Annotated in this window: 117 protein-coding genes, 1 tRNA gene and 3 pseudogenes (1 of these 121 only partly in view); 66 read left to right on the top strand and 55 right to left on the bottom strand. The window is 39.4% G+C overall.

Annotated elements, in window-relative coordinates:
* Positions 1-42: 42 nt before the first annotated feature.
* Positions 43-1,203 (top strand): galactokinase, encoded by a 1,161-nt coding sequence (galK, locus tag MS6x_RS00885; RefSeq protein ID WP_482604832.1) that lies wholly within the window; start codon positions 43-45, stop codon positions 1,201-1,203.
* Between the two features lie 223 nt (positions 1,204-1,426).
* Here the strand turns inward: galK and MS6x_RS00890 are convergent, their stop codons facing one another.
* Together MS6x_RS00890 and MS6x_RS00895 are read right to left on the bottom strand one after the other, a co-directional pair.
* Positions 1,427-2,272, bottom strand: coding sequence for a DUF2911 domain-containing protein (locus tag MS6x_RS00890; RefSeq protein WP_482604834.1), 846 nt, complete (start codon positions 2,270-2,272; stop codon positions 1,427-1,429).
* Between the two features lie 140 nt (positions 2,273-2,412).
* Positions 2,413-3,582 (bottom strand): hypothetical protein, encoded by a 1,170-nt coding sequence (locus tag MS6x_RS00895; RefSeq protein WP_482604836.1) that lies wholly within the window; start codon positions 3,580-3,582, stop codon positions 2,413-2,415.
* A 189-nt stretch (positions 3,583-3,771) separates the two neighbouring features.
* Between MS6x_RS00895 and MS6x_RS00900 the strand changes: the two genes are divergently transcribed.
* The 11 genes from MS6x_RS00900 to MS6x_RS00950 all read left to right on the top strand — a co-directional run bounded on the left by MS6x_RS00900 (position 3,772) and on the right by MS6x_RS00950 (position 12,350).
* Entirely contained in the window at positions 3,772-4,269 is a 498-nt protein-coding gene (locus tag MS6x_RS00900; RefSeq protein ID WP_482604837.1) for an SRPBCC family protein, read from the top strand.
* Between the two features lie 3 nt (positions 4,270-4,272).
* The gene (locus tag MS6x_RS00905; RefSeq protein WP_482604839.1) at positions 4,273-4,965 is read left to right on the top strand and encodes an SDR family NAD(P)-dependent oxidoreductase; all 693 of its coding nucleotides are present in this window, start codon (positions 4,273-4,275) and stop codon (positions 4,963-4,965) included.
* Between the two features lies 1 nt (position 4,966).
* Positions 4,967-6,274 (top strand): cryptochrome/photolyase family protein, encoded by a 1,308-nt coding sequence (locus tag MS6x_RS00910; RefSeq protein ID WP_482604841.1) that lies wholly within the window; start codon positions 4,967-4,969, stop codon positions 6,272-6,274.
* Positions 6,274-7,749 carry a cryptochrome/deoxyribodipyrimidine photo-lyase family protein gene (locus MS6x_RS00915; protein ID WP_482604842.1) on the top strand — a complete coding sequence of 492 codons (1,476 nt, stop codon included), beginning with the start codon at positions 6,274-6,276 and terminating at the stop codon, positions 7,747-7,749. The genes MS6x_RS00910 and MS6x_RS00915 overlap by 1 nt, the downstream gene beginning before the upstream one ends.
* Before the next feature lie 81 nt (positions 7,750-7,830).
* Positions 7,831-9,258 (top strand): amidohydrolase, encoded by a 1,428-nt coding sequence (locus tag MS6x_RS00920; protein WP_482604844.1) that lies wholly within the window; start codon positions 7,831-7,833, stop codon positions 9,256-9,258.
* Between the two features lie 19 nt (positions 9,259-9,277).
* Positions 9,278-9,448 (top strand): Lacal_2735 family protein, encoded by a 171-nt coding sequence (locus MS6x_RS00925; protein ID WP_482604846.1) that lies wholly within the window; start codon positions 9,278-9,280, stop codon positions 9,446-9,448.
* Positions 9,449-9,468: 20 nt separating this feature from the next.
* The gene (locus MS6x_RS00930) at positions 9,469-9,915 is read left to right on the top strand and encodes a VOC family protein (RefSeq protein WP_482604847.1); all 447 of its coding nucleotides are present in this window, start codon (positions 9,469-9,471) and stop codon (positions 9,913-9,915) included.
* A gap of 10 nt (positions 9,916-9,925) precedes the next feature.
* The gene (locus MS6x_RS00935) at positions 9,926-10,918 is read left to right on the top strand and encodes a pirin family protein (protein ID WP_482604849.1); all 993 of its coding nucleotides are present in this window, start codon (positions 9,926-9,928) and stop codon (positions 10,916-10,918) included.
* A complete protein-coding gene (locus MS6x_RS00940; RefSeq protein ID WP_482604850.1) occupies positions 10,915-11,295 on the top strand; it encodes an alkyl hydroperoxide reductase in 381 nt (126 codons plus the stop codon). Before MS6x_RS00935 ends, MS6x_RS00940 begins: the two co-directional genes overlap by 4 nt.
* A 106-nt stretch (positions 11,296-11,401) precedes the next feature.
* Positions 11,402-11,770 (top strand): DoxX family protein, encoded by a 369-nt coding sequence (locus MS6x_RS00945; RefSeq protein ID WP_482604852.1) that lies wholly within the window; start codon positions 11,402-11,404, stop codon positions 11,768-11,770.
* Positions 11,771-11,927: 157 nt separating this feature from the next.
* Positions 11,928-12,350 (top strand): hypothetical protein, encoded by a 423-nt coding sequence (locus MS6x_RS00950; protein ID WP_482604854.1) that lies wholly within the window; start codon positions 11,928-11,930, stop codon positions 12,348-12,350.
* Here the strand turns inward: MS6x_RS00950 and murA are convergent.
* From murA to MS6x_RS00965, 3 genes are all read right to left on the bottom strand, one after another.
* On the bottom strand, positions 12,337-13,644 hold the full coding sequence (gene murA, locus MS6x_RS00955; protein WP_482604856.1) for a UDP-N-acetylglucosamine 1-carboxyvinyltransferase: 1,308 nt from the start codon (positions 13,642-13,644) through the stop codon (positions 12,337-12,339). The genes MS6x_RS00950 and murA overlap by 14 nt on opposite strands.
* 18 nt (positions 13,645-13,662) lie before the next feature.
* Positions 13,663-14,310 (bottom strand): DUF4290 domain-containing protein, encoded by a 648-nt coding sequence (locus tag MS6x_RS00960; protein WP_482604858.1) that lies wholly within the window; start codon positions 14,308-14,310, stop codon positions 13,663-13,665.
* A gap of 84 nt (positions 14,311-14,394) precedes the next feature.
* Positions 14,395-14,682 (bottom strand): DUF493 family protein, encoded by a 288-nt coding sequence (locus MS6x_RS00965; protein ID WP_482604860.1) that lies wholly within the window; start codon positions 14,680-14,682, stop codon positions 14,395-14,397.
* Positions 14,683-14,769: 87 nt separating this feature from the next.
* On the opposite strand from MS6x_RS00965, the gene MS6x_RS00970 reads away from it, so the two are divergent.
* From MS6x_RS00970 to MS6x_RS00990, 5 genes are all read left to right on the top strand, one after another.
* Complete coding sequence (locus MS6x_RS00970) at positions 14,770-15,327, top strand: AAA family ATPase (protein ID WP_482604862.1); 558 nt, start codon at positions 14,770-14,772, stop codon at positions 15,325-15,327.
* A gap of 4 nt (positions 15,328-15,331) precedes the next feature.
* Positions 15,332-17,236 (top strand): RecQ family ATP-dependent DNA helicase, encoded by a 1,905-nt coding sequence (locus MS6x_RS00975; protein WP_482604864.1) that lies wholly within the window; start codon positions 15,332-15,334, stop codon positions 17,234-17,236.
* Positions 17,233-18,180: a methionyl-tRNA formyltransferase gene (gene fmt, locus MS6x_RS00980; RefSeq protein ID WP_482604866.1), complete on the top strand. Its 948-nt coding sequence runs from the start codon at positions 17,233-17,235 to the stop codon at positions 18,178-18,180. The genes MS6x_RS00975 and fmt overlap by 4 nt, the downstream gene beginning before the upstream one ends.
* A gap of 178 nt (positions 18,181-18,358) precedes the next feature.
* Positions 18,359-18,631 (top strand): HU family DNA-binding protein, encoded by a 273-nt coding sequence (locus MS6x_RS00985; RefSeq protein WP_482604868.1) that lies wholly within the window; start codon positions 18,359-18,361, stop codon positions 18,629-18,631.
* A gap of 111 nt (positions 18,632-18,742) precedes the next feature.
* Positions 18,743-19,303 (top strand): YqgE/AlgH family protein, encoded by a 561-nt coding sequence (locus MS6x_RS00990; RefSeq protein ID WP_482604869.1) that lies wholly within the window; start codon positions 18,743-18,745, stop codon positions 19,301-19,303.
* On the opposite strand, the gene MS6x_RS00995 is transcribed toward MS6x_RS00990, so the two are convergent.
* Complete coding sequence (locus MS6x_RS00995) at positions 19,300-20,145, bottom strand: aminotransferase class IV (protein WP_482604871.1); 846 nt, start codon at positions 20,143-20,145, stop codon at positions 19,300-19,302. The genes MS6x_RS00990 and MS6x_RS00995 overlap by 4 nt on opposite strands.
* Before the next feature lie 53 nt (positions 20,146-20,198).
* A complete protein-coding gene (locus MS6x_RS01000; RefSeq protein WP_482604873.1) occupies positions 20,199-20,582 on the bottom strand; it encodes an START-like domain-containing protein in 384 nt (127 codons plus the stop codon).
* 214 nt (positions 20,583-20,796) lie between these two features.
* On the opposite strand from MS6x_RS01000, the gene MS6x_RS01005 reads away from it, so the two are divergent.
* Positions 20,797-20,873: transfer RNA gene (locus tag MS6x_RS01005), tRNA-Met, on the top strand.
* Between the two features lie 411 nt (positions 20,874-21,284).
* Here the strand turns inward: MS6x_RS01005 and MS6x_RS01010 are convergent.
* Positions 21,285-21,524 carry an amidohydrolase family protein gene (locus MS6x_RS01010; RefSeq protein ID WP_482604875.1) on the bottom strand — a complete coding sequence of 80 codons (240 nt, stop codon included), beginning with the start codon at positions 21,522-21,524 and terminating at the stop codon, positions 21,285-21,287.
* 261 nt (positions 21,525-21,785) lie between these two features.
* Here MS6x_RS01010 and MS6x_RS01015 point away from each other — a divergent pair, with 261 nt between their 5' ends.
* Both MS6x_RS01015 and MS6x_RS01020 read left to right on the top strand, forming a co-directional pair.
* Positions 21,786-22,061, top strand: a complete 276-nt coding sequence (locus MS6x_RS01015) for a ribbon-helix-helix domain-containing protein (protein ID WP_482604877.1) — start codon at positions 21,786-21,788, stop codon at positions 22,059-22,061.
* Positions 22,054-22,344, top strand: coding sequence for a type II toxin-antitoxin system RelE/ParE family toxin (locus MS6x_RS01020; protein WP_482604878.1), 291 nt, complete (start codon positions 22,054-22,056; stop codon positions 22,342-22,344). The genes MS6x_RS01015 and MS6x_RS01020 overlap by 8 nt, the downstream gene beginning before the upstream one ends.
* A 139-nt stretch (positions 22,345-22,483) precedes the next feature.
* Here the strand turns inward: MS6x_RS01020 and MS6x_RS01025 are convergent, their stop codons facing one another.
* Positions 22,484-24,883 (bottom strand): TonB-dependent receptor, encoded by a 2,400-nt coding sequence (locus MS6x_RS01025; protein WP_482604880.1) that lies wholly within the window; start codon positions 24,881-24,883, stop codon positions 22,484-22,486.
* Positions 24,884-25,082: 199 nt separating this feature from the next.
* On the opposite strand from MS6x_RS01025, the gene MS6x_RS01030 reads away from it, so the two are divergent.
* The 6 genes from MS6x_RS01030 (at position 25,083) to MS6x_RS01055 (ending at position 30,316) form a co-directional block, all read left to right on the top strand.
* On the top strand, positions 25,083-26,153 hold the full coding sequence (locus MS6x_RS01030) for a sensor histidine kinase (protein ID WP_482604882.1): 1,071 nt from the start codon (positions 25,083-25,085) through the stop codon (positions 26,151-26,153).
* Entirely contained in the window at positions 26,150-26,860 is a 711-nt protein-coding gene (locus MS6x_RS01035) for a LytR/AlgR family response regulator transcription factor (protein WP_482604884.1), read from the top strand. Before MS6x_RS01030 ends, MS6x_RS01035 begins: the two co-directional genes overlap by 4 nt.
* 832 nt (positions 26,861-27,692) lie before the next feature.
* Complete coding sequence (locus MS6x_RS01040; RefSeq protein ID WP_482604886.1) at positions 27,693-28,136, top strand: BLUF domain-containing protein; 444 nt, start codon at positions 27,693-27,695, stop codon at positions 28,134-28,136.
* Positions 28,137-28,516: 380 nt separating this feature from the next.
* On the top strand, positions 28,517-29,371 hold the full coding sequence (locus MS6x_RS01045; protein WP_482604888.1) for an alpha/beta hydrolase: 855 nt from the start codon (positions 28,517-28,519) through the stop codon (positions 29,369-29,371).
* A 353-nt stretch (positions 29,372-29,724) separates the two neighbouring features.
* Positions 29,725-29,883 (top strand): hypothetical protein, encoded by a 159-nt coding sequence (locus MS6x_RS01050; protein WP_482604890.1) that lies wholly within the window; start codon positions 29,725-29,727, stop codon positions 29,881-29,883.
* A gap of 82 nt (positions 29,884-29,965) precedes the next feature.
* Positions 29,966-30,316, top strand: coding sequence for a DUF1801 domain-containing protein (locus MS6x_RS01055; RefSeq protein WP_482604892.1), 351 nt, complete (start codon positions 29,966-29,968; stop codon positions 30,314-30,316).
* A gap of 162 nt (positions 30,317-30,478) precedes the next feature.
* On the opposite strand, the gene MS6x_RS01060 is transcribed toward MS6x_RS01055, so the two are convergent.
* Positions 30,479-30,775: a hypothetical protein gene (locus MS6x_RS01060; RefSeq protein ID WP_482604894.1), complete on the bottom strand. Its 297-nt coding sequence runs from the start codon at positions 30,773-30,775 to the stop codon at positions 30,479-30,481.
* Positions 30,776-31,192: 417 nt separating this feature from the next.
* On the opposite strand from MS6x_RS01060, the gene MS6x_RS01065 reads away from it, so the two are divergent.
* From MS6x_RS01065 to MS6x_RS01075, 3 genes are read left to right on the top strand one after another with little or no spacing between them, the layout of a single operon-like run.
* A complete protein-coding gene (locus MS6x_RS01065) occupies positions 31,193-31,336 on the top strand; it encodes a hypothetical protein (RefSeq protein WP_482604896.1) in 144 nt (47 codons plus the stop codon).
* Positions 31,296-32,222 (top strand): hypothetical protein, encoded by a 927-nt coding sequence (locus MS6x_RS01070; RefSeq protein ID WP_482604898.1) that lies wholly within the window; start codon positions 31,296-31,298, stop codon positions 32,220-32,222. The genes MS6x_RS01065 and MS6x_RS01070 overlap by 41 nt, the downstream gene beginning before the upstream one ends.
* A complete protein-coding gene (locus MS6x_RS01075) occupies positions 32,203-32,520 on the top strand; it encodes a hypothetical protein (protein WP_482604900.1) in 318 nt (105 codons plus the stop codon). Before MS6x_RS01070 ends, MS6x_RS01075 begins: the two co-directional genes overlap by 20 nt.
* Before the next feature lie 87 nt (positions 32,521-32,607).
* Here MS6x_RS01075 and MS6x_RS01080 read toward each other — a convergent pair whose 3' ends face one another.
* On the bottom strand, positions 32,608-33,057 hold the full coding sequence (locus MS6x_RS01080; RefSeq protein ID WP_482604902.1) for a JAB domain-containing protein: 450 nt from the start codon (positions 33,055-33,057) through the stop codon (positions 32,608-32,610).
* Between the two features lie 441 nt (positions 33,058-33,498).
* Here MS6x_RS01080 and arsA point away from each other — a divergent pair, with 441 nt between their 5' ends.
* The 7 genes from arsA to MS6x_RS01115 all read left to right on the top strand — a co-directional run bounded on the left by arsA (position 33,499) and on the right by MS6x_RS01115 (position 40,353).
* The gene (gene arsA / locus MS6x_RS01085; protein ID WP_482604904.1) at positions 33,499-35,325 is read left to right on the top strand and encodes an arsenical pump-driving ATPase; all 1,827 of its coding nucleotides are present in this window, start codon (positions 33,499-33,501) and stop codon (positions 35,323-35,325) included.
* Positions 35,326-35,339: 14 nt separating this feature from the next.
* Positions 35,340-36,068 (top strand): VIT1/CCC1 transporter family protein, encoded by a 729-nt coding sequence (locus tag MS6x_RS01090; protein ID WP_482604906.1) that lies wholly within the window; start codon positions 35,340-35,342, stop codon positions 36,066-36,068.
* Between the two features lie 16 nt (positions 36,069-36,084).
* On the top strand, positions 36,085-37,434 hold the full coding sequence (locus MS6x_RS01095; protein WP_482604908.1) for a dicarboxylate/amino acid:cation symporter: 1,350 nt from the start codon (positions 36,085-36,087) through the stop codon (positions 37,432-37,434).
* Between the two features lie 614 nt (positions 37,435-38,048).
* On the top strand, positions 38,049-38,801 hold the full coding sequence (locus MS6x_RS01100) for a GNAT family N-acetyltransferase (protein WP_482604910.1): 753 nt from the start codon (positions 38,049-38,051) through the stop codon (positions 38,799-38,801).
* A 401-nt stretch (positions 38,802-39,202) separates the two neighbouring features.
* Positions 39,203-39,370 carry a transglutaminase-like domain-containing protein gene (locus MS6x_RS01105; protein ID WP_482607123.1) on the top strand — a complete coding sequence of 56 codons (168 nt, stop codon included), beginning with the start codon at positions 39,203-39,205 and terminating at the stop codon, positions 39,368-39,370.
* A 33-nt stretch (positions 39,371-39,403) separates the two neighbouring features.
* A complete protein-coding gene (locus MS6x_RS01110; protein ID WP_482604912.1) occupies positions 39,404-39,799 on the top strand; it encodes a hypothetical protein in 396 nt (131 codons plus the stop codon).
* 101 nt (positions 39,800-39,900) lie between these two features.
* Positions 39,901-40,353: a BLUF domain-containing protein gene (locus MS6x_RS01115; RefSeq protein ID WP_482604913.1), complete on the top strand. Its 453-nt coding sequence runs from the start codon at positions 39,901-39,903 to the stop codon at positions 40,351-40,353.
* A gap of 20 nt (positions 40,354-40,373) precedes the next feature.
* Here the strand turns inward: MS6x_RS01115 and MS6x_RS01120 are convergent, their stop codons facing one another.
* Positions 40,374-41,507 carry a PAS domain-containing sensor histidine kinase gene (locus MS6x_RS01120; RefSeq protein ID WP_482604915.1) on the bottom strand — a complete coding sequence of 378 codons (1,134 nt, stop codon included), beginning with the start codon at positions 41,505-41,507 and terminating at the stop codon, positions 40,374-40,376.
* A 505-nt stretch (positions 41,508-42,012) separates the two neighbouring features.
* Here MS6x_RS01120 and MS6x_RS01125 point away from each other — a divergent pair.
* The 13 genes from MS6x_RS01125 (at position 42,013) to MS6x_RS01185 (ending at position 54,407) form a co-directional block, all read left to right on the top strand.
* Entirely contained in the window at positions 42,013-42,603 is a 591-nt protein-coding gene (locus tag MS6x_RS01125) for an outer membrane beta-barrel protein (protein ID WP_482604917.1), read from the top strand.
* Positions 42,603-43,220 (top strand): DUF998 domain-containing protein, encoded by a 618-nt coding sequence (locus MS6x_RS01130; RefSeq protein WP_482604919.1) that lies wholly within the window; start codon positions 42,603-42,605, stop codon positions 43,218-43,220. The genes MS6x_RS01125 and MS6x_RS01130 overlap by 1 nt, the downstream gene beginning before the upstream one ends.
* 7 nt (positions 43,221-43,227) lie before the next feature.
* A complete protein-coding gene (locus MS6x_RS01135) occupies positions 43,228-44,112 on the top strand; it encodes a hypothetical protein (RefSeq protein ID WP_482604920.1) in 885 nt (294 codons plus the stop codon).
* A gap of 1 nt (position 44,113) precedes the next feature.
* On the top strand, positions 44,114-45,667 hold the full coding sequence (locus MS6x_RS01140) for a serine hydrolase domain-containing protein (protein ID WP_482604922.1): 1,554 nt from the start codon (positions 44,114-44,116) through the stop codon (positions 45,665-45,667).
* Positions 45,664-46,803 carry a BamA/TamA family outer membrane protein gene (locus MS6x_RS01145; protein ID WP_482604924.1) on the top strand — a complete coding sequence of 380 codons (1,140 nt, stop codon included), beginning with the start codon at positions 45,664-45,666 and terminating at the stop codon, positions 46,801-46,803. The genes MS6x_RS01140 and MS6x_RS01145 overlap by 4 nt, the downstream gene beginning before the upstream one ends.
* Before the next feature lie 79 nt (positions 46,804-46,882).
* Positions 46,883-47,935, top strand: coding sequence for a DUF6920 family protein (locus MS6x_RS01150; protein WP_482604926.1), 1,053 nt, complete (start codon positions 46,883-46,885; stop codon positions 47,933-47,935).
* 14 nt (positions 47,936-47,949) lie between these two features.
* Positions 47,950-48,369: a hypothetical protein gene (locus tag MS6x_RS01155; RefSeq protein ID WP_482604928.1), complete on the top strand. Its 420-nt coding sequence runs from the start codon at positions 47,950-47,952 to the stop codon at positions 48,367-48,369.
* Positions 48,370-48,397: 28 nt separating this feature from the next.
* Entirely contained in the window at positions 48,398-49,372 is a 975-nt protein-coding gene (locus MS6x_RS01160; protein ID WP_482604930.1) for an Acg family FMN-binding oxidoreductase, read from the top strand.
* A gap of 11 nt (positions 49,373-49,383) precedes the next feature.
* Positions 49,384-50,961 (top strand): serine hydrolase, encoded by a 1,578-nt coding sequence (locus MS6x_RS01165; RefSeq protein WP_482604932.1) that lies wholly within the window; start codon positions 49,384-49,386, stop codon positions 50,959-50,961.
* A 5-nt stretch (positions 50,962-50,966) separates the two neighbouring features.
* On the top strand, positions 50,967-51,797 hold the full coding sequence (locus MS6x_RS01170) for a CPBP family glutamic-type intramembrane protease (protein ID WP_482604934.1): 831 nt from the start codon (positions 50,967-50,969) through the stop codon (positions 51,795-51,797).
* A 74-nt stretch (positions 51,798-51,871) separates the two neighbouring features.
* The gene (locus tag MS6x_RS01175; protein ID WP_482604936.1) at positions 51,872-52,969 is read left to right on the top strand and encodes an alpha/beta fold hydrolase; all 1,098 of its coding nucleotides are present in this window, start codon (positions 51,872-51,874) and stop codon (positions 52,967-52,969) included.
* An 11-nt stretch (positions 52,970-52,980) separates the two neighbouring features.
* The gene (locus MS6x_RS01180) at positions 52,981-53,610 is read left to right on the top strand and encodes a hypothetical protein (protein WP_482604938.1); all 630 of its coding nucleotides are present in this window, start codon (positions 52,981-52,983) and stop codon (positions 53,608-53,610) included.
* An 8-nt stretch (positions 53,611-53,618) separates the two neighbouring features.
* A complete protein-coding gene (locus MS6x_RS01185) occupies positions 53,619-54,407 on the top strand; it encodes a CPBP family intramembrane glutamic endopeptidase (protein ID WP_482604940.1) in 789 nt (262 codons plus the stop codon).
* Positions 54,408-54,730: 323 nt separating this feature from the next.
* Here the strand turns inward: MS6x_RS01185 and MS6x_RS01190 are convergent, their stop codons facing one another.
* Positions 54,731-55,111: a response regulator transcription factor gene (locus tag MS6x_RS01190; protein WP_482604942.1), complete on the bottom strand. Its 381-nt coding sequence runs from the start codon at positions 55,109-55,111 to the stop codon at positions 54,731-54,733.
* Between the two features lie 493 nt (positions 55,112-55,604).
* On the opposite strand from MS6x_RS01190, the gene MS6x_RS01195 reads away from it, so the two are divergent.
* The gene (locus MS6x_RS01195; protein WP_482604944.1) at positions 55,605-58,604 is read left to right on the top strand and encodes a chemotaxis protein CheB; all 3,000 of its coding nucleotides are present in this window, start codon (positions 55,605-55,607) and stop codon (positions 58,602-58,604) included.
* Positions 58,591-59,952: a PAS domain-containing sensor histidine kinase gene (locus tag MS6x_RS01200; RefSeq protein ID WP_482604946.1), complete on the top strand. Its 1,362-nt coding sequence runs from the start codon at positions 58,591-58,593 to the stop codon at positions 59,950-59,952. The genes MS6x_RS01195 and MS6x_RS01200 overlap by 14 nt, the downstream gene beginning before the upstream one ends.
* Positions 59,953-60,215: 263 nt before the next feature.
* Here the strand turns inward: MS6x_RS01200 and MS6x_RS01205 are convergent, their stop codons facing one another.
* From MS6x_RS01205 to MS6x_RS01285, 17 genes are all read right to left on the bottom strand, one after another.
* The gene (locus MS6x_RS01205; RefSeq protein ID WP_482604948.1) at positions 60,216-60,344 is read right to left on the bottom strand and encodes a hypothetical protein; all 129 of its coding nucleotides are present in this window, start codon (positions 60,342-60,344) and stop codon (positions 60,216-60,218) included.
* Between the two features lie 2 nt (positions 60,345-60,346).
* Entirely contained in the window at positions 60,347-61,195 is an 849-nt protein-coding gene (locus tag MS6x_RS01210; protein WP_482604950.1) for an ATP cone domain-containing protein, read from the bottom strand.
* 17 nt (positions 61,196-61,212) lie between these two features.
* Complete coding sequence (locus MS6x_RS01215; RefSeq protein WP_482604952.1) at positions 61,213-62,112, bottom strand: hypothetical protein; 900 nt, start codon at positions 62,110-62,112, stop codon at positions 61,213-61,215.
* Complete coding sequence (locus MS6x_RS01220; RefSeq protein ID WP_482604954.1) at positions 62,113-62,565, bottom strand: DUF2141 domain-containing protein; 453 nt, start codon at positions 62,563-62,565, stop codon at positions 62,113-62,115.
* Positions 62,550-62,948, bottom strand: coding sequence for a hypothetical protein (locus MS6x_RS01225; RefSeq protein ID WP_482604956.1), 399 nt, complete (start codon positions 62,946-62,948; stop codon positions 62,550-62,552). The genes MS6x_RS01220 and MS6x_RS01225 overlap by 16 nt, the downstream gene beginning before the upstream one ends.
* Positions 62,949-63,002: 54 nt before the next feature.
* Positions 63,003-63,458 carry a pyridoxamine 5'-phosphate oxidase family protein gene (locus MS6x_RS01230; RefSeq protein ID WP_482604958.1) on the bottom strand — a complete coding sequence of 152 codons (456 nt, stop codon included), beginning with the start codon at positions 63,456-63,458 and terminating at the stop codon, positions 63,003-63,005.
* 97 nt (positions 63,459-63,555) lie between these two features.
* A complete protein-coding gene (gene glgP / locus MS6x_RS01235; RefSeq protein WP_482604959.1) occupies positions 63,556-66,093 on the bottom strand; it encodes an alpha-glucan family phosphorylase in 2,538 nt (845 codons plus the stop codon).
* Between the two features lie 11 nt (positions 66,094-66,104).
* A complete protein-coding gene (locus tag MS6x_RS01240) occupies positions 66,105-66,860 on the bottom strand; it encodes an LOG family protein (protein ID WP_482604961.1) in 756 nt (251 codons plus the stop codon).
* On the bottom strand, positions 66,860-67,981 hold the full coding sequence (locus tag MS6x_RS01245) for an ABC transporter permease (protein WP_482604963.1): 1,122 nt from the start codon (positions 67,979-67,981) through the stop codon (positions 66,860-66,862). The genes MS6x_RS01240 and MS6x_RS01245 overlap by 1 nt, the downstream gene beginning before the upstream one ends.
* Before the next feature lies 1 nt (position 67,982).
* On the bottom strand, positions 67,983-69,089 hold the full coding sequence (locus MS6x_RS01250) for an ABC transporter permease (protein ID WP_482604964.1): 1,107 nt from the start codon (positions 69,087-69,089) through the stop codon (positions 67,983-67,985).
* 11 nt (positions 69,090-69,100) lie between these two features.
* Positions 69,101-69,835 carry an ABC transporter ATP-binding protein gene (locus MS6x_RS01255; RefSeq protein ID WP_482604966.1) on the bottom strand — a complete coding sequence of 245 codons (735 nt, stop codon included), beginning with the start codon at positions 69,833-69,835 and terminating at the stop codon, positions 69,101-69,103.
* 38 nt (positions 69,836-69,873) lie between these two features.
* Positions 69,874-70,797: an ABC transporter ATP-binding protein gene (locus MS6x_RS01260; RefSeq protein ID WP_482604968.1), complete on the bottom strand. Its 924-nt coding sequence runs from the start codon at positions 70,795-70,797 to the stop codon at positions 69,874-69,876.
* Positions 70,798-70,809: 12 nt separating this feature from the next.
* The gene (locus MS6x_RS01265; RefSeq protein ID WP_482604970.1) at positions 70,810-71,226 is read right to left on the bottom strand and encodes a hypothetical protein; all 417 of its coding nucleotides are present in this window, start codon (positions 71,224-71,226) and stop codon (positions 70,810-70,812) included.
* 24 nt (positions 71,227-71,250) lie between these two features.
* A complete protein-coding gene (locus MS6x_RS01270) occupies positions 71,251-71,727 on the bottom strand; it encodes a hypothetical protein (protein ID WP_482604971.1) in 477 nt (158 codons plus the stop codon).
* A 66-nt stretch (positions 71,728-71,793) separates the two neighbouring features.
* Positions 71,794-72,687, bottom strand: a complete 894-nt coding sequence (locus tag MS6x_RS01275) for an HlyD family secretion protein (protein ID WP_482604973.1) — start codon at positions 72,685-72,687, stop codon at positions 71,794-71,796.
* A gap of 14 nt (positions 72,688-72,701) precedes the next feature.
* On the bottom strand, positions 72,702-73,973 hold the full coding sequence (locus MS6x_RS01280) for a TolC family protein (protein WP_482604975.1): 1,272 nt from the start codon (positions 73,971-73,973) through the stop codon (positions 72,702-72,704).
* A 63-nt stretch (positions 73,974-74,036) separates the two neighbouring features.
* Positions 74,037-74,639, bottom strand: coding sequence for a TetR/AcrR family transcriptional regulator (locus tag MS6x_RS01285; protein ID WP_482604976.1), 603 nt, complete (start codon positions 74,637-74,639; stop codon positions 74,037-74,039).
* 341 nt (positions 74,640-74,980) lie between these two features.
* Between MS6x_RS01285 and MS6x_RS01290 the strand changes: the two genes are divergently transcribed.
* Entirely contained in the window at positions 74,981-75,313 is a 333-nt protein-coding gene (locus MS6x_RS01290; RefSeq protein WP_482604977.1) for an ArsR/SmtB family transcription factor, read from the top strand.
* Positions 75,314-75,351: 38 nt separating this feature from the next.
* Complete coding sequence (locus tag MS6x_RS01295) at positions 75,352-76,239, top strand: arsenite methyltransferase (protein ID WP_482604978.1); 888 nt, start codon at positions 75,352-75,354, stop codon at positions 76,237-76,239.
* A gap of 345 nt (positions 76,240-76,584) precedes the next feature.
* On the opposite strand, the gene trhA is transcribed toward MS6x_RS01295, so the two are convergent.
* Genes trhA through nadA form a run of 5 tightly spaced genes read right to left on the bottom strand, consistent with a single transcriptional unit; the run spans position 76,585 to position 81,912 of the window.
* Positions 76,585-77,223 (bottom strand): PAQR family membrane homeostasis protein TrhA, encoded by a 639-nt coding sequence (trhA, locus tag MS6x_RS01300; protein WP_482604979.1) that lies wholly within the window; start codon positions 77,221-77,223, stop codon positions 76,585-76,587.
* Between the two features lie 16 nt (positions 77,224-77,239).
* On the bottom strand, positions 77,240-78,688 hold the full coding sequence (locus MS6x_RS01305; RefSeq protein WP_482604980.1) for a pyridoxal phosphate-dependent decarboxylase family protein: 1,449 nt from the start codon (positions 78,686-78,688) through the stop codon (positions 77,240-77,242).
* Positions 78,689-78,718: 30 nt separating this feature from the next.
* Complete coding sequence (locus MS6x_RS01310; RefSeq protein ID WP_482604981.1) at positions 78,719-79,342, bottom strand: thioredoxin family protein; 624 nt, start codon at positions 79,340-79,342, stop codon at positions 78,719-78,721.
* Between the two features lie 23 nt (positions 79,343-79,365).
* Positions 79,366-80,940, bottom strand: coding sequence for an L-aspartate oxidase (gene nadB / locus MS6x_RS01315; protein WP_482604982.1), 1,575 nt, complete (start codon positions 80,938-80,940; stop codon positions 79,366-79,368).
* A gap of 6 nt (positions 80,941-80,946) precedes the next feature.
* Positions 80,947-81,912: a quinolinate synthase NadA gene (nadA, locus tag MS6x_RS01320; RefSeq protein ID WP_482604983.1), complete on the bottom strand. Its 966-nt coding sequence runs from the start codon at positions 81,910-81,912 to the stop codon at positions 80,947-80,949.
* 174 nt (positions 81,913-82,086) lie between these two features.
* Here nadA and MS6x_RS01325 point away from each other — a divergent pair, with 174 nt between their 5' ends.
* Positions 82,087-82,530, top strand: coding sequence for an RrF2 family transcriptional regulator (locus MS6x_RS01325; protein WP_482604984.1), 444 nt, complete (start codon positions 82,087-82,089; stop codon positions 82,528-82,530).
* Positions 82,531-82,579: 49 nt separating this feature from the next.
* Here MS6x_RS01325 and MS6x_RS01330 read toward each other — a convergent pair whose 3' ends face one another.
* The 5 genes from MS6x_RS01330 to MS6x_RS01350 form a co-directional block, all read right to left on the bottom strand.
* Positions 82,580-82,774: a hypothetical protein gene (locus MS6x_RS01330; protein WP_482604985.1), complete on the bottom strand. Its 195-nt coding sequence runs from the start codon at positions 82,772-82,774 to the stop codon at positions 82,580-82,582.
* Positions 82,775-82,933: 159 nt separating this feature from the next.
* Positions 82,934-84,814 (bottom strand): anaerobic ribonucleoside-triphosphate reductase, encoded by a 1,881-nt coding sequence (gene nrdD / locus MS6x_RS01335; RefSeq protein ID WP_482604986.1) that lies wholly within the window; start codon positions 84,812-84,814, stop codon positions 82,934-82,936.
* A gap of 8 nt (positions 84,815-84,822) precedes the next feature.
* Positions 84,823-85,272 carry an anaerobic ribonucleoside-triphosphate reductase activating protein gene (gene nrdG, locus MS6x_RS01340; RefSeq protein WP_482604987.1) on the bottom strand — a complete coding sequence of 150 codons (450 nt, stop codon included), beginning with the start codon at positions 85,270-85,272 and terminating at the stop codon, positions 84,823-84,825.
* A 301-nt stretch (positions 85,273-85,573) separates the two neighbouring features.
* On the bottom strand, positions 85,574-86,068 hold the full coding sequence (locus tag MS6x_RS01345; RefSeq protein ID WP_482604988.1) for a nuclear transport factor 2 family protein: 495 nt from the start codon (positions 86,066-86,068) through the stop codon (positions 85,574-85,576).
* Positions 86,069-86,199: 131 nt separating this feature from the next.
* Positions 86,200-88,557, bottom strand: coding sequence for a nitric-oxide reductase large subunit (locus tag MS6x_RS01350; RefSeq protein ID WP_482604989.1), 2,358 nt, complete (start codon positions 88,555-88,557; stop codon positions 86,200-86,202).
* 1,356 nt (positions 88,558-89,913) lie between these two features.
* Here MS6x_RS01350 and MS6x_RS01355 point away from each other — a divergent pair.
* The 4 genes from MS6x_RS01355 to MS6x_RS01370 all read left to right on the top strand — a co-directional run bounded on the left by MS6x_RS01355 (position 89,914) and on the right by MS6x_RS01370 (position 92,265).
* On the top strand, positions 89,914-90,348 hold the full coding sequence (locus tag MS6x_RS01355) for an RrF2 family transcriptional regulator (protein ID WP_482604990.1): 435 nt from the start codon (positions 89,914-89,916) through the stop codon (positions 90,346-90,348).
* Between the two features lie 120 nt (positions 90,349-90,468).
* Entirely contained in the window at positions 90,469-90,762 is a 294-nt protein-coding gene (locus MS6x_RS01360) for a cupin domain-containing protein (protein WP_482604991.1), read from the top strand.
* Positions 90,763-90,770: 8 nt separating this feature from the next.
* On the top strand, positions 90,771-91,496 hold the full coding sequence (ric, locus tag MS6x_RS01365) for an iron-sulfur cluster repair di-iron protein (RefSeq protein WP_482604992.1): 726 nt from the start codon (positions 90,771-90,773) through the stop codon (positions 91,494-91,496).
* A gap of 421 nt (positions 91,497-91,917) precedes the next feature.
* Positions 91,918-92,265, top strand: coding sequence for a hypothetical protein (locus MS6x_RS01370; RefSeq protein WP_482604993.1), 348 nt, complete (start codon positions 91,918-91,920; stop codon positions 92,263-92,265).
* Between the two features lie 213 nt (positions 92,266-92,478).
* Here MS6x_RS01370 and MS6x_RS01375 read toward each other — a convergent pair whose 3' ends face one another.
* From MS6x_RS01375 to MS6x_RS01420, 10 genes and pseudogenes are all read right to left on the bottom strand, one after another.
* Entirely contained in the window at positions 92,479-93,261 is a 783-nt protein-coding gene (locus MS6x_RS01375; protein WP_482604994.1) for an ABC transporter permease, read from the bottom strand.
* A pseudogene (locus MS6x_RS01380) lies at positions 93,254-93,963 on the bottom strand (ABC transporter ATP-binding protein). The gene MS6x_RS01375 and the pseudogene MS6x_RS01380 overlap by 8 nt, the downstream one beginning before the upstream one ends.
* The gene (locus tag MS6x_RS01385; protein WP_482607124.1) at positions 93,960-95,171 is read right to left on the bottom strand and encodes a nitrous oxide reductase family maturation protein NosD; all 1,212 of its coding nucleotides are present in this window, start codon (positions 95,169-95,171) and stop codon (positions 93,960-93,962) included. Before MS6x_RS01385 ends, MS6x_RS01380 begins: the two are co-directional and overlap by 4 nt.
* Before the next feature lie 29 nt (positions 95,172-95,200).
* Positions 95,201-95,632 (bottom strand): copper resistance protein CopD, encoded by a 432-nt coding sequence (locus MS6x_RS01390; RefSeq protein ID WP_482604995.1) that lies wholly within the window; start codon positions 95,630-95,632, stop codon positions 95,201-95,203.
* Position 95,633: 1 nt separating this feature from the next.
* Positions 95,634-95,963, bottom strand: a complete 330-nt coding sequence (locus tag MS6x_RS01395) for a cupin domain-containing protein (RefSeq protein ID WP_482604996.1) — start codon at positions 95,961-95,963, stop codon at positions 95,634-95,636.
* Positions 95,964-96,441: 478 nt separating this feature from the next.
* Entirely contained in the window at positions 96,442-96,879 is a 438-nt protein-coding gene (locus MS6x_RS01400) for a nitrous oxide reductase accessory protein NosL (RefSeq protein WP_482604997.1), read from the bottom strand.
* Positions 96,880-96,908: 29 nt separating this feature from the next.
* The gene (locus MS6x_RS01405; RefSeq protein WP_482604998.1) at positions 96,909-97,520 is read right to left on the bottom strand and encodes a hypothetical protein; all 612 of its coding nucleotides are present in this window, start codon (positions 97,518-97,520) and stop codon (positions 96,909-96,911) included.
* Between the two features lie 121 nt (positions 97,521-97,641).
* A complete protein-coding gene (nosZ, locus tag MS6x_RS01410) occupies positions 97,642-99,603 on the bottom strand; it encodes a Sec-dependent nitrous-oxide reductase (RefSeq protein WP_482604999.1) in 1,962 nt (653 codons plus the stop codon).
* A gap of 35 nt (positions 99,604-99,638) precedes the next feature.
* Positions 99,639-100,226 carry a fasciclin domain-containing protein gene (locus MS6x_RS01415; protein ID WP_482605000.1) on the bottom strand — a complete coding sequence of 196 codons (588 nt, stop codon included), beginning with the start codon at positions 100,224-100,226 and terminating at the stop codon, positions 99,639-99,641.
* A 12-nt stretch (positions 100,227-100,238) separates the two neighbouring features.
* Positions 100,239-100,745, bottom strand: a complete 507-nt coding sequence (locus MS6x_RS01420) for a c-type cytochrome (protein WP_482605001.1) — start codon at positions 100,743-100,745, stop codon at positions 100,239-100,241.
* A gap of 127 nt (positions 100,746-100,872) precedes the next feature.
* Between MS6x_RS01420 and MS6x_RS01425 the strand changes: the two genes are divergently transcribed.
* Entirely contained in the window at positions 100,873-101,304 is a 432-nt protein-coding gene (locus MS6x_RS01425) for an RrF2 family transcriptional regulator (RefSeq protein WP_482605002.1), read from the top strand.
* A 148-nt stretch (positions 101,305-101,452) separates the two neighbouring features.
* Here the strand turns inward: MS6x_RS01425 and MS6x_RS01430 are convergent, their stop codons facing one another.
* From MS6x_RS01430 to MS6x_RS01440, 3 genes are all read right to left on the bottom strand, one after another.
* On the bottom strand, positions 101,453-102,310 hold the full coding sequence (locus tag MS6x_RS01430; RefSeq protein WP_482605003.1) for a hypothetical protein: 858 nt from the start codon (positions 102,308-102,310) through the stop codon (positions 101,453-101,455).
* A 76-nt stretch (positions 102,311-102,386) separates the two neighbouring features.
* A complete protein-coding gene (locus tag MS6x_RS01435; RefSeq protein WP_482605004.1) occupies positions 102,387-104,453 on the bottom strand; it encodes a TonB-dependent receptor in 2,067 nt (688 codons plus the stop codon).
* 95 nt (positions 104,454-104,548) lie between these two features.
* Positions 104,549-104,926 carry a hypothetical protein gene (locus MS6x_RS01440; RefSeq protein ID WP_482605005.1) on the bottom strand — a complete coding sequence of 126 codons (378 nt, stop codon included), beginning with the start codon at positions 104,924-104,926 and terminating at the stop codon, positions 104,549-104,551.
* A 970-nt stretch (positions 104,927-105,896) separates the two neighbouring features.
* On the opposite strand from MS6x_RS01440, the pseudogene MS6x_RS01445 reads away from it, so the two are divergent.
* From MS6x_RS01445 to MS6x_RS01460, 4 genes and pseudogenes are all read left to right on the top strand, one after another.
* Positions 105,897-106,057 (top strand): annotated as a pseudogene (locus MS6x_RS01445) (DUF5777 family beta-barrel protein).
* Between the two features lie 133 nt (positions 106,058-106,190).
* Positions 106,191-106,460 (top strand): annotated as a pseudogene (locus MS6x_RS01450) (DUF5777 family beta-barrel protein).
* A gap of 176 nt (positions 106,461-106,636) precedes the next feature.
* Complete coding sequence (locus tag MS6x_RS01455; protein ID WP_482605006.1) at positions 106,637-106,834, top strand: hypothetical protein; 198 nt, start codon at positions 106,637-106,639, stop codon at positions 106,832-106,834.
* 249 nt (positions 106,835-107,083) lie between these two features.
* On the top strand, positions 107,084-107,218 hold the full coding sequence (locus MS6x_RS01460; protein WP_482605007.1) for a hypothetical protein: 135 nt from the start codon (positions 107,084-107,086) through the stop codon (positions 107,216-107,218).
* A gap of 20 nt (positions 107,219-107,238) precedes the next feature.
* Here MS6x_RS01460 and MS6x_RS01465 read toward each other — a convergent pair whose 3' ends face one another.
* Positions 107,239-112,146 (bottom strand): Eco57I restriction-modification methylase domain-containing protein, encoded by a 4,908-nt coding sequence (locus tag MS6x_RS01465; RefSeq protein WP_482605008.1) that lies wholly within the window; start codon positions 112,144-112,146, stop codon positions 107,239-107,241.
* A 43-nt stretch (positions 112,147-112,189) separates the two neighbouring features.
* Complete coding sequence (locus MS6x_RS01470) at positions 112,190-113,041, bottom strand: M23 family metallopeptidase (protein ID WP_482605009.1); 852 nt, start codon at positions 113,039-113,041, stop codon at positions 112,190-112,192.
* 60 nt (positions 113,042-113,101) lie between these two features.
* Between MS6x_RS01470 and MS6x_RS01475 the strand changes: the two genes are divergently transcribed.
* The 3 genes from MS6x_RS01475 to MS6x_RS01485 form a co-directional block, all read left to right on the top strand.
* Complete coding sequence (locus tag MS6x_RS01475; protein WP_482605010.1) at positions 113,102-114,328, top strand: hypothetical protein; 1,227 nt, start codon at positions 113,102-113,104, stop codon at positions 114,326-114,328.
* Between the two features lie 141 nt (positions 114,329-114,469).
* Positions 114,470-115,300: a hypothetical protein gene (locus tag MS6x_RS01480; RefSeq protein WP_482605011.1), complete on the top strand. Its 831-nt coding sequence runs from the start codon at positions 114,470-114,472 to the stop codon at positions 115,298-115,300.
* Between the two features lie 24 nt (positions 115,301-115,324).
* On the top strand, positions 115,325-115,343 hold the beginning of the coding sequence (locus MS6x_RS01485) for a hypothetical protein (protein ID WP_482605012.1). 1,574 nt of this gene lie beyond the right edge of the window; 19 of the gene's 1,593 nt are visible here — the first part of the coding sequence; its start codon is at positions 115,325-115,327; the stop codon falls past the right edge of the window.

Raw genomic sequence — 115,343 nt, forward strand, 5'->3', positions numbered from 1 at the left:
TCGTCGGCATCAATTCCTAGTAACAGTTAATGCTCTTCTGAAATGATAAAATCAAAAGTTGAAAATTTATTTATAGAAAAGTATAAAAGTAAACCTATACTTTTAAAAGCGCCCGGTCGTGTTAATCTTATTGGGGAACATACAGATTACAACCTGGGCTATGTATTACCCGCTGCCATAGAAAAAGGAATCTATTTTGCAGTACAAAAAAATAATACTCAAAAAATTACCATTGAAACGTCCCTAACCCAAGCCGAGCAAATAATCTTTGATTTAGATGGTTCTTCCCAACCATTCATCTCATTTTGGGGTAATTATTTTAAGGCGATACTGGGAATCCTTAACGATAAAAAGTATCCTTTGAACGGTTTTGACTGTGTTTTTGGAGGAGATATTCCTATAGGTGCTGGATTGTCCTCTTCTGCAGCCCTATGCTGCGGATTTATTTATGCCTTGGCAGAAGTAAATAATTTAAAGATTACCAAAGAAAAAATTGCTTTGATTGGCCAGCAAGCCGAGCATAAGATTGGGCTTAAATGCGGAATCATGGATCAATACGCCGTCGTTTTTGGAAAAAAAGGGAATGCTTTGTTTTTAGATTGTAAGGATACTAAGCACAAGTACGTTCCGATTAATCTAAAAGGCTACAGTTGGGTACTAATTAACAGCAACATCACACATAATTTAGTAGTAGATTCCGAATACAACAAACGAAGAGATTCCTGTGAACGCGTTGTATGCAAAATCGCAAAATCAAAAAAAAAGGTATACTCTTTACGGGATATTACCACAACAGATCTGGAAAAAGTAAAAACTAGTGTCTCCCCTATCGATTATTTAAGAGCAAACTATATTTTAGAAGAAAACAATCGTGTTTTACGTATGATAACTGCGTTGGAAAACGGTAACGCCAAACAATGTGGAGCAATTCTACTAGAAGGGCATTGGGCCATGGCTAACGAATATGAAATTACCACTAAAGAATTAGACTTATTGGTAAGCACAGGACAAAAATTAGAGGGTGTTATGGGATCTAGAATGATGGGCGGAGGCTTTGGTGGATGTACGATCAACCTAATAAAAACAGAATTTGTTGAACAACATAGCAACACAATATGCTCCAGATATAAAAAAGAAACAGGAATAGACGCAGAGATTTATAACCTAGAAATTGGTGATGGAATACATACTCTGGCAAAGTAGTTAAAAACCTCGCTTTTAAGATGATGAAACATTATACCAAATTAAGATTTGGCTTCTTAGGAATATTAGGTTAAATTGAATCTACATTGCGTTTTCAAAACTTACAATAATTACATCAACACAACCAGCATCTCTTCTTAAATAATAGAGCGGAACCAAATACCACAGTCCTTTAGACATGGAAATCTGATTCCGCTTAATTTAATTATTACCTATTACGTAATTACATGGCTCCCCATTCTTTCAAGGAATCCATATTCATTTTTACATAATCATCATTTCCTGCTGCCTTAGAAGCTTCCAAAGATTTCTTTGCAGTTGCGATAGCTCCTTTTTTATCTCCAGCTTTTGCTAAAATCAAAGACTGCTGTCTTAATTGCCAAAACGCTGGCTTTTCCGTCATGGACATTGCCTTATCCATCCATTCTTTTGCTTTGTTTATATCTTTGCCTTCTGCAGCATAATAGGTCGCAGCAGCATAGTAATCTCCCGCGCCAGGACCGTTAAGTGCACGGTCAATGCTTTGTGTAACCATAGCATCGGTAGGAACGCCTATAGGAATTGCTATGTATGTTTGTTCCCACATAATTCCCAGATTGGCTCCAGTATTTGTAAGATCGTCAATAGTAATCGTAAACGTTTCGATCGGCATTTCTATTGGCCAAACTGGAACGGTTGCTTTAGCAACAATTTTATTCTCGTCCCAATCGCGAGGAACGCCACTACCGTCTATATCGGTATAAAAGAAAACGTCCCAGTTTTTAACTCCGGGCTTTGTAAAAATAGAATATGTACCAGCTTTTACATCGGTACCGGCGATGGTTACGTCGGTATCAAAGCTTACCGTGGTATATGCATTGGCTGCCGTTCGCCATAGCTTATCAAAAGGTACTAAATCTCCAAATATCGTTCTTCCCTTCATAGATGGTCTGGAGTAGTCAATAACGACCTCTGTCAGTCCTACAGTCTGTATCAATTTTGATGCTGGACTTGCTGCTGGCGTGTTAATTTGAGCTTCAAGAGAAAAGGAAGCTGCAATAGCTAATAAAAATAAGATTACTTTATTCATGGTTTTTGTTTTAATTGTTCACAAATCTAGATATAAACCAATGTTGCCTTTGTTAACAAATTCATAAATAAACGATTATGTATATTGCGTCTAAAGTTGCCAAAGCATGAATAGCGACCTCCCTATACAATGGAAAGTATTTAATAGACAGCAAAAGCCTTTGAACGTACCGCATTATCAAAATAAACAACAAAATAATAGATGGAGGTTGGTATCGTTTGTATCACCACACCCTCCCTTTCTATATCCGTATTAAACTGCTCCCAAACAGCTTTTCCATTTACGTCATAAATACGTGTACCGTTAATTGCGCTTTCAGAATTTATCGTATATCTAATGGTGCCCGTGCTTAGTTCTTTAAAAATCAATAACTCTTCCTTGTTTTCATCAGGCGGTGGATTGGGATTAGGTTCCTCACCCTCCTCAGGCTCCTCCTGCTCCGGTTCTTCTTCTTCAGCGATTAAATTCAATTTAAAAAGTCGTGATAATGAAACGATGTTTGGCGATTGCCTCATAAACAATTCAGAGGAGACCAAATAATTTCCGGCACCATCATTAGCAACGCCCTCTACCTGTGCCAAACCAATATCTATGGATACTGTACTAAATGTATCCGAAAATATAGTTGTAACCGTTGTGGTATACGTTCGGGCAAAAGGTAGTAAGATAGAGGAATACCCAAGTATGAATAACGTTTCATTGGAAGGATTATAGTCGGCATCAGTAACGAGTCCAATATTTTCAACGGCACCTTTTCGCAACGCGGAATAGCTTCCTGGAATTTTAGGTATCGAATACGCTACCGTTCCTAAGCTTTTCCATTGCTTGGTGAGTATAACCAATTCATCTCCCAGAACAAAAAACGCTTCTGCATCCCAATCGCTGTTTCCTGTATCCGAAAAATCGGTCTGATCTATGTAAGAAAAGAGAATAGCTTCGGCAGTTGCGGTATCATCATCCAGATAATCTGACTTTGAAATACGATAAATGGTTAAATCTTGCCGCATTCCCAAATTATTTCCAAAATCACCGATGTAAATATAACTTAAGTCTTGACTTATGGCCTCCCAATCAACATTTACAGCATCATTTATCGCAACAGTTCTTGTTATTTCACGTGATACGGTGTCAATTTCGTATAATATGGCTTCCCCACCAGAATCATTATGTGTAATAACCCTATCGTTAAAAAAAAGAAGACCAGAAGTCTCAGAAACCTCCTGCGGCAATTCACCAAGTTCTACAATAGACCCTTGTGATAAAGCGACACTCGTGGTGAAAAGCAAAAATAGCCTTAAGATGATTTTCATATCCTAATTTTTGGAACGCAGTACAAATTACGTAATAAGGAGTGCCTTTCCATCCTAAATTGGTTTAAAAAGTGAGAAAACCGATGAAAGTCAGTCCTTTAGCATAAAATGCCGATCATTTTTATTTTGTTTAACGAATTATATTTTTCGCTGAACAATAATGCTTTTATATTTGTTAAAAATATCTGGATGAAATTATACCAATTGCATGCGAAGCAATCTTTTCCAATTTCAAGACAACAAGCTTGGGATTTTTTATCAAGCCCTAAGAATTTGCAGGAAATCACACCAAAACACATGGGATTTACAATTCTGTCGGGCGCAGATAGACCTATGTATCCTGGGCAAATTATACAGTACAAAGTTTCGCCTTTACCAGGGTACACCACCAAATGGGTAACAGAAATCACCCATGTACGGGAAGGGGAATATTTTGTAGACGAGCAGCGATTTGGCCCATATGCTTTATGGCACCACAAACATTTCATAAATGAAGTAGATGGTGGTATAGAAATGGAAGATATTATAGATTATAAAATCCCATTTGGTATCTTAGGGCAACTAGCGCATCCAATTATTGTTAAGAAGCAATTGAGCCAAATATTTGAATATAGGGAGAAACAATTAATAGATCGTTTTGGCAGTATTCCCGGTTCGGAAAAAGAAATTCATTTTAAATCATTTTAAGACATGAGTAAAAACATACTATTAATAGGAGGAAGCCACGGTATAGGAAACGCCTTGGTGCATTTATTACATAACAATCATAACATTTTTGTGGCATCGCGAACAACGGAGGGGTTGGACGGGCTTAACGTGACCCATATTCCCTTCGATGCCACCACCGATGAATTAGATACCAGTGCGCTACCGGAGGAACTACATGGGTTTGTATATTGCCCGGGAAGTATCAACCTAAAACCATTTAAAATGATGAGCTTGGATACCTTTGAGCAGGATATGCAACTGAATTTCTTTAGTTTGGTCCGTACGGTAAAAACAATCATAGGAAAAATGTCCGAAGGCTCTAGCATGGTTTTCTTCAGTACTGTTGCCGTAGGAACAGGAATGCCATTTCATACCAGTGTTGCCGCAGCAAAAGGTGCCATTGAAGGTTTTGCAAAATCCATGGCGGCAGAATATGCCCCTAAAATTCGTGTTAATGTTGTGGCCCCATCTTTGGTAAACACACCGCTGGCGGGCCGGTTGTTAAACAATGATAAAAAAGTAGAAATGATGTCGCAACGGCATCCCCTGAAGCGTGTAGGGAAACCGGAGGATATTGCAAATATAGCCGCATTCTTGATTAAGGATGACAGTAGTTGGATGACAGGACAAATTATTGGCGTTGACGGTGGGATGTCTACCTTGAACATATCATAGCATGAGTAAAAAAGTAACGGTATTCTGGTTTCGTAGGGATTTAAGATTGGATGATAACATTGGCTTTTTAGAAGCTTTAAAGGGTGACTATCCAGTGCTTCCTATTTTTATCTTTGATACCGAAATCCTTGATAAGCTTCCGAAAGACGATGCGCGTGTTACCTTTATCCATGAAACGCTGGATGACATGAGAAAAACGCTACAAAATGAGCATAATAGCTCTATTGCCTTATTTCACGGAAAACCACTAAAGGTTATTGAAACCTTAACGAAAGAATACGAAATTCAAGCGGTGTATGCTAATCACGATTACGAACCTTATGCCAGGGAACGCGATAAAGACATAGGTAGGTTTTTAAAAGAGCAGAACATCAATTTTAAGACCTATAAAGACCAGGTTATTTTTGAAAAAGATGAAGTGGTAAAGGATGATGGGGAACCTTATGTGGTTTACACGCCTTACAAAAACAAATGGAAATCGATTTTTAATGCCGAGCATCTAACTATCCAGTATACAAGCCAGTATATGGATAATCTTATGGAGCACACTAGACTTCCTAACCTGTCACTATCGGACATGGGATTCTCAACGGCTTCCATCAAAGTTCCAGACTACACGGTAACCCCTACCTTAATTCAAAACTACGAGGATACCCGAAATTTTCCGGCGAGGGAAAACGGTACCTCACGTTTGGGTCCTCATTTGCGTTTTGGTACAGTTTCTGTGCGCAAAATGATGAAAAAAGCAATTGCGGAAGACAATGAAATTTTCTGGAGTGAGCTCATTTGGCGTGAATTTTTTATGCAAATTCTTTGGCATTTTCCACATACAAAAGATAAAGCCTTTAGGGCAAAGTATGACCGCATAGAATGGCGCAATAATGAAGAGGAGTTTGAAAAATGGAAAAATGGCATGACCGGCTACGCGTTTGTTGATGCGGGTATCCGAGAGCTTAATGCCACTGGTTTTATGCATAATCGGGTACGCATGTTGGTAGCCAGTTTTTTGTGTAAGCATTTATTGATAGATTGGCGTTGGGGAGAAGCTTATTTTGCTGAAAAGTTATTGGATTATGACATGAGTGCAAATGTTGGTAATTGGCAATGGGCAGCTGGTAGTGGTGTAGACGCGGCACCTTATTTTCGCATTTTCAACCCAATGACACAAATCGATAAGTTTGATAAACAAAAGGAATATATCAATATGTGGGTACCAGAATTACAGGAACTCACATACCCGGAAAAAATGGTCGACCATAAAATGGCTCGGGAACGTTGTCTTAAAACGTATAAGGAAGCTGTAGCCTAATGGTAGTAGTCTGGTTCAAAAGGGACTTACGATTGTTAGACCATGAACCTTTGGTGAAAGCCATTGCTACGGGTAAGCAAATACTTTTGTTGTACGCTTTTGAACCGCTGTGGACAAACGATTCCCATTACAGCGAAAAACATATCAATTTCATTAAACAAAGCTTGGCAGATCTCCAAAGACAGCTAAGTTCTTATGACACCCAACTACTCATAGTTGATACTGAAATTTTATCTGTTTTTGACATACTCCATACCAAAAAAGAAATTAGTCATATATTCTCCTACCAAGAAACCGGAATGCAAATCACCTACCAACGAGATAAACAGGTATCAAGATGGTGTAAGAACAATAGCATAGTATGGGAAGAAAGTATACAAAACGGTGTATTTAGGGGTATAAAAAATAGAAAAGCATGGAAAAACGATTGGGTTGATTTTATAAACACGAATATTGATAAGCCAAGAATAGACGAAGGCAATTTCTTTTCAATATCCTTCATCGATACACTTTCTAAAAATCATTTTCAACCGGTATCATTGGAAACAAAAGCAAATTCCCAAATACAACGCGGTGGCACAAGATATGCCGTAAAGTATCTGGACTCTTTTCTAAACGAACGAATTTGGGGATACAATTCCAACTACTCTAAACCGGCAACATCAAGACAACACAGTAGCAGGCTATCACCCTATTTGGCATGGGGCTGCTTATCCACTAGGCAGGTGTGTCAATATGCGGCAAGGCATAAAAAAAGTGTTCAAAATAAGAGAAACCTAAGTTCTTTCCTCTCCCGTATGCGATGGCAGGCCCATTTTATTCAAAAGTTTGAAATGGAGGGAGAAATGGAATTCAGTAGCATTAACAAAGGCTACCACAAATTGATAAAACCAGTACGGACCGATTTACAGCAAGCATGGCGGGAAGGCCAAACAGGCATTCCATTAATAGATGCAGCAATGCGCTGTTTGGTCGCCACAGGATTCGTTAATTTTAGACTTCGTGCCATGCTGGCCTCTTTTTTTACCCACCTGTTATGGCAACCATGGCAAGACTGTACAGCACATCTGGCGCAAAATTTTCTTGACTTTGAACCAGGTATACATTTTCCACAGTTAAATATGCAATCTGGAGAAACCGGAGTAAATACCATTCGTATTTACAATCCGATTAAAAACAGTAAAGAACACGATGCAGAAGGTTTATTTATCAAAAAATGGGTTCCAGAACTTGCCAAACTACCCTCACAATATATTCATGAACCATGGGAAATACCTCCCATGGAACTGGCATTTCTTGGTTTTGAGCTTGGAAAAGACTACCCCAAACCTATTGTCTCCATATCGAAAATGAGAAAATTTGCAAGTGACGCATTGTATGCTTTCAAAAAGAGTCCTAAAACGAAACGTGAAAGCAAACGAATTGTAGCAACACATACCCTGCCGGGAAGACCTGTCTGGGACCAACATAGCTAAGATTTAGAAATTTTTATTAACACAAGTTTGATTATCTTTAAAAGCGATAAAAAGTAAAACCAACCGATTAAAATAACACTGATGAAAAAAGCACTAGTAACTTCTTTTCTATTTATTTTTTGCCTATCGCTTTCCGGCCAGAAATTGACCAATAACAAAAAGGCAATCATTGCCTCGGTAGAAAAGCACGAATCCGAACTCATTAAAATTAGTGATGCTATTTGGGCATTGGCCGAAACTGCGTTTGAGGAAACAGCTTCCTCAGAAATACTCGCAGACTATGCAGAAAAGAATGGCCTTACCGTTACACGAGGTGTTGCTGATATTCCTACAGCTTTTACAGCCACATACGGCAGTGGCTCACCGGTTATAAGTATTCTTGGCGAATTCGATGCCCTTCCGGGTATTTCGCAAAAAGCATCACCAGTTAAAGAAGCTCTTAACGAAGGAGCAGCTGGGCACGGATGTGGGCATAACCTTTTTGGGTCTGCCAGTCTAGGTGCTGCCATCGCGATAAAGGAACTCATGGAAGCCGGTAAAATAAAAGGTACCTTAAAATTTTTGGGAACCCCTGCAGAAGAAAAATACTTCGCCAAGGTATGGATGGTAAAAGCTGGTTTATGGGACGATGTAGATGTGAATGTGAGCTGGCATCCATCTTCTAGTACGGAAGCCGATGTGCAATCCGGACTTTCACTTATCGATTTTATCGTAGAATTTCATGGTCAGACCGCTCATGCCTCCATGGATCCCTGGAACGGACGAAGCGCCTCTGATGCTTTGGAACTGTATACTACGGGCATCAATTACTACAGAGAACATATTGTACCAACGTCCAGAATTCACTATCATATTCAGGATGGCGGACAAGTGGTAAATGTAGTTCCCGACTATGCCAAATTATGGGTACGGGTTCGCGACCCTAAACGAAAAATTATGTTGCCTACGTACGAGCGGGTCAAGGAAATGGCAGAGGGAGCAGCAATTATGGCTAATGTTGATTATAAAATCTCCTTGGTTTCCGGAATTTATGAAACCTTGGTCAACCGCACAGGCGGTGAAATCATGCAAAATAATCTAGAACTTTTAGGACCTATTTCCTATACGGACGAGGAAACCGTATTTGGCAAGGCCATACAGAAAGCCACTGGTAAACCAGAAGTAGGCATGGATAGCAAGATATATCCACTGAGAGAAACCGAGAAAAGCCCTGGAGGTGGATCAACGGATGTTGGCGATGTAAGTTGGAACGTTCCCAATATAAATCTAGGCGTTACGGTTGCACCGAAAGACACTCCTTGGCATTCATGGGCCGTTGTAGCCTGTGGCGGAATGTCCATTGGACATAAAGGTATGATCTATGCCTCCAAAGCAATGGCAATGACTATGGCCGATTTATTTGAAAAACCAAATCTGGTACAAGAAGTAAAGGAAGAGTTTAAAACACGTAAAGGCGATGAGGTCTATGAGCCTATGATAGAAGGGCCACCACCTATCGGTAACAATTAATATTTAAAAAAGAATTGCTATGTTCGGATTATTTAAGAAGAAAACAGAAAAGGAAAAACTAGAGGAGAAATACAAAAAGCTTATGAAGGAAGCTTTTGACCTTTCTAAGGTTAATCGTTCCGCAAGTGACGGAAAATATGAGGAGGCGGATAAAGTACAAAAACAGATAGACGCCTTGGATACCAATTAATTCCTAAAAAAATGTAATAGATGAAAAAGTTGAGTTTGGTGTGTTTGCTATGTTTAATTTCATTTGCAGCGAAGGGTCAATCTTTCGATTTTAAAATTGATCACTTTGCCATTGTGGTGGATGATGTTGACAAAAGCGCAGAATTTTACGGTAATATCTTGGGATTGACCGAAACCCCGCATCCGGATAAAACTCCTGGATTTCGTTGGTTTATCGTCAGTGGCAGTTCCCAAATACACCTTATTCAGAAGGAAGTTGCACCTTTTGAAAAGAATAAGTCTATGCACTTATGTTTAGCAACGCAAGACTTAGACGGCGTAATAGATCATTTGGAGAAAAACGATATTGCCTTCTCAGATTGGCCAGGAAAAGAAAATGCAGTTACCCTGCGAACAGATGGCGTGCGCCAAATATATGTGCAAGACCCTGATGGTTATTGGGTGGAGATAAATACGGCGATTCACTAGTAAGAAAATTATGATCAAAGAAGTTTTTAGATTAGGATTTCCGTGGCAAACACAAGACCCTTTTTTGTTTTGTGTGTACCATCTGGATATGTATCCAAAAGGAAAAGAGGATATGTCACCAAATGCCTCATTAGAAGGTAGAAACCTAGGAAACGATTTCACTATCAAAGATGGTTGGCGCATGTATCACGGACAAACTATTCCCGGTTTTCCGGCACATCCACATCGTGGTTTTGAAACGGTTACGATAGTCAACAAAGGTTTTTGTGACCATTCGGACTCCTTGGGAGCTGCCGGTAGGTTTGGAGAAGGCGATGTCCAATGGATGACAGCAGGAAAGGGTGTGCAGCATTGTGAGATGTTTCCCTTATTAAATACTGAAGAAGATAACCCTTTGGAGCTATTTCAAATATGGCTCAATCTTCCCAAAAATAAAAAATTCGTGGAACCACATTTTAAAATGTTGTGGCATGAAGATATTCCGGTAGTAAAAACGGATTGTGCAACCATTAAGGTCATTGCAGGAAGCTTTGGAGGAGAGAATGCTCCGGATTTAGCACCCGATTCTTGGGCAATAAATCCTGAAAATCATGTAAGCATATTGAATGTGCACATAGACCCTAAAGGTGTTTTCAAGCTGCCTAAATCAACTTCAGAAGCAAATAGCACTTTGTATTTTTATGAGGGAGATACCATTCAGATTGATGGAACAACAATTGTCCCCAATCATGGAATTCAGTTGGATGCAGGAAAAGAAATTAAAGTCATAGCTGGAAATTCTCAAGCGCAACTTCTGTTGCTACAAGGCAAACCCATAAAAGAGCCCGTGGTTAAATATGGCCCTTTTGTGATGAATACGGAGAAAGAGATAGAAGCTGCCATGTCGGAATACCGTCTTACCCAATTTGGTGGTTGGCCATGGCGCTACCCGGATAATGTACACGACAAAGAAAAAGGAAGGTTTGCGAAATATCCGGATGGAACCCTCATTGAAAAATCATGAAGCTTACCCTTAAACTAGCAGCAATATACAATTTACTTTGGGGCGCTTGGGTAGTTCTATTTCCCAATCACTTTTTTGAATTGGTAGGAATGGAACCGCTAAACCATCCCATGGTATGGCAGGGCATGGGTATGGTCATTGGAGTGTACGGTCTAGGATATTGGTGGGCGTCTTACAACCCAATGCGCCATTGGCCTATAGTTGCCGTAGGTTTTGTGGGTAAGATTTTTGGTCCTCTGGGTTTTCTCTTCAATTATCTGCAAGATGCAGTACCATTTGAATTTATCTATACCTTAATAACGAACGACTTTATTTGGTGGATTCCCTTCTTTTTAATCCTTAAAAAAGTACACATAGAACATCAGTGGAAGTTATAGTTAATTGATATGCGTCTTCCAAGGAATACGCACAGGGTTAATATCAAAAGTTATTGTCAAAAGAAAAATGCCCGCTTGAAAGATAGTCGTAAAAAAGATTTTCAATATGGCTAAGAAACTATTCAGATACCTTTTTATAGGTTTCATGCTTTTTGCAGGCATCAACCATTTTCTAAATCCAGGATTTTACTATCCGCTTATCCCTTCTTATCTACCTTTTCCAAAAGGGATAAATTTAGTCTCGGGCGCATTGGAAATAGTACTTGGAGCTTTATTATTAGTTCCTAAATGGAAGAGTTTTGCCGCTTACGGTATTATTATACTACTGATTTTATTTATTCCCTCCCATATCCATTTTATACAAATTGGCGCTTGTATTCCGGACGGATTATGTACACCACATTGGGTGGCTTGGGTACGATTGATAATCATACATCCGCTCTTGTTGTTTTGGGCATGGAAAATTAAAGATTGATTCAAAACGAATAAATGCTTTACAAATTATAGAACACAACTGCGACTATTTACAAATGGTCTTTAAGAAGTCTGCCATTAGCTAAGAAACCCATACATTTATAACTAATTTCAATGTTACCTTAAATTCAAGAATAGAACACCATAAAAGAAAACGATTGACACCCATTGTAAATCTTATTTTTGATACCGCTACAGTTGTGCTCATTTGGGCGGTTCAGCTGGCAATTTATCCGGGCCTTACGTATTATAGCCATAAAGATTTACGTATCTGGCACCGTTCCTATACCAAAAGAATCACCGTTATCGTTTTGCCCTTAATGTTTGGGCAGTTGGCTTTTAGTGTGGGTGAGGCTATAGCAGACACCTCCTATGTAACGATTCTTAAGCTAGGAATGATTCTAATTGTTTGGGTACTAACGTTCTCCATTTTTGTTCCCTTGCACAATAGTATTGAAAAATCAAATGAAATAGAAAGCACTGCGATTACGGAGAAACTAGTGAATAAAAATTGGTGGCGAACACTTTTTTGGACACTTGTTTTTATCCTAAGTGCTTACAAAACAATTATATACGTGTAATCTTAGCACCAATTGCCCTAAGCCGTTCATCAATATCTTCATATCCACGGTCTATTTGCTCAATATTGTGAATGGTTGATGTTCCCTTAGCAGAAAGTGCAGCTATGAGTAAGGAAACTCCAGCCCTAATGTCCGGAGAAGTCATGGTTGTAGCCTTTAAACTAGATTTAAAATCGTGTCCCATCACTGCGGCCCTATGCGGATCACAAAGAATAATCTTAGCACCCATATCCAAGAGTTTGTCCACGAAAAATAATCGACTTTCAAACATTTTTTGGTGAATAACGAGTTCTCCCCTAGCCTGGGTAGCAATTACAAGGATAATGCTCAGCAAGTCCGGCGTTAATCCTGGCCATGGCGCATCGGCTATGGTAAGAATAGAACCATCTATATAATTCTGGATTTCGTAACCATTTTTGTGTGCTGGAATATAAATATCGTCCCCTTTACGCTCCAAGGTAATTCCTAATTTTCTGAAGGTAGTAGGAATCTGACCCAAATCGTCCCAACTTACATTTTTAATGGTTAATTCACTTTTCGTCATTGCAGCAAGACCAACCCAGCTTCCAATCTCGATCATGTCCGGTAACATACGGTGTTCCGTGCCTCCCAACGTTTCAACGCCATCGATAACCAAAAGGTTGGAACCAACACCGGATATTTTAGCTCCCATCCGATTCAACATTTTACACAATTGTTGTAGGTAAGGCTCGCATGCCGCGTTGTATATGGTAGTTTGCCCTTCGGCAAGTACTGCTGCCATTACGATATTCGCTGTGCCGGTTACCGAGGCTTCATCCAAGAGCATATAACAACCCTTAAGTTTTTTAGCCTCTACCCCATAAAAATATTCCTCCTTATTATAACGAAATTTAGCACCCAGTTTAATAAAGCCTTCAAAATGGGTATCCAATCTCCTACGTCCAATTTTATCACCCCCTGGCTTAGGAATATAGCCCTTTCCAAAACGGGCAAGTAACGGACCCACTAACATAATGGAGCCTCTTAAACCCCTACCATCCTGTTTAAACTGATCGCTTTGTAGATAATCTAAATTAATATCGTCTGCTTTAAAGGTATAAGAACCCTTTCCCTTCTTTTGTATCTTAACGCCTAAATCCTCTAAAAGAGATATAAGTTTATTGACATCAATAATGTCTGGAATGTTCGTTATCGCAACCTTTTCTTGCGTCAGAAGTACTGCGCATAAAATCTGTAAAGCTTCGTTTTTGGCCCCTTGAGGTGTAATTTCACCTGATAGCGGGTGCCCACCTTCTATCTTGAATGTTCCCATCTAAATATTTGTAGACGATTAATAGCGTTTTTTACCGCGATTACTGTTTCTTTGATTGCTCTTGTTGTTTCTAGGTGTTTTTGCGACCCTGTTCTTTAAAAACTGACCGCTATCCGTTAGACTTTCTCCTTTGGCAGCAAGATCTATTTGTCCATCACTAAGTTCAAACAAATGCTTAAAGATCGTTGAATCATCTACAACATCTTTATTCCAATTTAGGTAACACTTTTTCATGTGATTGGCAATGGTATAGACCAATCCAGAACGTTTATCACCTTTCTCCCATTCTACCGCAACATCTATCATACGTTTGATATTGTTGCCATAAAACCGGTATTTTGGAAAATTTTGTGGATATTCTAAGGGATCTGGACGTTTTTGTAAGATTTCTTTGGAAGTAATAGGAAAAGGAGATTTAACGTCCAATTTAAAATCGGACATGATAAATAACTGATCCCATAACTTGTGCTGAAAGTCTGGTACGTCGCGTAAATGCGGTTGTAAATTTCCCATAACGCTTATGATAGCGTTAGCCACATTATTTCTTTCTACAGGGTCTTCTATTGAAACTGCATGGTCTACCATTTTCTGGAAATGACGACCATACTCAGGGATTATCAAATGAGGACGCTCTGTATTGTATTCGAGGTTTTCTACTAATTGCAAATTTGGATTTTTTTACTTAAAACTGTATGAAGAAGTATTCTTATAACGAACGCAAAATAATAAAATTATGGCTCATATACTATTTTATAGCGATATTACGCCCTCTAGTGCGCCAACCTCCTTGTATTTTTTTATAACTTCATCGGGATTTTTTAAATTTACCGTGATTGAAACACTGGTATACTTACCTTTCTTTGATTTTTTAGATGTAATTACCGCTCCGGTATGGTCAAAAATTTTATGTATCTCCTTGATATTATCCGAGTCGGACTCGACAATGAATTTATACAAGTAGTCTGATGGCCAGACGGTAGTGCCTGCCAATTGTTCTTTTAGTCGCTTGTAAAACTCTTCTGGGCTGGTTTCTGCCATTGATTGAATTTTTTACAAAGATAAGTGGAAACATCTGGTTTTTTGGCATCCTAAGTTTACCTATTTTTGTTGCATTAAACTAGAAAAGTGAACTTTAAACGAATCGTTATAACAGGTGCACCAGGAACAGGAAAAACTGCTATCATAAAGGCATTGGAAACATCAGGTTTTTTTTGTTTTCATGAAATTATTCGTAGCATGACGCTAGAAGCTAAAACGGAACAACATCCGGATAAAGTGCTTACAAACCCTATAGCCTTTGTTACCGACTCAAAACAGTTTAATCAACAGCTTTTGGAAGGTAGAAGAAAGCAATATGAAGCTGCAAAGGACCAAAAAGAAAGTCTAGTTTTTTATGACCGCGGTATGCCCGACGTTCTGGCATACATGGATTATTTTGACCAAACGTATGAGACGGACTTCCTAAAAACATGTGAAAAACACACTTATGACGCCGTGTTTTTGCTTCCGCCATGGGAGGCAATTTATGTGCAGGATAATGAGAGATTGGAGACCTATTTACAGGCAACAGAAATCCATGAACACCTAAAAAACAGGTATATAGTTCTGGGTTATGACGTTAAAGAAGTTCCCTTTGGCACAGTGCCGGAAAGAATTTCATTTATACAAAACCTTCTAAATTAATCATGTGAACACTGCACCCAATGAAATTCTTGAAAAGTATTGGGGCTTTTCTTCTTTTAAAGATTCGCAAGAAGATATAATAAATGCTGCTTTAGAAGATAGGGACGTCTTGGCCCTTTTGCCTACAGGTGGAGGAAAATCTATTTGTTTTCAAGTTCCGGCGATGACCAGAGACGGAATTTGTATCGTTGTTTCTCCCTTGATTGCACTAATTCAGAATCAAGTTTCCAATCTTAAAAGATTAGGAATCAAAGCGGTTGGCTTAACGGGAAGTCTGCGTTTTGAAGAACTCAGCAATGAACTGGACAACTGCGTTTATGGTGGTTATAAATTTCTCTATCTTTCTCCAGAACGCTTAGGACAGGAGCTCATTCAAGACAGAATCCAGCAAATGAACGTTAACTTATTGGTCATAGACGAGGCACATTGTATTTCTCAGTGGGGTCATGACTTTAGACCTGCCTACTTAAAATGTTCCATCTTACGAGAACTGCATCCTACCGTGCCTTTCATGGCGCTTACGGCGACCGCAACAGCAATGGTAGCGAAAGACATTGTAAACAGCTTAGATCTAATTGCACCTTTAATCCAAAAGGACTCATTCTCCAGAAAGAATATTGCTTTTAAAGTGCGCAAGGAGGAGGATAAAAGATATTGGCTAAAAACGTATTGTAGCAAAGTAAGTACCAGTGGTATCGTGTATGTGAGAACGCGAAGACTAGCTGAAGAGGTTTCTAGTTATCTCATGGACTGCGGCATAACCGCAACCCATTATCATGGTGGTATCACAGAAAAGGACAAGAAAAAAAAATTAGAACAGTGGTTAGAAAACCAAACTAAAATAATGGTGGCGACCAATGCATTTGGAATGGGTATAGATAAACCAGATGTAGCGTTGGTAATTCATTATCAAATACCCGACTGTTTAGAAAACTATTATCAAGAAGCAGGTAGAGCAGGCAGGGACGGCACGCCAGCAGAAGCAATTCTAATTACGAACAAAACAGATCAAGCTCAGGTAAAAAAGCAATTCTTGGATATTCTACCCGAAGTTTCATTTGTAAAGCTCGTTTACAATAAACTTAACAATTACCTACAAATTGCATATGGAGAGGGTTCCGGAACGACCTACCGGTTAAATTTTAATAAATTTTGCGCCACTTACAGTCTTAATTCCCTACTCACTTATAATGTGCTAAGGATACTTGACAGAAATTCGGTACTAGCGCTTTCCACCTCCTTTGCTAGAAAAGTAACGGTTCATTTCACGGCAACGAAAGATATTCTCTTCGATTATATCGAAAGGAATCCAAGAGTATCTGATTTGGTTAAAATCGTGCTAAGAACCTATGGAGGTATTTTTGAATTTGAAACGTTGGTTAATACCTTGCTCCTAGCAAAAAAACTAAACACGGATGAAAACACCATTATAAAAGGACTGGAAAAATTAGCGTCGGAAGACATCATAGATTTCAAGGGTACACATAGCGACTTAGAACTTACTTTTTTAGTACCTCGTGAAGACGATAGTACCATAAATCTATTCGCAAAGACAGTAAAAAACCAAAACAAACTAAAACAAGAGCAGGTTGAACAAATGCTTTCCTATACCAATAATGATAGCATTTGTAGGAGTCAACAATTGCTTACTTATTTTGGCGAAACAGATTCTGGCCCTTGCGGCCTTTGCGATGTTTGTAAAAAATCAGGGTATTCGGATACGGCTCCAAATACAACAAAACAACAAATTCTTGGGCAATTAAAAATACATTCTCTTACCTCTAGGAAACTACAACAAGAATTAGGTGAGGAAAGCAATGTGGTTTTGATAGCTTTGCAAGAGCTATTGGAAGAACGCAAAATTGACTTAGACACCAAAAATCAGTACTATATACTAAAGGACTTATGACAGACTTACGAATCGTATTTATGGGAACCCCAGATTTTGCAGTAGGTATTTTAGATGCCCTCTGTAAAAAAGGATATTCCGTAGTTGGGGTGATTACAGCTCCGGACAGACCAGCGGGCAGGGGAAGAAAAGTAAACCAATCGGCTGTCAAAAAGTATGCATTGGCAAATGACCTAACCGTATTGCAACCGACCAACCTTAAAAATCCAGAATTCATAGAAGAATTAAAGAAGCTTCAGGCCAACCTTCAAATCGTAGTAGCCTTCAGGATGCTTCCAAAAGTAGTTTGGCAGCTTCCGGCATTGGGCACCTTTAATTTACATGCTTCGCTATTACCAGAGTATCGTGGTGCCGCCCCCATCAACTGGGCACTAATGAACGGGGAGACCAAGACCGGAGTTACAACGTTCTTTATAGATGAAAAGATTGATACCGGCGCTATTATCCTACAAGATGAGATAGTCATTTCTCCTACTGAAGACGCAGGTGACTTACATGACCGTTTAATGCAATTAGGTGCAGGAACCGTATTAAAAACTGTCAAACGAATCGAAGAGGGAAATTTGAGTACGTCCATACAAGAAAATTCAACCGACTTAAAATTAGCCCACAAGTTAGATAGAGAAACATGTAGAATAAACTGGAGCCTGCCACTGGAACGTATTTACAATCATATAAGAGGCTTAAGTCCGTATCCTGCTGCATGGAGCCCCCTTATATTTAATGAGGAAGAACTTATTGTAAAAATTTACAAGGTTGAAGCTGAAAAAGCAAGGCATAAATTAAAATTTGGCCAACTCGTCTTTGACAAAAAAGAAATACGGGTTGCGGTGAACGGCGGTTTTATAAAACTGTTAGAAATTCAGTTACAGGGTAAAAGAAGGCTGGCAACAGAAGCGGTATTAAACGGACTTAAACTGCCCGAAAATGCATTTTTCCGTTGAAGCCCCTGTATGATTGGGCTGCGGGAATCGTAAAAAAAGCCCTACGTTATCAACAAACCTCCCGAGTTATCAACAAAATAAGGGATTTACAGTGGTTTTCCTTGTGTTGGTCGTAAATCCATATAAATTTGTTTAACGATATAAAGTTATTTTTAACAACACTTAATTTAATCACATTATGAACAAAACAGAATTGATTGATGCAATGGCGGCAGACGCTGGCATCACAAAGGCAGCAGCTAAGAAGTCTTTAGAGTCTTTTTTAGGAAATGTTGAAGGTTCTTTGAAAAAAGGAGACAGAGTTTCTTTAGTTGGTTTCGGATCTTGGTCCGTATCAAGAAGAAACGCAAGAGAAGGTAGAAACCCATCAACTGGAAAAACTATCCAAATTGCGGCTAAGAATGTTGTTAAGTTTAAAGCAGGTGCCGATTTAGGTAATGCAGTAAACTAATTCACACAGATATTAGAATTAAAAGCGCTGTTTAAGCGCTTTTTTTTGTGCTTTAAGTTTTGAAGTTTAATAGGAATTGTCTTATTTTAGACATCTATAGCTTATTCAATAATGCTCCAAATAGAACCGCAAAAAGGAAAATTACTTATTGCTGAGCCATCCCTTACCGGTGATGTTTCCTTTAACCGATCTGTTGTGCTGCTAGCGGAGCATAATGAAGAAGGGTCTGTTGGCTTTATTTTAAACAAACCATTGGAATACCAGATAAGTGACCTAGTCAATGAAATTTTAATTCCTTTTCAAGTATACAACGGTGGGCCCGTAGAACAGGATAATCTTTACTTTATACATAAAGTACCTCATTTGATTGAAAATAGTATTGAGATTTCTGATGGAATCTATTGGGGAGGGGACTTTGAGAAAACGATTTCCCTAATCAATCAAAAAACTATTTCAGAAGACGATATTCGCTTCTTTTTAGGCTACTCCGGGTGGTCGTCCTTACAACTAGACGAAGAGCTTTCTTCCAAGTCGTGGATCGTGGTCGTCAACCAATATGAAAGCCAAATCATAAAAAAATCTTCAGATGCATTTTGGAAAGAGAATATGATGGAGCTTGGAGGTGATTATCTCTTATGGTCCAATGCTCCAGAAAATCCTAGTCTAAACTAAACGGTTAATCGCGCTACCGCATTCAATTTCCCCACTAAATCCTTACTTATCGCATTTCCATATTTCTTTTTACGGTATTTATATACCGGGATAATCCCATTGATGGTATTCGTTATAAAAATTTCATCGGCTTTTTGCAATTCAAAAGGAGAAACAGACGCCTCCACAATCTCATAGCTGGCAGATTTTTTCAATATTTCTATTATTTTTTTCCTAAGTATTCCGTTCAAACATCCATCTTCCAAAGGAGGTGTTTTTATGGTGTTTCCCGTCACCAAAAACACATTGCCGTTAAGCGCTTCCACCACCATTTTATCCCCGTTGAGGAGTAAACAATTTTGAAAATCGTTCTCCTTGGCAAAGACACTTCCTACCACGTTCAATATTCGGTTATTGGTCTTAAGGTTGGATAGCATATCCTTATTCACATAAAAATCTTTAAACAACTCTACTTCGTAAGGGTTTTCAGAAATAGTGTAAAACGGATTGTCCAATTCCTTAACTTCTATACAATAAGAAACATGATTGGTTTCAGGTAAATATAAGCCTCCATCGTTCCTAAAAACTGTAAAACGAACTCGATAAGCTTTATTCCCCTCCTTCGCGGCAAGGGTCTTAAGAATCTCGGACTCTAGAAACTCCATTGTAAATTCCATAGGAATTTCCATTCTAAGAATCCGCATAGAGGACATTAGCCTAAGGTAATGTTCCTCCAAGAAATAAATACGCCCATTTACAACACGAATGGCTTCGAAAAGAGAGTCGCCATATCGGAGTCCTCTATTGGAGTTGTTTAAAAATTGTACATCCGCTTCTAGTAACGTACCGTTAAAATTCACCATAAAAAAAAACCTTATAAAAATAAGGCTCAAAGATACTGTAAATACCTAATAATTTATTTGGAACCCAATACTTGTTTAAGGTCGGAAACCTGATTGGTCCACAACATTTTGGATTCCTCTACTTCATCCTCTTCTGCAAAATCAGTAATGAACAAAGACACGTCTTTGGTAATTTCATCAACTATAATTTTCATTTCAAAGTAGGAATCATCATCGTTCTCTTCCCAAGAAAACCGAACAAACTCATCTGTTTTACGTTTTAGTAAGATAGCCTCTTCCTCTGTTCCGTCCCATATAAAAATAAACTTCTCTCCCCTAGAATTTACATTGTCGGCAAACCACTCCGATAGGCCGGATGGTGTAGCCAAATATTGATAAAGCATCTGGGGTGATGACTGTATTACAAACTCAATTTCAAATTTTATTTTATCATCCATGATTCCATCTTAATAATGCCCAATATATATATTTATATATGATAAAAAAATAAAAGATCGGTATTATTTTTTACTCCACTATTGTTGATGAACATAAAATTAAACTATATATTTGCACCCGTTTTAAAGTGCTTCTCTGTATTTTATGCAAGTAGACTCACCAATAAAAACTGATTTTGTCACTTAATAGTTGAATCATTTTTAAAATGAAAATGGCGAGGTAGCTCAGTTGGTTAGAGCGTCGGATTCATAACCCGGAGGTCGGGGGATCGTGCCCCCCTCTCGCTACCAGTATTTAAAGGGAATCCCAAGATTTAGGTCTTGGGATTTTTTTTATGTACAACATATGTACAACATTTTTAAGGTTCACCTGCTTTAACAATCCAATTCCTCACTATATCGATACCATTTTACATGTCAATTATTTACCTTGAAATTCAGTTCTAGTTGTAGAAGAATAGAGCTAAAAACAATTAATATTGTCCTTGTTTAATGCTAAAAATTCTTTTGGATGCTCCAACTTTAGTAACTAAATAATTGAGCAAATAAATTGTTTTTCTGTTATTAGTGTTTCAAAAAAGTTTACTTAGGGTATAAAATTTAGATTTACCTATCGACCTATTGTTCTAAAAGCAGGTATTTTTTGAGTTTGATATTTAAAACCAATTCTTAATTACAAAGTCTACAAAACGTTTAAATAATCTAGAATTTGAAATTGTTTGCTTTGTCCAACAAAGAATTCAGTTTGTCGTTGTTGAAATATTCCCCTCTTTGGATAACCGCCTCTATGTGTTCCGTATTTTTAATATTTACCAATGGATTATTTTTCAGTAATATAAAATCGGCATTTTTGCCTACCTCTATCGAACCAAATGATTTCTGAAAGTCTAACAACTCGGTTGAATATAGAGTTGCAGCCTGAAGGGCTTCGAGTGAGGTCAAACCCGCCTTGACTGGAAAGGACGAACATAGTATACCACCCCCGCCGGATTAAGGTGAGCATCGCAATATTTATTGCAATCCCTTTTATAGCGCAGAATGAAACGATTTTCTAAGTGGTTCAAATAAATCCGTTTTTAGTGGTTCTCTTTGACCGTTTTTTGCAGTTACATTTTTTAAATACTAGTTTAATAAAATTTTAGTTAATCATGCGCTAATAATATGTTATATTACGTATATTGTATGTAATTAAATATTATAATTATGGCGACAATCAGAAAATCATTGACTATAACTACCGCTCAGGAAGAATGGATAAAGTTGCAAATTGAAAATGGTGGTTTCGCGAATGATAGCGAGTATATGAGGCATCTCATACGTTTGGACCAGGAACGAAATAGAGCGTTTTTAATCACTAAAGCAGCTATACAAGAAGGTTATGAAAGCGGCATAAGTTCTAAAGTTAGGTCTGTAAACGAAATTGTTGAAGCTGCTATGATGCGTAAAAAGCACAGAACTAAAAGTAACGGAAATGTCTAGTTATCATTTATCGTCGAAAGCAGATGGAGATATTGACGATATAGTAGATTATACTTTAGAGACTTGGGGCGAATCACAGACTCATAATTATGTTACCGAGTTATACCAATTTTTACAGACTCTTGCAGATAATCCTGACCTTGGTCGCAGCGCTTCTGAATTTGCGGCACCTTTGAAAAGATACAATTACAAGGCGCATACTATTTTCTATGAACCGACCAGAAAGGGAATATTCGTTGTTCGTATCTTAGGTCAAATACGGGATTTCAAGAGACATCTTTAACCGATTTTGTAGTTTTCAAAGTACAATTAAAGGTGGGATTGAACATACTATTTTAATTATGTGTAAATAGGTTTATTTGAACTTTAGAAATAAAATGTAGTGCCGAAATAGGTTGGTTTAACGAGACTATTCCAAACCCTTATTGAACCCTGCTATTTTCAGTTTCCCCGACCTTTTTGTTAAGGTATTTTGATTCTTTAAGTTTGCCGAAATTGTACGAAATTGAGAAACGCACGAAATTGGTATTGAGTTGATTGGCATAGATAATATCAGTAACACCTACCCTATATCCGCCATCATACCTCACATCATAAAAAATATCGTTAAAATCAAGGTTAAGCGTAATTGTATTATTGAACAACTTTTTTTCGAGACCTAAGTTCACTGATGACTGGCCTTTTCTCAAATTGATTCCATCTAGCTTGTCCCCGAGATACCAAGCGGTGACGTAAAAGGTGAATCCATCCATAATATCAAAGCTATTTTGGGAATATGCATAGTAATAAGGTCGGCTATCACGAATATCGAAAATACCAGTATCGTCGAATAATTTGTTATAACTCAAACTTAGGTTATTGGTCGATTTCCACCACTTCAGGTTTATGTTTTTCGACAGAGTGGCGAAAAAAGCATGTTCACGGCTTACGTTCACCCGCTGCAGGATGTATTCCCGAGGATTGTCTTCGGATTGGAACGCACCACCGTCAATTGGATCAATGGAAAAAGTATATCCTGTTTTCAGGCTCCAGCCTTCGTAAGAACCTCCAAGTTCAAATGAATGCACCTTTGACGGTTGTAAATTTGGGTTTCCCCTTATGGAGGTAAAGGCATCCTGATACACTACAAAGGGATTCAGTCTATTGTAGGGCGGTCTGTTTATTCTTGAGGAATAGGTAAAGTAGGCTTTCAGGCCCTTTAATAAACTGGCATGTATAGAAGCGTTTGGAAAGAAATTGATATAGTTGTCCTTAACGATACGCCCGCCATCGACACTGGTAGCGAGTCTGATATCCGTCAGCTCAGTGCGTAAGCCTAAACTGTAGTTTACACTATCTGATATACTTCCTTTATAATTCACATAAGCTGCCGGAACTTTTTCATCGTACTCAAAATTACTTGATAGCACCTCGTTTCTGGTAGGTGGTCCCATATCGTCAATATCAAAAAATAGGGTTTCTGAATTAATGTTAACATGCCCATATTTGATTCCCAACTCTAGAAGACCTGTGTTTCCAAATGCTTTCGTATAGTCTGTTTGTATGCTGAATATATTAATGTTGTTCTCCCCAATATTATTTATTTTGTTAGCGCTTTCAAGGCCATCGATGCTGCTCGATTCATCGATATTGTTGTCAAAATCATTGTTGTAGCCCGAATACTGCCCCCCAACAAAAATACTGGAACCCAAACTGTCTATTTTGGAGTAGTAATTGGCGTTGAGGGTATTTTTAAGGGTAATATCGTCACGGGTAAGTAGACTGGTGTAGATACCTATTTCGTTGTCGATAATTGTATTTTCGCTCAACATGGTGCCTCCCAAATCCTCAAAGGCCCCATTATATTCCAAGGAGAGGTAGCTGTCGTCCTTTGCATTATATTGAAGACCAAGCCCGTAATTCGAAAAGTTGTTCATTTTACTCCTTGAATCCGCTGTAATATCAGATTTAAAAAAGTTCTGGGGCATTTCTCTTGTGCGCGAAGTTGCCCAATCCCATCTATCATTTCCGGTAAGGAGGCCGTAGTTGCCATTCAGGGTCCATTTTCCTTTGGAATAGTTGTAATCGATATTGGTCCTATTGTCATATCCCGCAAAATCCGAATAATTATAGTAGTTTCTAATGGAACCCATTGTGCCTTCTTGGCTGCCTCGTTTGGTGATGATATTAATGACCGCATTGCCGGCGGCGGCGTACCGAGGACCGGGATTGCTAATGATTTCGATACTCTTGATATTCGTAGGGGAAAGCGTTGAGAGGCGTTCGGTAACTACACGAACTCCATCAATGAATAGAACTGCGGTACCTTTTCCAAAAATTTCGATATTGTTATCTTCATCTACTACAACACTTGGTGATCTACTTAATATTTCGCTTACCGACGTACTGGTGGCCAAAGTGGTATTCTCTACTTTGACTTCGATAGATCCATCCGCTCTTTCTCTCACCAATGGAGTTTTTGAAACCACAACTACTTCTTCCAATTGGTTGCTGGCTTCAGAAACTCTTATGTTTCCCAATTCAATATGCGAACTTCCTGTATAATCTACGATAATTAATGTGTCTTGAAACTCCAGCGAAGTAAGTCTTAGCAATGCCTTTTTTTCGTTCAGGCCGGAGAGTTCAAAACGCCCCTCGAAAAAGCTCGTCCCTTTAACAATCGTAGAATCCAAAGGCGAAATAATAAGGGCGTTTCCCATTTGGGCTTCATTATTGGTATTCACTACATTTCCAGAAATGGAGGCTACGGATTGCGCATAGGACACCGTTTGCGTCAAAATCAGTAGCAAAATTGCTATATTCATTTTTGTAAAATCGCCCATAGTCCATTTGGTTTTCTTCAAAACTATAGGTCAGTGTTACCGGTTTTTAAGAAAGTAGACCGGGAGCTTGTTCTGGTCTACTAATGGACTGTACATCTTTAGTAGTCCATTTTGGACGATTCGTAGATCTAAAAGAAAGATTCGTAGACAAATTGTTTTGAAAAGTAGTTTAAAGGTTAGTTTTATAGTTTTCAAACCTATGGAAAGGCTAAAGAACTATTTCGCAAATCCTGTCTTGCAACATATTCTGTTTTGGATAGCTGTATATTTGTACTTTGTTCTGTCCGTAAACAATATAAGCCTCTATGGTAGTTATAGACACATCTTCGAGTCCTATGGGCTAATCGTGTTGGCGCAAATCGTTGTCGCCTACGTTTTCATCTATATTTTGATGCCCAAATTTCTAAACAGGAAAAAGACAGGTCTTTTTATCTTTTGGCTTTTGATGCTATTGATTTCTGTGTTTTCAATCTACCAAGCTGTCAAGATGTACTATTTCGATGTAGAATATTTTGATTCGTACAACGACATTCAAAAAGAATATGCCGCAGAAAGTTACTGGAAACGGTTGTCTTATTTTTCCGTTTTTCTAAGTAAAATCATTTTATACCTCACGCCAGCCGCCTTATTATTAATGGCCCGTTTTTATAAGAACCAGCAAAAGTTTTTAAAACTGAACGAGCAAAAGAAAATAGCGGAACTTACTGCCCTGAGAAACCAGCTGAACCCGCACTTTTTATTCAATACCCTGAACAATCTATACGCATTGGCATTGGAAAAATCCGACAAGACCCCCGAGGTTATCGAACGACTTTCGGATATTTTGGACTATATCCTGTATCGTTGTAAGGAGAATTATGTGCCCGTACAAAAGGAACTTGAGCTTATCGAGAACTACCTATCCTTGGAAAAAATCAGGTACGGAGGTCGTGTGGCGGTAACTTTCAATCATCAAATCGATTCGGATATACAGATTGCCCCTTTGTTGTTATTGACGCTTGTTGAAAATGCTTTCAAGCACGGCGTGGCCCAAGAATTGAAAAAGGCTGAAATCAACATCTCAATGACCATGGATGGGAAGAATATATTATTTTCGATATATAACTCGAAGCCGAGTAGTTCGGTTAGTGGAAAATCGGAAAATGAAGAACCCTTAGGCCTCAAGAACGTCAAACAGCAATTGGAACTATTATATGCGAATAGCCATGAACTAACGATAAGTGATGAGGAGGATTGTTACGAAGTAGCACTAAGACTAGAAAGAAAATGAAATACAAATGCGTAATCATTGATGACGAAGACCTTGCGAGGGGACTAATTAAAAACCATTTAAATCAATTGGATGATTTTGAACTTGTCGCTTCTTGTGCCAGTGCCATAGAAGCAAGTAAGGTTCTTAAGAATGAGAAAGTAGACCTACTGTTTTTGGATATAGAAATGCCCGTTTTAAAAGGCACGGATTTCTTCAAAAACCTAATTCACAGACCAAAGGTCATTTTCACGACCGCATATCGCGATTTTGCATTGGAAGGATTTGAATTGAACGCGGTTGATTACCTTTTAAAACCTATTTCCTTCGCTCGATTTTTCAAAGCGATTGAAAAATTCAATGAGCAGAAACAAACATCAACGCCAATATCAAAAAAGTATAACGTTACCAGCAAAGGATATGTCTTTGTTCGTAAAGACAGAAAACAGGTCAAGATTTTTTTTGATGATATATTATATATTGAAAGCGTAAAAGATTACATCAAGATTGTTACCGAGGATACCAACCATCTTATTAAACAAAGCCTGACTTCCTTTCTGGAAAACCTTGACGATAGATTTCTAAGAACGCATCGTTCATATAGTGTCAACTGCGAGAAAATAACCGCTTACACGAAACTGGACGTTGAGATAGGAAAATTAGAAATTCCGATCGGACAGAGTTATAAATCCAAAATGCTAGGGTTTCTTGGAGAAGTTAAAAAGTGAGTATCTCTATCTCATCTATCTTCACACCAAATAAGTCATTACTTTAATTATCCCACACATAAGTCTTTTTAAAGATATAATTGAAGATTCTATTATTGTTTTTATTTAGTTGCTTTTAAGAATTAAGTTTTTGATTCGAACTTATACTATTTCTAATTTCTCGATACTATTTCCCATATTCTTTATACAGCTATAGCCTTACGTATTTCTTTTTCACTACAGTTTACTTTTTTTTAGCAAGTTGCCAGACCTAAAGTCAGAATCCCAAACTGACAAATGAACATAATAATCACAAGCATACCGAATAAGTACAGATTATCGGTTAAACTGGTGTTCAGGATAAAAAACACTCTTACATACAAATGCGAGCTTAAAGTAACGCTGAACTGAAATATTGCATGCCAACTTGATGTTATTGAATATTCCACTGTTTTGGGATGTCTCAGAAAATTATTTGCAGCTTGTCCCGTAAAACCTGTTTGTCAAAACTTGGATTCGCCAATGGTTTGTTCCATTGTAAAATGAGGCCTTACTGATACCCATCTTACGGTACCACTCTGTGGTATGCATGCCGACCTCTATCCAGTTAATCGCAAATACATTTAGCGAGTTGGATTACTTTGATCGTTACTAAACAAAAACTTATCTAAATTCAATAGATTTATTAGCCCTTAATTCTCAATCTTCAAAGTGCCCGGTTTAAAGCGAAGGTTGCCGCTATTGTATCCATAGAATTAGTTAAATTTAAAAATGCCTAGCTGAATCGTTTGGAATAGTACATCTCCCTGCTTAACTTGTGTAGGAAATTTCTAACCTACTTTAAAAAGTACAAATGCCCTATCAGCTTACCTACATCTCTGAAACAGCTATGGAAATTCAGGAAACGGATATCCATAACATACTCGAATCATCCGAAATAAATAATCGAAAATCAGGAATCACCGGCTGTCTACTATTTAAGGCACCCTATTTTATCCAAATACTAGAGGGGAACAAGGATGAGGTTCTTAAAATTTACGAGAGAATAAAACGGGACCGTAAACATAGTGACATACAAATCCTAAATCAACATATATCAAAGAAAAGGACTTTCGAGGGATGTTGTATGGCCTTTAGCGATGTGGAAAAGGATATACGCTGGAGGCAGGAAAATCTTCTGAAAGCAAAAATCGAGCTCTTAAGTAAATCAGGAACAAGTCAATTTGACACTATACCCTTTTGGGGTAATGTTGGTCAACTTTTAGAGAAAAATAGGCTCTTTACCGATATCAATTAACAGTCTCTAGGAGATTTCGACTTCTAGTTAAACGGTCTTTTTGGGTGTCCAAATTTTCAAGCTTATAATTCGTTGAACTACTGTAGTAAACTGATATTAAATAAGATAACAAATGACGTTAAACTATCTTTTAGTAATGCAAAATCAAAAATCCACAATGAAGCAGTAACCATTCATCTAATTTTATCGTCTAATATGTAGTTTCAGGTAGTATGGTATTCTTCGTACCTATAGTTATGTTTTTTGTTCACGTTTATTTTCTTCTTTTTAAGGACATCCTGAAGGAACCATAGGTCTTGAAGGTACATTTCAAAGCAAAATTAACTGAGCTACGATAGATTGAACAACACCTATGTTACTAATACTAAACTAGGTATAAATTGAAAAAGACACTGAATATATTCAAATGGATTGTTGTTTCGGTATTTATAATATTGATTTCAGCCATCCTCGTTATCCGGTTGACCAGAATCACAGATTCGATGATTTATCAAACAGAAAACGATTATACCGTTTTTGAAACTTCCTTTAAACACCAAGAACTGTACATTTCTTTAGAGAATAACATAAAGATACACGCTGTACTTTTTGAGCCAAATTCCAGACCAATAGGAACAATATTTCACCACTTAGGAAATGGGATGACCTTAATAAATTCGCAGAAACAGTATGAGCCTTTGATAAACAAGGGGTTTCAAATATTTGCTTACGAAAGACGGGGGTTTGCAAAATATACAGGAATTGATGACAATAGCATTGTTTTAAAGAATGATGCACTCCGGGTTTTTGACCAATTTCTCGAACTCGAAGATGTAAAAAATACCAAAATTGTAATCTGGGGACAGTCACTTGGCGGTGCCTTTGCAACAATGAACGCGGCAGCGAGACCTAATAAAATTGAGGGCTTGGTACTTGAGGGAACCTTCAGTTCCTTTCCTGAAATAGGAAAAGTATACGCCCGTCTTTTAAACTTGGAAAACTTTAGGTGGTTACTACCTATTATAATGAACAATGATTTTCCCGCTGATAAAGAAATTGGAAAAATAAATAAACCTATAGTAATCATACATAGTGTTTCAGACACACAAGTTCCATTTGAACTAGGTCAGAAGCTATATGATTCTTCCAACAAGTCAACTACCAAATTTTGGGAAATAAATGGAAAACATATCGTAGGAATGAACCAGTACGAAGATGAATACGTTCAAATATTTTTGAGCTTAATCGAGGAATAGCTTTTACCAACAATATATTTTTTAACAATCTGTATTTCAATTCTTTAGAAAATATTCTCTTAGTGCAATAAAACTTAAGTATTGGTGAGCCTGACGAAATCCTAATGCCCGTTCTCTATACTCAGACAGAAAAGTCCAAAAAAAATCTTGAAATGAAAAGAGCTCCAACTAGATTGATGGAGCCCTAAACTGTAACACTGTTTGAAAATAGAAAAAACTTGGAAACCTTTATTTTTTTATTTTAAATTTACCATTCTTGTTTCTTCTGCAAAAGTATATGTTGTAAAACGGCTCTAATCTGTGGTTAAGTGTGTAATTTGTATTTAGAGACTATACAAAACCAATAATGAACAATGGCAAAGATTGAAATAATTGGGTCTCCTGATGAACTCGAAAGGATAAGCACCTTTCTTACGCACAATAATATCAAATTCAGTATGATAAGGGATTATGGTAATCACTCCTCGAAGGATTATAAGAAATTTGAGGTACTGATTGAAAAGTATAAATAAATGGTTAAGAAAAATTACTATTGAAATAGTTATTCTAATGGATTTAATTATTTTTCAATAAGAAATAACAAAAATAACCGTGGTGCTATCCAAAGATAAAAAGGTTCAAGAGTTTCTGGACAGTCTAGTACAAATGGACAAAGAAAAATATAAACTATTGTCTATGTTACGCGAAACCATCCTGGAGGCACATCCGAGAAGTGAAGAGACATTAATGTACGGTGGAATTGTCTTTTTTTTCGATAGTGAAATGTTCAGTGGTATTTTTGTTTATAAAAATCATGTTACCATAGAATTTTCCAAAGGATTTTCGTTGGAGGACCCTAATAGGTTACTCGAAGGAAAAGGAAAGTATCGAAGACATTTGAAAATTAGATGCCAGAAAGATATTAGTGAAAAGGAAGTTGCCGGTTTTGTAGCAAACGCACTATAGAATATCCTGGCTTAGCTAATGCTCTGTGTGGTAATGTCGTTGAATATGGGAATACGCGTCTTTTTTCGTAGTTTATGGTATAAAAGGTTCTTTTTTTAATTCATAAGAGCATTACTCCTATAGTGTTTCAAAACGTGCTTTTTGCAGGACTATTCAAAAGCCTTAGGTAATTTTTATAATGTGGTTACCATACTCTTTCTTGACTTTTTCATACAAGAATCCGAGACGTTCATGCAAGTCTGTAGTCATTTCAAACGTAAAATCCTTAAAACCGATTTCTAAACGACCTCCCCTATCTATACTACCATACACTAAATATGATGAAGGTTGCCTACTCATTAGACTACCCTCCAAAAGCTCATAGGGCTGTGCTGCAAAAGTTAATCTCCCCTTAATGTGCGGATGATGTGAGTACACCACCCGAAACTCTATATGTCGGTACTCCTTCCTGTATTCCATCTGACATTATCATAGCATTTTACGTAGTGGGGTAATAGCAAATATAGTATTTCGTTTATAACTATGAATTTTATAAAAATAATTCGTTTATTCCATTCCATTAATTGTATTACATGTTTCTTTCTAGCATAAAAAGTAACCTGTTTTTGAAATTCAAAAATTAGTAAGTCAATAGATACCAGCAAATCTGTGACCATAATTCTAATTTACAGGCTTTAGCCCCATAATCGTAATTTGTTTGGTCAGAAGCACGCACTGGTAGTTTTGGTCGGATTATTTCTCTATATTTGAGAGATGCATTTGTAGGCTTTTTCGTTCTTATATATATCGGTAAAGTGTAAGATTTTATCGACAAAATACAATATTAAGCTTTTTAAATAGTTAGGTAAAGGATTAATAACCCTTTAAATAAGTATTATGAAAGCACAAAAATTAGTTTTTGCACTAGCAGTATTGTTTACGATCGGATTGTCTACTTCTTGTACGAAAGAAGATGTAACCGATGACCAGATTGAGAATAATGCCATTGACGGAAACGAAATTACGGACGACGATATGTAATCCATTTATGGGTGCGTTGGCTATCATTTTTTTGTCAACGCTCCCTTATTTTCATGAATTTATTACCGATTCCGAGGGACTAAAATCATGGGTTCCAATTCTTGGAGTCGAAAATGCACTAACCGATGCCAACGGCAGGATTTTAGGTTTTTCTACCTATCGCGTTTTTCTCTACACCTTGTTGATTTTTGTTTTCGCTTCCATTGGATGGGCAGGATGGTACCGCAGCGCGCGCAATCGATACTATGGCCTTGGATTACTATTGGGCTTATCCTCTAGTCTATACCAAATCGTTTTGATACTCTTCAATCTTAGGCGTGGTCCACTTCGAGAACTGGAACCAAAACTTATATTGTTGGTTTTACTTTCACTGGTACTTGGCTATTTTTCCTATAAAAAGCATGGTATAGATTTAAAAAAAGTCATGGCATGGTCTTCCTTGACCCTATTGGCCCTTCTACCCTACTTACATGATGTTATCACGCTTAGAAATGGTACTGTTCGCCCATGGGTTCCTAATTTGGGAATAGAAGCATTCCTAACAGACGCCGAAGGAATGGTCAGGGGTCTGAGAAGCTATCGCCTCCTACTCTACCTGTTTGGAATTTATTTGTTTAGCCACTTGGGCTGGATTGGTTGGTTTATGGATGCCAGAGGGGAAAAATACCGCGCGTTTTTGTTGGTCCCCGCTGCATTAAGCCTATATCAGGTCATTCTTATATTAATTTCCCGAAGGGAGACCGAATTCAATAGTCCGAGCATTAATTTATATATCACCGTTGGTCTGAGCATACTTGTGGCCATCAACTTTTTTTACAATAACAAAGTTTCCCCACAAACTGAAGATGTAACAAAAAGTACGAAAAATGAAACAGCGGAAAGCTAAGGTTGACAAAAGCAGATTTGGTTTTTTGAAAGCGGAAGGTGCTATGTTAAAAAAACTACTACAGCAAGTAAATATGCTAGTGCAAGGAGTTAACGATGCCAAAGGGTATAACCTAGATTGGGAGCATGTACTTTCAGAATACGATAAAGTTGGAACTGGGGACTTGGCTGAATTTGCATCGGGCTATTCCTTCGGATGGCATGCCATGAACAAAAAACTGGACAACCATATTAGCAAACAAGTGATGTATGAAGAAATTATAACAGGTATTCAAGAACGACGGGGAGATGTAAATTAACCATCGCTAGTATGGTTTTGGCATTAGTACATACCAAGTTACCCAAAAAGAACATAGTAGAATAAGCATTTTCGCTCTTATGAAACTTTATAACATGCCATTATCTGCCAAACTAAAATAATCGCCATTTGGGGTAATAATGATATGATCCAAAACGGCAACATCGAACAACTTTGCCGCCTTTTTGATTTTATCCGTTATCGCTTTATCGGCAGCACTAGCCTTAAGGGTTCCGCTAGGGTGGTTATGGGTAAGAATTATGCTTACCGATAGCGTTTTAAGCACCACTGCGAACAAGATTCGTAAATCGACCAAAGTACCCGTAATTCCTCCTTTAGAGACTTCATAAATCCCTTTTACTTTGTTGGCATTGTTCAAGAGGACCACTTTAAACGTTTCATGTAAGCCAATGGTGCTTTTTTCCCAATCCTCGTAAATGAGTTCAGCAGCGTCGTTTGACGAACCTATTTTATGCCAGTATTCTGCACGGATTCTACGTTGATAACTGACCTTTACTTCGTTGATTTGGTACTGCATGAGGTGTGGATTTAACGTTCTTAACTACCATTAAGATACGCTCCTACCATTGAATTCTCTCGCCAAATCAGGCCGAAAACCACCTTAAACTTCTTTCTCCCTATCCACAAAAAAGTGCCCGCTAGGGCGCTAGGTTCTCGAATTATGAAGCTTTTGACTTATAGCAAAAAACGATGGGAGGTACATTTAAAATGACGATACCCAATAGATGCCAATTTAGTTTCATAAAACCTTACTTTACTAAACTATTAAAAGAGATGGAAAATGAGACGGGTATAGCCTTATGAAACCATTTACATTGATAGTGTGATTAAATACCGTTTTAAGGAACTCCTATTGATTTTGCTGATTTAAAGCAAATAAATTTCTTTACCATTTTCAGCACCAAGGATGATATAAATCATATTAATTATCCAATTTTCAGCTCATATTTGTTTGAGAATGGAGTTTATAGATATGAAAAAGAAGGATTTTATTAATGGAACAATCTCATCAACAAACTATCTCTTTTTCACAGGAAAAGGAGGTGTAGGAAAAACTTCCCTTGCTTGCGCCACAGCTGTTAAAATAGCTGATTCAGGAAAGGTTGTGTTACTTGTTAGCACAGACCCTGCATCGAATTTAATGGATGTTCTGGAAAGTACGGTTAATGAAAATATCAAGCCTGTAAAAGGTATCCGTAATCTCTTTGCCATAAATATCAATCCTGAAGAAGCTGCTGAAGAATATCGCAATAGAGTGATTCAACCATTGGAGGGGATTGCTTCAAAAGAAGAGATAAAAAAAATCAGGGAAGACCTTTCCGGTGCATGCACTACTGAAATTGCCTCGTTCGACGAATTTTCTCGTTTTGTATCTAGTGAAACCGAAGGAGAAAAATTCGATGTTATTATTTTTGACACAGCACCGACCGGTCATACCTTGAGACTGCTTGAACTGCCTGCTGCGTGGTCTAGTTTTACGGATGAAAATCCTGATGGAGCCTCCTGCCTTGGCCCAACTTCTGCACTAAAAAGCGGAAAGGAAAGGTATCATAAAGTGGTTGACAGATTACGAGATACAGCATTAACCACCTTTTATATTGTTACGAAGCCAGAAAAAGCCTCTCTAAAGGAGGCATCCAGAACAAGCGATGAACTGAATGAACTAGGAATGAAGAATCAGCAATTGTATGTCAACGGCGTTTTCAAGGCAATTGAAAAACAAGACGTACTCGCAAACAAAATTGAAGAGTTGGCTAGCGAGCAACTTGATTCCATTCCTGAAAATCTGAAGGTGCTACCATTTAAAGCGTTTCCACTTTTACCCTACGATGTATTAGGAATTTCACAGCTCCGTTCACTTTTTGATATTGGATTACAGAAATCAATTTCCGAAAAGACGCTGTCAAAAATGGAAACACCTATCCAAGTATTGCAAGGAATAAATCAGCTAACGGGTGAGCTATGTGCGAATCATCAGCATGGGCTTATCATGACAATGGGAAAAGGAGGCGTAGGGAAAACCATTGCGGCTTCTGCAATTGCAGTATTACTTGCAAGAAAGGGCTTCGATGTACTATTAACCACTACGGACCCTGCGGCACACATTCAAGATTTCATTGAACAATTAGGAGAAATGCCAACGACTCTAAAAGTAGAACGCATAGACCCAAAAGTTGAAACGCAGCGATACATCGAAAAGATTTTGGAACACAAAGGACAAGGACATTCTGAAGAGGCGAAAAAACTGATTCTGGAAGATTTAAAGTCACCATGCACCGAGGAAGTTGCCGTTTTTCATGCTTTTTCAAAAGCCATAAGAATGGCAAAAAGAAAATTTGTAGTAATGGATACTGCTCCAACAGGACATACATTGCTGTTACTGGATACTGCAGGGAGTTATCATCGCGACATTATGAGAAACAACATGAACGTTGGTCGCCTGACAACTCCGTTGATGTCTTTACAGGATTCAGAATTATCCAAAATAATTCTGGTGTCACTACCCGAAACTACGCCAATGCGTGAAGCAGCTATGTTGCAAGAAGATTTAATAAGGGCAGGCATAAAGCCTTATGCGTGGTTAATAAACCAGAGCCTCTCAATGCTTTCAGGAATTTCCGACCCTTTATTGAAAAGTCGTGCCAATGCTGAAATAGAAGTCATCAATTCTATTAAATCGAACCATTCTGAAAGGACTTTTGGCATACCATTTATAGCAGAAAAGAAATTACTACCTGCACTTTTGTTAGAACATTATGAAACATCGAAGAAATCCAATTCATAAACGAGTTTGTAAAAATGGTAAAAGAAGCAGTGGAGAATAATAAGACTATAGACAACTATTTAGACAGCCATTATATACATCGCAGTAACTGGTTGAGGGCGGCAGTTCTAGGTGCAAACGATGGTATCTTGTCAACTGCAAGTATTGCCATAGGGGTCGCAGCAGCTAGTGATTCTAGAGAAACGATTATTTTGGCAACATTAGCGGGATTAGTCGCCGGTGCATTATCAATGGCAGCAGGAGAATATGTTTCGGTAAGTTCTCAAACAGATGTCGAAAAAGCGGATATTGAACGTGAAAAACAGGAATTGGAAGAAACGCCAGAAATCGAGTTGAAAATACTAGCACAGATTTACGAAAAAAGAGGCCTGAAAAAAGAAACGGCATTGACCGTAGCAAAAGAATTAACGGCCTATGATGTACTCGGTGCACATGTACGTGACGAACTGGGCATAAACGAAATGAGCCAAGCTAAACCAATACAGGCTGCATTTGCTTCAGGAGCGGCATTTACCGTTGGAGGAATATTGCCTCTAATAGTCGTTTTCTTTTTGCCTTTAAAAAATATGGAGTACGCGCTTTATGGTTTTGCGCTATTCTTCCTAATCGCACTAGGAGCGTTATCTGCTAAAACAGGGGGTTCAAGTATTACTAAAGCTATTTTAAGAATTACTTTTTGGGGAACAGTTGCAATGGGATTGACGGCTTTAGTCGGTTATATGTTCAATGTGAATGTCGGATAAATTAATACACAACACCATGATAGAATTCAGACCGCTCAATACCCTATCGGTTCATTTAGATCGCCTTATAAAAGGTCGTCTATGGCTCAAGGTAATTATCGGTCTAGTTTTGGGAGCGGGAATCGGAGTGCTACTTAATCCATCCATTGGGCTACTTTCAGAGAATAGTAGTTTGCGCCTTGCCGATTGGCTTGACCTGCCTGGTCAAATTTTTATGCGATTGGTACAAATGATCATGATCCCATTGATATTCACATCAATTATTACGGGAATTGTGAGTAACACATCGGAGAATCTTAAAACCTTCGGCCTTCGGCTAATTTTATATTTTATTTTCACTACTACTATTGCCATCTCGATAGGCTTGATCGTAACGTTTATTTTGAAACCCGGCCAATATATTTTTAAGCTTGGAGGATTTCCAAATAGTGGCGAAAGTCTAATAACACCCGATGAGCAAACCAACCTTATGGAGGATATTCCAAATGCAATATCGAATCTCATCCCTAATAATCCGTTGGAGGCCATTTTGACGGGAGAAATGTTAGGCGTAGTGATTTTCACCATCATTATCGGTGTGGCAATTACACAACTCCGTCAAGAAACGGCAAAACCTATCATCCGTTTTTCGGAAGCCATTCAAAAAATCTGTATGATTATAGTATCGTGGGCTATGATGCTCGTGCCCTATGCTGTATTTGGCTTGATGGCAGCCTTGTTATCCAGGACAAGCATTCAAATATTCCTTGGCTTGGGTTACTATATGGTCGTAGTTGTGCTGGGTCTGATGATATTATTAATATTCTATATGGTGGTGGCCTTGGTCGTAACCGTGAAAAACCCCTTCAAGTTCTTGAAGGCGATAAGGGAACCATTACTATTGGCATTTTCTACCGCCAGTTCAGCAGCCGTTATGCCGCTTTCGATGAAAACAGCTGATGAAAAATTAGGGGTTTCCTCAAATATCAGTGATTTTGTCATCCCGGTCGGTGCCACTATCAATATGGACGGAACTGCGTTATTCCAATGCGTAACAACTTTATTTCTGGCCCAGGCCTATGGCATTGAATTGTCCATCATGAGCCTTCTATTGATTACGTTTACCGTTGTGGCCGCCTCCATAGGAACACCGGCCATTCCAGGAGGTGGAGTTATTGTTCTTGCATCGGTATTACAGAGCACCGGAATTCCCATTGATGGGCTTATCGTGATAATAGGAATAGACCGTATTTTGGGAATGTTTAGAACTGCGGTCAATGTGACGGGTGATCTGACGGCATGCATAGTGTTCGATAAATTTTATGGGACCAAATCAAATACTGAAACATTAGCGGACAGTTCGCAAACTGCATTGAATAGTCATTAGCAAAGCTCATCGAAATCTTTTTTTTTAAAAACTCCTTGAAACCAACAAATAAAAGGACTTGGCTCATTACTTTAACTTATTCCAAAAAAGAGCTGATTTAAGAAACTCATATATGACTAAAATCATTCTATTTATTTTGTACCTCTTGTATACTCAAATTGTCCCGTAAAACGTCAATTAACGAAACCACTAAAAAAGACCAAGTTTGGGACACCTTAGCGAAATAAAAATGGCGTCGCCCAAACTGTCCCTTAAATCTGCCGTGGCCGTAGAAGAACTCTTAATATCCATAAAACGTGGGAGTTTTAGAGTTAATCAATAAATAACTACAACTGTAAATCAATTAGTTATGATTTTGTAAAGTGATTTTTTTTGTCCATTAAGTCTTTTTGGTAGTTGCGCAACGGCCACTGTCGTTTTTTGAAACTACTTTTTACTACAAAAGCTTAAGTTCGTTTTAGCAATAAAATAGAAACAAGCCTACTACTACGTTTACAATTATTGTAGTACATTTTGAGGAACATCAGAACTAGCAATAAAAATCATTGTAGTAGTTGATAATTATCATAGTAAAAAAGGTACTTCATTTTTACTTTTAAGCAAAACCTAGAACAATGGAAATTCTAAAACTAACGGAAAAAAATATCCAAGATGAACATATTTGTTGTGCTATAAGTGACAAAAAATGTGCTGACGGATACCAAAAGAAAAAGGATTGGCTAAAAACCGAATTTAAGAACGGTTACAACTTTCAAAAAGTAGATGTTCGCGGAAAAGTATTTATTGAATATGTGCCGATTGATAGCTCTTGGCTTCCGCTTGTTGGAAACAACTTTATGGTAATTAATTGTTTTTGGGTTTCGGGACAATTCAAAGGTCACGGAAACGGAAAAAGACTACTTGAACAATGTATAAAAGATGCAAAAGAAAATGGAATGGACGGAATAGTTGCTATTTCGAGCGATAAAAAAAGACCTTTTATGACCGACCCAAAATTTCTTAATTATCAAGGATTTGAAATTGTTGACGAGGCACCACCATATTTCAAATTATGGGGATTTAAGATAAATCAGAAAGCTGAAACCCCAAAAATAAAGGAATCTGCAAAATCCGGAACTTGTCCTGATAAAAAAGGAATTACAGCATATTATTCAAATACTTGTCCTTTTACAGATTATTACACGAATCAAGTTCTCAGAGATTATGCAGAAAAAAAGAAAGTACCATTAACCATAAAGCATATTTCAAGTAAAGAAGATGGACATAAAATGCCGATTCCTTGGATTATAAATAGTGTTTTCTACAAAGGACAATTAGTGGGTTTGGAAATGAAAGTTGAACGACATTTGGAAAAACTGATTGGATAAAAAACGCACTACAACAACGTATCCTATGAAAGGCCCTAGTCCAGTTCTCTAAAGTCGCAATTTCTGCAATCACTAGGTTTGGTAATGTAAAAGGAACCATTTAAGAAATTTCCACTACCTCTTAAATCAGTTTGATTAAGTCGCCGTCTTAAGGAACTCAGATGTGATCAAAATGATAGTAATCATTTTATGCCAATTGTAAATTTGGATTGGCTCAATAGAAGTGTATGGCACGGTAGAAAAAAAGTGTTTTCAAAACAAAAATAACCCGTTCAAATATGAAAAACATAGTCAGGACCGAGGAGTATCTCGAACCCAAGGACTTAGTGGATATCGATAATCCATTGGTTGGAAAAAAGGTTAAGGAACTTGCTGATAATATCACTTAGGATTTAGAAAAGATAAAGCAAATATATCATTATCTTCGTGATGAAATCCCCTACACTTTCACGCACAATCTTCAAAAAGCGTCCGATGTTCTGAAAGTAAAGGTTGGACAATGCAACACAAAAACTACCCTTTCGGTAGCATTATTAAGAGCTATGGGAACACCTGCACGGTTTCATTGAGGTAGTTTATCAAAATCTCTGTTTAAAATTATTATGCCGAAATGGGCCTATCCGTTAACTCCTGAGAAGATTCCCGGTCATTATTGGATAGAGGTTTTTATCAATGATAGATGGACCGCCATAGAAATTGTGCTGGAATTAATGCTCTATGAAGAGATCCAGCGTAAAATACAGCAAGGCGACAAAGTAAGATCAATCGGATGTGGTCTATCGAGAGATACGTTCCAGAAAGAATGGGACGGAGAGTCGGATATATTGATGCAAGAGGGAGCACTACTCCAACATGTCGGAAAATTTGGTAATGCCGATGAATATTTGGCAAAAAGTGAATCGTTTTTAAACCCAATCAAGTATTGGATCAAAAACAGAGTCGTAAAACACTGTATGAAAACGAATTTCAACATGTTAAGGAAGTTTAACCACTCATAAAGAATGAAATGACGATGAAAGATTATTTAATCGGACTGATCGATATCATTCTTTGATAGCATCTTTAGTATAAAATTTGATATCCAAATCCATATCCCATTATGTTCGAGTTAATTTACAGTTCAATTGCGTCGGCGACCCTTGACGAAGATGATCTCCTAGCAATTCAAAAAGAATCGGAAAATGTCAACCCAAGCAACAATATTACCGGTTGCCTTTTTTACCGAGGGGACAAGTTCGTAGGTATTTTGGAAGGCAGCGAGAATAATGTAAAAAGTCTTTTCTCAAAAATTGAAAGGAGCGATAAACATAGTAAAATCTCAATTTTGGCCAAAGGTCCTATTAAGGTAAGGGAGTTCGACCAATGGAACCTTATATCCGCCAATCGTTGCAGGAACGGAACGGTTAATACAGAGGACGGCCTGTTGGTCAAGAATATTTTAGGTCTTGCCGAACTTTCTGAAAAGCGCACCTACGGATCAAGGGTGTTTTGGTATGCCGTTAAGCAAATCTTAAGGGAGACGAAGCCACATCAGGAAAACATAGATGATTGAGGTAATACGCCATGAATAATTTATGAAAGAGGAATCTCCACCGTAAACGTGGTGCCCTGCCCTACCTTGCTTAGAAGACTTATTTTCCCGCCCATCAGATTTAGATAGCGTTTTACAATAGTAAGCCCCAGACCGGTGCCGTTTATTTCAATGGCATTGCTTGCGCGAAAAAATCGTGAGAACATCCTATGCTGCTCTTCCTCGGGGATACCTATGCCATTATCGATTACTTCAAGAATCAATTTGCCATCATGGTTTTGTGTTATCAATTTCACGATGGTATCTTCCGGGGAATACTTGAGCGCATTTGACAAAAGGTTCAATAGAATGTTCCGTGTCATATTCGAATCGGTCCGGACTTCGCCATCCCCAATGTGTTCGTGAACCAACCTTTGATTTTCTTTAGCCCAGGGCCTTACCTCTTTGAGCACGTCTTCGATGTATTCGCCGAGCTCTATCTTCTCGATGTTCAAACGAACCTCTCCCGATTCCATTTTTTCAAGCGATAGAAAGTCATCAAGGATGGTGATAAGATTACTTACTGAACCTTGGATCCGTTTAAAATGTTTTTCCTGTTTATCCACAACCCCCTTCTCATGGTATCGTTTGAGCAGGTCAACGGACGATTTAATTGCGGACAGAGGTGTTCGGAATTCGTGGGAGGCCATGGATACAAAGCGTGATTTCATCTCACTCAGCTGGTGTTCCTTTTGTAAGGCCTCTCTAAGCTCGACCGTTCGCTGTTCTACGGTCTGTTCAAGCTTAGTGGTATAATTCTTTCTATCCGTAATATCGATTATCAAGGCCATTACATAAGTGATACCTTTAATCTGGAATGGATTCAGGCCCGCTTCCACCGGAAATTCCGTACCATCTCTCCGTACTCCATAAAGCTCGCGACCTCTTCCCATCTGGCGCTTTTCGCTCCTGTCCATGAACTTGTTGAAATGTCCACTGTGACCGCCATGATACTTTTTGGGAATCAGGGTATTCAATGGCTTTCCAACAAGAGCGTCATGTGAATACCCGAATAACTCGTTCGTCGCTTTATTGGTCGCTACGATAATCTGTTCATGGTTTACCACAATAATGCCTTCGGAGATAGCATCCGACAATATTCCGATAAGACCAGTATTTTGTTTAAAAGCCTCCATATGCACAATTAAAAATTCAAAACTTTTCTCAATCAGAATGCAAAAAAACTAGGCAATACGGTTAACATACCGTTAAGTACAAAAATGGATTTCCCGAGTTCTTTAATTCAAAAATGTAAGTAATCACAAAAAGCCAAATACAACAGGACCGGTTTGAGGTCAGGTTAAGCATTATGTATAGATTTGGTAACACCTAATACGCAAAATACTAAAAAGATGAATACCGAAATTACTTACAAGACCTCTTAACATTTAATTAATGTACGGGTAAATACTGTTAAATGATTATAATGGAGATTCTTTTGAAAATTTATAATTTATAAATGTAAAGGAACGATGTTTAAGAGCAATGCTCATTTTCAAAACTGGTTATGTAAGACCGCTTTCCGTGTGCAACAAAAAAAATACTTAACTAGTTTTAGATCTATAGTATGTATATGATTTTCGTCATTTTATTTAAAATGGCCGAACTATACTTTTGAATAAAATATAAAATCAAATTATTATGAGAACTATTCAAAAAAGTATTATCGGAATTTCACTTTTATTATTTTCCTTCACAGCAATAGCACAAGACAAATGGTCTGCTGAACTCCGTCCTGGAATAAATTTCGCTACCTCGGATTTGGGGGATGCTGAGTTGAAAACAGGTTTTGGTGCCGAATTGGCCATCGGTTATCGTTTTATGCCCCATTTAGGTGCTTACGTCGGTTGGGGTTGGAACCAATTCAAATCCGATGGCGCATCTTTTGCCGGAACCGGAGACACGGATTTTGAGGAAACTGGCTATACCTTCGGGTTACAGTTCATCCATCCTTTGGGCACCTCTGAAAATTTGTCCTACCTGATTAGGTTAGGAGGAATATATAACCATATCGAAGTAGAGAACGCTGCAGGGGATATAACCGCAGATTCAGGCCATGGACTCGGTTGGGAAATTGGTGCAGGCCTTAACGTAGGCCTTGGCAGTAACTGGCATTTGCGTCCGCAAGTCGGGTATCGCGCCCTTTCTAGGGATATCGAAATCGGAACAACAAATACCGATGTTGACCTGAACTATGTCGCCGTGGGAGTCGGAATAGCAAAAGTATTCTAATGGAAATAGGGAATAACAGCCCTCTACAGTTTGGAGGGCTTTTGGCGTTCCTTGCGGGTTTCGTCATTTTCATGGGAATCATTACGGGAGAAATTTATTATCCCGAGGGTTACAATACCGCTATAAACGATATTAGTGATCTGGGCAGTACACGTCCGCCCGATAGTATTATCCACCAACCATCGGCGACCATTTTCAATACCACGATGTTGGTAGCGGGCTTGTTGCTCTGTGCTTCGAACTGGCCGGTGTACCGTCATTTTAGAAAACTTTGGTTTACCATACCTTATGTTCTTTTTGCGATCGGGGTACTCGGTGTGGGGGTGTTTCCGGGAAATATTGCGCCCTATCACGGTATATTTTCCCTACTCACTTTTGTCATGGGGAGTTTTACCTGTATTCTCGGTTTTACGATATTAAAAAAGCCATTTGCCATTATCGGGATTCCCATTGGAGTTATGTCTTTGATTTTTCTGTTCGGAGCCTCATATTTTATTCCCTTTTGGGGTAGCGGCGGTACGGAACGGTGGGTGGCTTACCCTATCGTTATTTGGTTGATCGGGTTCGGCGGGTATTTGATGGCAGGTAAACAAAAGAATCAGAGACTAACAGATTGATAACTATATGAAACCGAAAAAATCAATTATTTGGCTGGGAATACTGATTATAGCGCTCACGTTGATTGCTACCATTAGTCCGCTTTTTATAATGGACCAAAGGGAGTTTTACAGCTTTATGACGCTTCGGGGAGAGGAGGTATTAATCTTTGGCGAGGGTCTTTACAAGTATGATTCCGTTTTCGCTGCAAGTGGCTACAAGGGGCAAGATTATGTAACCCTCTTTTTGGGGATTCCTCTTTTATCGATTGCATTATTTTTCTACAACAAAGGATCCTTAAAAGGCGGTTTGTTGTTATTGGCGGTCATTTCATTTTTTCTTTATGTGTATGCTTCTATGAGCTTAGGAGCCTCTTACAATGGACTCTTCATGATCTATGTACTCCTTTTTTCAGCCAGTTTCTTTTGTTTTATGCTGCTGTTTGCCAATACAAAACTGGAAGCTTTACCGACTAGAATCCAAAATACACTTCCCAGAACTTTTCCGGCCTTTTATTTATTTCTATGTGGTGTAGTTACCCTTGTCGTTTGGTCAGTACCACTTGTTTTTTCCGCAGTGCAGGGAACTCCACCAAACTTGTTGGACCACTATACAACGATGGTTACGGACGCGCTTGATCTGGCCATCATTACGCCATCCACTTTTTTTGCGGGTTGGCTTGTTTTAAAACGTAACCTGCTGGGGTATCAAATGGTATTTCCGTTGATCGGGATACTATTTTTTCTGTTGCCCGTGATTTCTTTGAGTACTTACATCCAGATGGTCAATGGTATTTCGTATTCCACGGGCGAGATAATTGGCCCTATTTCTGGATTTTTAGTATTGGCCCTTTTTGGAATATGGGTTTTGTGGTCTATTTTAAGGAAACTGCCGAATAAATTCTCAAATTGATATGCGGACCAAAAAAAGAATAACGACAAATTTCATAATCAGAGAGTTCTATGCCTCCTTGGTTATGTTGATGCTCTTTTTCGTTTTGATGCTATTTGGTTCCTGTCACTCTACGAACGAAAAAATCGATAAAAATATTCCGTTAGAAGCGTTTACTGCACGACTTGACCAACGCATTCCCGTACTGATGAAAACCTACGACATTCCAGGGGTAAACATTGCCCTTATTCAAAAGGGAAAAACCGTTTGGTCAAAAGCATACGATTATGCCGATCTGGAAAATGGACGAAAAATGACCACGGATACCTATTGCCGTGTGGAATCTATTTCAAAATCGGTTACGGCTTGGGGCGTACTGAAATTGGTACAAGAGGGAAAAGTTGTACTTGACGCACCTATAAAACAATACCTAAAAAGTTGGTCATTTCCCGAATCGGAATTTTATACGGATATTATAACCGTAAGGCAATTGCTAAGCCAAACCTCAGGCTTGCCATTGGGCACAATTGGCGTGCGTTACGCCCCAACTGAAAATCGGCCTACCTTAAAGCAAAGTCTTTCCAAGGACGCTATTCCGTTTCAAGAGACCGGTAAATCCTTTTCCTATTCCAACACAGGGTTCAATCTCTTGGAGCTTTTGATAGAAGAGGTTACAGGGCAAGATTTTTCGGACTATATGCAAGAAGAGATTCTGAACTCACTCGGCATGCACCATTCCAGTTTTGAGTGGAGCGAAACCTTTAATCCACCTGTTCCCTTTGGGTACGATAAAAAGGGCTACCCGATTCCCGTTTATGTGTATCCCGATAAAGCGGCGGGCGGACTTTTTTCGACCGTTGGGGATATCGCCACTTTCGTTACTGCTGGCATGACCGATTTTTCAAATATGGGACTTGAGGTACTTAACACACAAAATGTCGAGAAACTCTATACTCCCGAAATTGAACTATCCGGTTATTACGGGCTTGTTTTCGATTCGTATGGATTGGGACACTTTATCGAACGGTTGCCAAATGGAGAAAAAGCGGTTTCCCATGGTGGTCAGGGCTCGGGCTGGATGACGCATTTTCATTCCGTTCCCGAAACGGGCGACGGTATCGTTATCTTGACCAACAGTCAGCGCAGTTGGCCGTTTTTCGCCCATATTTTAAGTGATTGGGCCGAATGGAACGGATTTGAATCCATCGGAATGGGCAACATCGTTTTAGGTACAAAATTGCTTTGGATTTTTATTGGGTTACTATTCCTGCCGGTACTTTGGCAAGGATATCGATTGGGAAAAGGAATGGCTTCCGGTCAGCACAGTTTTAAACCCTTTTCTGCAAATAGTCGAGGAGTTCGATTGGTGCAAATGGGGTTCTCTCTTATGTTGCTTTTGACACTAGTATGGAGCCTGAACCAAGACTATTTCTTTTTGAACTCCGTGTTTCCGATAGCTTCCCCGTGGTTGGGAGTTTCCATTTTTTTACTCGCAGTTGTTCTGCTGTTGTTGGCATTATTTCCTAAAGTTAGGAAGAAACCTGAATTTAAGAATGGCAAAAGTGTTGCGTTATGAGAACAAAAAGAGAAATAAAACTAAAACTAAAAATCTTACCGACGGTTTTGGGGCTGTTACTTTGTTTTTACGGGAATGCCCAAGAAGTTATTACCGAAAAAAAATCGGATACATCTTCATCCTATAAAACAAAATATACACCGTTGCCATTCGTGGCCTATTCGCCCGATACCCGTTTGATGTTCGGCGGTTTTGTACTAAAACAGTTTAAACCAAATGGTGCAGGAGAAGAAACCCGCCCATCGAATATTCAGTTAAACGCCACCTATACTTGGAACAACCAATTTGTGGTTTCCACCTTATATACCATTCTGTTTCCCGAAGAGCGTTGGATTTACAAGGGGGAAATCGGCTATAAAAAATTCCCGAAAAACTATTGGGGTATAGGGCCGAACACTTTGGAAACGGATGAACTACAGGTCAATTTTCAGAATATAAAAGTAAAACAGAGTCTTCTTGGTAAGATTGCCGAAGATACGTACATCGGCCCACAGCTACATTTCGGTTATATGTACGACCTAAGTTTTGAAAATCAGGATGATGAACCCATTGCGCCGCCTTTGGTAACAGGCTCCGAAGGCAGTACCAATATAGGTTTGGGGGCCATCTTTAATTTCGACAAACGGGACAATGTGTTAACACCTACCAAAAACCACTATGTGGAACTTTCGGCCTTGTGCTATCCGACCTTTTTAGGAAGTGAATTCGGCTTTCAAAGCTATAGAATCGATGCCCGAAAATATGTTAGCCTTAGACCTTCTGGCAAGGAAGTATTGGCCTTTCAATCGCTAATGGTATTCACTAATGGCGACGTGCCATTCGAGGAGTTGGGCTTTATCGGTGGGGAAATCATCAATCGCGGGTATTTCGAAGGCCGTTTGCGCGACAAGCACAGCATTCAGGCGCAAGCAGAGTATCGACGGGTCATAGCCGGTCGTTTTGGAGCAGCGGCCTTTGGTGCTTTGGGCAATGTAATGCCCAAATTAGGCGATTTGGCCCTCGACAGCACTAAATGGACAGTTGGCGCAGGGCTGCGTTACAATGTAAACAAAACGGACCCGACCTACATAAGAATTGATTACGGATTTGGAAAAGAAACCTCCGGACTATACGTAACCTTTGGGGAGGCTTTTTAAAATATAGTAGAACTTAAAGACAGAAAATTATGCGAATCGTATTTATACTAGTTCTTTTATCCATGGCCTTATCCATTTTATGGGTTTCGCCAAAGCCTTCGATTTTGGAAATATGGCCCAGTTTACCAAGGAAATCTCAAAGCCTATGGGTTTGCTTTGGTTGCTTACCGGTCTGCTTTTTGTCGTATCGGGCGTCCTGTATATGATGAAAAAGGAAACTTGGCCGATACTCGCCATTATAGCAGTGGTTGTATCGCAGATCTTGATTTTTATGGTCTGGAAGGACGCTAAATTCGGTACGATCGCCAATGTTATCATTCTATTGGTCGGAATTGTAGGCTTGGGCCATTTTAAGTTCCATAGAATGGTTCAAAAAGAAACGGATGCGCTTTTGCAAACTATTCAAATCAAGGACACCGGCGTGATTACCTTAAGCGAGATTTCTCATCTTCCAGAAATCGTTCAAAAATGGATGCGAAATTCAGGAGTTATTGGTAAAGAAAAAATTCTTTCCGTCCGTTTAAAACAAAAGGGGGGAATGAAGACCAAGCCCGAAGGTAAATGGATGCCCTTTACTGCAGAACAATATTTTAATGTAGAAAACCCTGCGTTCGTTTGGACCACGGAAGTGGATTTCATGCCAGTGGTCAACATGGCCGGAAGGGATAAATTGATTGATGGCAAAGGCGAAATGCTTATCAAATTGGCAAATGTGATTCCGGTTGTGGATGAGGGTAACAACGAAAAAATAAATTCCGGCGCCATGCTCCGATATATGGGGGAAATGGTCTGGTTTCCGTCGGCTGCGCTGAACGATTATATAAAATGGGAAGCTATAGATACAAATGCTGCCAAGGCCACTTTTACCTTGAACGGAAAATCGGTTTCGGGGATTTATACATTTTCCGATGAGGGAAATTTCAAATCCTTTGAAGCGGATCGCTATTATGGAGGTAAAAAAGACTCAAAACTTGAAAAATGGAAAATAATAGCATCTGATTACAAAGAATTCAACGGTATTAAAATCCCAGATAAATGCAGCGTCACCTGGAAACTAAAGGAAGGCGATTTCAATTGGTTGAACCTTGAAATAACGGAGTTGGAATATAACACAACAGAGCAATATGAATAATCGAAATCAACGTCATGAACAATAAATTATTAAGACCATTGGCAATTACATTCGCAATAAGCGGTCTTTGGGATACTGTTGCCGGAGTGATGTATCTTTTTTTCATCGGCATTGGACGCAAAATCCATGATCCAACTATAGATCCATTCTTTTCAATAGTTCTCGGGTCGTTCTTTCTCTGCTTTGCATACCTACAGTTTTTTTCAGCGTTGAACATCAAGCGTTATGCCTTTACTATAGGCTGCTTAATTTTTGGAAGAGCGTTTTACGTAATTCTACTGTATAGCTATATGGGTTTTGTCAATGATTTTCCGTCAACATTCTGGTTTACGGGCATTATTGACAGCCTTTTTATACTCCTCTATATCGTATTTGCTTTTCAAGGTGGCCTGAACCTTCGTGATTTATTTCTTCCTAAAATAGAAAGTAAATGATAGAACAACTTTTTATAATATCGACCTTATGAAAACACCATCGGAAATAGAAAAAATCTTGGAATACGCAACAAAAGCACCTTCTGGGCATAATACACAACCTTGGAAATTTCTTATAAAGAAGGATGAAATTCAAATTCATCCTGATTTTAATAGGGCTTTACCAATCGTCGATCCGGATAACCATGCCCTTTACATCAGTCTGGGATGTGCTGTTGAAAATGCTGTTTTAGCAGCAAAGAATTACGGATTTTCTTCAAATATAGAAATAGCTGAGAACAATGAAGTAGCTGATTTTATTGCCATTAAGCTGCGGAAAGACAAAACCATTGAAATTAATGATCTGTTCAACTATATTGATAACAGACAAGTGACACGGAATGAATATTCCAACAGCACGGTTCCATCCGAAGACTTAAAACTTTTACTTGAATCCACTGATTTTGAAGGAGTACATGCCTTGATTTTTACGGATTCAAAGGCTATTAGTGAACTCGAACCTTTTATTATTGAAGGGAGCAATCTTCAGTTCCAAAATAAGGATTTTGTCAATGAATTGGTGTCCTGGATTCGGTTTTCTAAAAAAGAAGTCGAAGAAAAGCGGGACGGAATATGGCATGCCAGTATGGGAATGCCCGGTGCCGGAAGATTTGTTGGAAATATCATCATGAAGAAATTTGTTTCAGCGAAAAGTGAGGCCGCACGTTGGAAGAAACAGATTAAAGCCTCTGCTGGTTTTGTGCTGTTCACGGTAGAAAAAAATGATGTGGAACATTGGGTCAACCTCGGAAGGGCTTTTCAACGTTTTGGTTTAACAGCTACAAAACTCAATATCAATCATGCCCATGTAAATATGCCATGTGAAGAGCTTTCGGTAAGAAAAAAAATGGCAGCTCATTTCAAACTTAAAAATGAACATCCATTACTACTTATCCGTTTTGGTTACTCCGATAAAGTGCCTTATTCCTATAGGAGAAGGGTTGAAGATATTGTAATCGATTAAACGAGTTTATTATGAAAACATTGAATGTGGAATTATTTGTGCTGTGCTGTATACTTCTTTTCGCATCCTGTTCGCAACAAAACAAACGTTCCGAAACTGAAAATATACCGGAAATTGAAGATGTTTTGAATCGGTATGTAGCCATGAACAATACCCTCGACGCCCAGGGAATCGCAAACTGTATTTCTGATAGCGAACAGTTCTTCTGGCTAGAAGATGGCACTAAGCAATATTCCGATAAAGCTTCACTTGTTGATGACTTAATGGCCTTTTTGCCCAATGTGAAATCTATGGACTTTCATGTAACCAAAAAAGACATCCGATCATTAAATGACGAGTATGCTACGCTATTTGCCGAATATGAAAAGGGTTTTTCTATGGTTTCCGGCGAAACTATCCGGTTTAACGGTGTTATGAGTATGGTCCTGATCAAAGAAAACACCGAATGGAAGTTTTTACAAGGCCATAGTTCGCATAAAAAATCATTGGAAACCTACCAACAATTAAGTCAGGAGCTACATAACGAACTCGATGCCATAGTGAAACAGCACAATTTACCCGGCTTGACTTTTTCGGTCATTTTTGATGACGGTTATCAGATCGATTTGGCTTCCGGATATAGCGATATAGAAAAGAAAACACTCATGAAAACCAACAGCAGGATGCTGGCGGGTAGCATAGGGAAAATGGTCGTGAGCGCCCTGGCCCTAAAATTGGTTCAGGATAACAAATTGAAACTGGAAGATAAAGCCCTGAACTATCTCGACGATAAACCATGGTTCAAATCATTTCCAAACTATTCGGAAATTAAAATCATTAACCTACTGAACCATACCAGTGGCTTGCCCGACTACCTGTACGAACCTGAATTTCTAGAAGCGTTCATAAAAGCCCCCAAGCAAAATATACTTCCGGAAGACAATATTCAGTCCGTCGCCAACAAAGCTGCCGTTCATCCTGTTGGTGAAGGCTGGTCTTATTCGGATACGAACTATATTATTCTGGGTTTGATCATTGAAAAAGTTACCGCAGCAGAATTATACGATGTATTGGAAAAAGAATTTTTAACGCCATTACGGTTAACATTGACCGACCCTTCAAATAAACTGGAACTAAATAATCTGGCACAGGGTTATATTGGCAGCAAAAATGTGTTTCAACTGCCACAAAAAGTTTTAGATGACGATGGCTTGTTGGTTTTAAATCCGGCTATTGAATGGGCGGGAGGCGGATTCATATCCAACCCTTCGGATCTGGTTCGATTTGTAAAATATATACAAGAGAGCGACTACCTAAATCAAGATAGCAAAGCATTGCTGCGTTCCCCTGTAAGTTTAATAACAGGATTGCCCAATCATGAAGGGTATGGCCTTGGCACTTTTGTTTTCAATAAAATGGAGGATACCATGTATGGGCATGGCGGATTTTTCCCAGGCTATCTCTCCTATGTCGAATATGCCCTAAAAAGGAAATATGCCATCGCAATTCAGATTAATACGGATGATGGGGAATTAAAGGATTTGCAGCAATATATCAATCGATTGGAAGAAATTATCAATGAACGATTAAATAAAACCAATTTAAACTAGACGCAATGGAAATCATTAAAAACTACACCTATAAACCCCTAAAATACTATTCCTTAACCATTTTGCTGACGTGGCTATCGTTGTTTTCTGCTGCCTATTGCAGCCATACCGAAGGGTTGGAACAGTATATGGTCATCTGTCTGCTTCCTAGTTTATTGCTTCCCTTTATTGTAGCCCTATTTATGATATACGGTTCTAAAAGCGACGAGCTAAAAAATGATTTCAAACACAGGATTTTTAATCTAAAAAACATAAAGCCTAAGTATTGGTTGGCCATTCTGTTTATTATGCCCATGGTGGTTTTATTAGCGACAGCGGTTTCACTACTATTTGGGCAATCTACTGAACAATTTGATTTATCAAGCAGTTTTAAGGTCATGAGCGGAGCAGCATTTTTAAGTGTGGCCATCCTTATTTTGGCACCAACTTTTGAAGAACTGGGTTGGCGGGGTTATGGAGTGGATAGTTTGTTGAAAGGGCGTTCTCTCTTAAAGGCATCATTGCTATTCGCCTTGTTATGGGGTTTGTGGCATGTTCCCTTATTTTTTATAAAGGGCTATTATCATTTTGAAATTTTACAGAAAGACCCAATTTTTGCTTTGAACTTTTTTATTGCCCTAGTTCCTGCCGCTATCCTAAGTAATTGGATTTTCTATAAAAACGGAAGAAGTATCATTGCCATAATCATCTTTCATTTTATACTCAATTTATCATCGACCCTGTTTCAGACGGAGCAGTTTACTAAATGTATTATTACGATTGTGCTGCTGCTGGTTTCCGTATTGCTGATCAGGAAAAATAAACTATTCTTTACGGATAAGCGGACATTCCAATAGGCTGCAACTTGGGTTCAATAAATCCCAAAATTTAATGGAAATAGGATGAAGAATTCAAAAATAAAATAAAAAGAATGTTGATATTGATTCTCTCCATAGTGCTGGGTGTACTACTCATCTTAATTGTCCTATTGGTTATATACAGCCCAGGAAAACCTGAACCCTTTTTAGATAAAAACGGAAAGGTTTCGGAAGGAAGTATTTCAGAAAAGACCTTTGTAAATATCGGGGGCATACGGCAGGGAATGTTCATCAAGGGCAAGAACAAAGATAACCCTGTGCTGCTCTACCTACATGGTGGCATACCCGATTACTTCCTTACACGGAAGTACCCGACCAGGCTGGAAGACTATTTTACTGTGGTTTGGTGGGAACAGCGTGGCTCAGGGCTATCGTACACTACCAAAATACCCGCCGAGACCATGAATCTTGGACAATTAATATCCGACACGAAAGAGGTAACAAATTATTTGCGCAACCGTTTTGGTAAGGAAAAGATTTACCTCATGGGGCGTTCGGGGGGCACTTTCTTCGGTATCCAAGTGGCAGCGCAAGCACCGGAACTATACCATGCCTATATCGGGATTGGCCAGATGTCCGACCAATTAACATCGGAACGATTGTCCTATCAACATATCCTAAAGCAATACAAGGATAAGGAGAACCGGAAAATGGTGCAAAGACTGGAAACTTCACCTGTTACCGACGACATTCCTAATGGATACCTTAAGCTTCGCGACAGGGCAATGCACAGTCTAGGAATTGGTACCACACGTGATATGGAGTCTGTTTTGACCGGTATGTTCATACCATCACTGACCTGCAAGGAATACACGTTAAAGGAAAAATTTAATTTATGGCGGGGAAAAGCCCAATCGGGGGTCCACCCCCTTTGGGATACGATCATTACTACGGATTTAGCCGAACAGGAGAATGAAGTAAACATTCCGATTTATTTTTTTCACGGGATAGATGACCATACCGTTTCGTACACCTTGGCAAAGCATTATTTTGAAGTGCTTCAGGCACCGGTAAAAGGGTTTTATACTTTCCGTAATTCAGCACATAGCCCACATTTTGAAGAACCGGAGCGGGTAAAGGAGATTATTAAAAAGGACGTTTTAAAGGGGGAAACGGATTTAGCGGATATTTTAGGAATTAAAGAACCATAATATGTAGAGCGATGAATACAACTATCTATAAAATAGGCTTTCGCGCAGGAATTATTGCATTCAGTGCAAATGCATTGTTTGTGATAGCCCAAACCTTACAACTTCTGAGAGTGCTGACCTATCCCTACGATGAAATCCTTATCTATGGGTTTTCCCTATGCATCGTCATTCCTTTTATACTTGAAATATTGGCACTCCATTACGTAACACCGGACGATAAAAAATTCTGGAGCCATGCCGCATTGATCTTTACGGTGATCTACTCCATATTCGTGACTGCTAACTACGTGGTGCAGTTGGCAACGGTAATACCCATGACCCTAAAGGGAACAGCCGGCGGAATCGAGTTCCTGAGACAGACCCCACACTCCATGTTCTGGGATTATGATGCCATCGGTTATATCTCTATGGGAGTGGCTTCGGTATTGGTACTACCACTCTTTAAAAAACAGGGATTTGACAAGTGGGTGCGCTTCGCATTTTTGGCGAATGCCCTGGTAACACCCTTGATAGCCTTTGTGTATTTCTATCCTGAGTTTTCTGAGCGATTGTTGCTTTTGGCCATTCCCTGGACGATTACCGCTCCGTTGATGATGTTACTCCTTGCTATATGGTTTAAAAAGAACAAGCATAAAATCTAAGAAAATTTATGGAAAGGCCATTCTCGTTACGTATTTATTTTGGTTTGGTAGTGCTGCTTTCATGGCCCTTTCAAATTGCTTATATCTTCTTTGGCGAGAATTATAGGCCGATTTTACTGGTGTCCATGATTATGGTGGCCGTGGCGACTTTCATTTGTGGAAAATGGGTTTTTAAGGACGGATTCCAAAACGCAGGGTGGAGCTGGGGAAAGCCAAAGCATTATTTCTATGTACTGCTATTGGCGTTGTTGCTGTGGTGGTTTCCCAGCCTTATTGAGCGATGGTCAGGTTGGTATTCGGGAAAGGGTACCGACATGTCAACTATTGCCATTACCTTCTCCTATAGTTTTTTGATTACGATTATTCCGGCTTTTAGCGAAGAATTTGGATGGCGCGGCTATTTGCTACCGAGATTACTGAAAAAACGTCCTTATAGAAAAGCGCTCTTACTACATGGACTCATTACATGGATTTGGCATTTGCCGTTTGTGTTCGTCATGGGCATTGATGCTGGAAATAATCCTTGGGTCGATGTACCAATCGTTCTTGCGATCAGTTTAATTCCTACAATCCTGCACGCCGTTGTCTTTGCCTTCATCTGGTCTAGAACGGCAAGTTTAGCTGTTTCCACATTTTACCATGTTTGTTTCGATGAAATTCGGGATACTTTAGAAAATACAATAGGTCTTGGAAATCTTGGGCAGAATTGGCAGATGTTGGTATTGACCGTTCTTGGGATTTGGCTTCTTTGGAAAGGGGAATGGAAGTTCAATAATACCCAGAAAGCGCGAAATTGAAATAATCCAAATAAAAGAGTTCTCGCCAAAACTTTTTCTAGGGTAAATCATATTGATATAGAATGTTCAGCCCAGCAGGAGTTTCGTAAAACGAACAACTCAGTAGACTCCATTAAATATCTAAACTGGTTTCATAAAGTGGCCTTTTATAAAAGATACTTGTATCGATATTTCCTTATACTTTTAATTGGTGATACAGAATCATATCTTGTGTCGCTAGCACGTGTGAATGACTTAAAACGGATTTGAATTGAATTGGTAAAAATTCCTGACAAATTTTAGAAAGGAACGAAACCAATAATCTCTAGGCGACCATCGCTATTTCACTTTAACTGTTTTTTCTTGTTCAGGCATTTTTCAATAGATAATAAAAGCTCAGGGAGCTCGAAGGGCTTGGTCAAATAACCATCGGCCCCGGCATCCATTCCCATCTTAATATCAATTATTTCTGATTTAGCACTGAAGAAAACAAAAGGGATTTTTTTGAGATCTGAACGTTGTCCTAGGTATTTGAGCAAAGTAAAACCATCCATCTCCGGCATACGGAGGTCGCACAGGATCAAATCCGGTGTTTGAAGCTTGATTTTTTCCAACCCTGTTTTGCCATTGGAAGCGGTAAAGGTTGAATACCCTTCCAGTTCCAGTAGTTCGGCAGTATTTTCCCGAATGCTCCTATCATCTTCAATAATCAAAATCAGACTCATAGTAATGGGACGGTTAAACAAATTAAGGATAAGAAAGATACAAAAATATCCAATATCCCAATTCGTGTGCTGTGGGAATAATAATTCCAAAATTTGGAGGAAAGACCTTAGGACGTTGCTTTTTCAAAATGAATACCCAAAATCTTTCGAATCCAGTATGTCCTTCTCTCTCATACGACAGAAGGAATTGATACGTTGGAATCGGTCCATTCAACAATATCTGATGAACACAAAAAACCCTTTGTGCTGATGAATATCATTTTACGCGATTAAAATCCAATGTATTTTTAGGATTGCATATAACCGTTTGGCCCATCCTGGTTTTGGAAAACAGTATCCTTTCGATATGATAGGGACGGCAAATGAAAGTACTTCCTACAAAGATCAACGACCTTGATCGGTTCGCCAAAGCATGTATTTCTTCATGCAAGGCTAATCAGGTGCTTTTCTTTACATTTGTTTATGACCACTTAATTGATATGAACCGATCGTAATGGCTAAAAGAAAAACATCGACAACCAAGGCACCTGCTAAAAAGGTACCCGCAAAAAAGGCAGCGGTAAAGAAAAGTACAAAATCAACAGGCACTGAAAATAAATTCTTGATCGTGGGCATTGGAGCATCGGCAGGGGGATTGGAAGCCTTCAAAGAATTTTTCGAGGGCATGCCAAAAGACCCCAACATGGCATTTGTACTTGTACAGCATTTAGATCCTACCCATAAGAGTTTGATGGTCGACCTGCTAAAAAAACATACTAGAATGGAAGTGTCCGAGGTAAAGGACAAAACGACCGTTCAACCTGACCACGTTTATGTCATTCCGCCGAACAAGGATATGGCCATCTACGACGGTGCCCTGCACTTGATGGATCCCACCAAGGCGAGAGGTTTTCGAAAACCTATTGATTTCTTCCTGCGATCATTGGCACAGGACCAAAATGAAAGAGCGGTAGGGATCATTTTATCGGGCACGGGAACCGAGGGTACCTTGAGCCTAAAGGATATTAAAGGCCATGGCGGGCTCTCAATAGTCCAGGATCCCAAGACCGCCAAATATGATGGCATGCCTAGAAGTGCCATTGCCGCTGGGGCCGAAGATTTTGTGCTTTCCATCAAAGAAATGCCAAAAATGCTGCTCGAATACGGCAAGAACCGAAAGTTCAAGGTGGAGGAAAAACCGACAAAGCTCGATACCGCGAAGGATCTTTTGGAAAAAATTTTCATCATGCTCCGAAACGAAACGGGCTGTAACTTCGGGGATTATAAAAGCAGTACGGTTATCCGAAGGATAGATAAACGCATGGCGCTGAACCAAATCGACAAGTTGGAGAACTATGTAAAGTACCTTCAAAAGAACCGGGAGGAAGTCATAAAACTGTTCAACGAACTACTGATCGGCGTGACCAGTTTTTTTCGTGATAAGGAAGCTTATGATGCGTTACAGAAATCCGTTATTCCGCAGATTTTGGATTCAAAGAAAGACGGGGATACCATCCGAATTTGGGTACCTGGCTGTTCCTCGGGCGAGGAAGCCTATTCTTTGGCCATCCTTTTTGATGAGGCGATCCGTAAGCAGTCCAAAACCGTTAAAGTGCAGATCTTCGCTTCGGATATTGACGGCAAGGCCATTGACTTTGCACGGCAGGGCATTTATCCGGAAACCATTGTCGCCGATATAAACGAGGAACGTCTCTCCCGTTATTTTTTGGGCGACAAGACAAGTTATAGAATCAAGAAGGAGATCCGTGACCAGATTGTCTTCGCCGAGCATAACCTGATCAAGGATCCCCCGTTTTCAAAACAGGATCTGGTAAGCTGTAGAAACCTGCTGATCTATCTGAACCTGACCGCACAAAAAAGGGTCTTTGCCATTTTTCATTACGCCCTAAAACCCGAGGGCATCCTGTTTTTGGGTAGCTCGGAATCATTGGGGGAGTTTGCCAATATGTTCGAAGCGATGGACCGAAAGCATAAAATATTCAGGCACAAGAACGTGGCGCCGACAAAAATGCCCGATATCGGGGAGTTATTTCGAGAGCCGGGCGTCATCAAGACCATCAACCAGCCCGATCTTAAAATACGGACCAAGGAAAATTTTTCAGGAAAAATCGAACGCCTGCTCTTGGCCAATTATGCGCCCGCATGTGCAATAATCAATATCGAAGGCGATGCCGTATATTTTTCCGGAAATACGGGAAAATACCTACAACCGTCGCCCGGAGAGGCGAAGCTGAATATTGTGGAGATGGCGCGAAAAGGACTCAAGACCGACCTGCGTGCCCTTATCTCAAAAGGACGGAAAAGCAAGCAATCCGAAGTCCGTAAAGGCATTGTTATACAGACCAATGGAAGTTCGCAGACGATAGACCTTAGGGTCTCCCCATTGGAACCGAACGGCAACCATGAAGGTTTTCTTATGATTACCTTTGAGGATAGACCAGCTGTAAAGGATACTCCTTCTGAAATTCAGCCTTCCCATGCAAACGAGGTCTCCGAACTACACGCCCTTGAACAGGAGCTGACCGCCACTAAGGAATATTTGCGCTCCACCATTGAAGAGTTGGAGGTTTCCAACGAGGAGCTTAAATCCTCGAACGAAGAACTGCAATCAGGCAACGAAGAATTGCAGAGTACCAACGAGGAAATGGAAACCTCAAAAGAAGAGCTGCAAAGCGTGAACGAAGAGATCGTTACCGTAAACACCGAACTACAAGGTAAGATAGATGAACTTGCACAGGCCTATGACGATATGAGCAATTTGTTGGCAAGCACCGAGATCGGTACTGTCTTTCTCGATACCGAGTTGAAGATCAAACGGTTTACGCCCCAGATGGGCAATATCATCAATCTGATACAGAGCGATGTAGGCCGACCCATAGCGCATTTATCCTCCAACCTGATCGACAATGGGTTTGCCCGGAACGTCAAGCAAGTTTTGAACACGTTGGTGTCCTATTCGGAGGCCGTTAAGGACAAAGACGGTACCTGGTACAAAATGCAGATCATGCCCTACCGCACTTCCCAAAACGTAATCGAAGGCGTAGTCATAACGTTTGTCGACATTTCCGATGAAAAACGACTGGCGGAAGAGCTGGAACAATCCAAGAAAAAGTACGAAGAACTGCTCGAAATGACCAAAACGGTAGTGTATACCCAAAATAATAACTTAGTATACACCAGTATTGCAAGTATCCATTCTGATTTTCAATTCAGTAACATGATCGGGAAATCGGATACCGATTTTTTCTCAAAGGAAGATACCAAGGTCCTTGAGGGCATAAAGAATAAGGTTATCAAGACCAAAAAACCAATGCGGCAAGTGATTTCCCTTACCATTGCCGGGAGTGAACATTTTTTTGATTTGATGGTGCGCCCGGTAGAACATGATGGGAAAATTACCGGTATCGCCTGTGCCTCGATAGACGTTACCGAACTATCGGAAATTGAAAAAGAATTAGCAAAATTGAAAAAAGAAGGAAATGGTAACCGATAAATCGAAAAAGGGCGATCTACGCGCAAGGGCGGAAGCGCAGGTCAAAAAATTTCCAGATCGGCAAGGCGACCTTTCTAGCGAAAAGGCCAAGACACTCTTACACGAACTGGACGTACATCAGATAGAGCTGGAGATGCAAAACCAAGAACTTCGAGAAGCCCAGCACCGTTTGGAGGAAGCACGCGACCAGTATACCGACCTCTTCGATTTTGCTCCTGTGGGCTACTTATTGCTCAACCAAAAAGGAGTCATTGTCAATCTCAACCTGACCGCTTGTTCAATGCTGGGAATAGAACGTGCGCGCTTGATCCGCAAACCGTTTTCGGCCTATATGACACAAGGGGAATCCAGCATCTTTTTTCTTAAACTGCGCGAGGCATTTAAAACGGGGCTCTTACCCTCTTTTGAACTTCGGATAAAGCGTAACGGTAATAAGGACTTTGCCACCCTTGTTCATGGTACCGTAGCCATTGAAGGTGATCAAAGTGATCAGATCTGTCGTTTGGCCATGCAAGATATAACGGAACTCAGGGAAATGGAAGACCTGCAGAAGCACCACGAAGATCTACAAAAGGAAAAGGACTTTGTGGAGCGGCAAAACGAAAAATTGGAAGCGGAGGTCTTGGCACGTACCAAAGAAATAAGCGATGCGCTGGAATCTGAAAGGCACATCAACAAAATGAAAAGTGACTTTATATCCATCGCTTCCCACGAACTGCGAACCCCCTTTACCATTATCATGTCATCGGCCATTCTTATCGAAAAGCATAAAAATATGGGTCGCTACGAGAGAATAGACCCGCATATTGCACGCATCAAGTCGTCGATCAAAAACTTTACGACCATCCTGGATGATTTTCTTTCCCTCGAAAAATTGGAAAAAGGGCATGTAAGGGTCAAAAAGGAAACTTTTGACATCACCGAATTCATGCGGGCCATTTCCGAAGAAATGGAAGGCTTGCTCAAAACTGGCCAAGATATACAATATGACCATGACGGAAAGGCCCTGGTACAGCAAGACAAGAAAATATTGCACAACATATTCGTGAACCTATTGACCAATGCCATTAAATATTCTGAAACCGATGTGACAATAAGTACCAAAAATAGGAACGGAGTATTGACCGTTACGGTGAGGGACAGGGGCATAGGTATTCCCGAAGAAGAGCAGGAACATGTATTCAAACGTTTTTTCAGGGCCGGAAATGTCAAGGATTTTCAGGGTACGGGGCTAGGCCTAAGTATCGTTGAACGCTATTTGGAACTTTTGGGCGGAACCATTGATTTTAACAGCGAGCTGAACAAAGGTAGTACGTTTACAATTAGAGTTCAAGAAAATAACGTATAATCTATTAATTCGTAAGTGTTGGCGTACAGGTTATTGCAAGATTAGAGTATATTTTTTACACAAATCAACTATTACCTTAAAAAAACCTTTTTTCGGCACTATTTATATTTAGTCTTGTGGATTTAATCCTTGGTTAAACTTTTCTTTTTAAAATAGCACTACCCTATTTAGGTAACAACTGCACATTTTAAAATAATACAGATTTTTATTTAGCGCCCCAGCATACGAATCTCAGCAGGTTACCAAAAATATTTGGATTTTTTTTAAATTATCAGCAACAAATGATTTCTTGAAAGCGTCCTAAAGAGGGTCTGTACGCCACGGGCATCATATTTTTGAAGCTTTCCTTTTTTGAGGTCTCCATTGGTCTGGGGGTTATTTTCGTTTTCCATAGTTATAAATTTGTCCTACATAATTGGCCTACTTCGGAAATTACTTTCTTAACTCGACCGGAAGTCAGGTTCAGTTCGTTCAAATAATGCGACTTGATACCAAGTTCCTTAACCAGAATGATATCTTTCTCGATCAAGCGTTCCTTTTCTTTTTTGGTCAAGGTCGTAAGTGCGGTAATCGGATATAGATGGTACGCATCGATATTCGATTTCATGCCGTTGTCCTTTGGATAATCCCAACCCAAAAGCGTCAGCCCGATGCATTTTCCATAGTTTATGGCATCCGATGTAAAGCGGGTATTGGTTACCAGCCAACCCTGTTTTAGATGTGTCTTGTTCTGTGGGTCGGAGTTCCATTGCTTCTGTACGTCCAAAAACCTTGAATTGATGTACAAGGGCACTTTTACATTGCTGGCCGTGTTGGGGTCGGAATGGAACTTACATTCAATGGCATAGGTGTTGCCGTCCTTTTCGGCCAGAACATCTATTTCATGGGTCACACATTCGCCGTTCAAAATTACGCTTACCTTGGTTTGGAACCCTTTTTCCTTTAACAGTGCGCCGACCAAACGTTCGAAGGGATAGCCCGTTGGACCCAGATCTAAAATGGCCCTTTTCAAGTTGTATTTTGAAGCATACACCCGGTTGTATTTCTTTAAAAGTGGAAAGACTTTTTTATGGATTTCCTCGGATGAAATGCCATCGTATACTTTTGGTGCTATGATTTGAACGATGTTATCGATCTCATCGTTTTTCACGCCACAATTCGTTAGGGATTCCTTCAGCTTTTCTATGGAAAATGGTTCCAGGTCCCCGGAATTCTTTTTGATGTTAACTTGGTCTTTGCTCATGTCTTTTTCATTAAGGTTCAAAACCGTAACAGTTCCGTCATTATACCAAAGCGGATGACGTCCAATCGGTGCTGAAAATAGATGTTGTAATAATCCGTTCCATGGTAATACTGTACAAAGAACCCGATGTCTTCCAGAAATTTCGGATGGTAATAAAAGGTAAGGCTGGCACTGAGCCGTTTGATATTAAAGGTATCCCAATCGTTGATATTATCTATAAACCATGTAGTTTCGGCCTTTAGGGAGAAGTCTGCCTTTACCGAACCCTGATGCCCCATTTTCACAGGAAGTTTATAGGCCAAAAAGGCATTGTGCCAACGGAACCCACTATACCGTCCGTGCAGTTCATCCAGCATCCAACTTCTGGGGTGTACCTCGAACGCGCTTTTAAAAAATTTTTGTGCGTTCAATGTTTTGCTGAATCCGGATTTAAGCAATCCCAGTTCAAAAAAATTGGTGGCGAAATTTCCATTTTGCAGGTTGATGTTTCCATCCGAATTATAAAACCCGCCGTCCTGCCCATTGGAATGGTGGGCCATTTTTCCGAACAGGGTAAGACGGTCTACTGCATCCTTGTCACTTACCAAATAATACACTGAAATCTGGGGAATATAACTGGGTGTCTTAACGGGATAAGAATCCTCATTGAACATACGTATCGTGATCTGTGCGGTCAGCACCGCCATTAGACGTGAATCCTTACGTTCGCGGATTATGAAACTGGGGTTTACATTGGCCTCGAACATCAAGGGTTCCAGATTGCCGATATCAGCGGGAAACGTGATATAGCTATCGCTTTGATTGACCTGTGCGATCTTGGCCAGATCCAATTGTGGTATGCTGTCCTTCATTTCTTGCGCATCCACATTCCATACGAACAGGTTTATTAAAACAATGATGTATAAACACCTTTTCATTTATTTGTAAATAATCGTTACAAACGTTGTCATTTCGGAATCCAACTCGAAACTTGCCTTGGAAAATTTAGGGCGATTGGAAAGGCCGATGGATTCGTAGTTGGAAAAGCCGACACCTTCAATGGGCAGAATAAACCCCTTGTCTATTTTGCCATTTTCATTTTCGTCGTGTAGAATGTTTATCGCATAACGCCCCTTGCGTAGGTCGTCAAAAGTTGTAGAAGATGCTCCATTGGTAATAGGAGCCGTTCCCTGTTTATAATATGCCCTGAATTTTTCATCGGGAATGGAACCTTCCTTATCATACAATGTAAATTGTACAACGCCTATTGAATTACGAAGTTCCTTCACTTTTATCGTCAAGGCGTACCCCTTTTCCTGAACCGGACGATCAAATGATATGAAAATCAATATGGCGATAAACACCAGAAATTTTTTTACCGATTTTTCCATTTTACGGTTGTTAAATAGGCGAACAAGGCAAAAACAAGGGTAAGACCCGTTCTAAAAAACAGTGCTCCTATGGTTTTGGTTTCGTACAGTCCACCGTCATTTATATGAAAGAACAGACCAATCAGGGCAATTATTAAAATTATAGCTGCCGCAATCAGGATTTTGTATGCCCATTTTCTCAGCTTGATGAAGCCGTAAGTGGAGAGGAGATAGAGCAAACTGCAAAAGAAATTGGCCCAGACCACAAAGGGTACATAATTACCTTCCTTGGCCCGTATGCCGAACCAATCGAAAATGACCGAGCTGCTTAAAAACAAGGTCAATAAGGCGAATGCCGTCAAAACGGCGATGACAACATATCTGAATATTTTGCTTTTTATCATCTTGTATGATTTTTATAATTACGTTTTAGTTGTACTCCCTGAATTTGGGTCTAATCAGGTCTCCTTACGTTTACCGATTATCTCAAGTATTTTGATACGATACACAATCGGGGTTCCACGGGAATACAGTTTGCTTGAAAATTCACTGATAAATTCAGGATGTTTATGCTCTTTTTCTGCAATTATACTTTTCACACCCTCGGTAAATTGGTGCAGATAGTATTTTGCATCGCTACCATGAAGCTCTTCAAAAGTGCCATGGACCAATACGGACTGCCAGTTACTATTCGATTTTATTTCCCCAACTTGTAACGAAACCGAACTATTTTCGCGCATGGCATCTATTTTATGACCCTTCGACGAATAACTGATAATGGCATTGCTGGATTTATCATAGAAATAGGTAATGGGTAGTGTAAAAGGGACTCCTTGTGCGATGAATGCCAAATGGCCCGAATAATTGTTCTTAAGAAGCGTCACACTCGCACTTTTCGATAAATTTTCTATCATAATATGTTTTTTAAATTAGTCCATTAGGTTCGTCATATTTTCTAAGATGTAAGATGGTTGTATGTCTTCCATCTTGAACGTATCGAATCTTTAAAGATCAATGTTGCCATTGAATCAGGTTAATTTCCAATGGCACTGAAACGCCTTCATAATATGGAACAATGCGAACCGTATAATCGCTTGCAGGGCGCGTTGTTCCAACATTGGTATGATACGTATGTGCATCCTCCTTTTGCTCGGTCGACCGTTCCATTTTTATAATTTCAGGAAGTCCTTCATCAAGGCCGTTTGCAAAAAGTTGGACTAAAACTGTATCGGGATTTATAGCATTTAGGAATATCGATATAGTATATTGAAAGCCCCCTTCGACATCATCGACCGAAATTTCTCCAAATCGAATACCTTCCCATTTATCGCTTAATTCATGTTTCATGCTTGAAACGTTCTTTCCAACACTCCCTTTTTTAGCTGTCCTTTTTAGATAGTTGACCGCTGCGGGTATGTAATATTCTTCCGTATATTCCCGTATAGCTCGATTGGCCGAAAATTCTGGTGTCAATGTTGAAATACTGCTCCGCATTTTTGCTATCCATTGCTCAGGAATGCCGTCTTTATTACGGTCGTAAAAAGCGGGGATTACCTCCTGTTCCAGTAATCGATAAAGGGCATCTGCCTCTATTGCATCCCAATTTGGATCATTACTATGGTCCTGGGCATCCCCTAATGCCCAGCCGACTTCGGGCGTGTAAGCTTCGGCCCACCATCCATCCAATTCGGACAAATTGATACCGCCGTTTACCAATACCTTCATACCACTTGTTCCACAAGCTTCCCAAGGGCGCCTTGGAGTGTTGACCCAAACATCTGCACCTTGCACCATATGTTCGGCCAATAACATGTCATAGTCACTCAAAAAGATTACATGATGGTATAAATTATGGTGTCGTATGAACTGTATCCATTGTCTGATCAGTGCTTTTCCCGACTCATCAGATGGTGGCGCTTTACCTGCAATAACAAGCTGCACCGGTCGCTCGGGGTTGGTCAATATTCGTATAAACCGTTCCGGATCGGATAGCAGCAGATTGGGCCTTTTGTAGGGTACAAAACGCCTGGCGAAAACCAATGTCAAGATATTTTGGTCAAAGATTTCAGTTTTTAGATCAGGAATTTCAGGTCGTTCTACAGTATCCCTTACTTGTCCTGCAAATCTTTCGCGAATATAATTTACCAATTTAGTACGGGAATCATTACGAAGTTGCCATAGCTGGGTATCGGTTACCCCTGAAATATCCCCTTCAAGGGTTTGGATATCTCCCTGCCACCGATCTTTTCCGCAAGTCTCCGTCCAGAGCTTATCAGCAAATTCCGAATCCCAACTTGGCATATGTACCCCATTGGTTACAGAACCTACCGGAACTTCATCTATTGGCCATCGCTGAAACAAATTCCCAAAAAGATGGCGACTAACATCCCCGTGCAAACGACTTACCCCGTTCACGGCACCGCTTCCACGCATGGCCAAAAAGGCCATATTAAAACTCTCCAAAGAATTAATGGGATTCTCCCTGCCCAAGGCCAGCAAGTCATTAAAATCAATGCCCAATTCGTTCTTGGCGTATCCACCAAAAAATTGCCACATCAACGAGGGATGGAAATGATCAAAGCCGGCAGGAACAGCGGTATGGGTCGTAAACAAATTACCGGCACGGGTAATGGCCAATGCTTGCTCAAACGAGGTTCCCGTTTCTTTCATAAAACTGCTTGCACGTTCCAATACCAAAAAAGCCGCATGGCCTTCGTTCATGTGGTAAACTTCTGGTTTTATGTCCAAGGCCTGAAGTAATTTACAGCCACCGATTCCCAATATAATTTCCTGCTGTATGCGTAAGTCAGATCCGCCGCCATATACGCCACTTGTAATTGCCCTCTGAATTGGACTATTGGCCGGATCATTACTATCCATTAGATATAGTTTTACCCGGCCCACTTGAACTTGCCAGGTGCGCAACCAAATTGTCTGATGACCTAAGTCCAGCATCACTCTAAGCCACTCGCCATTCGGCAGGCGTAATGGACTTATGGGAAGTTGCCCAGGATCGTTATAGGGAAAAAGGGCCTGTTGCGTACCGTATTTGTCGATTACTTGCTTAAAATAGCCTTGTTGGTAAAGCAATCCGATGGCCACCACGGGCACCCCTAGATCACTTGCCGATTTTAATTGATCGCCCGCAACATTACCCAGTCCACCAACGTAAATGGGCAATGCTTCACTAAGCATGAACTCCATACTAAAATAGGCGATGCAGGAAAGTGGACTTTTTGGATGGTTTTTTTGAAACCAAGCAGGCTTTGAAATCGATTTTTCCTTCGATTTCATCATATCGTTCATCTTTTTCCGAAACGGTCGATCTGCCATTAATTTTTCGAGTTGATCACGGGATACGTTCTGCAAAACCACCCATGGGTTATGGGTTTCCATCCACAGATCTGGATCAAGCTGGTACCAGATTTCATCTATCGCATGGTTCCATGACCATCGTAGGTCAAGGGCAAGCGCTGCCAGCGTATCGACCCCATCGATATCCGTGGGCAAAAATCCATATACCTGATTATTGGTAATCGATTGTTTCATCGTGTTCAATTTTATACACCTACTTTTTGGTCACTTTCTCCAAACCACCATTTGGGTCTTTGCTCTTTTTTTACAAGCTTGAACTTTTCAACGGCATGGGTCTTAATATGTTCTGCCATTTCTTCCACGGAATCGGTTACAAACAACAACTTCATATCTTCTGGACTTATACTCTCCTCTTTTGCCATAATCTGAATGTGTTGGCAGAGTTCCTTGTGGTATTCCGAACCGAAAACAACTACCGGGAAGTTTTGGATCATTTTGGTCTGGATCAAGGTGATCGATTCGAAGAGCTCATCCAACGTGCCCATGCCGCCGGGCATAACCACAAAGGCATAGGAGTATTTTATCAAGAGGAACTTGCGTACAAAAAAATAGCGGATGTCGATCCATTTATGCAAATAAGGATTCGGTTTTTGCTCAAAGGGAAGGATGATGTTACAGCCCACCGAATATCCTCCGGCTTCGTAGGCTCCTTTATTGGCAGCTTCCATAATGCCCGGCCCTCCACCTGTCATGACCGTAAAGCCCAGATTCGCCAAGGCCGCCCCGACCTTTTCCGCCTGTTGATAATATATATTGTTGGGCTCGAAGCGTGCCGAACCGAAAACGGTCACACAAGGCCCGATAAAGTGCATTTTCCGGAAGGCCTTGATAAAGCTGAACTGCACCCTAAAAGTAAAGAAGAGCTCCTTGAACCTTGAAAGAGGTCCTTTTATAAATTTGGATTCGTCGGTCCGTAATCGATTGTTATTGTTGTTTTCCATCAAGTAACCTTTTTATAGCTCCATACGGCCAACGCATTTATCAAAAGGGCATAAATCCCCAGTTTAATCAGTTGTGGGGAAATATCCGATAATGAAGATCCTTTCAGCATGACCATCCGCACCACCTCCACGAAATATTTAACGGGATTGAATTCGGTAATGAACTGTGCCCAGACGGGCATACTTTCGATAGGGGTAAACAAGCCGCTCATCAGGATGAAGATGACCGCGAAAAACCATGATAGGAACATGGCCTGTTGCTGGGTCTCCGTAAAATTGGATATGAACAACCCAATGCCCAAGACTACCAATAAGTAAACCGTAGCGAATAGGAATAGAAGGGCCAAGTTGCCCACCATCGGAATATCAAAGGCTATTTTGGCGATGACCAGACCTATGGTCAATTCGGCAATACCCAAAATCCAGAAAGGTGTCAATTTTCCGATGATGAACTCGTGTTTTTTGATAGGGGTTACGTTGATCTGTTCCAAAGTGCCCAATTCTTTTTCACGTACAATGTTCATTCCGGCTAGAAAAAGGGCTACCATGGTAACCAGTAGTACTAGGATTCCCGGCACCATAAAAGTCTTGTAATCCAGTTCGGGGTTGAACCAGAACAGGGAAATGGCATTGACCTTTTTCGGCATTTGTTTCATAACCGCCGGATCGATCAAATCTACTTGGACCGCTTGGTTAAACTCTTTTATGATAGAGGTTACATAAATGTTCTCCACCGCCGCCGCGGACCCGTTGATGGCATTGATAGCAATCAAGAGGGATGCTTTTTTCTCCTTTTGAAGATTACGCTCGAAATATTGGGGAATGTGCAGTACAACATCGACCGTACCCTCTTGCACGGCCTCTTTTGCCATTTTTTCAGAAGGGTACATTGCGATAAAATCGAACTGGGTTGAAGCTCTGAACTTGCTTATCAGCTCCCTGGAATAAGGGGTCTTGTCCGAGTCAATGGCCGAGAATTTAATATTTTTCACTTCGTAAGAAGCAGCGTTGGCCAAGATCAACAACTGTATGACCGGCAACATAAAAATAATGACCAGCATCGGCTTGTTGCGAAAGATCTGCTTGAATTCCTTTACCAATAAGAAGTTAATCGTTCTCATATTACTCCAGTCTAATCTTGTATTTTTTTATGCTCAAGCCGATAAAGGCCGAAATCATCAATAAGAGGATCAATGTTTCCTTCCATAGAACCGTAATCCCGACTCCTTTCAACAGAATTCCCTTTATCAAAATGATGAACCACTTGGCGGGAATGATATTGCTGATGACCTGTAAAGCGACGGGCATGCTCGAAATGGGAAATATAAAACCCGATAACAAAATGGTCGGAAGCATCAGCCCCATCAAGGAGGCCATCATCGCGGTCTGTTGGGTTTCGGAAATCGTCGAGATCAATATGCCCAACGAGAGGGCGCTGAAAATGAACAATATACTTTCCAATGCCAACAAAAAATAGCTGCCCTGTATGGGCATTTTAAAAACAAAGAAGCCGAGGGCCAAGATCACAATAGCATTTACTATGGCAAGGAAAACATACGGAAATACCTTGCCCAGAATAACTTGGTAGGGCTTGAGGGGGGAGACCAACAAAATTTCCATCGTGCCCAGTTCCTTTTCCCTTGTAATACTAATGGAGGTCATGATTGCCGAGACCAGCATCAGGATCACGGTCATGATGCCAGGCACGAACATAAAGACGCTCTTGAGTTCGGGATTATAGTACATCTTCGTTTGCGGTACGATCTGGTACGGCATAATAATGTCCTTGTTGATATCCGTTTGGTATTTATGTAAAATGGAGGTCAGGTAATTGCTTACCGAGTTGGCCACATTGGGTTCGGTGGCATCCGTAATGATCTGTACATCAGCGAAATTTTGGGTTACCAGATTCTTGTCGAAATTGGGGCCGAATACCAATACCGCCTTTACCTGTCCTTTTTTGAATATGGCCTCTATCTGACCTTCGTCGTCCAAAACATCGCTGATCTTAAAGTACTTTGAAGCCTCGATATTGTTGATGATCTTTTGGGTCTCGGTGTCCTTTGATTTATCCAAAATGGCAAGGTCGACATTATTGATTTCGTTGGTAACGGCATACCCGAACAAAAGAATCTGTACGATGGGCATCCCGAATAGAATGACCAATGTGCGTTTATCGCGAAAAATGTGATAAAACTCCTTGATGACAAACCCCTTGAATCGTTTCATTGAGATATTGTTTATTCGATATTCCGCGCCAGTTTCAGAAAAACCGCGTTCATGGAATCCACATTATACTGTTCCTTTAATTTTTTGGGCGTATCCAAGGCTTCGATTTTTCCTTCCACCATAATGGAAACGCGATCACAATATTCCGCCTCGTCCATATAGTGGGTGGTAACAAAAATGGTAACCCCTTTACTGGCCTCGCGGTAGATCATCTCCCAAAACTGACGGCGGGTAATGGGATCGACCCCTCCCGTTGGTTCATCCAGGAAAATGATCTTGGGATTGTGCAATAACGCTACTGAAAAGGCGACCTTCTGCTTCCAGCCCAAGGGCAGGGAACCTACCAGTTTATCGGCCTCATCGTGCAGGCCAAGCTCATCGATCATTTGCTGCGACTTTTCCTTGATCACGGATGTTTTTAAACCATAGATTCCCCCAAAAAAAGTAATGTTCTCCTTAATGGTCAGGTCATTGTACAACGAGAATTTTTGACTCATATAGCCGATGCCCTTTTTAACGTCCTCCGCATGGGTCTTCACATCGAAGCCCGCCACGGTTGCCTGTCCAGAACTGGGCTTGGAAATGCCGATCAGCATTTTCATGGCCGTGGTCTTGCCCGCACCGTTAGCACCCAAGAAACCGAAGACCTCGCCCTTGCCCACCTCGAACGAGATGCTGTTGACCGCGGTAAAGTCCCCGAACTTTTTTGTCAGGTTCTCGACTTGTATGACTTTTTCGTTTTCCATTTTTTCTTTCGGACTATTTCTGTCGGGACTTTGCTTACCTAATTATCGACCAATTCGCTGGCTTTCGAGAGATCCATAAAGGCATCCTCAATGGTAGCGACCGTTTCAAGTACTTCGATGTCGGAATGTTCCTTTTCCGTTAAAAATCGGACCAGATCTTCTGGCTTGAATTCCGCAAGGATGCTCGTAAAATGCATATATTCCCCAAATGGATACGCGCTGCGAGTTTGGGGATAGGTTTGCAAATCCTGGATCAATTTGTACGTATTCGCAGTTTTTACCTTATATATCTTTGAAGGAAAGGAATCGATGATGGCCTGTGGTGTATCTATTTTCAACATAACACCATCTTGGATCAGGGCTACCCTGTCACAAAGGATGGCTTCGTCCATATAAGCGGTCGATACCAAAATGGTAATTCCTTTCTGCTGTAACCGTTTGAGCATTTCCCAGAGCTCTTTACGGGAAACGGGATCTACTCCGGTCGTCGGCTCGTCCAAAAACAATACTTTTGGTTTGTGTATCAAGGCACAGGAAAGAGCCAGTTTCTGTTTCATCCCCCCCGATAGCTTCCCCGCTCTTCGATCTTTAAACGGTTCGATATGCTCGTAAATGTCCTTGATCAGATCGTAGTTCTCTTCGATCGTCGTTCCGAAAATCGTCGCAAAAAAGTTCAGGTTTTCTTCTACCGTGAGATCTTGATAGAGGGAGAACCTTCCAGGCATGTAGCCGACATGGCTTCGAATGTCTTTGTAATCCTTGATAATACCATAATCCGCAACCGTAGCCTCCCCTTCGTCGGGAAATAACAAGGTAGTCAAGATGCGGAAAAGGGTCGTCTTGCCCGCCCCGTCAGGACCTATCAAACCGAACAGTTCCCCTTGATCGACATCAAAAGAAATGTTGTTCACGGCTTTGACCTTGCCGTAAGATTTACTGATATTTTTCAATGAAATGGACATGAGTATCTGGGGTTAATTTATTCTTGGTTTCAACTTCATTTTATAAAAGGAGATTCCCATCCATACTACCGAGGTGGTCATGGATATGGCACCGATCAGGACGAAAATCGGCGGAAGACCAAGATAGACTTCGGCCAAAATGCCCAAGGGCATCAACAGCCCGATCAAGGCGAGCCATGAAATTGCCTTTACGCTAGAAAGGCGTTCCCTAAAATGCAATAATAGATAGCCGATCAGAATGTTCAAAAAAGCAAAGAGATTACCGTGAACATGGGCCAATCTACTTTCAAAATGCTTCCCGACGGAGTAGCTGTTTACCCATTCTTCCTTGCCGGGGGCAAAGTCCCTCAAATAGATCAAAAGGAATCCGTAGGCCATAAATAGTCCCATGGTCAAGAATCCTACAGCGATGTTGTTTTTACCGTTCATAATAGTGGTTTTTATATGAATAGATCAGTTAAAATATTCGTAATAACCCTCCAAATGTTCCTTTATATTGGAAGTCAATTTCGCCCCTTCCTCCACACTTCCGGTGTTCTGAAGGAGTTCTATTTTTTCGATAAGCGGATGTAGCCATACATGAAGGTTGTCGTGTGAGGCCCCTTTCATGGTACATTCCTTTACGACTGTGTTCTTAACTTCGTTTAAGCCATCGCCCAACTTTTGATAATCTTCTGTGGCGTTAAGTTTACTTTCGTTGATCAATGACAACATGGTCATGACCCCATCCGTAGTCTCTTGGTTCGCCTGCCATTTGATACCATTGTTGAGTACGATATCATTGACCCACTCGCTGTCCGGATGATGTTCTGTTTCAACCGTTTGGATTTCGGTTTGAGGCTCGGTGTTTTTTTGGTCTTCCTTTGGGGCTTGCTTACAACTTGTAAAAGCCAAGGATATTAGTGCTATTGATAGTGCTGTTTTTTTCATCTTTGATTATTTGCTATTTTTCCTTATCTGGAGTTTTACCATTTCCAATTGCGCATACATAATTTATCATTCGGTATTGGAAAGCCACATCTCCGCAGGCATCCCAATTTTCAGGCTCCCATCATTTTTTACCCTGATTTTTACCGCGTATACCAAATTGACCCGCTCCTCTTTTGTCTGTATGATCTTCGGTGTAAACTCGGCTGAATCGGAGATCCATGATATTTGCCCTTGATAGGATTTCATCGAGTCTGCATCATCGATTTTTACCGTAACCTCTTGACCTACTTTTAGATTGGACAGTTGGTTTTCGCTGATAAACACACGAAGTATCATTTCATCGAGATCGGCGATTTTGTACAAGGGTTTCCCAAAGGCCGTAATTTCGTTGGGTTCGGCATATTTTACCAGAACCGTTCCCTTTGCCGGGTTTTGAATAACACTCTTTTCGATCTGGTCCTCGATTTGTTGTACCTGTACCTCGATGCTTTTTACCTCGTTTACGATAGGGGCGTTCTGGGTCTCGACACTTTTCATCTGTTGCTTCAAAATGTCGATCTGTCCGTTGACATCGTCAAGTTGTTTTGTGGTAGCGGCGTTCGCTTTCACAAGGTTTGCAATCCGGTTTTGATCGTTTTGGGCAACCCTTAATTGCTCTTTGAGCACTTCCCGTTGTGAGAGTACATTTCGGGATTTTGAAAAAATGGTATTTTTAGAGGCCAACAATTGATCACGTTTTAGCGATAGTTGAACGGTGTCGATTACGCCTACCAGTTGGTTTTTATCCAATACGTTGCCTTCCTCGACATTGAAAGTCAACAGTTTGCCGTTCGCCTCTGCCGAAACCGTCGTTTCGGTCGCTTCAAAATTTCCGTAACCATCCGCTTTATCGCCATTGTTATTACAGGACAATAAAGTAGTTACAAGAAGTACTGTGATGCTATTATATATATGTTTCATTGCGATAGATTGAATTAAAATCGGTTTTTGTAATAGGCTCCTTTAGTTATCTGATATTGAATCTCGTTCAATAATAGCTGTGTCTCGTGCAAGTTCAGTTGGCTTTTGGCCTCGAACAGATTAGTAAATTCTGTTATATAGGCCGATGATGTGATGACCCCGTTCTTTAATTGCGATTCCGCAGTTTTCAAGATGTTCTCCCGAAGGGCGATGATTTCGTTGTCGGTTGAGATCAATGCCTCAATCTTATCAATTTCGGATTGCAGATTGACGAGCTCCATATTGTTGTTGAGCTCAAAAGTTTCTTTTTGAGAGTCGATAATCTCTTTGTTGATTTCCAAGGATTGTTTTTCGGTCTTGGTCTTTTTCCAGTCGAATACGTTCCAGTTCAATTTCAGTCCCGTCATATAAAAGGTGTTGAAGGAATTGTCAAGCATGTTCAGACCAGGGTTCCCGTAACCGCCCTGTGCAAAGGCATTCACTATGGGAAGATTAGATTTTGAAAGTAGCTGAGAGGAAAAATCGATTTGTTCCTGTTGAAGATCGAAGAGCTGTAATTCGGGCCGTTGTGATCCGGTAGCGCCCAAAAATACCTCTGGTCTTGCGAGTTTGACATCTTCTGACAATTCTTTTCCGATAAGCAGGGACAACCGTTGTACCAAGGCCGATCTATTATAGTTCAGTTCTGCGAATTGCTGTTTTATTTTTAGGAGTTCCGCTTCCAATGCCTGTTCAGAGGAGGCCAGCAAAGCCCCATATTTTACCCCTGCTTGAACTTCTTCCAATCGGGCTATTAATTGCCCCTCCTTTGCATTTAGCAAGGCTTGGTTTTCCTGCAACAACAACACCGATAGGTACATTGAGTTGACCTGATTTTTCAGTCCATACAAATTCACATCTACCTGTTGTTGGTTTACTTTTGATGTGGCATCCTTCACTTTGGAGGTCGCATCGATAAGGCCACCGTTGTAGATCAATTGGTTCACATCCAAAGTTGCCCGGTACTGATCCTTGTTGGGCGGTTCGATGGTTACATTGGGAAGTTGGAGGGGTAAACTTGTTACATCCGATTGGTAAGTGGCCTGTGCATTGACATCCAATTTGGGCAATTTTCCTTTTCGGAGGGCCTCAATATCAAGTTGGGCCTGATTTTCCAACAGGCCGGATTGTTTGGCCAATGGATAGTTTTCGGACACTAGAACAAAACACTCTTCGAGCGTAAGTGTCTCTTGGGCCGGGACCGTAAAGGGTAGATTGAATACGATAAGTAAAAAAAGTCTATTCATTGTATCATATTTAGTTGTTCAAACAAATGTTGTTTTATCTAATCGCTTCTAACATGATATAGATCATCTCTTGATGGAATTAATAATAAGTTGCGGAATCAATTTTTTACGTTCTTCCATCATCGCTTTAAAAGTTTCTTCGTCGATGTTCAAAAGCCCCTTGACCAGACCATTCGCCGCAAACGAAAACGCAGTTAACGAAAAAAGGTTTAAAATTAGTTGCTTGGGGTCTATAGGTTTTAGGATGCCTTTTTCTGTTTCTTGGATTATTTGTTTTTCAAATGGGCCGGGGTCAGGAACCCCATGCGCATTAAAAAATGCTTCCGCAAATTCCTGATTGTTGTTGATTTCTTGGATTAGAAAAGTGGGCACATATGGATTATCGATCACAAATGAAATATAACGGTCCACAAAGCTTTTTACCTTTTCGAATATGGTGGCCTCGGAATTAAAAACTGCATTAATATGTGGAGCCAATCGTTGAAATGCCTGCATAAAAACAGCCTCGAACAGCCGTTGTTTACTTCTGAAATAGTAGTGCAACATGGCCTTATTGATATTCGCTTCATCAGCGATTTCCTGCATGCGTGTCCCCGCCATCCCTTTCCTTTGAAATACGTTGATGGCTGCTTCCAAAATCTTTTGTTCAGTAGATGAGTCTTTCATTAACTATATGATTTAACCATATGGTTAGCAAATGTATGAAAAAACTATCTTATTTATGACATCTAAGTAGATTTTATGATTTCTTTAGTGCTACAGACTTAAATTATAACTAGTTTTTACGATTTCAAAATCAATGACAGAAACTATCTGAAAAATCAAACGAAAAATTCTTTGATGGGCAATGTCTCTGAAGTAGCTACTAACAATGAGCGCTTAGTACCCAAAAGCTGAAAAGGGTATCCTCAAAAGGATTATTAATTTTTTGAAACCCCAAAATCACACAAAAAATCTTGCGCATTGTAATATTAATCGTAATATTGCAATGAACAAATGCAATTAAAATGGGATTAACCAAAACAGAAATGTTTAGCGACCTGCAAAATGAAATTTCACTATTGGCAAAAGTCTTCGGGCATCCGGCCAGGGTAGCAATTTTGCAATATTTATTTAAAATCGATACTTGTGTTTGCGGAGATTTAGTGGATGAAATAGGACTTGCCCAACCAACTATTTCCCAACACCTTAAGGAATTAAAACATTTGGAGCTTATTAAGGGCACTATTGAGGGAACAAGTGTTTGCTACTGTATAGACCGTAACAATTGGACTAAAATGAAGGGGAAACTGTTACAATTTCTAAATCTAGATATCTCAAAAAAAGAGGATTGCTGCTAAAACAGAGTTAAAAATATCAATCTTATAATCGCTACATAATGAAAAAAGAACGAGAATTAAAGGACATAGTAAAAGAAAAGTATGCTAAAATCGCCGAACAAGGCAAAGCTGAAAATGCTTCCTCTTGTTGTGGAGCGACCACACCTTCAAACAAAGTTTACAATATTATGATGGATGATTACTCCGAAACCAATGGCTATGTTGCCGATGCTGATTTGGGCTTAGGTTGCGGTCTTCCAACGCAGTTCGCCAAAATAAAAAAAGGAGATACCGTAATTGATTTAGGTTCAGGTGCTGGAAATGATTGCTTCGTGGCCCGACACGAAACAGGCGTTGAAGGAAAAGTAATTGGTATTGATTTTACACCAATTATGATTGAAAAAGCGCGTATAAATGCAGAAAAGTTAGGCTACAACAATGTAGAGTTCAGAGAGGGAGATATCGATGCTATGCCTGTCAGTAAGGACATAGCTGATGTAGTGGTCAGTAATTGTGTATTGAACCTTGTTCCTAATAAGCAAAAGGTTGTCGGGGAAATTTACAGGGTGTTAAAACCTGGTGGGCACTTTAGTGTTTCGGATATCGTCTTGGTTGGTGATCTTCCAGATGCTTTGAGAGAGGATGCGGAAATGTACGCAGGTTGTGTTGCAGGAGCCATTCAGAAATCAGAATATCTGCAAATAATAGAAAATATGGGCTTTCAGAATATGAAAGTACAAAAGGAAAAGCCCATTGTCATTCCAGATGATATCCTTGGTAAATATCTTTCTAAAGATGAGATAAAAACTTTCAAAAATGGGGCAATAGGAATTTTCAGCATAACAGTTTATGCAGAAAAGCAAGGAATAAATCAAGAGAGCTCAAAAGTGGCGAATTCCAAAAATTCAACGACAGCTACTTATGGCCGATCGAATGGATGTTGCTAAATCAAAATTGGCCTTTAAATCTAGTCTTTGCTATGGTAATTTCAATAATTAAAAGGTAATAGTGTATGGCTTTTTCAATGCTGTAAACTTGACAGAATGGAAAAAAGGGCAATGGATTATACCGGCAATCATTGCAGAAGCCACTTCCTATTGGAAAACAACTTTAAAAAGCCTCTTTAAGAGGCTTTTTTCTAATTAATGACCTTCTCATATCCTTTAGAAAACCCAACATTAATCCTTTACTAAAGGGTAACTCCCATCTTGCCATCCATAGATACAGCGAGAATCGGTATTTAAATGCCTCTTTAAAATCTAATATGCGGCAAATCAAAAACTGTCCATTAGTTATACTGCCATTAAAATCGCTACATAATGGCAAACAGCTGCTGCCAGCACAAAAAAATGCCACACGGCATGGTTGTATGTATACTTTTCCCATAGGTAGAATATAACCCCCAAAAGGTAAAGCCCACTACCAATAAGGATCATAGTCACTATAACAGAGGGAATGGTTTCAAAAAAAGTGCGTCCGCCTACAACCATTATGCATCCCATGGCTATGTAAACAAACGTCGAAACAATGTTCCATTTGCCTGTAAAAAAAATCTTAAAAATAATTCCAAATGCCGTCAAGCCCCACAATACGGACAGCAAAGTAATACCAAAAGCATTGTTTAAATAAATCAATAAAAATGGGGTGTAAGTGCCAGCAATTAGAAAATAAATACTAATATGATCTAGTATCTCAAATGCGCGTTTTGCCCGGACATGTTGAAATCCGTGGTAAAGGGTGGAAAAAGTAAATAGTTGCAAAAAACAAAATCCATATACCGCCGCTCCGATGACGCCTGGTACATTATTGCTTTTTATGGCAAAGGCTATCAAAATAGGGATACCAACTATGCCAAAAATAATTCCAAAGCCGTGTATAATGCTATTGACCAGTTCTTGCTGAATTTGTTTGTCAGTATTTGGGGCTTGCATGAGAATGAACTACTAGTTAATGTATACAAGGAGCCTCTTCCGCAAATACCTGGCAAGCGTCCAAGGTTGTCCGTACATCGTCAAAAGTTGTCCTTGGGTTTATCAAACACATTCGTATAACTACTTGGCCATTTAATACCGTAGAAGCCAATATGGCCTCTCTAGAGGCGGTTATTTGTTCTACAATTTGTTGATTCATCAAGTTTAGATTTTCTTCTGAAAAACTATGATTTACTGGATTATACCTAAAATTCAATACGGATAGACTTGCATGGGATACAACTTCCCAAACAGGGCTTTTACGCAACTCTAACTCCACGATTTCCGCTAGTTCAATACCGTGATCAATAGCACTTCGAAAGGTTTGCAAACCGAACGTCTTAATAGAAGTGTAAAATTTCAACGCCCTAAAACTTCGAGTTAGTTGTACCCCGTGTTCATGAAAGTTTATTTCTGATTCGTTACCTTCAATATCTCTTAGGTACTCTGGTTTTTCACTGAATGCCGTACTTAACCATTTGTGGTTTTTTACTAGCACACAACCAATTTCATAGGGTTGAAAAAACCATTTATGAGGGTCGACGGTTAGTGAATCCGCCTGTTGTATTCCTTTTAACGCTTTAGCACCTTTTTTTGAGAGCATGGCCGCGGCACCATAGGCACCGTCTACATGAAACCATAAATTTTCATTTTTACATATATTGCCTAACTCTTCAAGGGGGTCTACCGCTCCTGTATTTGTAGTACCAGCTGTCGCTATGATACAAAAAGGATTCAACCCCCTTAGTTTATCCAAGGCAATGGCTTTGGAGAGTCCATTTAACGAAATCCTAAATTCCGAATCGGTTGGTATGAGTCGAATCTGATCTTGTTTGAACCCCATTATTTTTATGGCCTTTATATTGGAAGAATGCGCCTGATCGGATAAATAAATGGTCGCCTTCGAAAAATCATCTCCACATTTATTTCTTCTTGCCGCCAGTAAAGCCGTGAGATTCGCCATAGAACCTCCGCTAGTGAACAGGCCTCCTCCATTCTTAACGGGAAAACCGAATATCCGAAGCAACCAGTTGATGGTAATAATCTCGATCTCAGAGGCAGCAGGTGATACCGACCAACCTCCAGAGAATATATTGAACCCTGTGGCTAAGGTATCTGCCATTACACTTACGAAATTGCTAGGGCTTGGTACAAAGGCAAAAGATTTGGGGTGTGAGAACAAATCGTTTTTCTCAAGAACATCATGAATAATATGGTTTATCACTTTCATTGGATCTTGTCCCGTTTCAGGAATCTTTTCCTCCAAAAGCTCTTCCATCTCTTTTCGTGTACCCAACGCCACTGGTTTTTTATCGTTGATATTTATAAAGTGATTGACTAGCGTATCTATAATAGTGTAGCCATAGTCGCGCATTTCATTTTCAGACAAGGTTAGTGTATGGTCGTATCTCTTCGCTTTGCTCATAACGCTATTTTTTATTGGAGTTAGCCCCGATTATTTAGCCACATGCTCACTAGGCCTGCATTCTCCTATCACTTCTACAAGATCATTTATAATTTCCTTTCCTCGGTCTTTGTTATACCAATGTTGTAGTTCTTCCTTTAAATGCTCGTCTATCTTACCGTTTTGCTTTTTGTAATCATGCACTAATTTGCTAGCTGCCTTAGATCTTGGGCCCCAAGAGGTTAGAAATTCGCCTTTGGTATCCGTTATGATGAGTTTGGGTATGGATTCGGTTCCATTGGTCAAGAACAGGTTCATCAGTTCTGGGTTCTCATCTCTTAGCACTATGGTCAGGTCTATCATCGGCGTGGCTTTCGCGATTTTATTCAGTATCGGTATGGTTTGTGCGCCATCTGCACACCAACTTTCCAATATAATCATCCACCTTTGTTTTTCCTGAATATCAAGAAAAGGCTGAAGCGAATTTTTTGGTATTTCAACAGTCTTATCTATTCGCCGCATTCTACTGGCGTTCAATTTCGTATGTTGTATCCGTTGCTCGCTCTGATCAGTTCCCGTCGTCATTTTCTGAACAACAAGATTCCTTATTAAGACCAAATAGGCTTCGTAGGAAAAACTTTCCGATAGACTTTCTTTTATTATGCTACTAGTCATAGAATATTATTTTATAGTGTAAATTATTTTAGAATATTAAATTGAGGCGCATAATCCGTGTTGTAGTATCCACCTTTGTTACTGTTTCTTTTTAGAGATTGCCCAATGATCAGATGGGCGACATTTACCATATTACGTAATTCACAAAGCACCGGATTCACTTTTGAATCTCGATAGAGTATCTCAACTTCTTGATAAAGCACATCAAGATGTTCGACTGCTTTTTGTAAATTCTTAGTGCTTTTAACGATCCCGGCATAGTTTCGCATCAAGGCTTGCAACTCTTTTAAATGTTGCTGGATAATTATTTTGTCGTTAGGCATGACGGCGCCTTTCGTGCTCCATTCGGGAATCGCTACTGAAACGGGCAGTTCAATATTAGTGCTAAGGTATTGATAGGTATTGTGGGCGTATACCAAGGCTTCCAACAGGGAGTTGGATGCCAATCTGTTTGCTCCATGTAAGCCTGTCCTCGAGCATTCGCCACAGGCAAAAAGATTTTTTATAGCTGTTCTTCCGAATTTATCAACTTCAATGCCTCCACATAAATAATGGGCCGCAGGTACCACAGGAATCCAATCCTTTTCAATATAAATATGGTTCTTTTGGCATTCAGAATATATGGTCGGAAAACGGGTCTTGAAAGCATCTGTGTCAAGATGAGTACAATCTAGGAATACGCAAGGTTCTCCTGAATTTTTGAGTTCACTATCGATACCTCTTGAAACGATATCCCGAGATGCCAACTCTCCCCTCTCGTCATAATCGAGCATAAAGCGATGCCCTGCCTTATTCCTTAGATATGCCCCAAAACCTCGAACGGCCTCAGAAATTAAAAAAGACTGCCCTTCTTTACCATCACAGAACAATGTAGGATGGAACTGTATGAACTCCATATCTACAATTCGTGCTTTAGCCCTGTAGGCCATTGCTATGCCATCTCCCGTCGCAATGGTGGGGTTGGTGGTATGGCCATAGACCCTACTGATACCTCCAGTGGCCATAAGGGTATTCTTGGCTTTAAAAATCTCTACATGTCCTGTATTTTGATCGAGAACGTAAGCACCGTAGCAGGTTAGAAGGCTTGATTTTGTATCACAGGCCTGATGTTCCGTAATGAGATCTATGGCAAAATGATGTTTTAAAAGGATAATATTCGGAAGGGTATGGATACACTTTAATAATGTTTGTTCAATCTCAAGTCCCGTACCGTCCTTATGGTGAATGATGCGATGTTCGGAATGACCCCCTTCTTTGCCACGATCTAGCTTTCCATCTTGGCCTATATCAAAATTAGCGCCCCATGATAGTAGGTCGCGCAAACGATTCGGACCTTCCTTAATAACCATTTCGACTATGCTGGGTTCGCATAGACCATTACCGGCAAATAGGGTGTCTTGAATATGTTTCTGAAAGGAATCCTCCCCAAAATCAAGAACGGCCGCTACCCCACCTTGGGCATATTTGGTATTCGTTTCATCCTCTTCAGATTTCGTTACTATCCAGACGGTCCTCTCCTTGAATTTTTCAGCGATTTTAAGTGCAAAGGTCAAACCCGCCACTCCAGAGCCGATAACTAAATAGTCAACTGAGGTCATTGCTGTTTATTTTGAAAGTGCCAACATCCGTTCGATCGGCACCAGGGCCTTTTTTGCAATAGTTTCCGAAACGTGTATTTCTGGCGTTTCATCTTTTAGACACTCAAATAGCCTTTGTAGTGTATTGACCTTCATATAGGCACATTCGCTACAAGCACAGCTATTGTCCGCCATGGCGGGTGCAGGAATAAGCTGTGCACCTGGCACTTCTTTCCGCATTTCATGTAGAATTCCTGCCTCGGTAGCAACGATATATTTTTCATAAGGATGCTTTTTAACAAAGGCAAGCATACCGGCGGTAGAACCAATGTAGTTGGCTATTTTTAATATATGTTCTTCCGATTCGGGATGAGCAATGATCAATGCGTCAGGATTCTTTTGGTATAGCTCTAGGAGTTTGTCAATGCTGAACGCCTCATGCACGATACAGCTACCTTCCCATAGCAACATATCCCGACCGGTTTGTTCGATAATATACCTACCCAAATTTCTATCGGGCGCAAAAATGATAGGGGCGTTCTCAGGTATGGAATTTATAATTTCCAGCGCATTGGATGACGTACAAACAAAATCGCTCATTGCCTTTACTGCCGCTGAACAGTTGATGTAAGTAACCACAAAGTGATCTGGATGAAGTGCTATAAATTCTTGAAACGCCTCTGGCGGACAGGAATCGGCCAAAGAACAGCCGGCGGACATATCGGGAAGGAGAACTTTCTTCTTGGGATTCAATATCTTGGCTGTTTCAGCCATAAAATGTACGCCTGCAAAAACAATAATGTCCGCATCGGTTTTCGCGGCAGCTTTAGAAAGACCAAGACTATCGCCCACGTAATCTGCAACTTCCTGAATCTCGGGCCGCTGGTAATAATGGGCTAAAATGACTACATTCTTTGCCTTCTTGAGCCTTGTTATATCTTTGCAAAGGTCAATTTGCGGAGTGAGAAAATCAGTATGTTTTACACTTTCCAAACCGTGGCTATTTTTTATATTCCAACAAACAAATAGTTTTGTTATTACATGAACTCTTAGCACATCTTTTGCCATACGAAATTAATTGTTCAACCTACCGTAAACAATGATATAAATCATAATTAATTATAAAAATATCTTTTTATTATCTTTGTTGCTTTATAAACTCTGTCTATGTTATCAAATTCTACTAAATATGCCATTAGGGCGATTTTTTATCTTGCTATTCACAGTAGTGAAACCCACAAAATCGGAGCGAAAAAAATTGCAGAGGAACTAGAAGTACCTAAGCCGTTTTTAGCACAATTATTACGCAACCTTACCACCTTTAGAATAGTTTCTTCAACCAAAGGGCCTGGCGGTGGTTTCTTTCTTGACAAGCGGAACAGGAAAAAATCTATTTGGGATGTTATGGTCAGTATCGATGGAGAAGCAAAGTTCGACGAGTGTTTCTTGGGTCTGGCAAAGTGTAACGAGATTAACCCCTGCCCTGCACATGCTATTGTTGCACCATTTAAAAAACAGATATTGAGTGATTTCAGGGATAAGTCCATTGATAAGCTTGTTGCGGAAATTGAAGAAAATGGCACCGTAATTTCCTTGCGGGGATTGGACTGAATTAGTGGCAAATCCTTCTTTCTAGAACTTATCGGAAACATAGATTTTTTCAAATAGCCGTAGTAGATTTATCGGCCCTAGTTTTCAATTCCGTTATTCCTGCGATCATATGGTTTAGGGTAAATTTACTTCCTTCTAAATCTTGTAAAATCCGGATTTTGGAACTAGCAAAAGCTATCTCTATGTTTTGAAGTACGTTTTCCGTAATTTCACGATAGGGTATTCCAAACTTTTCGCAGTACATTTTCCTTAGTTTTTCTAACAGGATATCGTCTACCACAGAGAGATGATAGAAGGCGACTTTTTATTAATATAAAGTGGGGTAAATTGGTCAACGTCTACATCAGAAAATTTAAGGCACATATAAAATTTAGAATATCAACAAGTCCTAAATCGATATTTATTATGCTTTAAGAATTTTTTCCTGCATGTTCGCAGTATTAATTTCATATTCAGATAAGTTTTGTGTCAAAATTTCTACCCTCCTATTTGCTAAATTTCGTTCATTGCCTTGCAAATGATAATGTCTCAGGTGATGCTCTTGTTGCCTGCCCGAACTAAAATTCGATACCCGTTTGAGATAGCCAATGACCCGAGTGGCATGGTCTACATTCTGTGAAGAGCACATACTACACTCGAAGAGCGTTCGTTTATCGATATGGGTACATTTATTACATATGGTTATCCGAATGTTGAAACAGAAATAATTGCATCCGGCCTTGGCCGTGGCATGTATTAGTCTTACAAAACCGTCCTTTTTCGGGGTCTCCTCAAGATTCAAGTGTAGGGCCGAACCCCCATCTAGATACTGGATGATTTCTTTGCCGTGAAGTAGTATCTTATCAAGCGCATTTATGCTGTGGTCCTCTACCACATAGAAATAAGAGTTGTAGCAATCCCTTGGTACGAATAAACCATCCTCTCGATCCCACTTGGCATTTTTAACACCAAGGTTCTCAGCAGGTACAAACTCTGTGTTGAACATATATCCGTATTGCCCTTTCGCAATTCTATTTTCTTGATAGATAGCTTTTAGATATCGGTTTACAAAATCTTTATATGGCTGATTATTACCAACTATAATTCCTTGGCTTTCGGCAGCTTCGGCCATGCCATTGATTCCAATTGTCAAAAACTGTTTCTCTAAACAAATAAATCCAGATTGGTACACTGGAAGCATTCCCGCATTTTTATACTCATCCATAAGTTGCCTGAAGGCGACTTGATATTTATGTACTTTTCTGACCTCTTCCACAATATCCGCATTCTGTTGCACCAATCGGTTCATGTTCAACGTAATGACGTTTACAGAACCTGTAGCTACGCCGCCTGCGCCTAAAGAGTAGCTAAATGTATTGTCGCTGATTTCGTTACGCAGACGACAGCAAGATGCTAGGCTATCGGCGTTCTCGGATTGATAGATAAAAAAGGAATTGCCCTCACTTAATTCTTGGGCGCACATTTCGGTAAAATCCGTATCAACGGGAATACCGTCCTTTACCAACATCGCCGCTGTAACTACCGGAAAAGTAAGCACGGCCTTTTTTCGTTCTTCATTGAACCATTTCATAAAGAAGGTTTGTAAACGTTTTACGCTTTCCCATTTCGGCCTGGTCATATTTGGGAACACAAAGTCCCCGAACATACTTTCAAAATAAGCCGTATCGTATAAGGATATATTCCAAAAAACGGATTGATAGCCCCTAGCAGCGGCGGGTTGGTTTACGGCATAGACTACATGTTGCAAATGATTGGCAATCAGTTTTTCATTTTCCGAAAGATAATCTGGGCCATAATCTTTGCCGGCAAAATGGTCAAAGTACAGCAAAAACTCGACCGTAGCCAGAGCGCCGGCGAATTGGGAACTCACGGCAAAGACAAGATTTACAAACTCCCCACAATAACTCTCCAAGTGTTTTGGAGCCCGACTTTCGCCGCCCAATTTGGTAAGGCCGTCTAAAAGGAAAGGATACATACTTATAGAGGCACAATAGGGCTTCAACGAGGTTTCATCATGAACATAAATTTCATGTGATTCTATTTGTCGGATATACTCCTTGGCCAGTTCATCTCCAAAAAGGGATGCTATCTTTTGTTTTACTAAGGCCCGATTTACTTGAATATTAATGTCCTTGTTCAATTCGGCCTCCATGGTAGCAATATTTTTTGAAGTTACGTTAGCGTTGGAATCTACCTTGGAACCGTCCGCTGCGTTACCGGAATTGAGATAGTGGTCAATGAAATCTATTTTTTTTGCAATCTGCTCGTCTGTAAGTCGTATCATAAGATGATTTAGTTAGGTATGAATAAATGATTAAGAATCTTGTCCGTTTTTACTTCTTTAAATTTTTGATTTGTTGTCTCACTTCCAAGCCCGCCCAATTCTTTTACCCATGGGCCGGTTTTGATATAGGTCAGATGATTTAGGATTCGTTGATTCACTTCATCCAACCCTGAATAAAGACAGGTTTTATAACCGTGTTCCCTGGCATATCTTAAATAGAAAACCAGTTCTTTTGGATGCCACTCACCTCCCATGAATAGAACGCAACTGGCAAAACCTGTATATCGATAAAGAATATCTTTATAAGCCTTTCTGTTAATTTTAGACCCACTCCCTTCTTTCCATAAGAAAGGAGAGTGGCACCCTTCACAACGAAGCGGACATCCTGATATGGTGAAACAAAGGCTTATTTCGCCCGGCACCTCTTGCATCACTACATGAAAATCAAAACAATACATAATTACAACATTAAATGACCTTTTTATATTTTATAAAGATACATTGATTCTTTAATCTTCTCAAACAAGAAGATTTGACTTATTAAGAATCTTATCAACACATAATCACTTTTAAGACCGTTTCCACTATTTCGGACATAGTGATATACCAACTCAAACTAAAAGATTTTATTTCAAATGTCTTGAAAATCAATGATTATGATCAACTTCGAAGTCAATATAAACTTATAATACAGGCTACTAAATTAGATGCCTAAATAGTAGTCTGTATTACAATTAAGACTGTCTTACCAAATAAAATCTATTGTTCATTAGTTAAATTCTTAAGTGGGGAATGGTGCTCATGAACCATTTTCCAGCCACTATCGGTCTTAACGAACAATAACGTAATTTGGTCATTTACCACGACTAGGTCTTCATCAAACTTAAGATGAAAATCTGAGTGAAAAGTTACATTGGCCACATCACCATATACCGCAATTTGTAAATCTTTTGCATCAAATTTTATAACTTCGGTCACAGAGCCAAAAGTGTTGCGTTCATGTGTTTCGTTGGCATCGCTACCGTTACGTGGTTCCCCGTTCTTGAATTCCGTGAATTTTGGACTATAAGCGTGAAAGGAGATAAGCTTGTCCATATCCCCATCTTTGATGCTTTGGGCCATTTCCCCAAAGGTTTTCATTACTTCTTCCTTTGCTTCGGGAAATTCATCGTTTACCAAGTCAACTTGAGCTTTACAGGGCATCCACAAAAACCCGATAAGTACGATTGATACTACCATTTCTTTTGTTTTCATAATACTATATTTAAGGATTAATTTTTGTTAATTTCAATTCTGAGTATCCATATTCTCACTATAAGATTTGTTTACAAAGTCCTATTCCCGTCTAATAGGAAACGCTTTCATTTACACTAACATTCATTAGTTCATTCTTCTGATTGGTTTTCTTCAAGCGATGTTACCGAATAGGAACCCGGCTTTAGGGAATTCATCCTTGAAGCCATAAACAGCATTAAGGGTATGACCCCACCAAAGAGGAAAATACAAGCACCTATTGCTCGCAACCATGTCAATGATTTAAAATTTTCTCCTCCTATGAACTGTTCCGACCTTGCAAACCATAGACCACTCTCAACTACCTCCTTGAACTGTATGATTCCGGCAGGGAGTAGGTCCAGTAGCACCATAAGCATAAGTCCAGCATTAATGGACCAAAAGGAGATTTTGACCAAGTTTTTGTTCCACCTTTTGGATTTGAACAATAGCCGAGATGCAAATAGCATGGCAGCTAGCGAAATATTCCCGTAAACTCCCATTAGGGCAGCATGCGCGTGGTTAACGGTGAGGTATGTTCCATGTTCATAATAGTTCAATATAGGCAGGTTGATGATGATTCCCAATACCCCGGCTCCGAAGAAATTCCAAAAATTTACAGCTATCAAGAATGAGAATACCTCGGGAAATCCGAAATCGCCTAGTTCCGTGGGTTTAATTCCATTAAGGGCTATCTTGGGCATGTTCTTAAAGCGCCATGCTTCTACGGTCAATAGAATCAAGGGAACAAACTGAAGGGTTGAGAAGACACTTCCCAAGGCCATTGTGGCGACGGGCTTTGCATTCCAATAAAAATTATGCGATATACCCAAAAGGCCGGTTCCCAAAAATAAAATAGTGGCAAAATAGATAACCCGAATAGCGGCATTGCGGCTCACTAACCCCATCAGAACCATCAAATAACTAACGATTACGGTAATGAACACCTCAAAAAACGCCTCTACCCACATGTGAACAACCATCCATCGCCAGAAATCAGCGATAACAAAATTGGTCTCTGGCCTGGCTACAAACCCCGAGATGAAGAGTATCGGGATTCCCACAACAGAATACATAATCCAATTAGGCAGGTTCCACGGCATACTTTTTATAAAAGCAGGCCTAACACCTCGGTAGACTACGACACCCCAAAGAATGAAAATTAGCATCAACAGTACTTGAAAAGCGCGCCCAAAATCCACAAATTCCCAGCCTTGATGCCCAAAGGCATACCACCATTCACCTAAAAGGCCTAATGGCCCAAGTACCATACCGGTCAATGATCCAGCAACCAATACAAAAAGGAGCAAAAAAAGAATGTTGATAAGGGTGAGTTGGCCCTTCACTTCCTTTTTGGCCAATAAGGGAAGAATAAAAATGGAGGACGCAATCCAACAGGTCGATATCCAATAAAGCGATAGCATCAAATGCCAGCTTCTAGACACGGTCACAGGAAAATACTCGGAAAGGTTAATACCAAAATAGCCTAGATAGTCTATAAACTCGTTAATGGTAATAAATCCGCTGGCCACCTGAATAAAAAAAAGAATAATGGCCACCAGGAAAAATTTATAAGAAGCTTTTTGGGTTCTGCTGGGAACAAAATCCTGTACCCGTTTAAGGGTCAAGAGTTCCTTTGATGCCGGTTTGAAAAATTTATTAGATAGCTGGTTGTACTGCCCAATGAAATAGAGTACAAATCCACAGACTAGCATAAAGGCGAGCATACCCAAGACGCTCCAGAGAACGACCGGGGAAGTGGGGGTGTTGCCAGCCAATGAATCATAAGGCCAATTATGGGTATAACTAAAGTTTTCACCGGGTCTTTCCGTGACACATACCCAAGCACCCCAGAAAAAGAAGCTGGCCAAATCTTCGATTTCTTGGGTATTGGTTATATAATTCGGGAGCGAAAAGGAATTTTCCGGATTATCTCCTGCAAAGACGTTCAAATAGTATTCTTTAAGCTTTCCTAAAGCAAATGCATAAGCATCATTTAAAATAATGGTATTCGCTGCTTCATCATAAGTATTTGTTTTGAGGTCATGTTTTACCTTTTCATTGATTACTTGTTTCTCGTTTTCAGTAACTTCCCTGCCTTTCAACTCTTCAAACTGCTTTTGATAATAGTCGTTCATATATACATTGATGAAGTGCAAGGCTTCGGCTGTGAAATCAGGCCCTCGCTGTGCGCCATCACCAAAAAATGAACCATATTCCATTAAGGCATATTTGTGGAAAACTGTCTGACCTTGTTCTATGGTAGACTGGTCTATTAAAACTTCTCCCTTAGTTGATGTAAAGCCCGACATAGGAGGCGCGTCATTGTAGGTCTGGTAACCTATCATTCCAACACCAGCTAAACTGATTATTAGGATAAAAATCAATGGGGGCCACCAGTTTTTGGTATCCATTAAATAATCAATATTCTTTTTTATTCCGTAGGGATTTTCCTTTTTTAAATCTTTCATACTAGTATTAATTCGTTAAGCTAGAAGCATTTCATGGTCTGAAATATTTCATTATAAGGACTCCTTAATCGTAAGACAGCTCTTTTCTTCAACTATTAAGCTTGAAGAAAAGATTATTCGAATATAAAAATATTAAATGACCTTTTTATAATTTAAATTAAAAATGTTTATAATTACTATAGGAAAAATACATGAATGATAGAGGTGAACTCAAGTATAACGTATTATTGGTATTAATAGAAGTCTACAGTGTACGATTGTTTTCGAAAAAGATTCTCTAAGCATATTAAGAAGATTTACCAACACGAATTTAATTTGGAGAATATGCGGATTCTATAATTAGCAGGCTTGAAAAACAGACTTTTTGCAGTAAACAATTAGTTAGTTGGTAAGGACTAGAATAGTGAGGATTGTATTAATGAATTTTGATTTCAATGACTAATTGAATAATCAGGACAAGTGAAAAAGTACAGGTTTATAGCCTTTCTAGGTCTTTTGATGATTTTACGGGACTACTGCTAATCGTCTTGCTAAAGCCGTGGCAAATAAGCTTAGTTATTATCATAAGTTCCGTAGGTACGGTTATTTTTCTATGGGCGACATATAAATGGTACCGCTATAATAAATCCATTATATTGCAATAGGGCGCAGTACCCGATTTTAGATTATCGGTATACTTGCTCAAACCCGTATTTATAGCCTTACGCCCTCCCAAAAAATTCTTTTTTTTCAGCAACAATTCTATAATTACAACCAAAATAGTTATACTCGGTATAGAACGGATGTAGTAAAATTACTTGAGGCAAAAAACTTCTGTCTACCAACTTTCCGTTACAAAAAATAAATACCTCTTTTGCCACAAGACCACTAAATTACATAGCGACTGGCATTGGGTCAATAATCACCGAAGTTCTTTAGGCTCTATTCGAGGGCATAATTTATGAGCTGGAAATAGAAACAATCTAGTGTAAATTCGATAATACGCTCTTTCAAAATGAGCATCACCTTCCTCCTATTTACTAGCACTTAACTTCTTTATTTCAGTAACACCTAATGCTCTTAGGCTTTTTATCAATCTGTAGTGAACTTAGCTATTCAAAGGCATTGACCTATAGAAAAGTATTAATTTCGTTTGCCCAGTCATACCGTTTTTAAATCCTTATTTGAATTGGGAACATATCCTATATGTCATATTTCTTAATCAGTGTAAGACAGAGGCAAGGTAATTATTTAGACAAGAAAGTATAGAGTGTGACAGAAATTAATACCATCAGAGATTTATTGCTTAAATTTAAATTGGATATTTTTGTCCGAATTATAAATAATTAATATCTTTGATTACTATTAATAATCAAGATGTTTTCAAAAGCGTGCGAATACGGTATCAGAGCAGCGACCTACATCGCTTCACAATCCTTAGAGGGTAGACGTGTCAGTTTAAAGGAAATTGCTGAGGAAATAGATTCCCCGGTAGCTTTTACCGCCAAAATTCTACAACAATTGTCTAGGAATGAAATCATTGATTCAGTTAAAGGTGCTTTTGGAGGCTTTGAAATTGGCAGGAAACAAATTGACCGTGTAAAACTAAGTGAAATTATAAATGCCATCGAAGGCAATAAGATCTATATAGGTTGTGGACTCGGACTTAAGGAGTGTAATGCTGCCAAACCCTGCCCTGTACATGATAAATTCGTTGCCATACGCAATGATTTAAAAGAAATGCTCGAAAATACTAGCTTGTACGAAATGGCGGTAGGCCTAGAAGTAGGATTGACATATCTAAAACGCTAAAAAAAATTAATTTTAATTCGGACATTTTTATCCTATTATCGCAAAAATCCAGTTAACGCAAATCTTCCCCGCGTTCTCGTTCTAAATTAATAAAGTGGGAAGAAGCAAAAACAAGAAATCATGGAAGTACAAAATAAACCAGAATTAACTCGCTTGGCTTTGGGCGACACTTTTAAAATTCTACGCATCGAAGGTAGCGCAGGAATGAAAATGCCCGCACATTACAGTACTCTTGAAGCTGTTATCCTGGTGCAGGCCGGTGAAGCATTACTACAGATGCCGGATAAAAATCATTTTTTGAAAAAACGTGACTGCCTTATTATTCCTGCAAGAAAGGAACACAAATTAATCATTGAAAAAGACTTTAAGGCCATAGCTGTCATGGCCGTTAAATCTGAAATTAATTTTATATAGCTCATATCATGGAAAAATTATTGGAAAAAACTATTGGCCAAATGGTCGCTGAAGATTATCGAACCGCTCAAGTGTTCAAGAACCATAAAATAGATTTTTGTTGTAAGGGCAACCGTAGCGTTCAAGAGGTGGCCGAAAAGCATCATCTTGATGTTGACGTGCTACTCGGAGAGATAGACGAAGTACAAAGACAAGCCAGCAACGACAACACCGATTTTAAGTCTTGGCCGTTGGACCTGCTTGTGGACTATATCGAAAAAAAACACCACCGCTATGTCGAAAAAGGAATTCCCGTTTTAAAAGAATACCTAACGAAACTTTGCGAGGTACATGGCGAACGCCATCCTGAACTTTTCGAAATTAATGAGCATTTCAACGCTTCGGCTGGCGAACTGGCAATGCATATGAAAAAAGAGGAGTTGCTGCTCTTCCCATGGGTATGCAAAATGGTCAAGGCCGAATCACAAAACGAATCCCTTGACAGACCACATTTCGGTACGGTCAAAAACCCAATAGCCATGATGATGCAAGAACATGAGAACGAGGGCGAAAGGTTTAGGTTGATAGCAGAACTTAGCAAAGACTACAATCCACCAGTAGACGCATGCAGTACTTATAGGGTCGCATTCTCCTTACTTAAAGAATTCGAGGAAGACTTGCACAGGCATATTCATTTAGAAAACAATATTTTGTTTCCCAAAGCAGAGTTATTGGAACAAAAATTCATTGCTTGAAAAACTATGAAAACCAAGCCTATAAAAAGAGACAAAGCATTATAAGGTGTAAGCCGTGATCACCATAACGGCTTACTACTTTGTTAGAAAATATGTTTGGATTCTAAAGAAGAATATCTGAGGTCCGTATGAAAAAGTTTGCGGACTGATCTTTAAATTTTATTTAAAACAATATTCTGAGTTATAGGAAAACAACATATTGCCACCTTAAGAGATGGCAATAAACTGGTAAAACGAGTTTGCTTACAGCATAAAAAACTACACATGCTTTTTACCAAAAATCGAAACACCAACAAAATCATTGAGCCTTATAGGAGAATAACTTCAACATCATATCCGCTTTGAAGAACGTGTATGTTCAACCAAATGAAAATAATAGCAACTGAAAAACAATTACGAATAATTTCAAAAAATCACAACAATGAAAAATTCAAAGACAATACCGATGACCCATCTTGAATCTGATAAAAGAGTCAATCTTAGGTTTAAATTGTATAACAGTTTGTTGTCCGAGTTTAAAAAACAACAAACAGGTTATTCCGCTATCGCGATTATAGGACAAAGTTGTCTTGGGTCTGCAGCTGTGATGCTTTTGCTAATCCAAAGTATTCCCATGGCCGTCAAAATGGTCTTTGTGTTCCTAGTAACAATTCTTTGTATGAGCTTTAATGCAGCAGTATTGGCTCAATTGAAGTCCAAGACCACCTTTAATCTGCTCATATTAAGTGTGATTTTCAGTATTGCTATCATAATTGCTAATTTGGTTTAGTTATAGCGAATATCGAAGAGCAACATATCCCTCATGTGGTTTATTATAATTCTTGTAACAAATCAGTTACTTTACACTTTGATATTCAGTATGTTGTTTCCTGCAAAGCATTGTTTATCAGTATTTGATTTTCATTGCGCTAATTGCAGACATCTTGGTATTCTTTGCATTAAATTATAGATGTAAAGGAAAAATAAGCTATTTGGATTCATATTAGAAATCTTTCCTATTTGATTTAAAAACTAAACTCCATATAGGTAAGATGGTCCATAAGCAGAGCATCAACATCGAAATTATCAAACCTTGATTTGTACCGAAAAATTGCTTAAATACAGCACCGGTATATCCTAAAAGGGCCGAAATATCCAGTTTTAAAAGAATCAACGTCCGAGATAAGTCTATGGGGTTAAACATAGTCGCACCTAATGAAAAACCATCCAATGGATATTCCTTAAAAATAATCAATGACATTAGAAAAAGGCCATCATAAACAACGGCAAGAAACAACCACAATAGTACGGCATATCCAAAGCCCTTGATCCTATTTTCGTTGGATATTGCTATGTTGAAGGATAATGCCGTAAAAATAAGGGTCAAAAATGCCCCGGTTACCAGTAATAAACTGAAATCAAAAATAGCATCACTTCGCAACAATCCATAAAGTAAGAATGGAATACCAAGGCCTAAAACCAAACTCAAAGTTAACGATCCTGCTACCCCCAGGTACTGCCCTAAGAAAATCGAAGAACGTTTAATCGGTTGCGCTAGCAGCAGTTCTGTAAATTCCTTGGAATTGTAATAATACATGACCCCGAAAATAGTTCCAATCAACGGAACGAGTACAATAATAATATTCATCAAAGTAATTACTGCTTTTGAAACATCATTGTTCAAAAACAAAAGCACAAAGCCTAAAATAAGATAGAATAGAAAATACACATAGCTCCATCGGCTACGAACGAGATCGTAAAAACTATATTTCAATATTTTAAACATGGGCGTTCTGATTTGCTATGGCCGCTATGGCGTGTTCTAAATCGGTTTGGTTAGTCTTTTTCTGCAATTCGGAAATGCTTCCCTTAAAATAGATTCTACCTTCTAATAGGTAAACAATATCGTCCGCGACCTCGGCAACAAATTGCATGATATGGGAGGTTATCAAAATCGTTTTTCCCTTTTCTCGCTCTTTCTTGATAAGTTCTTTCAATCGAATCAAGGAAGCCGGGTCTAGACCTGTGGTGGGTTCATCTAAAATCAGAATAGAACAATTAAACATGAAAGCCAAGACGATATTTACTTTCTGCTTAGTGCCCCCGATAAGGTGGATAGCCTTTTATTCAAAAAGGGTTCAAGTTGAAATAATTCGATTAAATCTTCCTCTGAACTGGGCATTTGGCGAAGATCCCTGATCATACGTATCAACTCTTTAACTTTCAAGTTTCCTGGAAAATTGGCAATCTGTGGTAGGTAGTCAATATCCTTACGGTATTTCCAGTTCTTTTTGATTGCTGTACCTCGGACCGAAATCAGGCCCATATTGGGAACGACCATACCCAAAATACTTTTGATCAAAGTTGTTTTTCCTGAGCCATTCGGTCCTAGTACGGCAAAAATCCCTCCTTCTTCAATAACAAGATCCAAACCCTTGAGTACTTCGTTCTTTCCGAATTTCTTATGTAAGTTTTCAACTTGAATCATAGTGCTTTTTTCATTAGGGGATGTGTATCTAATAAGTTATCTGGCGTAAAAACGGGGGATACTTTTTCGGAAAAATCGATGATATCCATAAATAGACTGCGTAATAAAACAATGGTCTCAGGGGTCCTGTTTACAATATAGGAAAATAGTTTTACTGGGCGATAAGGCACATCACCCACACCATTTTTATCTAAATCGTAACCCGTATAGTCACTCCAGTAATTTTGGTCGAATACGTTATCGTTCAATTTACTGTTATAAGAAATATCAAAAGAATTATACAAAAAATTGTTTTTAGTGAATGTGTTTGCATAACAGGCTCCGAGAACTTTTACTGCCCATCCGTTTTTTATAAAACTATTGTTCTTATAATCAATCCGGTTTGAGCCTTCGATGTTTATTCCGATTGTGTTTTCCTCAAATGTATTGTTGCTGATCTCAGCGTCGTTAATTTCCTTTAAGAGCATTCCGAAGGCTGCAGTGCCCCAATTCTTTCGAAACGTATTGCCAATCATTTTTATCCGTTTAGAAAACATCACAGCTACCCCTGCCCCATTGTTTTCAAAAACGTTATCAGTGTACACGTCATCGTTGGAAAACATAAAATGAAGTCCATACCGCAAATTGTTCATACTCTCGTTATTGTTTATGGTGACGTTATCGGAGAATTCCAGATAAATACCATCGCGCACACCTTGAACAATGTTTCGGTCTACCACAACATTGTGCGAATACCACAATTGTATACCGTTTCCGGAATTGTATTCATCCTTGGCATCACCGATTATTTTATTGTGATATACCTTTCCGTTGTTCGATTTCTCTAAATAGATTCCAAAAAACAGTTTTTCAAGAACAACATTCTGAATCAGGTAATTCTCGCTTTTTACAACGCGAATCGCGGCATAATCGGAGGTGTAGCTTGTACCCACGTTGACAATGAACAACCCGTCGATAGTTACATCATCGGAAACAACGCGAATGATTTCACCTTGATCTTCTCCATCGATAATCGGATAATCTTCCCCGAGTAATATGAGAGGTTTATCCACAAGTATGTTATACTCGTGATACGTTCCCTTTTTAATTAGCAAGGTATCATATGCAGAGGCGATAGTTATGCCTTCCTTAACGGATGTAACTTCACAGGAAGCACAAACGGTTATTGTATTCGCTATTGAAACCTGTAGGCCAAACAGGAAACTCATAATAAGCGCTACTAAATATTTTTTTTTTCTCATAACATTTCTCCACTTCTTAAATCAAACCCTACAAAAACGAATAGTCCGGCCAATACTGTTACCGCTATGATATCCATCGCCAATGGTTTTAGGGCTCTTTTGGGTATCAAAACCAAACGAGCATGTAAGGCCAATATAACGGTTGCAAATAAAAGTACCAATTTCAATGCAATATGTTTGGTATGATGAAGATCAAAATCAAATTTGAAAAAATTCGGGGCGTATTCTGTTGCAAAATAAATACCGGTTGCCGTTAAGATCAAAAGTGCTGGTATGCCGATTGGCTCGAATTGGGATTCAAAGGTTCGTATAATCTGAAAATCTTTCTTTTTTAAAGCATTGGGCAAAACCCGAAGTGCTAGAATCAGGTGGCCCCTAGTCCATATGGTTGCAGCTAAAATATGGATGAAAATTAGAAGTTTCAGCATATTATCTTATAATCCGAAACTTAGAATTCTGACGTGCCGCGGCCCAATGCTTTTTCTCTTTGGGAAAACCTATGCTCTGTTGTTTCTCAAGAAAGAAATCCTCATCATTGATATGAAAAACGATACTTCCCTCCAACATTACCAATTGGCCATCTTTCGATGAGGTATGTTCCGGAAAAATAGTCTCTTTTTCCAAAGTGATACTGAGCACTTCTAATGATTCGGTTTTAACGAGTTTTTGAACTTGGAGCTTATCAAAAGTTTGAGAAGCAATGGTATTGTCAACAGTGCCTATTTTGATTTCAGAATCACTGATTTCAGTTGTTTTCATCGTTTCTATGTTTTCCTATGATTTTTGAAATATTGATGCAATATACTAAGGGTATTCCTCCTTTTTGTAATCGACTTGTAAAATCTTGAATGAACTTTGGATATGTTTCCTTTCCTTTAACGATTGCTTCTTGAACCCCTTCAAAAAAGTTATGCAAATAGTGTTTAGAAGCACTTTCTTTAAGCTCTTCAAAACTACCTTGCACCAGTACCAACAGCCATTTTGAATTGATTGGATATCATCGACCTGTAGTGAAATGTTTCCCTATTCAGGCATAGCATTCAATTTAAATTCTTCGGAAGAGTAACTCAAAATATTATTCTCTTCATTATCGTGAAAATAGGTAATCGGAACAACTAATGGACTTTTACCTGAAATATATGCCAGTAGACCATGATAATTGGTGTCAAGTACTTCTAAACATTCTAATGTATCCAATTCCTTTATCATTCCTATTACACGTTCTAAAAGTCAGCCTCTATTTTCTATCAAAATATTGAACCAATTCCATCCAATTGTAGAGCTCTCCACCATTTTCCAATTGTGCTTTTTGTGCAGCTTCCATGGTCGCAAATGCGCTTAAAAAATCGCCCATCGGGCTAGGAATGTTTTTACTTATCAAATAGGTAGCTGTAGTGGCATCAATCAATTCTCCTGGTTGATTATAATCATTGACCAAAAAAACTGCAATCGTCTCTTCGTCAATTTCCTTTAAATGGTTTAACATACATTCCGAAGCATCGAAGGCATAACTTCTTCCTTTTTTGGTCATGAATTGTGCAGCATGTTGCTTGTCGACAATGGTCATGCTACAAAAATGGCATCCATCCGTTCCATAGGCAATTTGCTTGGGAGTATTTTTACAACCTGTTAGAATGATACAGGCTATGACAAAATTAATAATGTGCTTTTTCATGAAGTTGCTAGTTTTCCAGTTTTATTATTTTATGAGTTAGACCCGTTTTTCCAACCTACAAAAGAAGCCACTAAAGTAAGGCTCATTCCGGTGAACATCATCCAAGCTCCTTTTTCAGGTAGTGAGGTCACATCAAAATTCAACATCTTGGCGTTACCGAAAAGTGGCGGTTTGTAACTCATAGGTGTACCATCAGGATTCGCAAGCTTCATAATAGCATTCGGGTCTAGATTCGTGCCATAATCCACCATCCAAGCGTTGAAGTCGTACATGCCCAAGACACCTAGAATGCTCATCAAAACAAACCATCCTAAAAACCATTTATAATTTACTTTTCCCAAGAAACCCAGTAACCCGATTAGTACGCCCAAAGCAACCATACCACCTATGACCAAAGGAAAAGTTTTAAACTCCCACATTTCTTCCGGTTTAGGCAACTTGCGCATACCGATGTAGTGGTTCAAACCATCTATATTCTGTAAATCGAACTCGTTCATATCGCGAATACCATCTATGTGAATGTTCATACCTAATGGTTCTGGGTATTGAGGAGCGCCCAACATAATGTTCCATAGGGGAAAGAAGAACAATCCCAATAGAAACAAGGGGCCTATAATCATTATGATACTTGCTTTTTTCATTTTTCTACAATCTTAAATTATGATACGAATGTTCCTTTTTAAGGAAGTTTTTCCATTAAAAAAGCGGGTCGGTCTTGGACACAGCCCGCTTTTCGTTTGAAAAAAAACCACTAAATAAATGCTATTCTCCCAAAGTATACGTTAAAGGTACATCTGATCCCGCTGGCGAAACTCTAACATAACCTTGCATTTCTTGATGCAAAGCAGAGCAGAAATCAGTACAATAGAATGGCCATACCCCGGGTGATTTTGGCTCCCAAACCGATGATTTGGTCTGGCCTGGCATAATCAACAGTTCCGAAGTGTTCTGCCCGATCATGGCGAAACCGTGCGGTACATCAAAATCCTGCTCATGGTTGGTAATATGGAAGTAGACCTTATCACCCACTTTAACGCCTTCTATGTTATCAGGGGTAAAGTGACTTCGTATCATCGACATATAAATATGTACCTCGTTACCCTTACGTTCTACCCTCGCCTGATCAGGGTTTAATACCGCAGACGGATGCCTATTCTCATCCAATCGGTAAATCTTTTTCGATTTAGGAGCTAATAGCTCTGCAGGAATGCCGGCAGCGTAATGTGGCTCGCCATGTGTTGGAAAATCATAAATAAGCTCCATTTTATCACCGCTTATGTCATAGAGTTGGGCAGAATGCTCCAATTCAGGTCCTGTGGGCAGGTAACGATCTTTTGTAATCTTGTTCATGGCTACCACATATTTTCCAAAGGGTTTTCTTGAATTACCTCCAGGAATCATCAAGTGACCTACGGAATAGAAGGTTGGTTTTCTGTCGATCACTTCCCATGTTCCTAATTTCCATTTAACCACCTCCGAAGAAATAAAGAAGGTGGTATACGCATTACCTTTTCCATCAAACTCTGTATGTAAAGGGCCTAATCCACCACTTTTAACAGTTCCGGCCAAAACATCTTCGAATTTTAGTATTGGAATTCCGTAAGCCTCGCCATCGAATTTTTTACCATCGATTGCGGCAATCATCTTATCAAAAGAGTGTACCGTTAAATCAGCTGATAATTTACCGTTTCCGATAATATACTGTCCTGTTGGATCAACGTCACAACCGTGAGGCGATTTTGGCGTTGGTAAGAAAAATACTGCGCCAGGTACTTTTAAGGGGTCAACCGTCAATACTTCTTTCCTCATGGTCGAAGTTGCGGTATGGGTATGCTCATCGTAAACGTTATGTGCATAATTCGCCGGCATCATGGTTCCTCCGCCATTGTTCACGTACTCTTCTATTTTCTTCCAGTTCACGGCGGCAATGAAATCTTTGTCGTTCTGAGAGGCGTTTACCTCCAAAAGTGAATTGGCCTCTTCGGTGTTATAGGTCGTAAAGAAGAACCATCCATGAGATTTATCACGACCCGGGTGTGACAGGTCATAATTGAACCCTGGCATCATCAACTGGAATTTCAAATCCAAATGGCCGTGTTCCGGATCCACGCTAATAAAAGAAAGCGCTCCTTTAAAGTTACTCTTATACTCGTTGATGGGCATATCGCGTTGTGGCACAGGCACTGAAAAACGCGTACCTGCCACTACATACTCCGTATTCTCCGTAATGAACGAAGAACTGTGGTTCCCTGCACTATTAGGTATCTCAATAATTTCTTCGGTCTCGAAAGTACTCAAACTGATACGGGCGATCCTTGGTGTATTATTCCCGTTGATAAAAATCCATCTACCATCCAATTCCCCGTTCGTTTGTGAAATATCGGGGTGGTGCGAATCGTCCCAGGGAACAAAACCAAAGGAAGTCTCCAGCATCGGTTTTGTCTCTTCGGAATATCCATACCCTGACGTAGGAAATTGCGAGAATACTGGAATCTCTTTGAACATACGGCCCGAAGGAAGTCCGTAAACCGTCAAGTTACCACTATATCCACCGGACATAAAGGCGTAAAACTCATCTTGCTCACCGGGAGCGACATATACCTTTTCGGCATTGTTAGAGGCCAAGGCACTATTGGAGCCGCCGTTGCCGTTCTGATTTCCACAGCCGGTCAACAGCATTGCCGAGGCCATAAGCGCGGTTATAAAAGAATTATACTTTTTCATTTTTACGTATTTAATTGTCTGTTCTTATTGATTATTTATTCGGATGGGGGAAGAATTACCTTATCGACCACATGCACGATTCCGTTACCTGCAGGGATGCTAGCAAGTATCTTAGCGCCTCCTACATAAACATCATCGCCTTTTACCTCGACCGTTGTATTCTGATCGTTCGCCTGACCGAGCTTCTTAAACTTTTTGAGGAATTCTTTATCATAGTTTCCAGCGGTCACATGATGTTTTAGAATATTGGCCAAAGCGTCTTTATTCTCAGGCTTCAACAAATCCTCTACGGTTCCCGCCGGCAGTGCATCGAAAGCGGCATTGGTGGGCGCAAAGACCATTAACGGCCCTGCATTGACCAACGCATTCTCCAAGCTTGCCGCTTGAACAGCAGCGACTAAGGTCGTATGGTCGGGTGAACCAATGGCAATCTGCAATACATTAGGCTTTGATACATCATCTTCGATAAAGGCCTGCCCTTGTTTTTCAGTTACCGTTCCAGATTCCGTATTCGGAGAATCCGTTGTGGTCGTTTCTGTCTTGGCCTCATTTTTACAACTGCAAATCAAAAACAGCATTAAAAACGAGACGACAACTAGTTTAAAATTGGTGGTTGTTCTCATAATTATTTGGATTTATAATGTTCTAAAATATTCAAGAATCGACCGGGTCTCCTCCACGGTCAAATTCTGGTTGGCCATAGCCGCACCGTTAAATTCTATCAACAAATCTTTGGCACAGCGATCTTGTTCGGTCATCAATTTTGGATCGAGAATCATGTTCATAATCCATTCAGGGCTTCTTCTTTCCAAAATACCTACTGGAGATGGCCCTATAAACCTTTTGTCCAATTTGTGACAAGCGGTACAGTTAGTTTTGTAGAGTGCTTCACCAGCAGCAGCCATTTCAGTGTTAATTTCAGGGTCAAGGGTAATATCCTTGATTTGACCTACGCCCTTCTCATCAAGAGTAATACGTTGAGAGGCTGGTACCGCATCAGCAGCAGGCGCTGCTTCAACTGGCTTTTCAGTTGATTTGGTACGGTCTATGCTAAATCTGTCATTTTCCTTTTTCTCCTTTCCTCCGCAACTCATCAGGAATACGGAAAAAACAATTGCCAAACTTTTATATGCTATTTTCATTTTTAGGATTGTTTACTAATTAATGACCCAAAAGTAAATCCATGAAAAGAAATAAAATATGACGAATGTCATATTAAGGATAAAAACATCTCTTTTACTTTATACCCTGATTCCAACAATTTAAAAGATGCTTTCGAACTCCTCAAAATATGCAGTTAAAGCGGTACTATTCTTGGCCTTAAATTCGAGTAAGGATAAAAAAATTATGGTCCGGGATATCTATGCTGCTATTCATGTTTCAGAAGCATATCTTGCCAAGTTGTTACAAGAACTTTCGAGACATAGTATTATTTCCTCGATTCGGGGTCCCAAAGGCGGATTTTATGTAACTGAAGAAGAACTTCAACATTCGCTCTTAGATATTGTTAAAGTAATAGATGGCGAGAATCGCATAAATTCATGTGTCTTGGGAATAAGCAATTGTAATGTTGGCAATCCATGTATGCTTCATGAATTGGTTGGTCCCAGCAAAACTAATTTCTTGAAAATTTTGGAGAACACAACGATTTTTGATTTAATACACGATATTAAAAAAGCAGATGTGTTTTTCCCCTGCTAAATCATTATAAGTATACCAAAAATTACATTTATCAAAGTCCATTGTTCATTGGGGTAACTTGAAAAAGACCAGATACCACAGGGGTTATATGAGAATAAAAAAAGCCATCCCTTTTAAAGAATGACTTTTAAAAAAATGAAAAAGTTTTTTAGAATTCAATTTCAAAAAACATACTACTTCCCTCGTTTTGTTCGGTAATGTCTTCTCCTTTCAAAATTTCATCCGAAGTATTCATCAATTTCAGGTTGATTTTCCAATAGCCCGTCATAGTTAGGGAAAGTTTTCCCTTGTACATTCCAGACGAAGTATCATAACTTAGGTCTTCATTATTCGGAGAGCTATGATTTCCCATACTTGGCATTCTTGGGTCGATGGAAATGGTATAGTTCTCCACGGCCGGAAATGTCATCATATTTTCCATCTTAAAAACCATAGCTGAAAAATCATTAATTGCTACTTCGGGTGTCATCGGCATCATAGCGACTATGTACCGTGCATCATCCGCACCCATAAAACTTGAAACACGCTTTTTACCATCTGCAGGTAGCTTCACCTCAATGCTCTCTTTTGCTTCAAAAATTTGGTCAGCTATGGAGTACTCCAAACCTAAATCCCAATATTCCTCTGCGTTACCGGGCATTTGAAAAATGGCAAACCCCTTATAAACAGAAGCATCATCCGTTTTAGAGATTTCCGATTTCGGACAACTGTGCATCATTTCGGTCATGTGCATTATCGGCATCATGGTAATCGACGCGTCAGAAATATAACTATCTGTAGCCTCCTCCTTAATGCGGAAAAACAATTCGTTATACCCTATGGTAAATTGTGTTTGCTCGGAATACACCTCGATTTCATGTCCGTTCGCCTTTAAAGCCGTGAGCATATTAAACTCCGCCAATGGATTTTCCTCGGCCATGATAATCGGGTCATCATTTTCATCTGTACATGATGTAAAGGCGATTGAAAAAAGTACTGCTATGAATAAAATTTTTATAGTTTTCATGATTAATTATGTTTTATTGTCATTCTCTTCAAAAGGAAATCTGTTTGTTAATGTTTTAAATTTTTCTTTTTGTTCGTCAATTGATTGCATACGAAACCGTGGCGAAAATACTCCGTCCCATTCGGGGAATATTGTTCCAGTCGGTATACGTGGAATAGAATTCGTCAAAAATGTTTTCTATACCTAGTTTTACGTATAAATTATCTTGATTAAAAGTGAATTCTTTGCCTATGCTCAACGAAAAGACAGTATAGGCATCGGTTTCATCTTCTCCGAATTCGGGATTGAAATTCACTTGCTGTCCAGCACCGCGCATGGACAAAGAACCTGAAAAGGTTTTATGGGTAAACAGTAAATCTGAACCATAAGCCAACGGACTAATAAAGGGGAGATTACGTCCACCCTGCCCGATTCCTCGATGGTAAGAGATTACTCCCGACCACTTTAATTCGGGAAACAATTTATACTCCATATCCAAAGAAACGTTGTACAAATCGGCGGATTCAAGATTCTTATAAATCTTTACCCCATCCGCCCCTATGGTCATTACGCTCAAAGTAGGGTCAATTTCTCCGATGATGTAATCCGTAATGTGAAAATAGTTTCCCTCAAGGCTCAGCTTGAAATTCTTCTCCGTCATGCTCAGTTTCATATTCGCTTCCAAAGCCTTTTCATTTTCCAAATCAGGGTCGCCGATATAATCGTGGTTGTCAAAACTGTTGAAGAGATAGAATCCGAAACCTTCGGAAACCGACGGTGCACGGTCGCCGTACGAAAGGCCCGTAGTCAAATCAAAAAGTGCCAGTTTCTGTTGGTACCTTGCAGATACACTCTTTAAAAACCGATTCTGACGTTGCGTTACATCAGGATAAAAAATTCGCAAGCTGTTCAATCCGAATTCATCGGCAATGTTGAAATTCTGAAATGCCAAACGTGTAGAGAGTTTTAACGAACCTTCTTTCATTTTAAGAACATCTTCGGCATAAAAACCTGAATTCAAGGTGCGTACATCGGGCCACGTCAACATAAACATCTCCCTTTCATTCGGATTGTTGGGATACATGGTCATTTCGGCCAAAGAGCGATTATAAAAACCGTCCAACTTTATCAGGAATTCATGTTTTTCGCTTTTTAACTTTGCCTGCGTAAAGTATCCGTAGGTATCGCTCCAACCGGGCATATCCATCCGAATGGGCACATCCGGACGTTTCGAATCGTCCATGATATGGGTGATGGTATTGGCGTAGAGTTTGGTTTCCCAATCCGTAAATCTCCCTAAAAAGTCATTTTGGAACCAACTTACGGAACCGATAAAGGCTTGCGCCAAGGAAACATCCATAGGCAAAGCGGGATAACCAACATCGCGTGCCTCGTCAAAAATAAATGTGCCCGTCAGTTTTTGGTCATCACTGACCTTGTACCCTGAATTTACCGATATATTGTATTTCTCGAACTGCGAAAATGGGACTACCACCCCACCACCAGCGGTATAGTTTTCCGCCTTTCGATAAATGATATCGGTATCTACATAAAAAGATTCATCGGAATAATTGAATTCTCCGCCTACAATGCGCGCATTATTGCCCGATTCCCCTCCAGTTTCAAAAGCACCCACAAATCCCGTAGGTTTAAAATTGCTCTTTTCTAGGCGCAAGTCCAAAGCCCCTCCGATGGTCGCTCCCTGCTCCGCCCCTTGTTGCCCACTTGAAATATGGGCTTCCGACAAATTAGAAACATCTACATAAGAGGTTACAGGATCCATCTTATCGGTACAGGCCCCGAAAATTCTCATACCGTCAATAGTGACTGAAAGCCTTTCAGACGTCATATCATTTAGCACTGGTTCCCAAGCATAGGCGCCACGCTTCATCATACTTACCTTTTTTGAAGACTCCAAGTACTCATCTAGCGTAGAAAGCGGTTTGTGGTGCGACTTATGCTCCAACCCTTTTTTATAGGATGAAATCAAAACGACCTCATCTAAATCTATTTGGATTATGGAATCTTGAAAGGCCTCAACAGGTCGTTCTTGGGCATTATTTTGTGTTATAAAAAGGGTACAGAAAAGAAGAACCAAAATACATTGAAATCTTATTTTCGTGTAAGGCATTCCCAAGGAAGTGCCAAAAAATATAGTTTTCATTTAAATGGATTTAATGTGATTCTGAATCGTTTAAGGGTACGCGGCAACCATCAAGGAATTTTTATCCTGACGAAAAATCGGTACAAAAAGAAAAATCAGATCAACTCCGGTGGTTGGGAAATATCGGTAGTAAAAAGTGTAGAAATAAGTTGTTGAGCGGTTTTGAAATTGTTTTGTGCTTCGCTGTATAAACCTAAGGTAAATTCATGTGAAAAAAGTGATTGGAAAAAGACCAGATGTTGAATCTCCGTCTTAGATTGCTCCTCCCCAAAAGGATTATTCTCGTTCTGTCGAGACTCTTCAGCCAGCATTTGTGCTAAATAACACTTGCCATCACATTGCAGCTCTGGTTTATCTTTATTCTCACAAAAAACAGTAACAATATAATCGTATTTCATAATATACTCCGCTACCGGCCAAAGTGGCTTTACCAACATGGTAAGGGCAACCAAGAGAATTACATAGTCTTTCATATGTGCAAATTTAGAGGCAACAGAAATGAAAAAACATGACAAAAGTCAGTATTAATGATAGAAATATCTTTTATCAATTTTTACTATTAAATCAGATACTATTATGTTAGTCATATAAGATGTAGATTGTTCATATCTAACCGGCCCACCTAGATTTCTTAAGAATCATATAAAGTAGCCATTATTTAATAAAAACTACATTTCATCTTTATTGAATGATTAAAAGGTATTTTTATTTGTTTTTAAGATAAAAATGTTTTCCTTTTGCAAGGTATTCTCAAACTTAAACCAAGTTTTGTAAGGAATAAACTGCTGATTTTAATTTCTAAATATGAAAAAGCAAATACGCATATACCGGTTAATAGTGTTAATACCAGTGTTTTTATTATCAGGCTGTTATTACGATGAAGTGGTGGAAGAAATACCAACGGATACACTAGTTTCCTTTCAACTTGATATCCAGCCTATCTTGACTTCAAATTGTACAGCTTGTCACCCACTGATAGTGTCATCTCCAGATTTAACAGTGAGCAACAGCTACAGTTCAATTATTAACGATTCTTACGTGGTCCCCAATAATCTTGATTCCAGCGTTCTTTATCAAAGATCATTGGCAAATCCATCCATAATGCCTCCTAGCGGGCCATTATCATCTTCAGATATTGGATTAGTCAAAAAGTGGTTTGAACAAGGTGCCTTAAACAATTAAACTTCAAACTTTTCCAAATGAATCAATTGAAAATATTTTTATGCATCTGTTCGTCTTTACCCTTTTTTGCAACCGCGCAGATAACCAAAAAAGATAGCATCATTGATAAACCCCAATGGCCGGCTTTCGAGAATTCTTTCATTGTCGATATCCCTACCAATATCCTCTTCTCGGAAAAAGTCTTGAAATGCATAAAAACATTGATTTGGAACTGTTAATGGTGGAGAAAATGATTTTGCTGGGCTATGGGCTCCCGCCAACATACGAATCGGAGTAAGTTATGCTTTCTTGACGAGGTCACGTTAGGTTTTGGTACGACCAAATTCAAACGCCTTCAAGATTTCAGTTTAAATGCAAGGTTGTTAAGACAAACACGGTATGATAAAGTACCTTTTAGCATCTCATATATGGTAATTTTGTAATCGATGCCAGGCCAAAGAAACTATTCGAATTTTCGCAACATCGTTTTTCCCTTTTTAATCGAATCATTAATGCGAAACGTTTTAACCGAAACCTTTCGCTTCAAGTTGCCCTAGTCTATCACATCATAATTTTGTGGAAAATGATTTTGGTAATGATATTTTCGGTATCGCCTTTGGAGGAGGGTGCAAAATAAGTCCGCAGACGTCAATCTTGTTCGATTATAGTCATTCCTATACAAATTATTAGGAAGTTGATGGTGTTGATATCAACCCGAAACCCGCGTTCAGCCTAGGTTTTGAATTTGCAACTTCTGGGTACGAATTTCGGTTATTGATTTCGAACTTAAATGGTATTGTACGCCAAGAAAACTATGCCTACAACAAAAACGATTTTTTCAAGTGAGATATTTTATTCGGCTTCACTATTACTAGGGTTTATAAATTTTAAAACATATCAGTATGATTATCAATACTATTAAAAAGGGTGTTTTTGTTTTGACAGGATTTATTTTTGTTTCAATGACTTTGGTTAAATCTGATTTACAATACCCTTAGATCGTACCTGATGAATATCAAAAAATGAAGAATGCCTACGCCGATTATGAAGACGTCGATAGTATTGGTAAAACACTATACGCCAAAGACTTTAAGTTTTGTAATGCTAGTAAAGGTAAAGGTGACAGAAACCAAGCCAACCTGCTTCAAACAAAGGTAGCCGATTTTACTAAGGACAAATTTAAATCACAAACCGATAGAAGTATATATTACAAAAGATAAACTGGCAGAAACGAGATATTTAGTTTTGACAAAATAATTACCGATGAAGAAGATATGTGACTGGCAATCAATTACATAAAAGGCTTCAACTGACATGTATACGCACATTAGGTGAGAAGGTTATTTAAAATAGCGTATTTAACCCACTACTTTTATAAAACTAGGCCATTCCGTAATTTTATTACCATCCTATTATAAGAAGGTTTTTCGGAACTAATCTATCACATAAAAAACAGATTGCTCCCCCATATGGCAAGAGCGTTAGGGATAGCAGCGGCATCGACCGCAGCGGGCCGTTTAGGTTTGGCTGCTCAAAAAAGCGACAGCGGAGCTCTTTTTTGGGGTACGAAACCTTACGGGCCGCAAGGTGGATATAGCGGATAGCCCGGCCAACGCCCCAAAAATCATAGAGAAATATGGGATGGATTGGTAGATTGAGAAATAGATTTTTTCACAGGTTTTACTATTTCCTCTTTTTCTTCTGGTTCTACATCATATTTTTCATCCAGATTCGTATTGATTTCCACCAAACGTTTTTGAACAAGTTCCAATGTTTCGGACTTGTCAAAATCGAGTTCTAGCACCTTTTTGTCGGCCTTGACGGATTTTTTGTAGTCGGCGGCGAGTTCTTTTTGAGTGGATAATGATTTTGGTATTTTGGATAGGGCGTTGTACATATAGTCTGCTAAACTTTGCCAGTTGCTAACGATTCTTTTGGAGCCATAACCATAAGAGGCGTTCTGGGTAACTACCAGTAATTGATGATTTAGTTTATCGGCTACTTCAAGTACGAGCTTTGCGCTGGCTGTAGCGATTATAGTATGCGTTCCTGGTTCGGCCTTTTTTACTTGTAATAATTCGTTTAACTTTTCCCCCAACATTAATGCATCCATCGCATCGGGGGTATTAAGGGCTACCCGTAATATATCGTAATACGAACCTTTCTCAGATAATGAAACCCACAAAGGCAAATCTTTTTCGAGTTTGGTAATGTTCTTGGCTACTCTATTTAATTCTGTTTCATAAAAGGCTATATTATTTTTGGCTTCCAGATGATTTTTCTTGAAAATGGATTTTTCCAGTTCCAGTTCATCCAGCTGTTTGCCCAGTTCTTCCTTTTCTAAATACAGCGGATCATTTTTGGCAACCGCCAACAAGGTTTTGTAATCGATAGACCCTTCATCGTTTACCGGCCCCATGTCCAATTTATTGAACTGAATCGTACCATTGGTCAATTGTTCGATAAAGTTCTTTTTGATGTTGACGTTATTCAGCATCAAGGCATCGGTACAGTTTTCCACAATATAAAAGGAGACAACAACCTTGTCGCCATAAAATTTCTTAGCACCCAAATTCCCTTTTCGCACTCCCCGACCGTTGCGTTGGTCAATGTCCGTTGGCCGATGGGGAATGTCTACATGATGTATGCGAACCAAGCGTTCCTGGATATTGGTTCCTGTACCTAATTTCTCGGTAGAACCAATAATGACCCGTAAAGAACCCTTATTGAATTTTTTAAAACATTCCATCCGTTTTGCATCAGTCTTGAAATCATGAATAAATACCACTTCTTCCCTTGGAACATTAAATTCCTCTATTAGGATACGCTTCAATTCATCATAAATATTGAAGCTTTCCTTCGGTACGCCCAAATCAGAAAAAATCGCCTGAGTGCCTTTAAAAGATTCGGTCTCTTTGTACGTTTTATAGACTTCTGAAGCTATTGTTCTCAGCTTTGCTTCTCCGGGGTCCTCCAAGTCTTGGTTCAACATCCTTGGGTCTATGGAGGCATTGCGCATATGGTGCAACGCAATTAAGGAGATGGCACTTTTTTGTTCATCGGTATAGTTTTTATCCCCATATAATAGGCTACTGTTGCCTGTTCGTAGAAATTCCTTAATCTGTTCAAAGTATTCCAGTTGTGCAGGTGTGGGCTTTAGCGTATGTACATCCAATTGCATTTTGGGCCGATCGATTTGATGCGTGGTTCCGTTGACGATAATCGAAATCTCGTTGTACAACGAAGACAACAGCTTCATTTTTTTGAACGAACGGAAACGTTCCCTAACTTTATAATCCCCTGAAACGGTAGGCTCAAATTCATAGGATTTATTCGCAAATACCTGTGCCCATTGGTCGAAGGAGGTTATGTTCATCTGTTCCATGCGATGCGGAATCAGGTATTTGAAGAGCACATAAACCTCGGTTATGGAATTGGATATGGGCGTACCCGATAAAAAGGTGGTCTGAAAATCCTTTTGTTTCGATTTCTGTAAGGTGCGAATCGCCACCAATAGATTTTTACTACGTTCAGAGCCTTTGGAGGTATTGAGACCGGCTACACGATTGTGCCGGGTGGTGTACATCAAGTTTTTGAACTTGTGCGATTCATCGACCATAATATGTTCGAACCCCATCTGTTCGAAATTGATAACGTCACTCTGTTTGTTCTTTATCTGGTAATAGACCTGTTCCAAGGTTACGTTCAGGTTCTCCTTTCTTTGTTCCAAGCCTTTCAAGACCCTTTTGCCCACGTCATACTTATCTTCATGGATGACACTCAGATCACGTTCGAGGTTCGCTAGTTCCTCGGTTATGATTTCGTGAATGATTTCCGGGGATTGTGGTATAAACTTAAATGTATCATGGCTCATTAACACTACATCGTGATGACCATTCCGTATCTTTTTAAAAAAAGTGTTTCTTTTTGTCAAACCACCAATCACTTTATCGTGTGCGACCAAAAGCTTCATGGTTGGAAATGCGTTCAACAATTCCCTTTCTAATTGGATGACCGTGGAACGCAGACCAATAACCAATGTTTTTTTGGAGAGGTTCAACTCTTTGAGCTTTTGGGTGGTCAAAGCGATATCAAGAGTCTTTCCAAATCCGACCTCTTTGTTGACCAACAGCCCTTGGTTGACGATAATACCCGCTACGGTATCTTTTTGGCTTTTGTATGGTGTAAAATGTCGAAGGTTTTCAAAATGGAGGTAATCGCCATCGTATTTAGGATGTACGTGGGCGTCATAGGTATTGTAAAAAATACGTTCTAAACGTTCTTTGATTTCGGGTTTCCCAGCGATATATCCATTGAACTCTTTATACATCTGGTCAAATTTTATGCGTACTTCTTGCATTTTGGCCTTGTCCGTGCGTTTGTACTGTTTTGAACCCTTTGAAATATAGGGTATGGTGGAATTCAATGCACCTTCCAGAATTTCCTTAAAACCGTAGTACCGATGTTCCGATCGGACGCTGAATTTCTTTATATACTCATAATCCGTATTCTCAATCTTGACCATGTATTTTGAGGTACTATCGTTATAGGCTATGTGCGCTAATGAATTATAAGTATCAAAAATAAATGCTTGGGTATATTCAATCGGAAACCAAGGCTCATGTAGTTTGATGTCCAAGTCCTCGAATGGGGTCATTGGAGGTTTGACCCTTTCCAAGGCCAGAACCGTTTGTTCTATATAGGATGTATCCACATAGGATTGGTACTCGCCAAAATCCTTTTTGCGATAGGTATTGAGTTTTTGATAAATGGTGCCCGATAAAAACAAGAACTTGGGAGCCAGTTCCCAACCTCCTTTGGTAGGGTTTAAATAAAGAAGTTGCTTGTCCAATGCCTGTTTGATAATTTCCTCCTTGGCTATTCCCGTATTCGAGACCAAGGAATCGGTATCGATACGATTGAATTTGTTCAAGGAATAGTAAATAGCGTCCTCTAGACTTAGTCTTTTTACTTGCTCTTCTGCTTTTATTTCTCCATTTCCTGTTTCGAGCGAAGCATTGAAAATATCGGACTTGACAAATACCCCGTTTTTGGGCGTTTCCATACCCAAAACCAAGGGCCCTTGAATATCCAAAGTGACGAAATGATAGTTGGGTTTGTCGTTGAGCCGACCATATTGAAAATTGAAGGCATCATATTGATAATCGAGTTCATCCCTGAGCTTTTCCCTTTCTACATCAGGGCTTTCCAATAATCTGAAATAGGCATCCCGAAGGGCTATGATTTTCGACAACCTATCAAATTCCTGAGGTTTTATATTCAATAATTCCAGTTTGTTCTCTTGATTGACTTTATAGAGTTTTTGCCGCGAAATGGTCAAGTTCCCCGACTTTAGGCTTTCCATAGCAATCGTTTCCATTTGCAGAATACTATTTTGGGCTTCCGGAACTGATTCGTTGGATGGTGCTACCAGCGTCATGCTTTTTTTTGATTCTAGTTGCGGCTGTATTTTGAATTTTAATAGGGTTGTATGTATTTCACTTGCCAATTGTTCTAAACTGTAATCGGCTTTTACGGTATAGTCTTTATTCGTATAAAGTCCACCTTCAACGATGGTTCCAAATATCTGGTCGGGATGCGATAAGAAATATTGATTTAATTGGACCGGGTTCGAGCCTAAGACCTTGTCGGAGCTGTTTGTAAATAGGGCATTTATTTCTTTTTGTTCGATAGTCGTTTCTATACGGCTGTTATTTTGAAAAAGCAGGATATCGGTAACTATGGCCGTATTTTCCTGTGCAAAAGTAGCATCGGGTAATCGAATACCCCCAATGAAATTAGTGGTCTGCATCAAATGTTCCCTAATGGGAACATACTGCCTCTTATCCATAAAATTCTTGGTACAGACTAAAATGGAGACGCCTGATGGCTGTAGCGATGCAAGGCTTTTATAGATAAAATAAGAATGTATGTTTTTGGAAATCTGGGATTGCAAGGGATGTCCCTGCAAATCGCTATCAAAAACCTTGTTTGCCCCGAAGGGAATGTTGCTTATAACAAAGTCGTATTTCTTTGCTGCATCTGTCTGGTTGAGATGTTCAAAAGGAACACCATAAACTTGCACATTGGCATTGTTACGGAAATTGTGCTCCAATATTCGTACGGTGAGTATTTCTTTCTCAAAAGCGGCAAATTTTGAGGAGGGATATATTTTAGAGAGCCTTCGGATAAATACGCCGTTGCCAGCACTAGGTTCCAAAATGGTATGGGGATTAAACGCCTCCTTTGATTTTAGATAATCCGTTATGGATTGCACTATGGCATCCGGTGTGTAATAGGAATTGAGGGAACTTTGCTTTAGACTCTTTACTATGGTCTGGGTATATTCTTCACCGTAATATTCTTCTAATTTTTCTACGAACTGAGTGCGATAATGCTCGTTCTTTAGAATATCGAAGATGTTACCAAAACCTGGGTTATTGATAAAAAACTGTTGTTCTTGATTTGGGTTGTTGAGTGCGTCAAGCGTCCGAACTATAAAGTCCAGATACTTCTTTTTTGAGTATTTCATGAGTGAGTGCGTTAAGGAAATTGATGTCTATTTATTTACATAATCAATGCTTTGTTTTATTGTTATCATTATTAGTAAAGTTTTCTTCTATCAGCTCTTTATAAACAGTCATTTTCAGACTCAATGATGGAATAGGATTTATTCTATGTGCGTTCTTTAAGGTTTCATAATGTAAGTGGTAGCCTGTACTGTTTCCTGAATTTCCAACGGTCGCGATAAGCTCGTGCTGTTGTATATTTTGACCCTCAGTGACAACTATCGTATTCAAGTGGCCATACAAGCTTTCAAAACCGAAGCGGTGCTTAATAATAATATAATTACCATAACCAGTATCAGAATAGTTGACCTCGGATACAGTTCCAGAGGCTGTAGCATAAACAGTTTTACCTAATGGCGCGGCAAGATCAATACCCAAATGTTTTTTAGTTTTTAATGATATTGGATGTGTACGTATACCGTATCGGCTCGACAACACATAATCCCCTTTCTCCAAGGGCACAGCACATGGAATCTCTTGTAAAAGCGATGGCCTATGCTTTAAGTAAACGGTTAAAGAATTCATAAAGGAGTAATCGGGTATTTTATAGAGGTAGGCAACAACACGTTCCTCAATAGCCGCTAACAGTTGTTCGCGTTCTTTTAACAGCACCAAACTATCTGTATGTTTGGAATTTAAATTATCCTCCAAACGTTGTCCATACCGTTCCATAAGGACTTGGGTTTCGGGAAGCCTTTCATCTGAATAATCCAAGAAATTACCATAAAGGAAGTATAGGAATAGGGTCGTTAGGAACAACGCATACGCCAGCTGTTTTCGTCCAAAACCTTGTAGATATCGTTTCGTGTCAAATTTAATTTTCTTCAGTAAAAAGTTGCTAGTCTCAAATATTATCATAATTTTGTTATATATTTACAAATATATTATTTATTTACAAATAAGCAATTAATTTATAAAATGCATAAAAATTGGCTGACCGAAGACCGAAACATTCATCTCCCCAAGCTCATGGAGCAATTGGGGTATACCTGTGTTAGGAAAGAAAGAACACATTTAATCTACAAAGGCGCAGGAACACATTTTGTAATTATCCTTACCGATGTCGGCTTTTTATATTATAAAGTACAGCGCCCTCAGGAAAAGTTGTCCGCATCCGATTTGATTATCGAACATGTATCAAAAATCGAAGGGGTTGATAAGGAATTGGTATGGGAAAAGGCCGATAGCTACTATAGGGAAGTTCTAGAAACTGAAGATCTAATGAGATTCAATTCCACAATCGATGGGCTTGAAATGGTTTCCACCGAATATAATCACTTCTTATCCTACACGGTACCGTTTCGAGATAGTATTGAAGAATTATATACCGCTATAGAAACATCCGTTCCTTTTATCGGACGCGTTTTTCAGGGCAAGGACAATCAGCCTTTATTCCCGTTGTTCAATATCCAAAACGAGGTATGTGGTTATTTTACCGATACGACTAAAATGGTAAAACCCTATAAGGAATCGGCAATAAAGCATTCCTTATGGTATTCCAATATCCCTAAATCCATAGAAGGGCTATTTCTTTTCAAGGATCCAAAAGAGGCTTTGGCTTTCCATAGCAAATTCAGATTAAAAAACGTGGTCTATTTGGCTTTGGGCGATATCAATGCCCAAACAACGGATATTCTTTTTCAGATACAACGCTTGACCAAAGTTGATAAACTCCATTTGAGCTTTACGGGCGATAAAAAAATTGAGGGATATTTACGGGACTTACATTTCATATCCTACATACAGGGTTTTGATTTCAGGTTAAGCCTTACGGATAGGGATATATTGTTGCGTTTCCCCATTGGGGAAGAAAAATCCTTTTCCAAATTTTATGAGCATACAAAGCGGTTCAATCAAGAATTGGCTAAAAGTTTTTTGAATTACAACAATATAATCGACCAGAATAGGGTCAATAAATACAGCATTCTAGTATCCAAGGATGGAGAATATATCAAAGTCCGTTTACCTTTAGAAACAAATGCTATCAAGTTGATGGTCTGGTCGTATTACAAGAACTATTTGAACAAAACGATAGAGGTATTAAAGCCTACCACCGATAATTGGTATTCGGATTGGGCAAGGTCTAAAGATCAATTCAAAAAAGGGAAGGAGGTGCACTTGAAAGAATATAGAATCGCATTATAAGAACTGATATGTTCTAAAATGGAAAAAGGACCCTCCGGTCCTCTTTCCTTCAAATTTCCTTAACAAGCAAATCACTCACTAAATGCTTGTTATTCAAATGTAATTAAATTCAAATTCCTTAACAATTTAAATCACTCAAAAATGGAAAAACAAGTAGAAAAAGTTTACGTAAAACTGAATCAAGTTTGGCAAAAAGGCGACGCGGTCGCCGTCAACGACACTACCTATAAGGTAAAGACATCCGATAATGTAACCTTTGAAATCGAAAAGGGCAGCACCTATCTGGAAATACAGAAATTTCCTGCACAGCGCTTTGCTATGGGCGAGGCGAAAGAGCGATTGGAAGGAGCTTATATTAGTTTTGATAGGCTTTCTGAAAATGTTCAAGATGCTATCGTAAAAGGAGAAGAATACTTGCACCAGTCGGCCTATGCGAAAGATGGGGTCATCAAGGAGAGCGTGAAAATGATACAGATGGTCTACAGTTCCACCTCAGGATCTAGACTCGATGTGCAAATCAAGCGTAACGAACCTATCCGGTTGGAAAATGCGGAGGCTTACCAACATCAATTTACCAAGGAAGAATACCATGCCATGGTAAAGGAAGGCAAGACGATTGTATTCAAAGGTACGTCCTTAAGTGGAGAGAAGTTTCCTAAACTAGCCTATTATGAGCCGAAAGTAAACGATATCAGGACGAAATCGGCGTTAACTTCCAATACGTATTTGTATGGGCAAAAATTGACCCAAGAACAGGCCACTACTATTAACAATGGTATTGAAACCAAGATTACGATTGAGAAGACCAAGAAGGGACCTGTGACCTACATGGTAAGCTATAGTCCTCGTGCGGAACGCTTTATTACCAAATCTTTGGAAAAAGCAAAGGCACAGGAAGCCGTTAAAAAAGAAGGGCTTGCCGTTGGTGGCGAAAAAAAAAAGAGACAGCCTAGCAACGCCATAAGTATGTAATCCATTATTTACTAACTCAATGTAGTGGCCGATATGCTTGTCA

It is taken from the genome of Maribacter sp. MS6 (genome assembly GCF_056839185.1).

Coding starts and splice junctions, on each gene's coding strand:
- galK (WP_482604832.1), top strand. CDS start 43: ATGATAAAATCAAAAGTTGAAAATTTATTTATAGAAAAGTATAAAAGT.
- MS6x_RS00890 (WP_482604834.1), bottom strand. CDS start 2,272: ATGAATAAAGTAATCTTATTTTTATTAGCTATTGCAGCTTCCTTTTCT.
- MS6x_RS00895 (WP_482604836.1), bottom strand. CDS start 3,582: ATGAAAATCATCTTAAGGCTATTTTTGCTTTTCACCACGAGTGTCGCT.
- MS6x_RS00900 (WP_482604837.1), top strand. CDS start 3,772: ATGAAATTATACCAATTGCATGCGAAGCAATCTTTTCCAATTTCAAGA.
- MS6x_RS00905 (WP_482604839.1), top strand. CDS start 4,273: ATGAGTAAAAACATACTATTAATAGGAGGAAGCCACGGTATAGGAAAC.
- MS6x_RS00910 (WP_482604841.1), top strand. CDS start 4,967: ATGAGTAAAAAAGTAACGGTATTCTGGTTTCGTAGGGATTTAAGATTG.
- MS6x_RS00915 (WP_482604842.1), top strand. CDS start 6,274: ATGGTAGTAGTCTGGTTCAAAAGGGACTTACGATTGTTAGACCATGAA.
- MS6x_RS00920 (WP_482604844.1), top strand. CDS start 7,831: ATGAAAAAAGCACTAGTAACTTCTTTTCTATTTATTTTTTGCCTATCG.
- MS6x_RS00925 (WP_482604846.1), top strand. CDS start 9,278: ATGTTCGGATTATTTAAGAAGAAAACAGAAAAGGAAAAACTAGAGGAG.
- MS6x_RS00930 (WP_482604847.1), top strand. CDS start 9,469: ATGAAAAAGTTGAGTTTGGTGTGTTTGCTATGTTTAATTTCATTTGCA.
- MS6x_RS00935 (WP_482604849.1), top strand. CDS start 9,926: ATGATCAAAGAAGTTTTTAGATTAGGATTTCCGTGGCAAACACAAGAC.
- MS6x_RS00940 (WP_482604850.1), top strand. CDS start 10,915: ATGAAGCTTACCCTTAAACTAGCAGCAATATACAATTTACTTTGGGGC.
- MS6x_RS00945 (WP_482604852.1), top strand. CDS start 11,402: ATGGCTAAGAAACTATTCAGATACCTTTTTATAGGTTTCATGCTTTTT.
- murA (WP_482604856.1), bottom strand. CDS start 13,644: ATGGGAACATTCAAGATAGAAGGTGGGCACCCGCTATCAGGTGAAATT.
- MS6x_RS00965 (WP_482604860.1), bottom strand. CDS start 14,682: ATGGCAGAAACCAGCCCAGAAGAGTTTTACAAGCGACTAAAAGAACAA.
- fmt (WP_482604866.1), top strand. CDS start 17,233: ATGACAGACTTACGAATCGTATTTATGGGAACCCCAGATTTTGCAGTA.
- MS6x_RS00985 (WP_482604868.1), top strand. CDS start 18,359: ATGAACAAAACAGAATTGATTGATGCAATGGCGGCAGACGCTGGCATC.
- MS6x_RS00990 (WP_482604869.1), top strand. CDS start 18,743: ATGCTCCAAATAGAACCGCAAAAAGGAAAATTACTTATTGCTGAGCCA.
- MS6x_RS00995 (WP_482604871.1), bottom strand. CDS start 20,145: ATGGTGAATTTTAACGGTACGTTACTAGAAGCGGATGTACAATTTTTA.
- MS6x_RS01000 (WP_482604873.1), bottom strand. CDS start 20,582: ATGGATGATAAAATAAAATTTGAAATTGAGTTTGTAATACAGTCATCA.
- MS6x_RS01015 (WP_482604877.1), top strand. CDS start 21,786: ATGGCGACAATCAGAAAATCATTGACTATAACTACCGCTCAGGAAGAA.
- MS6x_RS01020 (WP_482604878.1), top strand. CDS start 22,054: ATGTCTAGTTATCATTTATCGTCGAAAGCAGATGGAGATATTGACGAT.
- MS6x_RS01025 (WP_482604880.1), bottom strand. CDS start 24,883: ATGGGCGATTTTACAAAAATGAATATAGCAATTTTGCTACTGATTTTG.
- MS6x_RS01030 (WP_482604882.1), top strand. CDS start 25,083: ATGGAAAGGCTAAAGAACTATTTCGCAAATCCTGTCTTGCAACATATT.
- MS6x_RS01035 (WP_482604884.1), top strand. CDS start 26,150: ATGAAATACAAATGCGTAATCATTGATGACGAAGACCTTGCGAGGGGA.
- MS6x_RS01040 (WP_482604886.1), top strand. CDS start 27,693: ATGCCCTATCAGCTTACCTACATCTCTGAAACAGCTATGGAAATTCAG.
- MS6x_RS01050 (WP_482604890.1), top strand. CDS start 29,725: ATGGCAAAGATTGAAATAATTGGGTCTCCTGATGAACTCGAAAGGATA.
- MS6x_RS01060 (WP_482604894.1), bottom strand. CDS start 30,775: ATGGAATACAGGAAGGAGTACCGACATATAGAGTTTCGGGTGGTGTAC.
- MS6x_RS01065 (WP_482604896.1), top strand. CDS start 31,193: ATGAAAGCACAAAAATTAGTTTTTGCACTAGCAGTATTGTTTACGATC.
- MS6x_RS01070 (WP_482604898.1), top strand. CDS start 31,296: ATGCCATTGACGGAAACGAAATTACGGACGACGATATGTAATCCATTT.
- MS6x_RS01075 (WP_482604900.1), top strand. CDS start 32,203: ATGAAACAGCGGAAAGCTAAGGTTGACAAAAGCAGATTTGGTTTTTTG.
- MS6x_RS01080 (WP_482604902.1), bottom strand. CDS start 33,057: ATGCAGTACCAAATCAACGAAGTAAAGGTCAGTTATCAACGTAGAATC.
- arsA (WP_482604904.1), top strand. CDS start 33,499: ATGGAGTTTATAGATATGAAAAAGAAGGATTTTATTAATGGAACAATC.
- MS6x_RS01090 (WP_482604906.1), top strand. CDS start 35,340: ATGGTAAAAGAAGCAGTGGAGAATAATAAGACTATAGACAACTATTTA.
- MS6x_RS01095 (WP_482604908.1), top strand. CDS start 36,085: ATGATAGAATTCAGACCGCTCAATACCCTATCGGTTCATTTAGATCGC.
- MS6x_RS01100 (WP_482604910.1), top strand. CDS start 38,049: ATGGAAATTCTAAAACTAACGGAAAAAAATATCCAAGATGAACATATT.
- MS6x_RS01110 (WP_482604912.1), top strand. CDS start 39,404: ATGCCGAAATGGGCCTATCCGTTAACTCCTGAGAAGATTCCCGGTCAT.
- MS6x_RS01115 (WP_482604913.1), top strand. CDS start 39,901: ATGTTCGAGTTAATTTACAGTTCAATTGCGTCGGCGACCCTTGACGAA.
- MS6x_RS01120 (WP_482604915.1), bottom strand. CDS start 41,507: ATGGAGGCTTTTAAACAAAATACTGGTCTTATCGGAATATTGTCGGAT.
- MS6x_RS01125 (WP_482604917.1), top strand. CDS start 42,013: ATGAGAACTATTCAAAAAAGTATTATCGGAATTTCACTTTTATTATTT.
- MS6x_RS01130 (WP_482604919.1), top strand. CDS start 42,603: ATGGAAATAGGGAATAACAGCCCTCTACAGTTTGGAGGGCTTTTGGCG.
- MS6x_RS01135 (WP_482604920.1), top strand. CDS start 43,228: ATGAAACCGAAAAAATCAATTATTTGGCTGGGAATACTGATTATAGCG.
- MS6x_RS01140 (WP_482604922.1), top strand. CDS start 44,114: ATGCGGACCAAAAAAAGAATAACGACAAATTTCATAATCAGAGAGTTC.
- MS6x_RS01145 (WP_482604924.1), top strand. CDS start 45,664: ATGAGAACAAAAAGAGAAATAAAACTAAAACTAAAAATCTTACCGACG.
- MS6x_RS01150 (WP_482604926.1), top strand. CDS start 46,883: ATGGGTTTCGCCAAAGCCTTCGATTTTGGAAATATGGCCCAGTTTACC.
- MS6x_RS01155 (WP_482604928.1), top strand. CDS start 47,950: ATGAACAATAAATTATTAAGACCATTGGCAATTACATTCGCAATAAGC.
- MS6x_RS01160 (WP_482604930.1), top strand. CDS start 48,398: ATGAAAACACCATCGGAAATAGAAAAAATCTTGGAATACGCAACAAAA.
- MS6x_RS01165 (WP_482604932.1), top strand. CDS start 49,384: ATGAAAACATTGAATGTGGAATTATTTGTGCTGTGCTGTATACTTCTT.
- MS6x_RS01170 (WP_482604934.1), top strand. CDS start 50,967: ATGGAAATCATTAAAAACTACACCTATAAACCCCTAAAATACTATTCC.
- MS6x_RS01175 (WP_482604936.1), top strand. CDS start 51,872: ATGTTGATATTGATTCTCTCCATAGTGCTGGGTGTACTACTCATCTTA.
- MS6x_RS01180 (WP_482604938.1), top strand. CDS start 52,981: ATGAATACAACTATCTATAAAATAGGCTTTCGCGCAGGAATTATTGCA.
- MS6x_RS01185 (WP_482604940.1), top strand. CDS start 53,619: ATGGAAAGGCCATTCTCGTTACGTATTTATTTTGGTTTGGTAGTGCTG.
- MS6x_RS01190 (WP_482604942.1), bottom strand. CDS start 55,111: ATGAGTCTGATTTTGATTATTGAAGATGATAGGAGCATTCGGGAAAAT.
- MS6x_RS01195 (WP_482604944.1), top strand. CDS start 55,605: ATGGCTAAAAGAAAAACATCGACAACCAAGGCACCTGCTAAAAAGGTA.
- MS6x_RS01200 (WP_482604946.1), top strand. CDS start 58,591: ATGGTAACCGATAAATCGAAAAAGGGCGATCTACGCGCAAGGGCGGAA.
- MS6x_RS01205 (WP_482604948.1), bottom strand. CDS start 60,344: ATGGAAAACGAAAATAACCCCCAGACCAATGGAGACCTCAAAAAAGGA.
- MS6x_RS01210 (WP_482604950.1), bottom strand. CDS start 61,195: ATGAGCAAAGACCAAGTTAACATCAAAAAGAATTCCGGGGACCTGGAA.
- MS6x_RS01215 (WP_482604952.1), bottom strand. CDS start 62,112: ATGAAAAGGTGTTTATACATCATTGTTTTAATAAACCTGTTCGTATGG.
- MS6x_RS01220 (WP_482604954.1), bottom strand. CDS start 62,565: ATGGAAAAATCGGTAAAAAAATTTCTGGTGTTTATCGCCATATTGATT.
- MS6x_RS01225 (WP_482604956.1), bottom strand. CDS start 62,948: ATGATAAAAAGCAAAATATTCAGATATGTTGTCATCGCCGTTTTGACG.
- MS6x_RS01230 (WP_482604958.1), bottom strand. CDS start 63,458: ATGATAGAAAATTTATCGAAAAGTGCGAGTGTGACGCTTCTTAAGAAC.
- glgP (WP_482604959.1), bottom strand. CDS start 66,093: ATGAAACAATCGATTACCAATAATCAGGTATATGGATTTTTGCCCACG.
- MS6x_RS01240 (WP_482604961.1), bottom strand. CDS start 66,860: ATGGAAAACAACAATAACAATCGATTACGGACCGACGAATCCAAATTT.
- MS6x_RS01245 (WP_482604963.1), bottom strand. CDS start 67,981: ATGAGAACGATTAACTTCTTATTGGTAAAGGAATTCAAGCAGATCTTT.
- MS6x_RS01250 (WP_482604964.1), bottom strand. CDS start 69,089: ATGAAACGATTCAAGGGGTTTGTCATCAAGGAGTTTTATCACATTTTT.
- MS6x_RS01255 (WP_482604966.1), bottom strand. CDS start 69,835: ATGGAAAACGAAAAAGTCATACAAGTCGAGAACCTGACAAAAAAGTTC.
- MS6x_RS01260 (WP_482604968.1), bottom strand. CDS start 70,797: ATGTCCATTTCATTGAAAAATATCAGTAAATCTTACGGCAAGGTCAAA.
- MS6x_RS01265 (WP_482604970.1), bottom strand. CDS start 71,226: ATGAACGGTAAAAACAACATCGCTGTAGGATTCTTGACCATGGGACTA.
- MS6x_RS01270 (WP_482604971.1), bottom strand. CDS start 71,727: ATGAAAAAAACAGCACTATCAATAGCACTAATATCCTTGGCTTTTACA.
- MS6x_RS01275 (WP_482604973.1), bottom strand. CDS start 72,687: ATGAAACATATATATAATAGCATCACAGTACTTCTTGTAACTACTTTA.
- MS6x_RS01280 (WP_482604975.1), bottom strand. CDS start 73,973: ATGAATAGACTTTTTTTACTTATCGTATTCAATCTACCCTTTACGGTC.
- MS6x_RS01285 (WP_482604976.1), bottom strand. CDS start 74,639: ATGAAAGACTCATCTACTGAACAAAAGATTTTGGAAGCAGCCATCAAC.
- MS6x_RS01290 (WP_482604977.1), top strand. CDS start 74,981: ATGGGATTAACCAAAACAGAAATGTTTAGCGACCTGCAAAATGAAATT.
- MS6x_RS01295 (WP_482604978.1), top strand. CDS start 75,352: ATGAAAAAAGAACGAGAATTAAAGGACATAGTAAAAGAAAAGTATGCT.
- trhA (WP_482604979.1), bottom strand. CDS start 77,223: ATGCAAGCCCCAAATACTGACAAACAAATTCAGCAAGAACTGGTCAAT.
- MS6x_RS01305 (WP_482604980.1), bottom strand. CDS start 78,688: ATGAGCAAAGCGAAGAGATACGACCATACACTAACCTTGTCTGAAAAT.
- MS6x_RS01310 (WP_482604981.1), bottom strand. CDS start 79,342: ATGACTAGTAGCATAATAAAAGAAAGTCTATCGGAAAGTTTTTCCTAC.
- nadB (WP_482604982.1), bottom strand. CDS start 80,940: ATGACCTCAGTTGACTATTTAGTTATCGGCTCTGGAGTGGCGGGTTTG.
- MS6x_RS01325 (WP_482604984.1), top strand. CDS start 82,087: ATGTTATCAAATTCTACTAAATATGCCATTAGGGCGATTTTTTATCTT.
- MS6x_RS01330 (WP_482604985.1), bottom strand. CDS start 82,774: ATGTACTGCGAAAAGTTTGGAATACCCTATCGTGAAATTACGGAAAAC.
- nrdD (WP_482604986.1), bottom strand. CDS start 84,814: ATGATACGACTTACAGACGAGCAGATTGCAAAAAAAATAGATTTCATT.
- nrdG (WP_482604987.1), bottom strand. CDS start 85,272: ATGTATTGTTTTGATTTTCATGTAGTGATGCAAGAGGTGCCGGGCGAA.
- MS6x_RS01345 (WP_482604988.1), bottom strand. CDS start 86,068: ATGAAAACAAAAGAAATGGTAGTATCAATCGTACTTATCGGGTTTTTG.
- MS6x_RS01350 (WP_482604989.1), bottom strand. CDS start 88,557: ATGAAAGATTTAAAAAAGGAAAATCCCTACGGAATAAAAAAGAATATT.
- MS6x_RS01355 (WP_482604990.1), top strand. CDS start 89,914: ATGTTTTCAAAAGCGTGCGAATACGGTATCAGAGCAGCGACCTACATC.
- MS6x_RS01360 (WP_482604991.1), top strand. CDS start 90,469: ATGGAAGTACAAAATAAACCAGAATTAACTCGCTTGGCTTTGGGCGAC.
- ric (WP_482604992.1), top strand. CDS start 90,771: ATGGAAAAATTATTGGAAAAAACTATTGGCCAAATGGTCGCTGAAGAT.
- MS6x_RS01370 (WP_482604993.1), top strand. CDS start 91,918: ATGAAAAATTCAAAGACAATACCGATGACCCATCTTGAATCTGATAAA.
- MS6x_RS01375 (WP_482604994.1), bottom strand. CDS start 93,261: ATGTTTAAAATATTGAAATATAGTTTTTACGATCTCGTTCGTAGCCGA.
- MS6x_RS01385 (WP_482607124.1), bottom strand. CDS start 95,171: ATGAGTTTCCTGTTTGGCCTACAGGTTTCAATAGCGAATACAATAACC.
- MS6x_RS01390 (WP_482604995.1), bottom strand. CDS start 95,632: ATGCTGAAACTTCTAATTTTCATCCATATTTTAGCTGCAACCATATGG.
- MS6x_RS01395 (WP_482604996.1), bottom strand. CDS start 95,963: ATGAAAACAACTGAAATCAGTGATTCTGAAATCAAAATAGGCACTGTT.
- MS6x_RS01400 (WP_482604997.1), bottom strand. CDS start 96,879: ATGAAAAAGCACATTATTAATTTTGTCATAGCCTGTATCATTCTAACA.
- MS6x_RS01405 (WP_482604998.1), bottom strand. CDS start 97,520: ATGAAAAAAGCAAGTATCATAATGATTATAGGCCCCTTGTTTCTATTG.
- nosZ (WP_482604999.1), bottom strand. CDS start 99,603: ATGAAAAAGTATAATTCTTTTATAACCGCGCTTATGGCCTCGGCAATG.
- MS6x_RS01415 (WP_482605000.1), bottom strand. CDS start 100,226: ATGAGAACAACCACCAATTTTAAACTAGTTGTCGTCTCGTTTTTAATG.
- MS6x_RS01420 (WP_482605001.1), bottom strand. CDS start 100,745: ATGAAAATAGCATATAAAAGTTTGGCAATTGTTTTTTCCGTATTCCTG.
- MS6x_RS01425 (WP_482605002.1), top strand. CDS start 100,873: ATGCTTTCGAACTCCTCAAAATATGCAGTTAAAGCGGTACTATTCTTG.
- MS6x_RS01430 (WP_482605003.1), bottom strand. CDS start 102,310: ATGAAAACTATAAAAATTTTATTCATAGCAGTACTTTTTTCAATCGCC.
- MS6x_RS01435 (WP_482605004.1), bottom strand. CDS start 104,453: ATGAAAACTATATTTTTTGGCACTTCCTTGGGAATGCCTTACACGAAA.
- MS6x_RS01440 (WP_482605005.1), bottom strand. CDS start 104,926: ATGAAAGACTATGTAATTCTCTTGGTTGCCCTTACCATGTTGGTAAAG.
- MS6x_RS01455 (WP_482605006.1), top strand. CDS start 106,637: ATGAAGAATGCCTACGCCGATTATGAAGACGTCGATAGTATTGGTAAA.
- MS6x_RS01460 (WP_482605007.1), top strand. CDS start 107,084: ATGGCAAGAGCGTTAGGGATAGCAGCGGCATCGACCGCAGCGGGCCGT.
- MS6x_RS01465 (WP_482605008.1), bottom strand. CDS start 112,146: ATGAAATACTCAAAAAAGAAGTATCTGGACTTTATAGTTCGGACGCTT.
- MS6x_RS01470 (WP_482605009.1), bottom strand. CDS start 113,041: ATGATAATATTTGAGACTAGCAACTTTTTACTGAAGAAAATTAAATTT.
- MS6x_RS01475 (WP_482605010.1), top strand. CDS start 113,102: ATGCATAAAAATTGGCTGACCGAAGACCGAAACATTCATCTCCCCAAG.
- MS6x_RS01480 (WP_482605011.1), top strand. CDS start 114,470: ATGGAAAAACAAGTAGAAAAAGTTTACGTAAAACTGAATCAAGTTTGG.